The organism is Streptomyces albiaxialis (assembly GCF_039530985.1).
Classification (GTDB): Bacteria; Actinomycetota; Actinomycetes; order Streptomycetales; family Streptomycetaceae; genus Streptomyces; species Streptomyces albiaxialis.
Genome location: NZ_BAAAPE010000001.1, coordinates 779690 through 894090 on the forward strand (window position 1 = coordinate 779690; position 114401 = coordinate 894090).

98 protein-coding genes, 2 tRNA genes, 1 other RNA gene, 1 pseudogene and 1 riboswitch (1 of these 103 cut by a window edge) are annotated in these 114401 nt (G+C 72.6%); of the genes and pseudogenes, 45 read left to right on the forward strand and 57 right to left on the reverse strand.

What is annotated here, in order from left to right:
* Positions 1–1389, reverse strand: partial view of a dTMP kinase gene (tmk, locus tag ABD343_RS03370; protein ID WP_344523746.1) — the 5' end (the start) only. Its footprint begins 1896 nt before the window's first position; the window shows 1389 of its 3285 coding nt (coding positions 1–1389); it begins with the start codon at positions 1387–1389; its stop codon lies off the left edge, out of view.
* A gap of 221 nt (positions 1390–1610) precedes the next feature.
* Positions 1611–4490, reverse strand: coding sequence for a type I DNA topoisomerase (topA, locus tag ABD343_RS03375; RefSeq protein WP_344523748.1), 2880 nt, complete (start codon positions 4488–4490; stop codon positions 1611–1613).
* Positions 4491–4707: 217 nt separating this feature from the next.
* On the opposite strand from topA, the gene ABD343_RS03380 reads away from it, so the two are divergent.
* Positions 4708–5109 (forward strand): TM2 domain-containing protein, encoded by a 402-nt coding sequence (locus ABD343_RS03380; RefSeq protein WP_344523750.1) that lies wholly within the window; start codon positions 4708–4710, stop codon positions 5107–5109.
* A 94-nt stretch (positions 5110–5203) separates the two neighbouring features.
* On the forward strand, positions 5204–5632 hold the full coding sequence (locus tag ABD343_RS03385) for a DUF2752 domain-containing protein (protein ID WP_344523752.1): 429 nt from the start codon (positions 5204–5206) through the stop codon (positions 5630–5632).
* 28 nt (positions 5633–5660) lie between these two features.
* Here ABD343_RS03385 and ABD343_RS03390 read toward each other — a convergent pair whose 3' ends face one another.
* The 5 genes from ABD343_RS03390 to bldG all read right to left on the reverse strand — a co-directional run bounded on the left by ABD343_RS03390 (position 5661) and on the right by bldG (position 12046).
* Entirely contained in the window at positions 5661–7244 is a 1584-nt protein-coding gene (locus ABD343_RS03390) for a DUF7059 domain-containing protein (protein ID WP_344523754.1), read from the reverse strand.
* A gap of 96 nt (positions 7245–7340) precedes the next feature.
* Positions 7341–7907 (reverse strand): small secreted protein, encoded by a 567-nt coding sequence (locus tag ABD343_RS03395; protein WP_344523756.1) that lies wholly within the window; start codon positions 7905–7907, stop codon positions 7341–7343.
* 216 nt (positions 7908–8123) lie between these two features.
* Entirely contained in the window at positions 8124–10523 is a 2400-nt protein-coding gene (locus ABD343_RS03400) for a sodium-translocating pyrophosphatase (RefSeq protein ID WP_344523758.1), read from the reverse strand.
* Positions 10524–11024: 501 nt separating this feature from the next.
* A complete protein-coding gene (locus ABD343_RS03405) occupies positions 11025–11567 on the reverse strand; it encodes an ATP-binding protein (protein WP_344523760.1) in 543 nt (180 codons plus the stop codon).
* A 137-nt stretch (positions 11568–11704) separates the two neighbouring features.
* A complete protein-coding gene (gene bldG, locus ABD343_RS03410; RefSeq protein WP_344523762.1) occupies positions 11705–12046 on the reverse strand; it encodes an anti-sigma factor antagonist BldG in 342 nt (113 codons plus the stop codon).
* Between the two features lie 188 nt (positions 12047–12234).
* Between bldG and ABD343_RS03415 the strand changes: the two genes are divergently transcribed.
* Complete coding sequence (locus ABD343_RS03415; protein ID WP_425578087.1) at positions 12235–14772, forward strand: DEAD/DEAH box helicase; 2538 nt, start codon at positions 12235–12237, stop codon at positions 14770–14772.
* A gap of 10 nt (positions 14773–14782) precedes the next feature.
* On the opposite strand, the gene ABD343_RS03420 is transcribed toward ABD343_RS03415, so the two are convergent.
* From ABD343_RS03420 to ssd, 7 genes are all read right to left on the reverse strand, one after another.
* Positions 14783–15112: an Rv3654c family TadE-like protein gene (locus tag ABD343_RS03420; RefSeq protein ID WP_344523766.1), complete on the reverse strand. Its 330-nt coding sequence runs from the start codon at positions 15110–15112 to the stop codon at positions 14783–14785.
* Between the two features lie 28 nt (positions 15113–15140).
* Positions 15141–15803, reverse strand: a complete 663-nt coding sequence (locus tag ABD343_RS03425; protein ID WP_344523768.1) for a TadE family type IV pilus minor pilin — start codon at positions 15801–15803, stop codon at positions 15141–15143.
* An 85-nt stretch (positions 15804–15888) separates the two neighbouring features.
* A complete protein-coding gene (locus ABD343_RS03430) occupies positions 15889–16086 on the reverse strand; it encodes a DUF4244 domain-containing protein (RefSeq protein ID WP_344523770.1) in 198 nt (65 codons plus the stop codon).
* Between the two features lie 69 nt (positions 16087–16155).
* Positions 16156–17016 (reverse strand): type II secretion system F family protein, encoded by an 861-nt coding sequence (locus ABD343_RS03435; protein ID WP_344523772.1) that lies wholly within the window; start codon positions 17014–17016, stop codon positions 16156–16158.
* A complete protein-coding gene (locus tag ABD343_RS03440) occupies positions 17013–17948 on the reverse strand; it encodes a type II secretion system F family protein (RefSeq protein WP_344523774.1) in 936 nt (311 codons plus the stop codon). Before ABD343_RS03440 ends, ABD343_RS03435 begins: the two co-directional genes overlap by 4 nt.
* On the reverse strand, positions 17945–19285 hold the full coding sequence (locus ABD343_RS03445; RefSeq protein WP_344523776.1) for a TadA family conjugal transfer-associated ATPase: 1341 nt from the start codon (positions 19283–19285) through the stop codon (positions 17945–17947). Before ABD343_RS03445 ends, ABD343_RS03440 begins: the two co-directional genes overlap by 4 nt.
* Before the next feature lie 89 nt (positions 19286–19374).
* Positions 19375–20517, reverse strand: coding sequence for a septum site-determining protein Ssd (gene ssd / locus ABD343_RS03450; RefSeq protein WP_344523778.1), 1143 nt, complete (start codon positions 20515–20517; stop codon positions 19375–19377).
* A gap of 453 nt (positions 20518–20970) precedes the next feature.
* Here ssd and ABD343_RS03455 point away from each other — a divergent pair, with 453 nt between their 5' ends.
* On the forward strand, positions 20971–21810 hold the full coding sequence (locus ABD343_RS03455; protein ID WP_344523779.1) for an HAD family hydrolase: 840 nt from the start codon (positions 20971–20973) through the stop codon (positions 21808–21810).
* A gap of 458 nt (positions 21811–22268) precedes the next feature.
* Here ABD343_RS03455 and ABD343_RS03460 read toward each other — a convergent pair whose 3' ends face one another.
* Entirely contained in the window at positions 22269–23099 is an 831-nt protein-coding gene (locus tag ABD343_RS03460) for a Fic family protein (protein WP_344523781.1), read from the reverse strand.
* A gap of 106 nt (positions 23100–23205) precedes the next feature.
* Between ABD343_RS03460 and ABD343_RS03465 the strand changes: the two genes are divergently transcribed.
* The gene (locus ABD343_RS03465) at positions 23206–24189 is read left to right on the forward strand and encodes an ATP-binding protein (RefSeq protein ID WP_344523783.1); all 984 of its coding nucleotides are present in this window, start codon (positions 23206–23208) and stop codon (positions 24187–24189) included.
* Positions 24190–24313: 124 nt separating this feature from the next.
* Here the strand turns inward: ABD343_RS03465 and ABD343_RS03470 are convergent, their stop codons facing one another.
* On the reverse strand, positions 24314–25555 hold the full coding sequence (locus tag ABD343_RS03470; RefSeq protein ID WP_344523785.1) for a polysaccharide deacetylase family protein: 1242 nt from the start codon (positions 25553–25555) through the stop codon (positions 24314–24316).
* A 257-nt stretch (positions 25556–25812) separates the two neighbouring features.
* Here ABD343_RS03470 and ABD343_RS03475 point away from each other — a divergent pair, with 257 nt between their 5' ends.
* The 5 genes from ABD343_RS03475 to ABD343_RS03495 all read left to right on the forward strand — a co-directional run bounded on the left by ABD343_RS03475 (position 25813) and on the right by ABD343_RS03495 (position 33383).
* Positions 25813–28158: a SulP family inorganic anion transporter gene (locus ABD343_RS03475; RefSeq protein ID WP_344523787.1), complete on the forward strand. Its 2346-nt coding sequence runs from the start codon at positions 25813–25815 to the stop codon at positions 28156–28158.
* Between the two features lie 143 nt (positions 28159–28301).
* Complete coding sequence (gene acs, locus ABD343_RS03480; RefSeq protein WP_344523789.1) at positions 28302–30266, forward strand: acetate--CoA ligase; 1965 nt, start codon at positions 28302–28304, stop codon at positions 30264–30266.
* Between the two features lie 178 nt (positions 30267–30444).
* Complete coding sequence (gene nhaA / locus ABD343_RS03485) at positions 30445–31887, forward strand: Na+/H+ antiporter NhaA (RefSeq protein ID WP_344523791.1); 1443 nt, start codon at positions 30445–30447, stop codon at positions 31885–31887.
* Between the two features lie 93 nt (positions 31888–31980).
* Positions 31981–32451, forward strand: a complete 471-nt coding sequence (locus ABD343_RS03490) for a phage holin family protein (RefSeq protein WP_344523793.1) — start codon at positions 31981–31983, stop codon at positions 32449–32451.
* The gene (locus ABD343_RS03495; RefSeq protein ID WP_344523794.1) at positions 32448–33383 is read left to right on the forward strand and encodes an alpha/beta fold hydrolase; all 936 of its coding nucleotides are present in this window, start codon (positions 32448–32450) and stop codon (positions 33381–33383) included. Before ABD343_RS03490 ends, ABD343_RS03495 begins: the two co-directional genes overlap by 4 nt.
* Positions 33384–33722: 339 nt before the next feature.
* Here ABD343_RS03495 and ABD343_RS03505 read toward each other — a convergent pair whose 3' ends face one another.
* The 3 genes from ABD343_RS03505 to nth form a co-directional block, all read right to left on the reverse strand.
* Entirely contained in the window at positions 33723–34922 is a 1200-nt protein-coding gene (locus ABD343_RS03505; protein ID WP_344523798.1) for a MarP family serine protease, read from the reverse strand.
* A gap of 48 nt (positions 34923–34970) precedes the next feature.
* Positions 34971–35651 (reverse strand): NUDIX hydrolase, encoded by a 681-nt coding sequence (locus tag ABD343_RS03510; protein WP_344524369.1) that lies wholly within the window; start codon positions 35649–35651, stop codon positions 34971–34973.
* Between the two features lie 77 nt (positions 35652–35728).
* Positions 35729–36850, reverse strand: a complete 1122-nt coding sequence (gene nth / locus ABD343_RS03515) for an endonuclease III (protein WP_425578098.1) — start codon at positions 36848–36850, stop codon at positions 35729–35731.
* Positions 36851–37114: 264 nt separating this feature from the next.
* On the opposite strand from nth, the gene ABD343_RS03520 reads away from it, so the two are divergent.
* Entirely contained in the window at positions 37115–37789 is a 675-nt protein-coding gene (locus ABD343_RS03520) for a Crp/Fnr family transcriptional regulator (RefSeq protein ID WP_030883129.1), read from the forward strand.
* A 63-nt stretch (positions 37790–37852) separates the two neighbouring features.
* On the opposite strand, the gene ABD343_RS03525 is transcribed toward ABD343_RS03520, so the two are convergent.
* Complete coding sequence (locus ABD343_RS03525) at positions 37853–38983, reverse strand: agmatine deiminase family protein (RefSeq protein ID WP_344523800.1); 1131 nt, start codon at positions 38981–38983, stop codon at positions 37853–37855.
* Positions 38984–39131: 148 nt separating this feature from the next.
* On the opposite strand from ABD343_RS03525, the gene ABD343_RS03530 reads away from it, so the two are divergent.
* A complete protein-coding gene (locus tag ABD343_RS03530) occupies positions 39132–39692 on the forward strand; it encodes a TetR/AcrR family transcriptional regulator (protein ID WP_344523802.1) in 561 nt (186 codons plus the stop codon).
* A gap of 20 nt (positions 39693–39712) precedes the next feature.
* Here ABD343_RS03530 and ABD343_RS03535 read toward each other — a convergent pair whose 3' ends face one another.
* The 4 genes from ABD343_RS03535 to sp36 all read right to left on the reverse strand — a co-directional run bounded on the left by ABD343_RS03535 (position 39713) and on the right by sp36 (position 42217).
* On the reverse strand, positions 39713–40543 hold the full coding sequence (locus ABD343_RS03535; RefSeq protein WP_344523804.1) for an MBL fold metallo-hydrolase: 831 nt from the start codon (positions 40541–40543) through the stop codon (positions 39713–39715).
* Positions 40540–41502, reverse strand: coding sequence for an NUDIX hydrolase (locus ABD343_RS03540; protein ID WP_344523806.1), 963 nt, complete (start codon positions 41500–41502; stop codon positions 40540–40542). The genes ABD343_RS03535 and ABD343_RS03540 overlap by 4 nt, the downstream gene beginning before the upstream one ends.
* A 92-nt stretch (positions 41503–41594) precedes the next feature.
* The gene (locus ABD343_RS03545; protein ID WP_344523808.1) at positions 41595–42059 is read right to left on the reverse strand and encodes a RidA family protein; all 465 of its coding nucleotides are present in this window, start codon (positions 42057–42059) and stop codon (positions 41595–41597) included.
* Positions 42056–42217 carry a Sp36 family protein gene (gene sp36 / locus ABD343_RS03550; RefSeq protein WP_014178397.1) on the reverse strand — a complete coding sequence of 54 codons (162 nt, stop codon included), beginning with the start codon at positions 42215–42217 and terminating at the stop codon, positions 42056–42058. Before sp36 ends, ABD343_RS03545 begins: the two co-directional genes overlap by 4 nt.
* Before the next feature lie 58 nt (positions 42218–42275).
* On the opposite strand from sp36, the gene bagA reads away from it, so the two are divergent.
* Positions 42276–43247, forward strand: a complete 972-nt coding sequence (gene bagA, locus ABD343_RS03555; protein ID WP_344523812.1) for an ATPase BagA — start codon at positions 42276–42278, stop codon at positions 43245–43247.
* A 115-nt stretch (positions 43248–43362) separates the two neighbouring features.
* Positions 43363–45078 carry an ArsA family ATPase gene (gene bagB / locus ABD343_RS03560; RefSeq protein ID WP_344523814.1) on the forward strand — a complete coding sequence of 572 codons (1716 nt, stop codon included), beginning with the start codon at positions 43363–43365 and terminating at the stop codon, positions 45076–45078.
* A 417-nt stretch (positions 45079–45495) separates the two neighbouring features.
* On the opposite strand, the gene ABD343_RS03565 is transcribed toward bagB, so the two are convergent.
* Positions 45496–45837 (reverse strand): WhiB family transcriptional regulator, encoded by a 342-nt coding sequence (locus tag ABD343_RS03565; RefSeq protein WP_344523816.1) that lies wholly within the window; start codon positions 45835–45837, stop codon positions 45496–45498.
* 511 nt (positions 45838–46348) lie between these two features.
* On the opposite strand from ABD343_RS03565, the gene ABD343_RS03570 reads away from it, so the two are divergent.
* The gene (locus ABD343_RS03570; protein WP_344523818.1) at positions 46349–48676 is read left to right on the forward strand and encodes a transglycosylase domain-containing protein; all 2328 of its coding nucleotides are present in this window, start codon (positions 46349–46351) and stop codon (positions 48674–48676) included.
* 151 nt (positions 48677–48827) lie between these two features.
* Here ABD343_RS03570 and ABD343_RS03575 read toward each other — a convergent pair whose 3' ends face one another.
* Positions 48828–49292, reverse strand: a complete 465-nt coding sequence (locus ABD343_RS03575; protein WP_344523820.1) for a GatB/YqeY domain-containing protein — start codon at positions 49290–49292, stop codon at positions 48828–48830.
* A 73-nt stretch (positions 49293–49365) separates the two neighbouring features.
* On the opposite strand from ABD343_RS03575, the gene ABD343_RS03580 reads away from it, so the two are divergent.
* Both ABD343_RS03580 and ABD343_RS03585 read left to right on the forward strand, forming a co-directional pair.
* Complete coding sequence (locus ABD343_RS03580) at positions 49366–50310, forward strand: metallophosphoesterase (RefSeq protein WP_344523822.1); 945 nt, start codon at positions 49366–49368, stop codon at positions 50308–50310.
* A 79-nt stretch (positions 50311–50389) separates the two neighbouring features.
* Positions 50390–50463: transfer RNA gene (locus ABD343_RS03585), tRNA-Pro, on the forward strand.
* A gap of 870 nt (positions 50464–51333) precedes the next feature.
* Here ABD343_RS03585 and ABD343_RS03590 read toward each other — a convergent pair.
* Positions 51334–52875 carry a multicopper oxidase family protein gene (locus ABD343_RS03590; RefSeq protein ID WP_344523824.1) on the reverse strand — a complete coding sequence of 514 codons (1542 nt, stop codon included), beginning with the start codon at positions 52873–52875 and terminating at the stop codon, positions 51334–51336.
* 116 nt (positions 52876–52991) lie between these two features.
* Positions 52992–54833: a 2Fe-2S iron-sulfur cluster-binding protein gene (locus ABD343_RS03595; protein WP_344523826.1), complete on the reverse strand. Its 1842-nt coding sequence runs from the start codon at positions 54831–54833 to the stop codon at positions 52992–52994.
* 240 nt (positions 54834–55073) lie between these two features.
* Here ABD343_RS03595 and ABD343_RS03600 point away from each other — a divergent pair, with 240 nt between their 5' ends.
* Both ABD343_RS03600 and ABD343_RS03605 read left to right on the forward strand, forming a co-directional pair.
* Positions 55074–56282 (forward strand): sensor histidine kinase, encoded by a 1209-nt coding sequence (locus tag ABD343_RS03600; RefSeq protein ID WP_344523828.1) that lies wholly within the window; start codon positions 55074–55076, stop codon positions 56280–56282.
* The gene (locus ABD343_RS03605) at positions 56279–56968 is read left to right on the forward strand and encodes a response regulator (protein WP_344523830.1); all 690 of its coding nucleotides are present in this window, start codon (positions 56279–56281) and stop codon (positions 56966–56968) included. The genes ABD343_RS03600 and ABD343_RS03605 overlap by 4 nt, the downstream gene beginning before the upstream one ends.
* Before the next feature lie 227 nt (positions 56969–57195).
* Here the strand turns inward: ABD343_RS03605 and ABD343_RS03610 are convergent, their stop codons facing one another.
* A complete protein-coding gene (locus ABD343_RS03610; RefSeq protein ID WP_344523832.1) occupies positions 57196–57777 on the reverse strand; it encodes a TMEM165/GDT1 family protein in 582 nt (193 codons plus the stop codon).
* A 402-nt stretch (positions 57778–58179) separates the two neighbouring features.
* Here ABD343_RS03610 and ABD343_RS03615 point away from each other — a divergent pair, with 402 nt between their 5' ends.
* Positions 58180–58392, forward strand: a complete 213-nt coding sequence (locus ABD343_RS03615) for a hypothetical protein (protein WP_344523834.1) — start codon at positions 58180–58182, stop codon at positions 58390–58392.
* 18 nt (positions 58393–58410) lie between these two features.
* Here the strand turns inward: ABD343_RS03615 and ABD343_RS03620 are convergent, their stop codons facing one another.
* Both ABD343_RS03620 and cobN read right to left on the reverse strand, forming a co-directional pair.
* A complete protein-coding gene (locus tag ABD343_RS03620; protein ID WP_344523836.1) occupies positions 58411–58911 on the reverse strand; it encodes a carboxymuconolactone decarboxylase family protein in 501 nt (166 codons plus the stop codon).
* Between the two features lie 95 nt (positions 58912–59006).
* Positions 59007–62753, reverse strand: coding sequence for a cobaltochelatase subunit CobN (gene cobN / locus ABD343_RS03625; RefSeq protein WP_344523838.1), 3747 nt, complete (start codon positions 62751–62753; stop codon positions 59007–59009).
* An 82-nt stretch (positions 62754–62835) separates the two neighbouring features.
* A riboswitch (cobalamin riboswitch) is annotated at positions 62836–62906 on the reverse strand.
* A 107-nt stretch (positions 62907–63013) separates the two neighbouring features.
* Between cobN and cobG the strand changes: the two genes are divergently transcribed.
* The 3 genes from cobG to ABD343_RS03640 are packed head-to-tail and all read left to right on the forward strand — an operon-like array spanning position 63014 to position 66503.
* On the forward strand, positions 63014–64270 hold the full coding sequence (cobG, locus tag ABD343_RS03630) for a precorrin-3B synthase (RefSeq protein WP_344523840.1): 1257 nt from the start codon (positions 63014–63016) through the stop codon (positions 64268–64270).
* Positions 64271–64281: 11 nt separating this feature from the next.
* Positions 64282–64917: a precorrin-8X methylmutase gene (locus tag ABD343_RS03635; RefSeq protein WP_344524373.1), complete on the forward strand. Its 636-nt coding sequence runs from the start codon at positions 64282–64284 to the stop codon at positions 64915–64917.
* The gene (locus ABD343_RS03640; protein ID WP_344523842.1) at positions 64914–66503 is read left to right on the forward strand and encodes a precorrin-2 C(20)-methyltransferase; all 1590 of its coding nucleotides are present in this window, start codon (positions 64914–64916) and stop codon (positions 66501–66503) included. The genes ABD343_RS03635 and ABD343_RS03640 overlap by 4 nt, the downstream gene beginning before the upstream one ends.
* Here ABD343_RS03640 and ABD343_RS03645 read toward each other — a convergent pair.
* Entirely contained in the window at positions 66491–67252 is a 762-nt protein-coding gene (locus tag ABD343_RS03645) for a cobalt-precorrin-6A reductase (protein WP_344523844.1), read from the reverse strand. The genes ABD343_RS03640 and ABD343_RS03645 overlap by 13 nt on opposite strands.
* 17 nt (positions 67253–67269) lie before the next feature.
* Between ABD343_RS03645 and ABD343_RS03650 the strand changes: the two genes are divergently transcribed.
* Together ABD343_RS03650 and ABD343_RS03655 are read left to right on the forward strand one after the other, a co-directional pair.
* Positions 67270–68403: a cobalt-precorrin-5B (C(1))-methyltransferase gene (locus ABD343_RS03650; RefSeq protein WP_344523846.1), complete on the forward strand. Its 1134-nt coding sequence runs from the start codon at positions 67270–67272 to the stop codon at positions 68401–68403.
* Between the two features lie 120 nt (positions 68404–68523).
* A complete protein-coding gene (locus ABD343_RS03655) occupies positions 68524–68904 on the forward strand; it encodes a hypothetical protein (protein ID WP_344523848.1) in 381 nt (126 codons plus the stop codon).
* Positions 68905–68946: 42 nt separating this feature from the next.
* Here ABD343_RS03655 and cobM read toward each other — a convergent pair whose 3' ends face one another.
* Together cobM and cbiE are read right to left on the reverse strand one after the other, a co-directional pair.
* Positions 68947–69690 (reverse strand): precorrin-4 C(11)-methyltransferase, encoded by a 744-nt coding sequence (gene cobM, locus ABD343_RS03660; protein WP_344523850.1) that lies wholly within the window; start codon positions 69688–69690, stop codon positions 68947–68949.
* A gap of 1 nt (position 69691) precedes the next feature.
* Positions 69692–70936 carry a precorrin-6y C5,15-methyltransferase (decarboxylating) subunit CbiE gene (gene cbiE, locus ABD343_RS03665; RefSeq protein ID WP_344523852.1) on the reverse strand — a complete coding sequence of 415 codons (1245 nt, stop codon included), beginning with the start codon at positions 70934–70936 and terminating at the stop codon, positions 69692–69694.
* Between the two features lie 105 nt (positions 70937–71041).
* Between cbiE and tsaD the strand changes: the two genes are divergently transcribed.
* From tsaD to ABD343_RS03690, 5 genes are all read left to right on the forward strand, one after another.
* Complete coding sequence (gene tsaD / locus ABD343_RS03670; protein ID WP_425578088.1) at positions 71042–72139, forward strand: tRNA (adenosine(37)-N6)-threonylcarbamoyltransferase complex transferase subunit TsaD; 1098 nt, start codon at positions 71042–71044, stop codon at positions 72137–72139.
* 51 nt (positions 72140–72190) lie between these two features.
* A complete protein-coding gene (gene alaS / locus ABD343_RS03675; RefSeq protein ID WP_344523855.1) occupies positions 72191–74854 on the forward strand; it encodes an alanine--tRNA ligase in 2664 nt (887 codons plus the stop codon).
* Positions 74855–74955: 101 nt separating this feature from the next.
* Entirely contained in the window at positions 74956–75825 is an 870-nt protein-coding gene (locus ABD343_RS03680; RefSeq protein WP_344523857.1) for an alpha/beta fold hydrolase, read from the forward strand.
* Positions 75826–75905: 80 nt separating this feature from the next.
* Positions 75906–76316, forward strand: a complete 411-nt coding sequence (locus ABD343_RS03685) for a hypothetical protein (RefSeq protein ID WP_344523859.1) — start codon at positions 75906–75908, stop codon at positions 76314–76316.
* 42 nt (positions 76317–76358) lie between these two features.
* Entirely contained in the window at positions 76359–78179 is a 1821-nt protein-coding gene (locus ABD343_RS03690; RefSeq protein ID WP_344523861.1) for a S9 family peptidase, read from the forward strand.
* On the opposite strand, the gene ABD343_RS03695 is transcribed toward ABD343_RS03690, so the two are convergent.
* The 8 genes from ABD343_RS03695 to rpmG all read right to left on the reverse strand — a co-directional run bounded on the left by ABD343_RS03695 (position 78106) and on the right by rpmG (position 84781).
* Positions 78106–78933 carry an SURF1 family protein gene (locus ABD343_RS03695; RefSeq protein ID WP_344523863.1) on the reverse strand — a complete coding sequence of 276 codons (828 nt, stop codon included), beginning with the start codon at positions 78931–78933 and terminating at the stop codon, positions 78106–78108. The genes ABD343_RS03690 and ABD343_RS03695 overlap by 74 nt on opposite strands.
* 108 nt (positions 78934–79041) lie before the next feature.
* Positions 79042–80241: a hypothetical protein gene (locus ABD343_RS03700; protein ID WP_344523864.1), complete on the reverse strand. Its 1200-nt coding sequence runs from the start codon at positions 80239–80241 to the stop codon at positions 79042–79044.
* On the reverse strand, positions 80238–80813 hold the full coding sequence (locus ABD343_RS03705; RefSeq protein WP_344523866.1) for a SigE family RNA polymerase sigma factor: 576 nt from the start codon (positions 80811–80813) through the stop codon (positions 80238–80240). The genes ABD343_RS03700 and ABD343_RS03705 overlap by 4 nt, the downstream gene beginning before the upstream one ends.
* Positions 80814–81236: 423 nt before the next feature.
* A complete protein-coding gene (locus ABD343_RS03710) occupies positions 81237–82517 on the reverse strand; it encodes an aspartate kinase (RefSeq protein WP_344523868.1) in 1281 nt (426 codons plus the stop codon).
* A 382-nt stretch (positions 82518–82899) separates the two neighbouring features.
* Positions 82900–83142: a 30S ribosomal protein S18 gene (gene rpsR / locus ABD343_RS03715; RefSeq protein WP_344523870.1), complete on the reverse strand. Its 243-nt coding sequence runs from the start codon at positions 83140–83142 to the stop codon at positions 82900–82902.
* Between the two features lie 20 nt (positions 83143–83162).
* Complete coding sequence (locus tag ABD343_RS03720) at positions 83163–84329, reverse strand: CobW family GTP-binding protein (protein WP_344523872.1); 1167 nt, start codon at positions 84327–84329, stop codon at positions 83163–83165.
* Complete coding sequence (locus tag ABD343_RS03725) at positions 84326–84577, reverse strand: type B 50S ribosomal protein L31 (RefSeq protein WP_344523874.1); 252 nt, start codon at positions 84575–84577, stop codon at positions 84326–84328. Before ABD343_RS03725 ends, ABD343_RS03720 begins: the two co-directional genes overlap by 4 nt.
* Positions 84578–84616: 39 nt before the next feature.
* Complete coding sequence (gene rpmG / locus ABD343_RS03730; RefSeq protein WP_344523876.1) at positions 84617–84781, reverse strand: 50S ribosomal protein L33; 165 nt, start codon at positions 84779–84781, stop codon at positions 84617–84619.
* 55 nt (positions 84782–84836) lie between these two features.
* On the opposite strand from rpmG, the gene rpsN reads away from it, so the two are divergent.
* Positions 84837–85142, forward strand: coding sequence for a 30S ribosomal protein S14 (gene rpsN, locus ABD343_RS03735; protein WP_344523878.1), 306 nt, complete (start codon positions 84837–84839; stop codon positions 85140–85142).
* A 38-nt stretch (positions 85143–85180) separates the two neighbouring features.
* On the opposite strand, the gene ABD343_RS03740 is transcribed toward rpsN, so the two are convergent.
* The 6 genes from ABD343_RS03740 to ffs all read right to left on the reverse strand — a co-directional run bounded on the left by ABD343_RS03740 (position 85181) and on the right by ffs (position 90553).
* Entirely contained in the window at positions 85181–86029 is an 849-nt protein-coding gene (locus tag ABD343_RS03740) for an endonuclease I family protein (protein WP_344523880.1), read from the reverse strand.
* A gap of 212 nt (positions 86030–86241) precedes the next feature.
* The gene (locus ABD343_RS03745; RefSeq protein WP_344523882.1) at positions 86242–86904 is read right to left on the reverse strand and encodes a DUF5063 domain-containing protein; all 663 of its coding nucleotides are present in this window, start codon (positions 86902–86904) and stop codon (positions 86242–86244) included.
* Complete coding sequence (gene recR / locus ABD343_RS03750; RefSeq protein WP_344523884.1) at positions 86897–87496, reverse strand: recombination mediator RecR; 600 nt, start codon at positions 87494–87496, stop codon at positions 86897–86899. Before recR ends, ABD343_RS03745 begins: the two co-directional genes overlap by 8 nt.
* 95 nt (positions 87497–87591) lie before the next feature.
* Positions 87592–87918 (reverse strand): YbaB/EbfC family nucleoid-associated protein, encoded by a 327-nt coding sequence (locus tag ABD343_RS03755; RefSeq protein ID WP_344524375.1) that lies wholly within the window; start codon positions 87916–87918, stop codon positions 87592–87594.
* Positions 87919–88095: 177 nt separating this feature from the next.
* The gene (locus ABD343_RS03760; protein ID WP_344523886.1) at positions 88096–90414 is read right to left on the reverse strand and encodes a DNA polymerase III subunit gamma and tau; all 2319 of its coding nucleotides are present in this window, start codon (positions 90412–90414) and stop codon (positions 88096–88098) included.
* Between the two features lie 44 nt (positions 90415–90458).
* Positions 90459–90553, reverse strand: an RNA gene (gene ffs / locus ABD343_RS03765) — signal recognition particle sRNA small type.
* A 74-nt stretch (positions 90554–90627) separates the two neighbouring features.
* Here ffs and ABD343_RS03770 point away from each other — a divergent pair.
* Positions 90628–90712, forward strand: a tRNA-Ser gene (locus ABD343_RS03770).
* 52 nt (positions 90713–90764) lie between these two features.
* Here the strand turns inward: ABD343_RS03770 and sigJ are convergent.
* Both sigJ and ABD343_RS03780 read right to left on the reverse strand, forming a co-directional pair.
* Entirely contained in the window at positions 90765–91721 is a 957-nt protein-coding gene (gene sigJ / locus ABD343_RS03775; RefSeq protein ID WP_344523888.1) for an RNA polymerase sigma factor SigJ, read from the reverse strand.
* Between the two features lie 105 nt (positions 91722–91826).
* Positions 91827–92525 carry an NAD(P)-dependent oxidoreductase gene (locus ABD343_RS03780; RefSeq protein ID WP_344523890.1) on the reverse strand — a complete coding sequence of 233 codons (699 nt, stop codon included), beginning with the start codon at positions 92523–92525 and terminating at the stop codon, positions 91827–91829.
* A gap of 172 nt (positions 92526–92697) precedes the next feature.
* On the opposite strand from ABD343_RS03780, the gene ABD343_RS03785 reads away from it, so the two are divergent.
* The 4 genes from ABD343_RS03785 to ABD343_RS03800 all read left to right on the forward strand — a co-directional run bounded on the left by ABD343_RS03785 (position 92698) and on the right by ABD343_RS03800 (position 96860).
* Positions 92698–93492 carry a TetR/AcrR family transcriptional regulator gene (locus tag ABD343_RS03785; RefSeq protein WP_344523892.1) on the forward strand — a complete coding sequence of 265 codons (795 nt, stop codon included), beginning with the start codon at positions 92698–92700 and terminating at the stop codon, positions 93490–93492.
* 16 nt (positions 93493–93508) lie between these two features.
* Positions 93509–94363: an AraC family transcriptional regulator gene (locus tag ABD343_RS03790; RefSeq protein ID WP_344523894.1), complete on the forward strand. Its 855-nt coding sequence runs from the start codon at positions 93509–93511 to the stop codon at positions 94361–94363.
* 104 nt (positions 94364–94467) lie between these two features.
* Positions 94468–96018: an L-lactate permease gene (locus tag ABD343_RS03795; RefSeq protein WP_344523896.1), complete on the forward strand. Its 1551-nt coding sequence runs from the start codon at positions 94468–94470 to the stop codon at positions 96016–96018.
* A gap of 83 nt (positions 96019–96101) precedes the next feature.
* On the forward strand, positions 96102–96860 hold the full coding sequence (locus ABD343_RS03800) for a (2Fe-2S)-binding protein (protein WP_344523898.1): 759 nt from the start codon (positions 96102–96104) through the stop codon (positions 96858–96860).
* A 12-nt stretch (positions 96861–96872) separates the two neighbouring features.
* Here the strand turns inward: ABD343_RS03800 and ABD343_RS03805 are convergent, their stop codons facing one another.
* The gene (locus tag ABD343_RS03805; RefSeq protein ID WP_344523900.1) at positions 96873–97349 is read right to left on the reverse strand and encodes a MarR family winged helix-turn-helix transcriptional regulator; all 477 of its coding nucleotides are present in this window, start codon (positions 97347–97349) and stop codon (positions 96873–96875) included.
* Positions 97350–97528: 179 nt separating this feature from the next.
* Here ABD343_RS03805 and ABD343_RS03810 point away from each other — a divergent pair, with 179 nt between their 5' ends.
* Both ABD343_RS03810 and ABD343_RS03815 read left to right on the forward strand, forming a co-directional pair.
* The gene (locus tag ABD343_RS03810) at positions 97529–98077 is read left to right on the forward strand and encodes a YceI family protein (RefSeq protein WP_344523902.1); all 549 of its coding nucleotides are present in this window, start codon (positions 97529–97531) and stop codon (positions 98075–98077) included.
* A 137-nt stretch (positions 98078–98214) separates the two neighbouring features.
* The gene (locus ABD343_RS03815; protein ID WP_425578099.1) at positions 98215–99075 is read left to right on the forward strand and encodes a Rossmann-fold NAD(P)-binding domain-containing protein; all 861 of its coding nucleotides are present in this window, start codon (positions 98215–98217) and stop codon (positions 99073–99075) included.
* Here the strand turns inward: ABD343_RS03815 and ABD343_RS03820 are convergent.
* Complete coding sequence (locus ABD343_RS03820; protein WP_344523905.1) at positions 99063–99257, reverse strand: hypothetical protein; 195 nt, start codon at positions 99255–99257, stop codon at positions 99063–99065. The two genes, ABD343_RS03815 and ABD343_RS03820, sit on opposite strands and share 13 nt — an antisense overlap.
* A gap of 327 nt (positions 99258–99584) precedes the next feature.
* On the opposite strand from ABD343_RS03820, the gene ABD343_RS03825 reads away from it, so the two are divergent.
* From ABD343_RS03825 to ABD343_RS03840, 4 genes are all read left to right on the forward strand, one after another.
* Positions 99585–100931 carry a histidine kinase gene (locus ABD343_RS03825; protein WP_344523907.1) on the forward strand — a complete coding sequence of 449 codons (1347 nt, stop codon included), beginning with the start codon at positions 99585–99587 and terminating at the stop codon, positions 100929–100931.
* Between the two features lie 4 nt (positions 100932–100935).
* On the forward strand, positions 100936–101601 hold the full coding sequence (locus tag ABD343_RS03830) for a response regulator (RefSeq protein WP_344523909.1): 666 nt from the start codon (positions 100936–100938) through the stop codon (positions 101599–101601).
* Positions 101602–102114: 513 nt separating this feature from the next.
* The gene (locus ABD343_RS03835) at positions 102115–103023 is read left to right on the forward strand and encodes a phosphatidylinositol-specific phospholipase C (protein ID WP_344523911.1); all 909 of its coding nucleotides are present in this window, start codon (positions 102115–102117) and stop codon (positions 103021–103023) included.
* On the forward strand, positions 103020–103628 hold the full coding sequence (locus ABD343_RS03840) for an NAD(P)H-dependent oxidoreductase (protein ID WP_344523913.1): 609 nt from the start codon (positions 103020–103022) through the stop codon (positions 103626–103628). The genes ABD343_RS03835 and ABD343_RS03840 overlap by 4 nt, the downstream gene beginning before the upstream one ends.
* 243 nt (positions 103629–103871) lie before the next feature.
* Here the strand turns inward: ABD343_RS03840 and ABD343_RS03845 are convergent, their stop codons facing one another.
* Together ABD343_RS03845 and ABD343_RS03850 are read right to left on the reverse strand one after the other, a co-directional pair.
* Positions 103872–105392: a choice-of-anchor A family protein gene (locus ABD343_RS03845; protein WP_344523915.1), complete on the reverse strand. Its 1521-nt coding sequence runs from the start codon at positions 105390–105392 to the stop codon at positions 103872–103874.
* A gap of 181 nt (positions 105393–105573) precedes the next feature.
* Positions 105574–106632, reverse strand: coding sequence for an aldo/keto reductase (locus ABD343_RS03850; RefSeq protein ID WP_344523917.1), 1059 nt, complete (start codon positions 106630–106632; stop codon positions 105574–105576).
* Between the two features lie 119 nt (positions 106633–106751).
* On the opposite strand from ABD343_RS03850, the gene ABD343_RS03855 reads away from it, so the two are divergent.
* The gene (locus ABD343_RS03855; protein WP_344523919.1) at positions 106752–107483 is read left to right on the forward strand and encodes a TetR/AcrR family transcriptional regulator; all 732 of its coding nucleotides are present in this window, start codon (positions 106752–106754) and stop codon (positions 107481–107483) included.
* Positions 107484–107599: 116 nt separating this feature from the next.
* Positions 107600–108625: a 2-dehydropantoate 2-reductase gene (locus ABD343_RS03860; protein WP_344523921.1), complete on the forward strand. Its 1026-nt coding sequence runs from the start codon at positions 107600–107602 to the stop codon at positions 108623–108625.
* A gap of 21 nt (positions 108626–108646) precedes the next feature.
* Here the strand turns inward: ABD343_RS03860 and ABD343_RS03865 are convergent, their stop codons facing one another.
* Positions 108647–109534: a LysR family transcriptional regulator gene (locus ABD343_RS03865; RefSeq protein WP_344523923.1), complete on the reverse strand. Its 888-nt coding sequence runs from the start codon at positions 109532–109534 to the stop codon at positions 108647–108649.
* Between the two features lie 137 nt (positions 109535–109671).
* Here ABD343_RS03865 and ABD343_RS03870 point away from each other — a divergent pair, with 137 nt between their 5' ends.
* A complete protein-coding gene (locus tag ABD343_RS03870) occupies positions 109672–111261 on the forward strand; it encodes an MFS transporter (RefSeq protein ID WP_344524379.1) in 1590 nt (529 codons plus the stop codon).
* Here the strand turns inward: ABD343_RS03870 and ABD343_RS03875 are convergent.
* Together ABD343_RS03875 and ABD343_RS03880 are read right to left on the reverse strand one after the other, a co-directional pair.
* A pseudogene (locus ABD343_RS03875) lies at positions 111142–112869 on the reverse strand (isocitrate lyase/phosphoenolpyruvate mutase family protein); the annotation flags it as partial. The gene ABD343_RS03870 and the pseudogene ABD343_RS03875 sit on opposite strands and share 120 nt — an antisense overlap.
* 82 nt (positions 112870–112951) lie before the next feature.
* Positions 112952–113533 (reverse strand): hypothetical protein, encoded by a 582-nt coding sequence (locus tag ABD343_RS03880; RefSeq protein ID WP_344523925.1) that lies wholly within the window; start codon positions 113531–113533, stop codon positions 112952–112954.
* Positions 113534–114401: the final 868 nt, after the last annotated feature.

Sequence of the window (114401 nt, forward strand, 5' to 3'; positions counted from 1 at the left end):
GACGAGCGCGCACACGGCGAGCGCGAGCCGCGCGGCGGCCTGGAGGTGCTCGGTCGTACGGGCGCGCCGGTGGTCCTCGGTCTCCTGGTCGAGCAGCGTGTGCCCGGTGTTGGCGGCGACGCCCGCCGAGACGCCCGCGAGCAGCGCGAGGCCGAGCACGGTCGCCGTGTCGGGCACCAGCCCGGCCGCGAGCAGCGCGACGCCGGTGCAGGACAGGGCGAGGGAGAGCAGCCGGCGCCGGGAGAGCGACGGGAGCGTACGGGGCGCGAGGCGGATCCCCGCGACCGTGCCGCCCGTCAGCAGGACCACGAGCAGGCCGAAGGTGACGGGGCCGCCGCCCAGGTCGGCCGCGTGCAGCGGGGCGAGCGCGACGGCCGAGGCGACGGCCCCGGCGACGGCGGCGCTGGCGAGCACGAGCAGCGGAATGGCGCCCGTACGCCCCTTGTCGGTGCCGCTGCCGGAGGCGGTCCGCGGCCTGCGCAGCCCCTCCAGGGGCGAGCGGGGGCGGGGCGTCGTGGTGTCGGGCAGCTCCAGGAAATAGACGACCGAGGCGGCCGCGGCGAAGAGCCCCGCCGCGACGTACGACGCGAGGGCGGCCTGGTGGGAGCCGAACCAGTCGATCCCGGCGCCCAGCAGGTTGCTCACCAGGGTGACGGCGACCAGTGCCGCCGCCGCGAGCGGGAGCGCCACGAAGCTCGTACGGAGCCAGAGGCGGCGCAGCGCGTCGTGGTGGTCGGGCAGCGGCCGTACGGCCACGCCCTCGGGCGGGGCCGCGGGCAGCAGCGCGGGCGCCGCGCTGTCCCGGGTGACGGTCGAGAGGCGCTCGGCGGCGCCCGTGACGAAGACGGTGACGAGCAGGACCGCGAACGCGCTGCCCGCCGTCCAGTCGATCCACAGGGGCGCGACGATCAGTGCGAGCGCCCGCAGCACATCGGCGCCGAACATGGTCCAGCGGCGGTCGAGGATCTTCTTCTCCCGGCCCGGACCGCCCCGGCCCGGACCGCCCTGGCCCGAACCGTCCCGGTCCGGCCCCCGGTTCACCAGCGCGGAGACCGGGCCCAGCAGGACAGCGCCGAACAGCAGCGTGGACAGCAGCCGCACCCCGAACACCGCGGCGACGACGAAGGCCATGCCGCGGTACCCGCCGCCGAAGAGGGGGTCACCTGCGGCCGACCGTACGGCGGCGGCCTGCATCGTGAGCAACAGCAGCACCAGGAGTGCCAGCATGTCGCCGATGCCGCTCGTGAACTGCGCGCTCCACAACCGTCGCAACGGAGGGAAGCGCAGGAGCGCGCCGACCGCGTTCTCACGGGATTCCGCGGCGAGGGAGTCGTCGGGGGCGTCGTGGGGGGTGTGGTCCGCGCCCGTTGGCTGCTCTGCACCGGTCATTCCGCCAGCGTATAGGGAGTGACCGACAGGTTGCCGCGCCCCCGAACAAGTGCCCGGTTCCCCGGATTCCGCCCCGTGCGAACGGCAACGGGACGGTTGTTCCCCACGTGTCCGTCACGGGTCCTCCGCACCGTCTGCCGACGGTGCGGAGGGAAGTGGGCGCCGTCGGCCGTCGTCACCCGTCCGAAGACGCCGCCGTCACTCGCCGGAAGACGCCGCCGTCACTCGTCCGAAGACGCCTTCTTCGCGGCGGTGGCCTTCTTGGCCGTGGCCGTCTTCTTGGCGGTGGTCTTCTTCGCCGTCGTCTTCTTGGCCGCGGTCTTCTTCGCGGGGGCCTTCTTGGCCGCCGTCTTCTTCGCGGCCGTCTTCTTGGCCGGAGCCTTCTTCGCCGCCTTCTTGGCGGGGCCCTTGGCCCGCTTCTCGGCGAGCAGCTCGAAACCGCGCTCCGGCGTGATGGTCTCGACGTCGTCGTCCCGGCGCAGGGTCGCGTTCGTCTCGCCGTCCGTCACGTACGGACCGAACCGGCCGTCCTTGACGACCACCGGCTTCTCGGTCTGCGGGTCGGTGCCCAGCTCCTTGAGCGGCGGCTTGGCCGCGGCACGGCCGCGCTGCTTGGGCTTGGAGTAGATCTCCAGGGCCTGTTCCAGCGTGATCGTGAAGATCTGCTCCTCGCTCTCCAGGGAGCGCGAGTCGGTGCCCTTCTTCATGTACGGCCCGTAGCGGCCGTTCTGCGCGGTGATCTCCTGGCCCGACTCGGGGTCGGTCCCGACGACGCGGGGCAGCGCGAGGATCCTGAGCGCCTGCTCAAGAGTGATCGTGTCCAGCGACATCGAACGGAACAGGGAGGCCGTCCGCGGCTTGACCGCGTTCTTGCCCGTCTTGGGCGTGCCCTCGGGCAGCACCTCCGTGACGTACGGCCCGTACCGCCCGTCGCGCGCGACGATCGGCCGGCCGCTCTCCGGGTCGGTGCCCAGCTCGAAGTCGCCGGTGGGCTTGGCCAGCAGCTCCTTCGCGTACTCGACGGTCAGCTCGTCCGGCGGCAGGTCGTCCGGGACGTCGGCGCGCTGTCCGGGCTCGCCCTCCGTCTCGCTGGGGCCCTCGACGTACGGCCCGTACCGGCCGACGCGGAGCGTGATGCCCTCGCCCACGGGGAACGAGGAGACGCCGCGGGCGTCGATCGCGCCGAGGTCGGACACCAGTTCCTTCAGACCGCCGAGATGGTCGCCGTCCCCGTTGCCGGAGTCGGCCGCCGTCCCGTTGACCGTGCCCTCGCTCTCCTCGCCGAAGTAGAAGCGGCGCAGCCACGGGATCGCCTCCGCGTTCCCGGCGGCGATGCGGTCGAGGTCGTCCTCCATCTTGGCCGTGAAGTCGTAGTCGACCAGGCGGCCGAAGTGCTTCTCCAGCAGCCCGACCACGGCGAAGCTCAGGAAGGACGGCACCAGGGCCGTGCCCTTCTTGAAGACGTACCGCCGGTCGAGGATGGTGCTGATGATCGACGCGTACGTCGACGGGCGGCCGATCTCGCGCTCTTCCAGCTCCTTGACCAGCGTGGCCTCGGTGTAGCGGGCCGGAGGCTTGGTCGCGTGGCCGTCGACCGACATCTCGGTCGCGGACAGCGGGTCGCCCTCGGCGACCTGCGGGAGGCGCCGCTCGCGGTCGTCCAGCTCGGCGTTCGGGTCGTCGGCGCCCTCGACGTAGGCCTTGAGGAAGCCGTGGAAGGTGATGATCTTGCCGGTCGCGCTGAACTCGGCGTCCCGCCCGTCGGCGGAGCGTCCGCCGACCTTGACGGTGACCGACTGGCCGACGGCGTCCTTCATCTGGGAGGCGACGGTCCGCTTCCAGATCAGCTCGTAGAGCTTGAACTGGTCGCCCGTCAGGCCCGTCTCGGCCGGGGTGCGGAAACGGTCCCCCGAGGGGCGGATCGCCTCGTGCGCCTCCTGCGCGTTCTTGACCTTGCCCGCGTACGTCCGCGGCCTGTCCGGGAGGTACTCGCTGCCGTAGAGCTGCGTGACCTGCGCCCGGGCGGCCTGCACGGCGGTGTCGGAGAGCGTCGTGGAGTCCGTACGCATGTACGTGATGAAGCCGTTCTCGTACAGCTTCTGGGCGACCTGCATCGTGGACTTCGCGCCGAAGCCCAGCTTGCGGCTGGCCTCCTGCTGGAGCGTGGTCGTCCGGAACGGCGCGTACGGCGAGCGGCGGTACGGCTTGGACTCGACGGAGCGGACCGCGAAGGCCGTGTCCTCCAGCGCGGCGGCCAGCGCACGCGCGTTCGCCTCGTCCAGGTGCAGCACCGACCCGTCATCCCGTCCGGGGGCCTTGAGCTGCCCGTCGGCACCGAAGTCGCGGCCCTGCGCCACGCGGCGCCCGTCGACGGTCGTGAGCCTGGCGCCGAAGGTCCCCGGGTCGCCCGCGGCGGCCGAGGCATCCCCCGCCTGCCCCGTCGCGAACGTGCCGGTCAGGTCCCAGTACTCGGCGGAGCGGAACGCCATCCGCTCGCGCTCCCGCTCGACCACGAGCCGGGTCGCCACGGACTGCACGCGGCCCGCCGACAGCCGCGGCATGACCTTCTTCCACAGGACCGGCGAGACCTCGTAACCGTACAGACGGTCGAGGATGCGGCGGGTCTCCTGCGCGTCGACCAGGCGCTGGTTCAGGTCGCGGGGATTGCGGACCGCGGTCTGGATCGCGTCCTTGGTGATCTCGTGGAAGACCATCCGCTTGACCGGGACCTTGGGCTTGAGGACCTCGCGCAGATGCCAGGCGATGGCCTCGCCCTCGCGGTCCTCATCGGTGGCGAGGAAGAGCTCGTCGGACTCGGCCAGAAGCTGCTTCAGCTTCTTGACCTGATCCTTCTTGTCGCTGTTCACGACATACAGCGGTTCGAAGTCGTGATCCACATTTACGCCGAGGCGCGCCCACGACTCGCCCTTGTATTTCGCGGGGACCTCCGCCGCACCGTTCGGAAGGTCGCGGATGTGCCCGACGCTGGCCTCGACCACGTAGCCAGGGCCGAGATAGCCCTTGATCGTCTTAGCCTTGGCAGGGGACTCGACGATCACGAGTCGGCGCCCACCGTTTGCGGTCTCGTGGGTCGGGGACAACTTCGCTCTTCTCTCGGTCGGCTGTGGTTACTGCGGTCCGGTATCGGTTCTGCATCAGTGTCGCTGCGGAGTGTGACGGTACCTCCCGCCCCCATGTCAAACGGGAAAAGTCCGCAACGCCACTCGAACGGTAACCCGACAACCAGCCATCCTGCCGCCCGGTGACTCTGGCAACATGTCTCGGGCTTTCAGGTACCGCTCGACCTCGGAGGACCAGGTGTCCAATCCCAACCAGCCCGGTTACGGCTACCCGCAGGACCCGGGACAGAACCCCTACGCCCAGCAGCCCGGCGCCGCCCCTGGCCAGCCCGCTTACGGCTACCCCCAGCAGGGCATGGGCGCCCAGATGGGCGCGCCCGCCGGCTACGACCCGAACGCCCCGTACGGCTACGACGCCTACGGCCGCCCGCTCTCGAACAAGTCGAAGATCGTCGCCGGAGTGCTGCAGCTCTTCGTCGGCGGCCTCGGCATAGGCCGGTTCTACACCGGCCACGTCGGCATGGGCATCGCCCAGCTCTTCACCTGCGGTGGAATGGGCATCTGGTCCCTGGTCGACGGAATCATCTTCCTCACCAGCGACAGCCGCACGGACAAGGACGGCCGCGTTCTGCGTGGCTGACATGCGCCCGGAGAAAACGGTGGCGCGGCATCACGGGGGTCAAAGCGGGGGTAAAAATCACGGGGGGATTCACGGGGGAAACAATGACCCCGCGGTGAAGAAGCCAGTCCCCAGCCCCTTCATCGCCCGCGTCCGCGCCGCCGTACGGCATCCGGCCGCACCGCCGCTCGCCGCCGCCACGGTGGCGGCGGGCGGTGCCGTGTATCTGTTCGGCACCAATCCGCACGAGGGCGGCCACTGGCTGCCCCGCTGCCCCTTCAACTGGGCCACCGGACTGCTCTGCCCCGCCTGCGGCGGTACGCGCATGGCGTACGACCTGATGCACGGCGACTTCTCCGCCGCGCTGCACGACAACGCGGCCCTGCTCCTCCTCGGCCTGCCCGCCGCCGCGTACTTCTCGGGGCGCTGGCTCTACGAGGGGCTGCGCGGCCGCCGCTACAGCCCGGACCTGGGCCGGCGCGGCACGCTGGCGCTGCTCACGGCCGCGGTGGCGTGGGCGGTGGCCCGGAACCTCTCGGGCTGAGCTGCGGGCCCCGAGCCCCGCCCGCCCGCTAGCTCCGCGGCACGTCGACGGGGGTGAGGAAGCCCTGTTCGACCAGGAGCCGGATCGAGGCGGGCGTACGGGCGCGCAGTTCCGTCACGTCCTCGCCGAGAAGCTGTCCGATGGCGTCCAGAATCCGCCCCGCGCTGAGCGAGCCGTCGCTCACGCCCGCGAAGCCGGCGCCCACCGTGTCCACGGTCGTCGCGCGCCGCATGCCCCGGTTCTGGCGCAGCACCACATATTCCGGATCCTCCGCGCCGGGCAGCCCGATCTGCTCCTGCACGACCTCGTCCGCGAGGGCGTAGTGGTGGTCGAGCAGCTCGGCGTCGTCGGTCCTGCGCAGGAAGTCCTGGCGTTCGAAGTGGGCGCGGATCACCTCGCCGAGCGGCTGTTCGACCGGGTGCGTCCACTCCTCCGCGATCACTGACGGACGTTCCGCTTCCGTACGGCGCAGGGTGATCCAGCCGAAGCCGACGGCCTTGGTGCCGCGCGCCGCGAACTCGTCGAGCCAGGCGTCGTACCGCTCGGCGTAGGTGGCCTGGGGGTACCTCCCGGACGAAGTCTGGGGGACAGCGCGGTGGTCGCCCGCGTCCCGCAGCCACAGCTCCGCGTACTGCGTGACGTCCTGCACCTCGCGCTGCACGATCCACGCGTCGCAGCCGGACGGCACCCAGGCCGAGACCCGGTCGCGCCAGTCCTCGTCCTCCCGGTGCTCCCAGTTGGCGAGCACCTGGCAGTAGCCGCCCTGCGTCAGGCGCCCGACGGACTCGCGGACGAGCGTGCGGCACAGATCGTCCCCGCTCATGCCCCCGTCCCGGTACGTCAGACGGGCTCCGGGAGAGATCACGAAGGGCGGGTTGGAGACGATCAGGTCGTACGGCTCCTCGTCGGCGACGGGCGCGAAGAGGGCGCCCTCGCGCAGCTCGGCCGCCGGGGCGCCGGAGAGCGCGAGCGTGAGGCGCGTGAAGTCCAGCGCGCGCGGGTTGAGGTCCGTGGCCGTGACGTGGGTGGCGAAACGTGACGCGTGCAGCGCCTGGACCCCGGACCCGGTCCCGAGGTCGAGCGCCCGTCCGACGGGCCTGCGGACCATGATCCCGGCCAGCGTCGTCGAGGCGCCGCCGACGCCGAGCACGACGTCCTCGCGCCGCTCCGCACTGCCACTCGCGCCCCCGACGGCGCAGCCGAGGTCCGAGACGATCCACCAGTCCTCGCCCTCGGGCCCGCTGTACGGCCGTACATCCACGGTCGCGCACAGCTCGCCCTGGTTCTCCCCCGCGCCGCCCACACGGCCCGCACGGCCCGCCGTGCGCTCCAGCCAGCCGTCCGCGAGCGCCTCCTCGGCGGGCAGCACGGCGGCGACGCTCACGTACGGGGCGGGCTGCTGGAGGAGGAAGAGGCGTACGAGCGTCTCCAGGGGCCCGTCGCCGCGGGTGGCGCGCAGCGCGGGCACGGTCTCTCCGCGCGCGAGCGCCGCGTACGCGGGCGCGCCGAGCAGCTCCAGCAACCCGTCCGCGGTGAACCGCGCGGCGCTCAGGGCCTCGCGCAGCCGCCGTACGTTCTCGTCCTGGACCACGGGAAGGGCGTTGTCGATCACGGGCTCATTCTCCCCGACGCCGGCCCGCCCTTCTCCCGTCGCCACGGCGAGGGCGGGCTCACGGCGAGGGCGGGCTCACGGGGCGCGGGGCGGAGATCAGTCCGCCGCGGGCCCCGAGGGCGCCCCCGTCGGCTTCTTGCAGCCTTCCTGGTTCGTCATCGACTTGCCCAGGTCGCCCTTGCCGAGCTTGTCGAAGGCCTTGGCGCCGCCCTTGCCCAGCTCGCCGAGCTTGGTGGCGATCTCCTCCAGGCCCTTGTCGAAGCCCTTGTCGGGGTTGAGCTTGTCCGCCTTCTTCTTCAGGTCGGCGTAGCCCTTGGAGAGGCTGTCCAGCTCGGCGACGACGTCCTTCTGGGTCTTCTCGCCGCCGTCGACGGGCGGAGCGCCCGCCTCCTTGAACGACGCGGCCAGCGAGCCGTACGCGTCGGAGACCTTCTGGAAGGCGGCCGCGTCGGCCTTCTTGACCTCCTCGGGGGAGTTCTGCCCCCGGTTCACCTTGGCGAGCGAGGCGTTCGCCTCCTGGATCTTCTTGACCTGGGTCTGCATGTCGTCGCAGACCTTCTTGGCCCAGTCATCCGTCTTCTTGCCGCTGTCGTCGCTGCAACCCGTCAGCGCGAGTACGAGTGCCGCACAGCCGGACAGTGCAGCCGCAAGCTTCTTGTTCACCGGATCGGTCCCTTCCATGGCTGTTCGGCCCGGAACATACACGCCGGAGAGGGGCTCACGACGAGTCGAGTGAATCTTCCATCCGGGATTACAGCCATTTGCACCAAACGCACAGGCGGCACACCGTCCGATCACACGAAAGGCGGACGAGGCGCCAACGCGCCCCGCCCGCCTCTCAGTTGTCGCAGCTCGCGCCGCGTGTCCGCCGAACGGCGGCTAGGAGGCCGCCACCGGGTCGGAGGACTTGGCGATCCTTTCGCTGTTGTCTTCCTCACCCACCGCGATGCCGCGGCGCTTCGAGACGTAGACCGCGGCGATGATCACCACGACGGAGACCACCGCCACAGCGGCCCGGAGGCCGACGCTCTTGTCCTCGCCGTAGCTGAACTTCACGACGGCGGGGGCGATGAGGAGCGCGACGAGGTTCATGACCTTCAGCAGCGGGTTGATCGCCGGGCCGGCCGTGTCCTTGAAGGGGTCACCGACCGTGTCGCCGATCACCGTCGCGGCGTGGGCCTCGCTGCCCTTGCCGCCGTGGTGACCGTCCTCGACGAGCTTCTTGGCGTTGTCCCAGGCACCGCCCGAGTTGGCCAGGAAGACCGCCATCAGCGTGCCCGTGCCGATCGCGCCCGCGAGGAACGCGGCGAGCGCGCCCACGCCGAAGGTGAACCCGACGAGGATCGGCGCCATCACCGCCAGCAGACCCGGGGTCGTCAGCTCGCGCAGCGCGTCCCTGGTGCAGATGTCGACGACGCGGCCGTACTCGGGCTTCTCGGTGTAGTCCATGATCCCGGGCTTCTCCCGGAACTGCCGCCGCACCTCGTAGACCACCGCGCCCGCCGAGCGGGAGACCGCGTTGATCGCCAGCCCCGAGAAGAGGAAGACGACCGCGGCCCCGAACATCAGCCCGACCAGCGTGCTGGGCTGCGCGATGTCCACCAGTTCCAGCATCTTGCCCGCGTGCTGATCCGCCTCGGCGAGAGCCTTGGCCAGCTCCGTACGGTACGAGCCGAAGAGCGCGGCGGCGGCGAGCACGGCCGTGGCGATGGCGATGCCCTTGGTGATCGCCTTGGTGGTGTTGCCGACCGCGTCCAGGTCGGTGAGGACCTGCGCGCCCGCGCCCTCGACGTCCCCGGACATCTCGGCGATGCCCTGCGCGTTGTCGGCGACGGGCCCGAAGGTGTCCATCGCGACGATGACGCCGACGGTCGTGAGCAGGCCGGTACCCGCGAGCGCGACCGCGAACAGCGCGAGCATCACGGTGCCGCCGCCGAGCAGGAACGCGCCGTAGACGCTCAGGCCGATCAACAGCGCGGTGTAGACGGCGGATTCGAGACCGAGCGAGATCCCGGACAGGACGACGGTGGCCGGGCCGGTCAGCGAGGTCTTGCCGACGTCGCGCACGGGCTTGCGCGTGGTCTCCGTGAAGTAGCCGGTGAGCTGCTGGATCACGGCGGCCAGCACGATGCCGATCGCGACGGCGACGACGGCCAGCACGCGGGGGTCCCCGTCGTGCCCGAGGATCTCCTTCGCGTCGCTGCCGGAGACGCCCTTCAAGTCGGCGTAGCTGGACGGCAGATACGCGAACGCCGCCACCGCCACGAGCACCAGCGAGATGCCCGCCGAGATGAAGAAACCCCGGTTGATCGCGGTCATGCCGCTGCGGTCGGAGCGCCGCGGCGCGACGACGAACACGCCGATCATCGCGGTGAGCACGCCGATGGCCGGAACGAGCAGCGGGAACGCCAGCCCCTCGTTGCCGAACACTGCGGTGCCGAGGATCAGCGCGGCGACGAGCGTGACCGCGTACGACTCGAAGAGGTCGGCCGCCATCCCGGCGCAGTCGCCGACGTTGTCGCCGACGTTGTCCGCGATCGTGGCCGCGTTGCGCGGGTCGTCCTCGGGAATGCCCTGCTCGACCTTGCCGACGAGGTCGGCGCCGACGTCCGCGGCCTTGGTGAAGATGCCGCCGCCGACACGCATGAACATCGCGATCAGCGCGGCACCGAGCCCGAAGCCCTCCAGGACCTTGGGCGCGTCCGCGGCGTAGACGAGCACGACGCAGGCCGCACCGAGAAGTCCGAGGCCGACGGTGAACATGCCGACGACGCCGCCCGTACGGAAAGCGATCTTCATCGCCTTGTGCGAAACGGTCGTGAGGTCCGCCGCGGGCTCGCCTTCGCCCGGAGTCGCCTCACGCGCCGCAGCCGCCACTCGTACATTGCTGCGCACCGCGAGCCACATGCCGATATAGCCGGTGGCGGCGGAGAACGCCGCACCGACCAGGAAGAACAACGAACGGCCGATCCGCTGTTTCATATCGTCCGCGGGCAGCAGCATGAGCAGGAAGAACACCACGACGGCGAATACGCCGAGGGTGCGCAACTGCCGTGCCAGGTAGGCATTCGCGCCTTCCTGGACCGCCGATGCGATCTTCTTCATGCTGTCCGTGCCCTCGCCGGCGGCGAGCACTTGTCGTACCAGCACCAGCGCGACGCCGAGGGCTGCCAGGGCGACAACCGCGATCACGATCACGAGACCACGGTTGCCGCTCGTCAGCTCGGCGGCGTCGGCCAGATGCTGGGAGTTCTGAAGTGGGCTGAGATGCCCCGCCATTCGTCCTCCTTGACGTTTGGCACATGGGCGCGCGCAAGCACGCTCAGGCGCGTCCTGCTGCAAAGATGTGGACGGATTGTAGGGAGCGCCACTAGATCAAAACAGAGCGCAGCAGCGGGAATTCGCCCCGAGCGGCGAAGATCGGCCGGAGCGGCACCGAATAATTCCCTCGCATGAGGGAAGCCGCAAATTCAACTGACGCCGGGAAAATGATCTCTTCTGCGATCAACGGGGATCAAGAAAGCCGGTGAAATCGCTGGTCAGAACCTGCGTGAAAGTAGGGCTGAAGTACCGTGGGAGCGGCCGGGGAAAGGCACAGAAGATCGAAAACGCCCGCCGTGGATACGGCGGGCGTCTCGACCACGGACCTGGCGGGTCCGTCTCAGATCTCTCGAAGATCTCGGAGGCCTCGGAGGTCTCAAAGGCCTCGGAGGTCTCGAAGATCTCGGAGACCGCGAAGGCCTCGAAGATCTCTCAGTTGTCTCAGCTCACTCGGCCCTCTCAGGGCAGGACGGACTCCGGCGCTGTCGGCCAGCTCATCTTGATCACTCCGCCGTTCTCGTCGGCGGAGACCTCGACGTCGTCCACGAGGCCGCTGATCACGGCGAGACCCATCTCGCCGTCGCCCTCGTCCTCCTCGGGGGCCGGCTCGGGGATCTCGTCCCGCGCGCCGGGCAGCAGAGCGCCCTCGGCCTCCACCACCCCGTTGCCCTCGGGGCCGCCCGTCGCCGCGCTCGCGTGGGCCGACGCCGCGTGGGCCGTGGCCGCCGCGGACGACGTGGCGAGACGCGGATGCGGGGCGTCGTCGCCGACCTCGATCGAGAACTTCTTCTCGTCCTCGATCAGCGCCACGCGCACCGGGGTCTCCACCCCGTTGCTCATGTGCAGTCCGACGGCGCGTGTGCACGCCTCACCCACGGCGAGGCGCACCTCGTCGAGCACGGCCTCGTCCACCCCGGACCGCCGTGCCACGGCGGCAGCCACCAGTCGCGCCGTCCGGACATGCTCCGGCAGCGCGCTGAATAGGAGTTCCACGGTGGCCATGCCATCCCCCTCGGTCTTCCCTGTGTCCTGCGCGGGGACCGGGCTGCGGGACTCACAGACCCGGTACCCCCGCTCACGCGTTCCCAATCAACCGTGAACTCGCACGCGCGCCTGGACGGCGCGTGCGCAAGAACGACTCAGTCGGTCGCGGCCACGGCCTCATCGACCGACTGGTGGATGGGGAACACCTTGGTCAGACCGGTGATACGGAAGATCTTGAGAATGCGCTCCTGGTTACAGACCAGACGCAGAGAGCCCTCATGGGCACGGACCCGCTTGAGTCCGCCGACGAGCACGCCAAGCCCCGTGGAGTCCAGGAAGTCGACGCCCTCCATGTCCACGACGAGGTGGTAGCTCCCATCGTTCACGAGCTCGACGAGCTGCTCGCGCAGCTTGGGCGCGGTGTATACATCAATCTCGCCACCGACCTCGACGATCGTGCGATCGCCTACGGTACGGGTCGACAGGGACAGGTCCACAGATCCTCCAGCACCTTGCTATCGAGCGGTCAGCCCCCTCGGTTCTCCCTCCCCCTGCCTGACGGAGGGAGGTGCCCCCAAAGGCAGGGGACGGATCGGCAGCCGCAGAAGCATTCAATCACTTACCAGCAGGCGAGTACGACGCCTTGCAGCCATTGTCCGTCTCGCCAGTGACACACTCGGTACCGATGGCCAACGAAGAGCCGACACGGTCCGCAGGCATACGCCCCCGGTCCGTGCTCACCCGCAAGGCTTCCCGCGACACCCCCCGCGACGTGCTCGCCCGCCTCGCCGAGGGGGAGCACCGCGCTGGGCGCATCACCCATACGGAGCACTTGCCCCCGCGGAGCGGTCGCCATGCGGATTGGCCTGAGCGGATCCGGCCAGAAGTGATCGAAGCCGTACGCGCGGCGGGCATCGACCGCCCCTGGGAGCACCAGGCGCGCGCCGCTGAACACGCCCTCGACGGCAATTCAGTGATCGTCGCCACAGGCACCGCCTCGGGCAAGTCGCTCTCCTACCTCGTCCCGGCCCTCAGCACCGTCCTCGACGGCTCCGAGGCCCCGAACGGCCGGGGCGCCACCGCCCTCTACCTCGCCCCGACCAAGGCCCTCGCCGCCGACCAGCGCCGCGCCGTCGCCGAACTGGCCCGCCCCCTCGGCAAAGCCGTACGCCCCGCCGTCTTCGACGGCGACACGCCCTTCGAGGAACGCGAGTGGGTCCGCCTCTTCTCGAACTACGTCCTCACCAACCCGGACATGCTCCACCGCGGCATCCTCCCCGCGCACGCCCGCTGGTCCTCCTTCCTGCGCGCCCTGCGTTACGTCGTCATCGACGAGTGCCACACCTACCGCGGCGTCTTCGGCTCCCACGTCGCCCAGGTCATCCGCCGCCTGCGCCGGATCTGCGCCCGCTACGGCTCCGACCCCGTCTTCCTCCTCTCCTCCGCCACGGCCGCCGACCCCGGCGAGGCCGCGGCCCGCCTCACCGGCCACCGGGCCGTCGAGATCACCGAGGACACCTCCCCCAGGGGCGAACTGGTCTTCGCCCTGTGGGAGCCGCCCCTCACCAACCTGGAGGGCGAACGCGGCGCCCCCGTCCGCCGCACCGCCACCGCCGAGACCGCCGACCTCCTCACCGACCTCGCGGTCCAGGGCGTCCGCACCGTCGCCTTCGTCCGCTCCCGCCGCGGCGCCGAGCTGATCTCCCTCATCGCCCAGGACCGCCTCTCCGCGATCCCTGCGCCCCGCATCCCCCTGCCCGGGACCGGGTCCGGAAGCGGGGACGGGTCCGGGGGCAGGGACGGGTCCGGAAGCGGGGACGGCGCTCTGGACGGCACGGGCGGCACCGACGGCACGGGCGGCGCAGGCGAGGGTGGCCGCGGGAGGCACGTGAACCTCTCCTCCCGTATCGCCGCCTACCGGGGCGGCTACCTCCCGGAGGAGCGCCGCGCCCTGGAACGCGCCCTCCACAGCGGCGAACTGCTCGGCCTGGCCGCCACCAACGCCCTCGAACTCGGCATCGACATCTCAGGCCTGGACGCCGTCCTCATCACCGGATATCCGGGCACCCGTGCCTCCCTCTGGCAGCAGGCCGGACGCGCGGGCCGCGCCGGCCAGGGCGCGCTCGCCATCCTCGTCGCCCGCGACGAACCCCTGGACACCTACCTCGTCCACCACCCCGACTCTCTCTTCCGCACCCCTGTCGAGACCACCGTCCTCGACCCGCACAATCCGTACGTCCTCGCTCCTCACCTCTGCGCAGCCGCAGCCGAGATCCCCCTCACCGAGGACGACTTCGACCTCTTCGGGCCCGAGACGGCCGCGCTCCTGGGCAAGCTCGAACAGCGCAAGCTGCTCCGCCGCAGGGGCACCGCCTGGCACTGGACCCGCAAGGAGCGCGCGGCGGACCTCACCGACATCCGCGGCAGCGGCGGCAAGCCGGTCCAGATCGTGGAGGCGGACACCGGGCGGCTGCTCGGCACGGTGGACGCGGCGGCCGCCCACACCACCGTCCACGACGGCGCCGTGCACCTCCATCAGGGCCGCACCTACGTCGTCCGGCACTTCGACCTGGAGGACTCCGCCGCGCTCGTCGACGAGGCCAGCCCACCGTGGACGACGATGGCCCGCGACACGACGTCGCTCACCATCCTGGAGACCGAGGCCGAGATCCCCTGGGGCGACGCCCGCCTGTGCTACGGCTCCGTCGAGGTCACCAACCAGGTCGTCTCCTATCTGCGCCGCCGCCTGATGACCGGCGAAGTCCTCGGCGAGACGAAACTCGACCTCCCTCCGCGCACCCTGCGCACCCGCGCCGTCTGGTGGACGGTCACCGAGGACCAGCTCGATGCCGCCCGGATCAACCCCGAGATCCTCGCGGGCGCCCTGCACGCCGCCGAGCACGCCTCCATCGGCATCCTCCCGCTCTTCGCCACCTGCGACCGCTGGGACATCGGCGGCGTCTCCATCGCCCAGCACCCGGACACCCTCCTTCCCACGGTCTTCGTCTACGACGGCCAGCCCGGCGGCGCCGGATTCGCCGAACGCGCCTTCCACACCGCCCGCGACTGGCTCACCGCCACCCGGGACGCCATCGCCGCCTGCGACTGCGAGGCGGGCTGCCCCTCGTGCATCCAGTCGCCCAAGTGCGGCAACGCCAACGACCCCCTCCACAAGCGCGGCGCCATCCGCCTCCTCACCCAGCTCCTCTCCTCCGCCCCGTAGCACCACCGGCCTACGTGGTCCCGTCCTCCACCAGGTCCACGGGCCCCGCCCGCGACCGCACCCGGGGCCCGTACGGTCCCCAGCTCACCTCCGCGACCAGGTCGGCGACCTCGCCCCGCACCGCGCAACGGACCACCCGCGCCTCCTGCGCCTCCGCCACCCGCCGGGCCCGCGCGCAGGCCCGGCCCTCGCCCTCCAGGGCGTGGTCGGCCGCCGCCAGCACGGCCAAGTCGGCCGCTCCGCCCGCCCGATGCCGTACCGCGACGGCCTGACCGAGCCCGAGCACCGTGCCGAACACCCCGCACAACGCCACCGCGCTCAACGCCGCCCACACCGTCACGGAGCCCCGCTCACCGCCGCGCCCCGCCCTACGAGCCCGTACCGGCGCCCGAGGCCGTACGCCCACCCCCGTCGTCCGCACCCGTCTCCGTGCCGCCGTCCGTACCCCCACTCCCGCGTATGTCCAGGTCTCCGTCCGTGTGCCCGTCCGTCTCCGTGCCCCGGTCCGCATCCGTGTCCGTGTCCGCATCGGCATGCCCATGCGCACCCCCGCCCTTGCCCGTCTCCGCGTCCTTGCCCGTGTCCGTCTCCGCGTCGGCACCCGCTTCCGTCCTCCCGGCACCCGCGTCCGCGTCCGCGTCCGCACCCACGTCCGTGTCCGGGGCCGCGCCCATGCCCCCGTCCGTCCTCGCTCCCTCCGCGCCGCCGCTCTCTCCTCCCGCTCCCTCCCTCGACGCGACCGCCTGCTCCGTCAGCCGTACGGCCAAGGGCCCCGGGCCCGTTGCCCGCGCGCGGACCGTGACCCGTACCAGCTCTCCCTCCCCGCTCGTCTCGACGGACGCCCCGGCCGGTCCGGTCTTTCGTACGACAGCCCGTACGCTCTCCGGCGATTCGCCCCGTGCCACCGCCCGTGCGCCCGCCCTCGCGGCGTCGACGCACTGGATCCGGGCGACGGACGCCATCACGCCCCACAGCAGGCCCGCCACGAAGAGGACCAGTGCCGGGATGACGACCGCGGCCTCCGCCGTCACATAGCCCGCACTCGGGTCGAACCGACGCCGCTCAGGCCCACGCCCGCGCCCGCGTCCGCGTCCGCGCTCACGTCCGCCACCGTCGTCAGGTCCGCACACTGAGCGCCCGCTCGATCAACTGCTGCATCTCAGCGCTCACCGCACCCGAGGTCAGGATCTTGTAGAGCACCGCCGCGAAGCCCGCCGCGGCCACCGTGCCCACCGCGTACTCAGCCGTGCTCATCCCCCTGTCTCCCGCCTCGCCGCGCGCCACGCGCCATGCCCTGCGCACCCTCGCCAACATCCCTGCTCCTCCCTGCCTTTCGCGTCTCCCTCATGTCTCCGTCACGCCTCTCGCACCCTCCCGGGCCGCTCACCAGAGCGAACGCGCGAGTCCCAGCACCACCGGTGCCACCCCGACCACCAGGAAGGCGGGCAGGAAGCACAGCCCCAGCGGGCCCGTCACCAGCACGGAGGCCCGGCGGGCGCGGCCTATCGCCTGGCGCGCCTGCTGGCGGCGCAGCTCGTCGGCGAGCCGGGTCACCGTCTCCACGGCCGGGGCCCCCGTCGTGCCGGCCCGTTCCAGGCAGCGGGCGAACCCCGCGCTCCACGGCTGCGCCCCGAACCGGCCCCACACGGCCTCCGGTTCACCGCCGAGCCGCAGCTCCGTCGCCGCCCGGGTCAGCCGCGTCCCGAGCGGGCCTCCGACTGAACGGCCGACCGCCTCGGCCGCCTGGCCGGGCCCGGCACCGGCCGCGAGACACGCGGCCATCAGATCGGCGGTCAGCGGAAGTTGGGCCTCCGCCACCCGCGCCTCGGCCGCCGCCTCGCCGCCACGCCCGCGCTCGGCCGTCCGGCCCCGCAACCAGCGCCACGCGGCATACGCGCCGACCGCGCCGAGGAACCAGCCCCAGACCCCGCCGAGCATCACCACCGCGAACGCCGCGGCGCCCATCGCGCCCGCTCCCTCCTTCCACGGCCACCCCCGACATCGCGCCACCCGCCTCGCCATGAAGCCGTCCGCGCCGCGTGCCCCCGGCCCCGGTCCCCTCGCGGCACGCTCGCCGTCACCCGGCCCTGCCCGTACGCCCAGCACCGCCGTCACCCTTCGTCGCACGCCTCTCTCGCGCCGCCAGCCGACGGCCGAAGCCACCACGCACCCGGACCCGCCGAGCGCCGCGAGCACCGTCCACAGGCCGGGGAAACCGCCGGGCCCCGGCCACGGCCCCGTCACGACGTCCCTCCGTCCTCGCCCTCCGCCGCGCGGACGATCCGCGCGACCCAGGCCAGCCCCGCCCACTCCAGAAGCGCCCCGGCAACCAGGCACGCGAGCCCCGCCGGGCTGTGCAGCAGAACGTCGAGCGGATCGGCGTCCATCGCGCTGCCGAGCAGCAGCCCGAACAGGGGCAGCAGCGCCAGCACCACGGCCGTCGCCCGGGGGCCGGCCAACTGCGCCCGCAGCTCCTCGCGCTGGTCCCTCCTGGCCCGCAGCGCCGCCGCCGTACGGTCCAGTCCCTCGGCCAGGCCCGCACCGCCCTCGACCGCGACCTGCCAGCAGGCGGCGACGCCCCGCAGCCCTTCGGCACCGGGCTCTCGCGCCGCGTCCCGCAGCGCCCCGGGAACGTCGCCGCCGAAGCGGGCCGCCGCGAGCAGCGCGGCGCCCGGCTCCCCGAATCCGCGCGTCACCGTGGCACCCGCCGAGAGCAGCGCCCTGTCGGGCTGCCACCCGGCCCTCAACTCGCCCGAGACGGCGGCGCACAGCTCCACGACGGCCATCTCCCGCGCTTCCGCCGCGCCACGCCGCTCCCGCTGCCTCAGCCAGCGCCGCACACAGGGCATGGCCACGGCACCCGCGAGCAGCGGCAGCACGGACTCCCCCAGCACGGCCGCCAGCACCGCCACCGGAAGGCACCAGCCCTCACGGCCGACCCGCCCTCCGACCCGCTGCCGGAACAAGGCCACCAGCTCCCTCAGCCACCCGGGCGGCTCCAGCGCCCGGGGCCCCGGGGTGGCCGGCTCTCCTCCGCCTGCCAGCAGCAGCCGCGCCCGCCGCACCCCGTCGTCGTGCCCCACCATCAGCCATGCCGCCGCTCCCGCGCACAGCATCGCCGCGTACACCGGTGTCGCCTCCGCACCCGGAATCACCGGTCCCCCTGCCCCCGTCATCGCCCGCTCCTTCCCACCACGACCCCGGCATCGGGCCCAGCACCGCGCCCGGCACCGGACCTGGCACCGGCTCCAACCCGGCCCACGTCCGCGCCGACCCCGCACAGCGCCTCCGGCTCGCCCTCCCGTTCGCCGCGCAGGCACAGCCGCTCCAGCTCCGGCCAGCCGCGCTCCTTCTCGAAGCCTCCGGCCAGTCCGCCCCCGCCCGTCCGCCGCGAGGCGGCTCTGTCGGCACGCCCGCTCCACACGGCGGCCGGGACCGTGGTCACCAGGCCCTCGCGGTCGCGCTCCAGGACATGGATCTCGGCGATCCTCCGGCGGCCCCTCCGGTCCCGCACCAGGTGGACGACCACGTCCAGCGCCGCGGCCAACTGGCTGTGCAGCGCCGCCCGGTCGAGCCCGGCCGTGGTGCCCAGCGCCTCCAGGCGCGCGGGGACGTCCGCGGCGGCGTTGGCATGGACCGTGCCCGAGCCGCCCTCATGTCCCGTGTTCAGCGCGGCGAGCAGGTCGGTCACCTCGGCGCCCCGCACCTCACCGACGACGAGCCTGTCGGGACGCATCCGCAGGGCCTGACGCACCAGGTCGCGCAGCTCGACGCGGCCCACGCCCTCCTGGTTCGCGGGACGGGACTCCAGCCGCACCACATGGGGGTGGTCGGGACGCAGCTCCGCCGAATCCTCGGCGAGCACGATCCGCTCCTCGGGCCCGACGAGGCCGAGCAGCGTGGAGAGCAGCGTCGTCTTCCCCGAGCCGGTGCCGCCACTGATCACGTACGACAACCGGGCGTCCAGCACCGCGCGCAGCAGCCGCTCGCCACCGGGTGGCACCGTGCCCGCCGCCACCAGCTCGTCCAGCGAGAACGCCCGGGGCCGCACCGCCCGCAGGGACAGGCACGTCGAACCCACGGCCACGGGCGGCAGCACCGCGTGCAGCCGCGTGCCGTCGGGCAGCCTGGCGTCGACCCAGGGCCTGGCGTCGTCGAGACGGCGTCCGGCCGAGGTCGCCAGCCGCTGGGCCAGACGGCGCACCGCCCCGGCGTCGGGGAAGCGCACGCTCGTCCGCTCCAGACCCCGACCCCGGTCCACCCACACCTCGTCGGGCCGGGTCACCAGGACGTCCGTGACCTCCGGGTCGGCGAGCAGGGCCTCCAGCGGCCCCGCACCGACCAGTTCGGACCGGAGCGCCTCGACCACGCCGAGCACCGCGCTGTCCCCGAGCAGCCGCCCCTGGGCGCGGAGCGCCGCCGCGACGCGCGCGGGGGTCGGCTCGCCACCGGTCTCGGCGAGGCTGCGCCGCACCGCGTCCAGCAGCCCGGCGCCCGGAACGGCACACTCCACCCGCTGGCCCCGCCGCGTCCTCCGGGCTCCCCGCGTCCCTGTCCGCACGCCCTCTCCCGCCGACGCCGCCGGGACTTCCCGCACCCCGCTCACGCCGCCACCTCCCCGCCGCCGAACGCCTGGTCCCAGAAGGCGCGGCAGAATCGGGCAAGGGCGCCGCTCTTCTCGTGCCCGGGCGGAATTCCCCGGTCGATGTCCTCCAGGAGGCCGCGCTCCCAGGGCAGTTCACCGGCGAGGGGAAGCTCCAGGAGGCGAGCGACCTCGTCCTCGTCGAGCCCCGGCCCGTACGACCGCTCGCCGCCGGGGCCGCCCGGGGTGCGCACGACCACGCGCAGGTCCCGCACCACCATCCGCACGCGGGAGGCCATCCGGTGGGCAGCGGCGACGGCGCGCAGCTCGGCAGGGACGACGGCGAGGCCGAGGTCGAGCTGCACGAGCGCCTCGGTGACCGTCTCGTCGACCCGCCGGGGCAGATCGACGACGACCACGCCACCGCGCCGCCTCGCGGCGGAGAGCACGGACTTCATCGCGTCCGCGGGGATCAGCACGGAGTCCCCTCGGTCCCAGCTCAGCACGGTCAAGTCGTGCAATCTCGGCAACGACTCCTCCAGGGCGGCGCCCGCGACCCGCCCCCGCGACTCCGCAAAGGCCGGCCACCGCAGCCCCTCCGTCCCCTCTCCGCCCAGCAGCACGTCGATGCCGCCGCCGAGCGGATCGCCGTCGATGAGCATGGTGCGGCGGCCCGCCCGCGCCGCGGTGACGGCGAGGGCGCAGGCGAGGGTGGACGCTCCCGCGCCGCCGCGCCCGCCGAAGACGCCGACGGTCAGCGCGGGCTGCCCGATCTCCTCGGCCGCGTCCGCGATGCGGCCCGTGAGCCAGCTCTCCGCATCGGGCAGCACCACCACGCCCTCGGCTCCGATGCGGGCGCCGCGCTCCCATACGCCCGAGTCGTCGAGATCCCTTCCGACAAGGAGCACACCTGGTCTCCGCAGCGCCCCGGGCGGGCCCGTCGCCACCTCGCCGCCGAATCCCGGGGCCCGCGCGCAGTCGTCCCCCACCAGGATCAGAGGGGCGCGCTCCCACGAGGCGGCTCCGCCCCAACTCGCCCAGCTCACACCGCTCGTAGGGGCTCCGTGCGCGACGTCCGCCTCGGTCCCCGCAGCAGCGCACAGTCGCAGTAGGTCATCGAGGAGTTCCTCGTCCTCGGTCACAATCAGAATGTTTTCAGCCATGATCCCGACCGCCTTCGCACCGGGCGTCCTCGCGTCCGCAAACGCCTGCGGACACCGCCGGGAATCACCGTCCTGCGAACCGGAAAAACTTGGGGATCATGGTCCAAAACTGTGGACAACTCAGGGGTCGTGAAAAATTCCGTCACCCATACCAGTGACTTCCGGAGAGCAGCGTATCGATTACGCTGAGTTACTCAACCGGGAGACCGTCCACCGCGGAACAAGAAGATCCGAAAAAGCGGAGTGGCAGCCTCACACCCCGCGAAAATACCCCCGGACATGCGACGACCCCCGCCGGGGGGGAGAGCGGGGGTCGTCCCCACGGCCGACTCGGGGGGGGAGGAGTCGGGCCGGGTTAGCACGGTCGCGAACGATCCGTGACTTCCATGGTGTACCCGAGAGCCTTCTCAGGCAAACCCACGCGCCCCACCTTACGCCGAATGGTTGGCGCCTATGCTCACTCTCGTGGAAAACCTAGCGATGCCCCGCACAGCCGCCTTCTTCGATCTGGACAAGACGGTCATTGCGAAGTCGAGCACGCTCACCTTCGGCAAGTCCTTCTACCAAGGTGGCCTGATCAATCGCCGCGCCGTACTCCGCACCGCCTACGCGCAGTTCGTATATCTCCTCGGCGGTGCCGACCACGACCAGATGGAACGGATGCGCGAGTATCTCTCGGCACTCAGCCGCGGCTGGGACGTCGAGCAGGTCAAGGAGATCGTCGCGGAGACGATCCACGACCTCATCGACCCCATCATCTACGACGAGGCCGCCTCCCTCATCGAGGAGCACCACCTCGCCGGCCGCGACGTCGTGATCGTCTCCACCTCCGGCGCCGAGGTCGTCGAGCCGATCGGGGAGATGATCGGCGCCGACCGCGTGGTCGCGACCCGCATGGTCGTCCAGGACGGGCGCTACACCGGCGACATCGAGTACTACGCCTACGGGCCCACGAAGGCCGAAGCCATCCGCGAGCTCGCCGAGTCGGAGGGGTACGACCTCTCGCGCTGCTACGCCTACAGCGACTCGGGCACCGACATGCCCATGCTCGAAGCCGTCGGTCACCCGCATGCCGTCAATCCGGACCGGGCGCTCCGCAAGGAGGCGCTCGCACGGGACTGGCCGGTGCTGTCCTTCTCCCGTCCCGTCCGGCTCAAGCAGCGGATCCCCAGCCTTTCGATGCCCTCCAGGCCCGCGCTCGCGCTGACCGCGGCCGCCGTGGGAGCGGCAGCCGCGACGGCGGGACTCGTCTGGTACAACAGCCGACGCCGCTCCCGGTTGCCCCACTTCTGACCGATTGCATCGTATTGCTGGCCGCTTCTGCCATTTGAAGCGAAAAGTAAAGATCTGCGCCGAGGGGTTCCGCTTGCCGGTGCCGGGGAGTACAAAGGACTCAACGGCCCGCGAGACCAGCGGCATCCGCGAGGATCCCGCCTACGCATGAAGGCCCCACGGACCGGACGCATGAAGACTGGGCACCCACGCGACGCAGAGCCCGCGGATCGGGCAGGTTTCACCAGGAAACGGGCAAAGTCCCGTCCTGATGGACACACATAAGTGCACGCACTGGTAACCCGGCCGACATGCCAGCGGCGGCAGCGCACAGGCGGTGCCGCCGCAATTCTGTGCCGGAGCCGTTCCGACGGAACGGGCCGCGCGAGGGCCCGCGGCCGCCTCAGGCCTGCGACCACCTCCGGCCTCGCGGACCGTACCTCCGGTCTCGCGACCGCGCCTCCGGCCTCGCGGCCGCCTCAGGCCGCGCCGCGCTGCAGTGCCTCGCAGACCGCCGTGCTCTCCCGGACCCCCAGTTCCACCGCGCGCCCGCAGTGGGCGATCCATTCGGCGACGCCCTCGGGCGTGCCGGAGGCGTATCCCTTCAGAGCCCGCAGATACGCCTCGCGCCCCTGTTCCGCCTGGCCCGCCTCGGCCGGGCAGATCGACTTGGGGTCGAGGCCGCTGCCGACGAGCACGATCCGCTCGGCCGCCCGCGCGACCGGACCGTTGAACGAGCCGAAGGGCCGCAGCGTGAGCAGTTCCCCGTGCACCACCGACGCCGTGACCAGTGCGGGGGCCGAGGTGCCGCCCGTGATGATCGCGGCCAGTCCGTCCAGCCGCGCGGCCACCTCGTCGACATCGGGCACCGGGAGTCCGAGCTCCGGTCCCTCCACCGCCTCACCGGCGAGCCGGGGCCTGCCCACGGCCTCGTCCGGAACGGCCTTCCCGGCGGCGACAAGGTGGAGCCTGGCCAGCACGCGCAGCGGTGACTGCCCCCAGATGTCCAGGAGCTGACCGGCCTCCGCGGTGACACGCAGCGCGGCGCCGACCGCACGGGGCTCGCCCTCGACGCCGAAGTCGGTACGGCGGCGCACCTCCTCCAGCGCCCAGTCCGCGCCGTCCAGCGCGGCCGAGGCCCGCGCGCCGCGCAGTGCCGCCTCGCCGCTCACCTCGCTGCTGCGGCGGCGCATGATCCGGTGCCCGTAGACCCGGTCGACGGACTTCCGCACGGATTCCACGGCCTCGGGCACACCGGGCAGGGCGGCGAGCGGAGCCAGCGGGTCGGCGGGGTCAGCGGTGCTACTCATGCGTACGACCCTACGCACCGGCCGCCACGGCCCAACACCTCGTTCGAGTGGTCTTCTTCACTCGTCCCTCCCCGCGAAGGGGATCTTGCGCATTACGCTAATGAACATGAAGATCGCTTTCGTAGGGAAGGGCGGCAGCGGCAAGACGACGCTGTCCTCGCTGTTCATCCGGCACCTGGCCGCGCGGGGCCTCCCGCTGATCGCCGTGGACGCCGACATCAACCAGCACCTGGGCGTCGCCCTCGGGCTGGACGAGGACGAGGCCGCCGCACTGCCCGCGATGGGCGCGCGGCTTCCGCTGATCAAGGACTATCTGCGCGGCTCGAACCCGCGGATCACCTCGGCGGACACGATGATCAAGACGACTCCGCCGGGCGAGGGCTCCCGTCTGCTGCGCATCGCCGAGGACAACCCGGTCTACGAGGCGTGTGCGCGTACGGTCGCGCTGGAGGGCGGCACGGCACGGTTGCTGGCCACCGGCCCCTTCACCGACTCCGACCTGGGCGTCGCCTGCTACCACTCGAAGACGGGCGCGGTGGAGCTGTGCCTGAACCATCTGGTCGACGGGCGGGACGAGTTCGTCGTCGTCGACATGACGGCGGGCAGCGACTCGTTCGCCTCGGGGATGTTCACGCGGTTCGACATGACGTTCCTGGTGGCCGAGCCGACCCGGAAGGGCGTCTCGGTCTACCGGCAGTACAAGGAGTACGCCCGCGATTTCGGCGTCCCCCTGCGCGTGGTGGGCAACAAGGTGCAGAGCGAGGACGACCTCGACTTCCTCCGCCAGGAGGCGGGGGACGACCTGCTCGTGACCGTCGGCCATTCGGACTGGGTGCGCGCCATGGAAAAGGGCCGCGCCCGCCCCTTCGCCGAATTGGAGCAGCACAATGTCCTCGCCCTGGACACGCTGTACGACGCTGCCGTCGGCGCGTACGGACAGCGCGACTGGGAGCGCTACACGCGCCAGATGGTCCACTTCCACCTGCGGAACGCGGAGAGCTGGGGGAACGAGAGGACGGGCGCGGATCTCGCGGCCCAGGTCGACCCCTCGTTCGTCCTGCACGAGGACCTGACCCCGCAGCCCGCCTGACGACCCTGCCCACCCGGCCCGCCCGGCACGACCGGCCCGTCCAGCGGGCCCCCGTACGCGGCCCTCCGTCACCGGCACACCATCCGGCCGGTGACGGAGGACCGTCCCTGGGGACGCCGTTCGCTCAGCGTGCCTGTACGTTCCTTCCGCTGTTCAGGGAGAGGAAGGAACGCCAGCCTCCGGCGGGCCGCTCCCCCACCTCCAGGGTGCGCAGCTTGGCCAGCACGCGGGGGTCCTGCGCGTCCAGCCAGTCGACGAGCTGCCGGAAGGAGACGCAGCGCACGCCCTTCTTGGGACAGACCGTCTTCATCACGTCCTCGACAGCGTCCATGTAGACACCGCCGTTCCAGTCCTCGAAGTGGTTCCCGATGACCATGGGGGCGCGGTTGGTGGTGTACGCGCGGTTGAACCCGGCGAGCAGGCCGTCACGCATCTGCTTGCCATAGGCCGCGCGTTTCTCGACGGGTCCGTTGACCGTCACGGACTGGTTGGCGAGGAAGTTGTAGTCCATGGAGAGCGTCTCGAACTCCCGCCCCGGCATGGGCACCTGCTGGAGGGGCAGGTCCCACAGGCCGCTCTTCTTGCCGGGCCAGACCTGTGTGCCGTTGCCGCTGGAGTCGTAGCGGAAGCCCATCTGGCGTGCGGCCGGGAGGAGGTTGCGCTGCCCTTCGAGGCAGGGGGCGCGCCCGCCGACCAGCTCGGTGGAGTAATTGAAGGGGAGGGGTTTGCCGCCGCGCCATCCGGTGGTGGTCTTCCAGTTCTGGACGAACCACCGGGCCTGTCGGATCTCGCTCTTCCACTGCTCGACGGACCAGCTCCCGACGCCGTTCGCGCCGCAGAAATGGCCGTTGAAGTGGGTGCCGATCTCACTGCCGTCGAGCCATGCACCGCGGATCTGCCGCAGGGTGGCGCGGACGTTCTCGTCCTTGAGGTATCCGATGTCGGAGGCCCCATGGCCGTGCCCGGGCGCGGCGTAACGTTTCTTCTGTCCTTCGGGGAGCAGGTACACCCCGCTCAGGAAGTACGTCTGCGAGGCGCCGTACTTCTTGCCGGCCTTGCGGAAGCGGGAGAAGAGCTTCTTGCTGTCCTCGCCCGCTCCGTCCCAGGAGAAGACCACGAACTGCGGTGGCTTCTGACCGGGCCTCAGCTCCCGGAAGCGCGGCTGGTACGGCTGCCGCCCGGTGATCGACGTCGAGCCGTCACCCAGGAGGCGGACCGGCGTCTTGGGCTTCTGCTCCGGGGCCTGGCGCTCCGTCCCCTCGGACCGCTCCGAGGTGCCGCCTCCGCACCCGTTGAGCAGCAGGGTCAGTGACAGCACTCCCAGCAAGGCCGCGCTGCCCGCGGATCGTCTTCGCACGGCCGTCATCGGCTCACCTCGTCCTCTCGCCTCGTGCTCCGACGCGGGTGACCAGAGGTCCCCGCACGGACAAAACGTGACATACAGGACGAAAAAAGTATTTACGACAAGCTGACTTTCCTTGCCGTTCACTCGATGGACGGAACACGGGCGCCATTCGCCCGTTCCGCGCTTCTCCGGCTCTTTACTTGGGATTACTCTCCATTTACCACCACTTGGGAGTCACCAGACGGTCACTCACCGTGCCATCCAGCAAGGGAGACACGATGTCCGCCTGCACCCCCGTCCGCAGGGGCGCCACGGAGCGCCCACCGCCCCCTCGGCGTGCGGACACGACCGGCCTTCCCCCGCGAAAGCGCTGGTCAGCCGACCTTTCCGCATCCATCACCGTGTTCTTGATCGCCCTGCCGCTCTCGCTCGGCATCGCCCTCGCGACGGGCGCTCCGCTCCAGTCAGGGCTCGTCGCCGCGGCCGTGGGCGGCGTCGTGGGAGGACTGCTGGGCGGGGCTCCGCTCCAGGTCAGCGGCCCCGCCGCGGGGCTCACCGTGGTGACGGCCGAGATGATCCAGGTCTACGGATGGCGCGTCACCTGCGCGATCACCATCCTCGCCGGGGTCGCCCAGATCGGGCTGGGCTTCCTCCGCGTCGCCCGCTCCGCGCTCGCGGTGAGCCCCGCGATCGTCCACGGCATGCTCGCCGGGATCGGCGTGACCATCGCGCTGGCCCAGTTGCACGTCGTGCTCGGCGGGAGCCCCGACAGCTCCGCCGTATCCAACGCCCTGGCGCTGCCGGGCCAGTTGGCACACCCGCATCCGGCCGCCCTCTCCGTCAGCCTCCTGACGATCGGGCTGCTGCTCCTGTGGCCGCGGCTGCGCGGCCTGACGGGCAGGTTCGGGCAGGCGCTCGGGAAGGTGCCCGCCGCGCTGGTCGCCGTCGGCGCCGCGACGGCCGTGGCGTCCCTGGCCGGACTGCGGCTCCCCCGCGTCCATCTGCCGTCCTGGCGCAGCCACGCGCTGCCGGAGATGCCCGACGGGCCCGTGCTCGGCCTGCTGTCGGCCGTCCTCACGATCACCCTGGTCACCAGCGTGCAGTCCCTGCTGTCGGCCGTCGCGGTCGACAAGCTGGCGTCCCGCCGCGGCGGGGACGACCGGGTCCCGAGGGCGAACCTCGACCGGGAGCTGCGCGGCCTGGGCGTGACGAACGTGGTCTCGGGGGCGCTCGGCGGCCTCCCCGTCGCCGGCGTGGCCGTACGGAGCGCGGCGAACGTGGCGGCGGGCGCGGTCAGCCGCAACTCCGCCGTGCTGCACGGCATCTGGGTGCTGCTCGCCGCCGGGCTGCTGGTCGGCGCGCTGGAGCTGATCCCGCTCGCGGCGCTCGCCGCGCTGGTGATGGTCGTCGGCATCCAGATGGTGAGCCTGACGCACATCAGGACCGTCACCCGCCACCGCGAGGTGGTGGTCTACGGGGCGACGGCGGTGTCCGTCGTGGTGCTGGGGGTGCTGGAGGGCGTCGGGATCGGCGTCGCGGTGGCGGTGGCCCTGTCGCTGCGCCGGCTGACGCGCACACGCATCACCGTCGAGAAGGAGGACCGCCCGCGTCATCCCGTCCACCGGGTGTGCGTGCGGGGACAGTTGACGTTTCTGGCCGTGCCCCGGCTGAGCCGGGCGCTGGGCCAGGTACCGGAGGGAGAGAAGGCGGTCGTGGAGCTCAACGGTTCGTTCATGGACCACGCCGCGTACGAGACGCTGGAGGACTGGCGCAGCGCGCACACGGCGGGAGGCGGCAGCGTGGAGATCACCGGCCGCGCGGGGCAGCACATCGGGGAGCACGCCTCCTCCCACACCTGCACGCCCTGGACCCCGTGGCGCAACCATCAGTGCACCCGTCCCCACACGGACCACGCGCACCACACGCCCCGCAGGGGGCAACTGCTCGGCGGGGTGCGGAACTTCCAGCGGACCACGGCCCCGCTCGTCCGGGACGAGCTTGCGCGGCTGGCCGAGGAGGGGCAGCGGCCCTCGCAGCTCTTCCTCACCTGCGCGGACTCCCGGCTGGTCACCAGCATGATCACATCGAGCGGCCCGGGCGATCTCTTCACCGTGCGGAACGTCGGCAATCTCGTGCCCCTCCCCGGCGAGGAGGCGGGCGACGAGTCGGTGGCCGCCGCGATCGAGTACGCGGTGGATGTGCTGAGGGTCGAGTCGATCACCGTCTGCGGGCACTCGGGCTGCGGCGCGATGCAGGCGCTGCACGGCGGGGCGGGGGATCGCGACACGCCCGAGGGCGGCGGGACTCCGCTCGGCCGCTGGCTGCGGCACGGCCGTCCCAGCCTGGAGCGCCTGGCCGTACGGGACGAGGAGGCCGCGCCCCGTATCGCCGACCGGGACACGGCGGACGAGGTCGAGCTGCTCTGCCTGGCCAATGTGGTGCAGCAGTTGGAGCACCTGGCGGCCCATGAGTGCGTGGCCCGGCGCGTCCGGGAGGGCTCCCTTGAGCTGCACGGGATGTACTTCCACGTGGGCGAGGCCCAGACGTATGTGATGGACCTGGGCGGAACGAGCGTGCGCCGTCCGGTATTCGCGGCCGTACGGCCCGACGCGCGTGCCGTCTGACGAGGGCACGCGGCGATACGCGAGGGGGGCCGGGGAGGCACAAGAGGTCTACACCATTTTCGACTGAGGCCCTTGTCACAAGGGCGGGGCGGCTGATGAGCTATGGCCGGGACACAGCGCACACCCTGGGAATGGGAGATGTCGTGAGCAACGAAAGCCTGGCCAACCTCTTGAAGGAGGAGCGGAGGTTCGCCCCGCCCGCCGACCTGGCGGCGAACGCCAACGTGAAAGCGGAGGCGTACGAGCAGGCGAAGGCTGACCGGCTGGGCTTCTGGGCCGAGCAGGCGCGCCGCCTGAGCTGGGGCACCGAGCCGACCGAGACGCTCGACTGGTCGAATCCGCCGTTCGCCAAGTGGTTCAAGGACGGCAAGCTGAACGTGGCCTACAACTGCGTGGACCGCCACGTCGAGGCGGGCCGCGGCGACCGGGTCGCGATCCACTTCGAGGGCGAGCCCGGCGACACCCGCAGCCTGACCTACGCGGACCTCCAGCGCGAGGTCTCCAAGGCGGCCAACGCGCTGACGGAGCTGGGCGTCCAGGCGGGCGACCGCGTCGCCGTCTACATGCCGATGATCCCCGAGACGATCGTGGCGATGCTGGCGTGCGCCCGTATCGGCGCCCCGCACTCCGTGGTCTTCGGGGGCTTCTCGGCCGACGCGCTCGCCACCCGTATCGAGGACGCCGACGCGCGCGTGGTCATCACCGCCGACGGCGGATACCGCAAGGGCGGCGCCTCCGCGCTCAAGCCCGCCGTGGACGAGGCGCTGACCCGCCCGGGCACCGAGAAGGTGCGCAACGTGCTGGTGGTCAAGCGCACCGGGCAGGACGACATCTCCTGGACCGAGGGCCGCGACGTGTGGTGGCACGATGTCGTCGAGCGCCAGTCCGAGGAGCACACCCCGCAGGACTTCGACGCCGAGCACCCGCTCTTCATCCTCTACACCTCGGGGACGACGGGTAAGCCCAAGGGCATCCTGCACACCACGGGCGGCTATCTCACCCAGGTCTCCTACACCCACAGCGCCGTCTTCGACCTGAAGCCGGAGAGCGACGTCTTCTGGTGCACCGCCGACGTCGGATGGGTGACGGGACACTCGTACATCGTGTACGGACCGCTGGCCAACGGGGCGACGGAGGTGCTCTACGAGGGCACGCCCGACTCGCCGCACAAGGGCCGCTGGTGGGAGATCGTCCAGAAGTTCGGCGTCACCATCCTCTACACCGCGCCGACCGCCATCCGCGCCTGCATGAAGTGGGGCGACGACATCCCGGCGAAGTTCGACCTGTCGTCGCTGCGGATCCTGGGTTCGGTGGGCGAGCCGATCAACCCGGAGGCCTGGGTCTGGTACCGGCACCACATCGGCGCGGACCGTACGCCCGTGGTGGACACCTGGTGGCAGACCGAGACCGGCGGCATCATGATCAGCCCGCTGCCGGGCGTCACCGAGACCAAGCCGGGCTCCGCGCAGGTGCCGCTGCCGGGCATCAGCGCGACCGTCGTGGACGACGAGGCGCGCGAGGTCCCGGACGGCGCCGGCGGCTATCTGGTGCTCACCGAGCCGTGGCCGTCGATGCTGCGCACCATCTGGGGCGACGACCAGCGGTACCTGGACACGTACTGGTCGCGCTTCGAAGGCAAGTACTTCGCGGGTGACGGCGCCAAGAAGGACGACGACGGCGACATCTGGCTCCTGGGCCGGGTCGACGACGTGATGCTGGTCTCCGGGCACAACATCTCGACGACCGAGGTCGAGTCGGCCCTGGTCTCGCACCCGAAGGTCGCCGAGGCGGCGGTCGTCGGCGCGACCGACCCGCAGACCACGCAGGCGATCTGCGCCTTCGTCATCCTCCGGGGCAACGCGGCCGCGGAAGAGGGCCTGGTCAACGAGCTGCGCGACCACGTGGCCAAGCAGCTCGGCCCGATCGCCAAGCCCAAGCGGATCCTGCCGGTCGCGGAGCTGCCCAAGACCCGTTCCGGCAAGATCATGCGCCGCTTGCTGCGGGACGTCGCGGAGAACCGCACGCTGGGTGACACGCAGACCCTCACCGACTCCTCGGTGATGGACCTCATCCAGGCGCAGCTCCCCGGCGCCGCCAGCGAGGACTGAGCCGCACCCGTACGAGTGACGGGTGACGAGGGGCATCCGGCGACCGCGCCGGGTGCCCCTCACTCGTATTGGTTAGGGTGTGGAGCGCGGCGTAAGAGTCGCGGCAAGAATTGGAGCGCCGGGAAGTCTGGTCGGCACGCAGCACGCTATTGTCCGCCGACCCTCTGGAGGCCCTTCCGTGACCGCGCCGAACCCCGACACCGGCCACGAGAACGAAAGCCGTGAGAACGGCAGCCGCGAGCGCCGGACCGTCCTCTTCGGACGGCTCCCCCTCGGCGAGCGGACCTTCCTCGCCGACGCCCTGCGTACCGAGACCGTCGGCGGCATGCTCCTGCTGGCCGCCGCTGTCGTGGCGCTGGTCATGGCCAACACCGGGCTGAGCGGCTTCTACGAGGACGTCAAGGGCTTCCACTTCGGCCCCGAGGCCCTCCATCTGAACCTCTCCGTCGCCGACTGGGCGAAGGACGGGCTCCTCACCGTCTTCTTCTTCGTCGCGGGCATCGAACTCAAGCGCGAGCTGGTCGCGGGCGAGCTGCGCGACCCCAAGGCCGCGGCCCTGCCCATCGTCTCGGCGCTCTGCGGCATGGTCGTGCCCGCGCTCGTCTACACCGGCTTCGCGCTGGGCGGCGGCGGTGACCTCAAGGGCTGGGCCATCCCGATGGCCACGGACATCGCCTTCGCGCTCGGCGTGCTGGCGGTGCTCGGCACCGGGCTGCCCTCCGCGCTGCGCGCCTTCCTGCTGACGCTCGCCGTGGTCGACGACCTCGGCGCGATCATCATCATCGCGATCTTCTACTCGGCGGGCATCAGCGTCTGGGCGCTGCTCGCCTCGGTCGCCGGACTGGCGCTCTTCTGGTTCCTGCACCACCGGGGCGTACGCGGCTGGTACGTGTACGTGCCGCTGGCGCTCGTCATCTGGGCGCTCATGCACGCCAGCGGGGTGCATGCCACCGTCGCGGGCGTCGCCATGGGTCTGCTGCTGCGCTGCACCCTCGCGCCCGGCGAGAAGACCTCGCCCGCCGAACACATCGAGCACCTGGTGCGCCCGCTCTCGGCAGGACTCGCGGTGCCGCTGTTCGCGCTGTTCGCGGCGGGCGTGGGGATCTCGGAGAAGGCGCTCAGGGACGTGTTCACGCAGCCGGAGACCCTGGGCGTGGTCCTCGGCCTGCTGGCGGGCAAGACGCTCGGCGTCTTCGGCGGCGCCTGGCTCGCGGCCCGCTTCACCAAGGCCGAGCTGAACCGGGATCTCGCCTGGGCCGATGTTCTGGCCATTGCCGCACTCTCCGGCATCGGCTTCACCGTCTCGCTCCTGATCAGCGAACTCGCCTTCAGCGGCGACCCCGGGCTGACCGACGAGGCCAAGGCAGCCGTGCTGATGGGCTCTCTCCTGGCGGCCGTACTGGCGGGCGTCGTACTCAAGCTACGGGCGAAGAAGTACCGTTCGCTGCTGGAAGACGAGGACCGCGACGAGGACGGCGACGGCATTCCGGACATCTACGAGCAGGACAATCCGGAATACCACCTGCGCATGGCCGCCCTCCACGAGGCCAAGGCGGCCGAGCACCGCAGGCTCGCCGAAGTAGCGGGGGCCCGGGACGTGTCGGACGATGGTCCGGCATGATCTGACCTGCGGGAACCACGCACGGAACCAGAACACGGACCCGGAGCACGGGAACCGGACCACAGGAACCGAGAAAACCACAGGGAGAGAGCGATGAGCGCAGCCGACGAGGGCCGCAGCCTCGGCCAGTTGGTCGCCTCGGCGACCGCCGAGATGTCCGCGCTGGTGCACGACGAGATCGCGCTGGCGAAGGCCGAGCTCCGCCAGGACGTCAAGCGCGGCGCACTCGGCAGCGGGGCCGCCATCGGCGCGGGGGTGCTGCTGCTCTTCTCGCTCCCCGTGCTGAGCTTCGCCGCGGCCTACGGCATCCACAACCTCGGCCTCGGGCTGGCCTGGTCGTTCCTCATCGTGGGCGGTGCCTACATCCTGCTGGCGCTGCTCCTGCTGGCGTGGGCCGGGCTCAAGTTCAAGAAGATCAAGAAGAGCCAGGGGGCGCAGAAGTCGATCGCGTCCGCCAAGGAGAGCGCCGCCGTGCTCTCGAACGTCAAGCCGCATCCGCGGGCCTCCGAGGACGGCGCGAAGGAGAGCCCTGCCCTTGAGCATGTGACACGCTCGTCCGTATGACCCTCGCAGAAAGTCCCGCGGCAGTGGTCCGCACCGAAGGCCCGTGGACGCACCGGGACGTGGCCGCGAACGGCGCCCGGTTCCACATCGCCGAAATGGGCGAAGGCCCGCTGGTGCTTCTGCTGCACGGCTTTCCGCAGTTCTGGTGGACCTGGCGGCACCAGTTGCCCGCGCTCGCCGACGCGGGCTACCGGGCGGTCGCCATGGACCTGCGCGGGGTGGGCGGCAGCGACCGCACCCCCCGGGGCTACGACCCGGCGAACCTCGCGCTCGACGTCACCGGCGTCATCCGCTCCCTCGGCGAGCCCGACGCCGCGCTGGTCGGGCACGACCTGGGCGGCTATCTGGCCTGGACGGCCGCGGTCATGCGGCCCAAGCTGATCCGGCGCCTCGCGGTCTCCTCGATGCCGCACCCGCGCCGCTGGCGCGCCTCGATGCTGGGCGACGCGCGGCAGACCGCGGCCAGTTCCTACATCTGGGGCTTCCAGCGCCCCTGGGTCCCCGAACGGCAGCTCGTCGCCGACAACGGCGCCCTGGTCGGACGGCTGATCCGGGACTGGGCGGGGCCCAAGCTCGCGGGGCCGGCCGAGGACGCGGCGGTCGAGAACTACCGCCGCGCGATGTGCGTCCCCTCGACGGCGCACTGCTCCATCGAGCCGTACCGGTGGATGGTGCGCTCGATGGCTCGCCCCGACGGGGTGCAGTTCTACAGGCGGATGAAACGACCCGTACGGGTGCCGACGCTCCATCTGCACGGCTCACTCGATCCGGTGATGCGCACCCGCAGCGCGGCGGGCTCCGGGGAGTACGTCGAAGCCCCGTACCGCTGGCGGCTCTTCGACGGGCTGGGCCACTGGCCGCACGAGGAGGATCCGGCGGCCTTCACGACCGAACTCGTGCACTGGCTGAGCGATCCCGAGCCGGACCGCTGACGCTCCGCCCCCCACGACCCCCAAGAACCGAACACATGCCCGCCGCATAGGCCAATTGAGGGAGCCGCGGGCGATTACTGACCTTGAGCCGGGGGCAGGGACCGGTGTATGGGCTGGACGCACGACTTCCGTGACGTGGCACGTAACCGCAGCCAGCTAGGGGATCCGCGCGAGCATTCCGCGCGCTTCACGGCCCGGCTGCAACCCCAGCACCCCGAGCTGGGGATCCCCCGCATTCTGCGCCGCCGAGCGCGCTGGTTCGGCGCGCGGATACGGCATACGCGCGGCTGACGCGACTGGCACGGCTGAAGCGCCTTCCGCGCGCCCCGGCGCCGCACCTCACATCGCGCATCCCTCGCTGTCGACCTGCTTCGTGGCCGAACGGCCCTTCGCGATGTCCTGGCGCAGCTCGTCGGTGGTCAGCGCGTACCCCGTACGGTCGTCGTCCAGGGACTTCGCGAAGATGACGCCGTAGACGCGGCCGTCGGGGGTCAGCAGCGGTCCGCCGGAGTTGCCCTGACGGATCGTCGCGTAGAGCGAGTAGACGTCGCGGCTGACGGTGCCGCGGTGGTAGATGTCCGGACCGTTGGCCTGGATACGGCCGCGGACGCGGGCGGAGCGGACGTCGAAGGCGCCGTTCTCCGGGAAGCCCGCGACGATCGCCCCGTTGCCGCTGCCCGCGTCCTTCTCGCTGAAGCGGAGCGCGGGCGCCCGGAGCTGGGGCACGTCCAGGACGGCGATGTCGCGCTTCCAGTCGTAGAGCACCACACGCGCGTCGTAGCGCCTGCCCTCGCCGCCGACCTGCACGGTCGGCTCGTCGACGCCGCCGACCACGTGCGCGTTGGTCATCACCTTGTGGTCGCCGAAGACGAAGCCGGTGCCCTCCAGGACCTTCGAGCAGCTCTGCGCGGTGCCGACGACCTTGACGATGCTCTTCTTGGCCTGCTGCGGCACGGGGCTGCCCGCGAGCTTCGGGTCGGGCGGCGGGACGTCCTGGATCGGCTCGTCGGAGAACGGGGTGAACACCTGCGGGTAACCGTTCTTGGCGAGCACGGAGGAGAAATCGGCGAACCAGCCGTCCGTCTGCTCCGGCATCACCCGCGAGACCCCGAGCAGGATCTTGGAGCCGCGCACCTCCTTGCCGAGCGTCGGCAGCGTCGTACCGGCGAGGGCCGAGCCGATGAGCCAGGCGACGAGCAGCATGGCCAGCACGTTCACGAGCGCGCCGCCCGTGGCGTCCAGGGCGCGCGCGGGGGACCAGGTGATGTACTGCCGCAGCTTGTTGCCGAGGTGGGTGGTGAGGGCCTGGCCGACCGAGGCGCAGATGATGACGACGACCACGGCCGCGATGACGCCCCCGGTGCCCGGCTTGCTGCCGTCGGTGAACTCGTCCCAGAGCGGCGGGAGGACGAGCAGGGCGATGAGGCCGCCCCCGAGGAAACCGATCACCGACAGGATGCCGACGACAAAGCCCTGGCGGTAGCCGACGATCGCGAACCACACGGCCGCGAGCACCAGCAGTACGTCCAGCACGTTCACCGAATCAGCCCTCGCCTCGGTCTCTGGTCCAACGGAAGAGACACCGTCTCATGCGCGGGAGTCGAGCGAGACCCGGCGGTCGCGGTCCCACGGCCGCTCCCAGCCGGCGTGGTGCAGGATCCGGTCGATCACTCCCGCGGTGAACCCCCAGACCAGTGCGGAGCCCACGAGGAAGGCCGGACCGGCGTGGCCCGAAGGGTGCACGGCCGTGGCCCGGTTGGCCGGATCGGTCAGGTCGGAGACGGGCACGGTGAACACCCGCGCCGTCTCCGCGGGGTCCACGGGCGCGACGGGCGTGGGCCGCCGCCACCAGCCGAGCACGGGGGTCACCACGAAGCCGCTGACGGGAATGTAAAGGCTCGGGAGCACGCCGAAGAGCTGAACACCCGCGGGGTCCAGCCCCGTCTCCTCCTGGGCCTCACGCAGCGCCGCACGGAGCCGTCCCTCGCCCTGCGGGTCCCCGTCCTCCGGGTCGAGCGCGCCGCCGGGGAAGGAGGGCTGGCCCGCGTGGGACCTCAGGCTGGAGGCGCGCTCCATCAGCAGCAGCTCAGGGCCCTGCCGCCCCTCCCCGAAGAGCACGAGGACGGCCGAGGGCCGCCCGCCGCCGTCCTCGGGCGGCAGGAAACGGCTGAGCTGGGACGGACGCACCGTCCTCGACGCGTCGAGGACGGGCGTGAGCCAGCCGGGCAGACCTCGGTCGCTGACCTCGACGCTGCCGTACGGCTGCAGATCCGGCTGCGGATCCGGCTCGGCACGGCCGTACGGCTCCGGCCCGGCGCTCCGGGCCGACCGACTGTGAGCACCCGTCACCGGGCGGCCCCGGCGGCCGTCGGCGCGGGCCGACCGGGGAGGGGCGGCGCCGGGGTGCCCGGATAGTCCGGCGGGGGCTTGAGCCGCTGGCCGGGCTGACCGCCCATCTCGTACTTCAGCAGCTTCTTGGCCTTCTCCGGGTCCGTCTCGCCCTCTCCGTACGAGGGGCAGATCTCGGCGATCGGGCAGGCGCCGCAGGCGGGCTTGCGGGAATGGCAGACGCGGCGGCCGTGGAAGATCGTGCGGTGCGAGAACATCGTCCACTCACTCTTGGGCAGCAGCTCCCCGATCTCCGCCTCGACCTTCTCCGGATCGGTCTGCTCGGTGAGCTTCCAGCGGCGCACCAGCCGACCGAAGTGGGTGTCCACGGTGAGCCCGGGAACCCCGAACGCGTTCCCCAGCACGACGAAGGCGGTCTTACGGCCGACTCCCGGCAGCTTCACGAGGTCCTCGACGGTCCCGGGGACCTCGCCGCCGAAGTCGTCCCTCAGCCCCTTGGAGAGGCCGAGCAGCGACTTCGCCTTGGCGCGGAAGAAGCCGGTCGGGCGGATCAGCTCCTCCAGCTCCTCCGGATTGGCCGCGGCCATGTCCTCGGGCGTGGGATAGGCGGCGAAGAGCGCGGGCGTCGTCTGGTTGACCCTCAGGTCCGTGGTCTGGGCGGAGAGGACGGTGGCGACGAGGAGCTGGAAGGGGTTCTCGAAGTCCAGCTCGGGATGCGCGTAGTAGTACACCTCCGCCAGCTCGCGGTTGATACGGCGGGCACGGCGGACCTTGGTGACGTGCGACTCGGCGGCGGTCTTCTTGGAAGCGACCGTCTTCTTGGCGGCGGCCGTCTTCTTGGCGGCGGCCGTCTTCTTGGCGGCGGCCGTCTTGGTTGCTGCCTTCTTGGCCGTGGCGGCCTTCTTGGCGGCGGGGGCCTTCTTGTCCGCCGCGGTCTTCTTGGCGGCCGTCGTCTCCTTGGCCACCGTCTTCTTCGTGGCGGCCTTCTTGGCGGTGGTCTTCTTCGCCGGGGCCTGCTTCTTCGCGGCGGTGGTCTTCTTCGTCGCGGCCTTCTTGGTCACGGCCTTCTTGGCCGCTTTCGTCCCCTTCGCCTTCTTGGCGGGGTCGTGTTCGCCCACAGCGGAATCCTCCGTCGCCGTCACCCGCCCGGCCCCCTCTCTCCGTGCGCTCACCGGGGTATTGGACACCCGGCCAGACTAAGGGGGGCCGCCGACATTCGCCCCGCACGCAGCCGATCCTCGACCCCAATCGGCCCCTGCGTTGGGGGCCCCGGTGTGCGTACGTCAAACTTGTGACTGATTGCTGTGACTGATCGCACTGTTTGACCGTCCGGCATCATGGGATTGACGCATCCCATGGGCAGGTCGACAAGGAGAGAACTCGTGGACGACGTTCTGCGGCGCGCGCCGCTCTTCGCGGCGCTCGATGAGGAGCAGGCCGCTGAGCTGCGTGCCTCCATGACCGAGACGACTCTCGCCCGCGGTGAGGCCCTGTTCCACGAGGGCGACCCAGGCGACCGGCTCTACGTCGTGACCGAGGGCAAGGTGAAGCTGCACCGCACCTCCCCGGACGGGCGCGAGAACATGCTGGCGGTGCTCGGCCCCGGCGAGCTGATCGGCGAGCTGTCGCTGTTCGACCCGGGTCCGCGTACGGCGACGGCGTCGGCGCTGACCGAGGTCAAGCTGCTCGGCCTGGGCCACGGCGACCTCCAGCCCTGGCTGAACGCACGCCCGGAGGTGGCCACCGCCCTGCTGCGCGCCATCGCCCGGCGCCTGCGGCGCACCAACGACTCCATGTCCGACCTCGTCTTCTCCGACGTGCCGGGCCGGGTCGCCAAGCAGCTCCTCGACCTGTCGCGCCGTTTCGGCGTGCAGTCCGAGGAGGGCATCCACGTGGTGCACGACCTCACGCAGGAAGAGCTGGCCCAGTTGGTCGGCGCGTCCCGCGAGACGGTCAACAAGGCGCTGGCGGACTTCGCCGGCCGCGGCTGGCTCCGTCTGGAGGCCCGCGCGGTCATCCTGCTCGACATCGAGCGCCTGGCGAAGCGGTCCCGCTGACCCTTCGCCCCCACGGGCCCTAGGGCCCTACAGCCCCTATGCCCTCGGCACGTCCGCACGTCCCTACGCGCCGGGAGCCGTCTCCTGCTGGGTGGCGCAGTGCACGCCCCCACCGCCCTCCGCCACCGTGTCAATGGCGACCTGGCGGACCTCGCGGTCCGGGTGAAGGTCCCGCAGGAGGCTCACCGCACGGGCGTCTCCCCTGCGATCGCCGAAGCGCGGCAGGATGACGGCACCGTTGCAGACGTAGTGGTTCACGTAGCTCGCGAGGAAGTCCTCGCCCCTGTCGCCCAGCTCCGACGGTTCGGCCTCGGGCAGCTCCACCAGGGTGAGCCGCCGCCCCCGTGCGTCCGTCGCCTCCCTCAGGACCTCGCGCGCCTGTGCGTAGACCCCCGCCCATACGGGCCCCGCGTCCCGTGAGGGGCGGCTGAGGACCACGACGCCGGGCGCCGCGAACCGGGCCAGGGCGTCCACATGGCAGTCGGTGATGTCGTGTCCCCGCACGCCACGGAGCCAGATCACCTTTTCGACGCCCAGGGCGTGCTTGAGGACACGCTCGATCTCGTCCCTGCTCAGGCCCGGGTTGCGGTTGGCGTTGACCAGGGAGCTCTCGGTCACCAGGAGGGTGCCCTGGCCGTCGGCCTCCAGCGAACCGCCCTCGGCGACGAGGCCCGGCCGGATACGGGGCGTGCCCGTACGGCGCAGGACGCGACGGGCCACGCGGTGGTCGTGGAAATGGGTCTGCTTGCCACCCCAGCCGTTGAACCCGAGGTCCAGACCCGCGCGGGCGCCGTCCGCGCGCAGGACGCTCACCGGCCCGGTGTCCCGCACCCACAGGTCGTCGACCGGGACGGGCCAGACCTCAGCCGCGCCCCCGGTGCGGCAGCGCGCGTCCCGTACGTCCCCGGGGCGCGCGAGCAGCACCACCGGCTCGTACTCGGCGATCGCGCGCGCCAGGGCCGCGATGTCGCGCCGTACGCGCGGCGCCCAGGCTCCCCACACGGGCCCCTCGGGCGGCCAGGCCATGAACGTACGGGAGTGGGGGCTCCGCTCGTCGGGCATCCGCCAGGGGCCCTGTACGCCCTTCTGAGCGCCGGGCGCGGCGACGGCGGGGTCAGCGGCGCCGAGGACGCCCGCGCCCGCGAGCGCGGCGCCCAGGCGCAGGACGGCGCGGCGTGCGGGTGTGTGCGGCATGGTGCGCCTCCGTTTCCGTCAGGGATTCCGTCAGGGATTCCGTTCGGGCTTCCGGTCGGCTTCTGTTCGGGCCGTAGATCCCGGATTCCTGACTGAATTTTCAGTCAGCCTCATCGAGCGTACCCCGCCGCCCGGTACTGTGCGCTCTGTGTCCGACCGGCGAACCCGCATCCTCGAAGCGTCCACCCGCTGCATCGCGCGCGACGGCGTGCGCGGACTGCGCGTGGAGGAGGTCGCCGCGGGGGCCGGGGTCTCGACCGGGCTGATCTACTACCACTTCAAGGACCGCCCGGGCCTGCTGCGCGCCACGCTGGACCACGTCAACGAGCGCACCGAGCGCTACACCGAGCCCCGGGGCGCGACCGCCCGCGAGCGGCTCGAGGAGACGCTGCTGCTGGAACTCCAGGACACCGACGAGGTGCGCGAGGTCAGCGCCGCCTGGGGCGAGTTGCGCGCCACCACCGTCTTCGATCCCCAACTGCGCGACCAGTTGCGCCTCTCGACGGCGGAATGGACGGCCGAACTGGCCGGACTGGTGCGCGCGGCACACACGGAGGAGCCCGCACGGCGCGCGGCCGACCCGGAGGACTCCGCCGGCCGTCTCGTCGCGCTGGTGGAGGGGCTCAGCGAACTGTGGCTCAGCGGCTCGATGGAGCTGGACCGCGCCCGCGCCCTGCTGCGCGGGGCCGTCGCCCTCGAACTCGGCTGAGCCCCGCGCCCTCCGGGCCGTCAGATCAGCCCGTGCTCGCCCAGATAGTCGAGCTGCGCCCGTACGGACAGTTCGGCCGCGGGCCACAGGGAGCGGTCCACGTCCGCGTAGACATGGGCCACCACCTCGGAGGCCGTACGGTGGCCCTCCTCGACTGCCGTCTCGACCTGGGCGAGACGGTTCGCGCGGTGGGCCAGATAGAAATCGACGGCCCCTTGCGCGTCGTTCAGCACGGGACCGTGTCCGGGAAGGATGCGGGACACGCCGTCGTCGACCGTCAGGGAGCGCAGACGGCGCAGGGAGTCCAGGTAGTCGCCGAGCCGCCCGTCCGGATGGGCCACCACGGTCGTGCCGCGGCCCAGGACGGTGTCGCCCGTCAGCACGGCGGCGTCGGCGGGCAGATGGAAGCAGAGCGAGTCGGCCGTATGGCCCGGGGTGGGCACGACGCGCATCTCCAGGCCGCCGGTCGCGATGACGTCCCCCGCCGCCAGCCCCTCGTCCCCCAGCCGCAGCGCGGGATCGAGCGCCCGTACGTGCGTACCGGTCAGCTCGGCGAACCGGGCCGCGCCCTCCGCGTGGTCCGGGTGGCCGTGGGTGAGCAGGGTGAGGGCGACGCGCTTGCCCAGCCGTTCGGCGGTGGCGACGACCGTACGCAGATGGCCGTCGTCCAGCGGTCCCGGGTCGATGACGACGGCGAGGTCGGAGTCGGGCTCGGCGACGATCCAGGTGTTCGTGCCGTCGAGCGTCATGGGCGACGGGTTGGGGGCGAGCACGCAGTACGCGCGGGGACTCGCCTGGCCGTCGATCGCGCCGCCGCGCGGCTGGCCGGGCAGTGCTGCGGCGTCGGTCATGCGGTATCCGTCCCCTTGTCGGTCCGTTCGTCGGCCGGCCGGTGGCCCTCTGGGTCGACGCGTTTGGTGAACTCGTCGTGCCCCGGCCACGTCAGCACGATCTGCCCGTCCTCCAGACGCGCCCGCGCGATCACGGGCGTCAGGTCGCGCCGTACGGAGGCATCGAGCGCCGCCGCGGCCGTACCGTACGGACGCAGTTCCCGGAGGGCCGCGATGGTCGGCGGCATCATCAGCAGCTCGCCCCTGTCGTACCCGTCGGCCGCGTCCCCTGGGCGCACCCATTCCGTACGGTCGGCCTCCGTGGACGCGTTACGGGTGCGCTGCCCCTCGGGGAGGGCGGCGACGAAGAACCAGGTGTCGTAGCGCCGTTCCTCGAACTCCGGGGTGATCCAGCGCGCCCAGGCGCCCAGCAGGTCGCTGCGCAGGGCGAGCCCCCTGCGGGCCAGGAAGTCGGCGAAGGACAGCTCCCGCGCGACGAGGGCCGCGCGGTCCTCCTCCCAGTCGTCGCCGGTCGTGTCGGCCACGACGGTGCGCGCGTCGGGTCCGGCGAGCAGGACGCCCGCCTCCTCGAAGGTCTCGCGTACGGCCGCGCAGACGATGGACCGCGCCGTCGCCTCGTCCGTACCGAAACGGTCCGCCCATTCCGCAGCGGTCGGACCCGCCCATTTGGTCTCGCGTGTGTCCCTGGGATCGACCGAACCGCCGGGGTACGCGTAGGCGCCGCCCGCGAAGGCCATGGAGGCGCGCCTGCGCAGCATGTACACATCGGGGCCGCCCCGCGCGTCGCGCAGGAGCATCACGGTCGCCGCGCGCCGCGGGGTGACGGGCGTGAGCTCTCCCGCCGCGAGCGCCCGGATGCGCTCCGGCCACTGCGGCGGGTACCACTGGCCGTTCGCCGGGCCGTCCTTCCGTCCGTCCGACGGAGGTGGCCCGGCCGGTGCGGGCGGAGAAGACGACATGGGCGGATGCTACGGCCCGCCGCCTCGATGTTCGAGAGGCAGCGGGCCGTGACGATCAGCACGCGGGAGCGGGGGCCGCGGCGCCCCGTCCGTCACTCGGTGATCTCGACCTGCATCTCGACCTCGACGGGCGCGTCCATCGGCAGCACCGCGACGCCGACCGCGCTGCGGGCGTGGACGCCCCTGGCGCCCAGGACCTCGCCGAGCAGTTCGCTCGCGCCGTTGATGACGCCCGGCTGGCCCGTGAAGTCCGGAGCGGAGGCGACGAAACCGGTGACCTTGACGACACGCGCGATGCGGTCCAGGTCGCCGGTGACGGACTTGACCGCCGCCAGGGCGTTCAGCGCGCACGTCCGCGCCAGCTCCTTGGCCTCCTCGGGGGTGACCTCGCCGCCGACCTTGCCGGTGACCGGGAGGGCGCCCTCGACCAGGGGGACCTGGCCCGCCGTGTAGACGTAGCTGCCGGACCGCAGCGCGGGCACGTAGGCGCCCGCCGGGGTGGCCGTCTCGGGCAGGGTCAGCCCCAGCTCGGCGAGCTTGTCCTCGACGGCGCTCATGCGGCCTTCTCCCGCTTGAGGTAGGCCACGAGCTGCTCCGGATTGTTGGGCCCGGGAACGACCTGGACCAGCTCCCAGCCGTCCTCGCCCCAGGTGTCCAGGATCTGCTTCGTCGCGTGCACGAGGAGCGGCACGGTCGCGTATTCCCACTTCGTCATGGGGACGACCCTAATCCCTCGCGACTAGCCCGAGCGCGCGCTGGTTAGGCTCCCAGCCGTGAGCAGGCTCCACGTAGTGACCGGCAAGGGCGGGACCGGCAAGACGACGGTCGCCGCCGCCCTCGCGCTCGCGCTGGCGGGCGAGGGGCGGCGCACGCTGCTCGTCGAGGTCGAGGGCAGGCAGGGCATCGCGCAGCTCTTCGAGACCGAGCCGCTGCCGTACGAGGAACGGAAGATCGCCGTCTCCCACGGCGGGGGCGAGGTGTACGCGCTGGCGATCGACGCCGAGCGCGCCCTCCTCGACTACCTGCAGATGTTCTACAAACTGGGCAGCGCCGGACGGGCGCTCAAGAGACTCGGCGCCATCGACTTCGCGACGACCATCGCACCCGGGCTGCGGGACGTCCTGCTGACCGGAAAGGCGTGCGAGGCGGTGCGCCGCAGGGACAAGCACCAGCGGCCCGTGTACGACGCGGTGGTGATGGACGCTCCGCCGACCGGACGGATCACCCGTTTCCTGGGCGTCAACGAGGAGGTCGCCGGGCTGGCCAAGGTCGGCCCCGTGCACAACCAGGCGCAGGCCGTGATGCGCGTCCTCAAGTCACCCGAGACAGCGGTCCATCTGGTCACGCTGCTGGAGGAGATGCCGGTGCAGGAGACCGTGGACGGACTGGCCGAGCTGCGCGCCGCGGGGCTCCCGACCGGCGCGCTCGTGGTCAACATGGTGCGGCCCTCCCTGCCCGGCGAGGAGCACCTGGACGCCGCCGGGGAGCGCACGGCGGACCTCGCGCGCGCCTTCGCGCGCGCCGGTCTGGGCGGCGCCCGCCGGGGCGGCCACGCCGAGCGCCTGGTCGCGCCGCTGCTGGCCCAGGGCAGGGAGCACGCCGAACGCGTCAGGCTGGAGAGCGGCCTGCGCGCCGAGCTGCACGCGCAGAACGCGCCCGTACGGGAACTCGGCCTGCTCGGCGAGGGAGTCGAGCTGGCGGGCCTGTACCGGCTCTCCACCGAGCTGCGCGAGCAGTGGCCGTGACGGCCGCGCCGGCGGCCGGGAGAGCCGGGAGAACCGCGAGTGCGGGCGCCGAGGCCGCGAGTGCGGGCGCTGGCGCCGGAAGCGCGGGCGCTGACGCCGCGAGAGGGGAGACATCATGAGCACCGGGGACACGGCGGCCTCCGAGGCCCCGCTCGACGCCGAGGCCCCCCTCGACATCGACCCTCTGCTGGACGATCCGAGGACCCGGATCGTCGTGTGCTGCGGCTCGGGCGGCGTCGGCAAGACGACGACCGCCGCCGCGCTGGGCGTACGGGCGGCGGAGCGCGGCCGCAGGACGGTGGTGCTGACCATCGACCCCGCGCGCCGTCTCGCGCAGTCGATGGGCCTGTCCGAGCTGGACAACACCCCGCGCGAGGTCCCCGGGGTGGACACCTCGGCGGGCGGCGAGCTGCACGCGATGATGCTCGACATGAAGCGGACGTTCGACGAGATCGTCGAGGCGCACGCGGACCCCGAGCGGGCCAAGGCGATCCTGGAGAACCCCTTCTACCAGTCCCTGTCGGCCGGTTTCGCCGGTACGCAGGAGTACATGGCGATGGAGAAGCTCGGCCAGCTCAGGACGAGCGACGAGTGGGACCTCATCATCGTGGACACGCCCCCGTCGCGCTCGGCCCTGGACTTCCTGGACGCGCCGAAGCGGCTGGGCTCCTTCCTGGACGGGAAGTTCATCAAGCTGATGATGGCTCCCGCGAAGGTCGGCGGGCGGGCCGGGATGAAGTTCGTGAACCTGGGGATGGCCGGGCTCTCGATGTTCACGGGGGCGCTCAACAAGCTGCTGGGCGCCGGGCTGCTCCGGGACGTACAGACGTTCGTCGCGGCGATGGACACCATGTTCGGCGGCTTCCGCACCCGGGCCGACGCCACCTACCGGCTGCTCCAGGCGCCGGGCACAGCCTTCCTCGTGGTCGCGGCTCCGGAGCGGGACGCGCTGCGCGAGGCGGCGTACTTCGTGGAGCGGCTGGCGGCCGACCGCATGCCGCTGGCGGGGCTGGTGCTCAACCGGATGCACGGAACGGACGCGGCCGGGCTGAGCGCCGAACGGGCGCTCGCGGCGGCGGAAAATCTTGAGGACCGCGGCATTGTGGATCGCGGCCCGGGGAAGGGTGAAGGGCGAAACGCCCCGTCGGCCGGTTCCGAGGGCATGGCTCCCGAGGACGGCTCCCCCGTCACAGACGGCCCTGGCCCCGCCAGGCCCGCCGCCACTCCCTCGCACGCCGACGGCACCTCGCACGCCGCCAAGAGTTCACGGACCTCTCCCGTCACGGAGAAGTCCGCGCCGCCGCCCGGCCCGTCGCACGCCGACGCGCCGGACGCGACCGTTACCACCGCCGCAGGCGCGGCAGACACGACCGGGGGGTCAGCACACCAGGCACCGCGTACGCACGACACGCACAGCGCACCCACGGCCGGTCCGGCCGACGCCTCCTCAGGGGACGGTTCCGCGTCCGCCGCCGACACTCCTCCGTCGCCGTCGGCGCACGCCGCCCGGACCGATGACGTCGATCACGCCGATGGCGCCGGTCGCGCCGTGGACGCCGACAACACCGTGGCCGACGAGAACACCGTGACCGACGAGACCGACGAGACCGCGCAGGTGGACCTGCTGGCCGCCGGTCTGCTCCGGCTGCACGCGGAGCGCATGCGGCTGCTCGCACGCGAGCGGCGCACGCGTGACCGATTCACGGCCCGGCACCCCGAGGTGCCCGTGGCCGAGGTCGTCGCGCTGCCCGGGGACGTACACGATCTCGCGGGCCTGCGCACCGTGGCTGAGCGGCTGGCGGGGCAGGCACGGCAGACCGGCACGTCCTGAGGCACGGCCTCGTGATGCGACCACGTGATGCGGCCTCGCGATGCGCGGGGCGCCAGGACGTCCGCGCACGCCGTGACGTACGCGTCGTGAGGTACGCGTGCGGCCGCCTTCCGGCCGCCGCCTGGCGGGCCAGGACACGCTGCGCGTACCGCTCGCGCCACTGGTGCCTCTGGTGCCGCACGTGTCGTGGGAGCCGTTGTGCCCGTCGCTGCTGTCCGTAAAAGTCAGTAGCCGTCGCTCTGTGCCGCGGCTCCGCGCGGTGTGGCCCGGGGGCCCGTGCATGCACGCGAGTGGCACGCGTTGTCCGTGTCGCACATGTGGCTCAGCCCATGACGGCGTGCCTCGTGCCGACGCAGCTCGTGCCGACGTGGCTCGTGCCGGTGTCCGAGCGGCCCGTCTGCCGTCCGGACGTCGGGGCTAGCCCGCCGCGGCGTAGTCCTGCTCTGCTTCGTCGAAGTCCACGGGCAGCATTCCGCCCGTGCTGCGCTCGTACTCCGAGCGCGCTGTCTCCAGCAGACGGCGCCACGAGGTGACCGTCGGGCGACGGCGCAGCAGCGCCCTCCGCTCCCGTTCGGTCATACCGCCCCAGACACCGAATTCCACACGGTTGTCGAGAGCGTCCGCGAGGCACTCCGTCCGCACCGGACACCCGGTGCATACGGCCTTGGCGCGGTTCTGCGCCGCCCCTTGCACGAACAGTTCGTCCGGATCCGTAGTGCGGCACGCTGCTTGCGCGCTCCAGTCTGTCACCCAGCTCATAGCCGGCGCCGTCCTCTCCCGAATCGAGGCTCCCCCACGGCGGCGAACGGCATATTCACCGTTGCCAGTTGAGGACGTTACGGAAGGCAGGCAGGGCGCAACACCCCCTGCGGGCCCAATCTTGAATGGCCCGAACGGACTATGCGTACGCGGCAGATCACCCAACGGAGTGAGCGGGTGACAAGCGCGACCTTCCCGGCGCATCCGGGCAGTTCAGGTGCCCTTCACCAGGTCTCCACCGGGCTTGCGGGGGGTAGCCGGACATGCGTCTTACCGATTTCTCCTGGCATATGACGGAAATCCGGGCAGTTCTCATCACTCACTTGAGTGACTACGAGGGCGAGGGAGAGGCAGTGACGAAGAACCGCAGAAGTGACGTGTGTGAGAACGAAACTGAGCTCAGCCTAAGCGACCGTGCATCCCCCTGTCCGGCGTTTGGCTCCATTGCCGTCCGACAGCTCCCGGCACACCGGACCCCGGCGTACGGCCACTCCCGTCGTAGGCTCTCCCCATGGCTAAGAAGCGCGCGGGTGGCGGACTGACCGGTCCCCAGCAGGTCGCCAAGTTCGTCGGCGTCAGTGTGCTCGCCGGTGCCGTGATGGCGGGGCTCGCGCTGCCCGCGATCGGGACGCTGGGCCTGGCCGCCAAGGGGACCGTCGAGGGCTTCGACGAGCTGCCGGTCAATCTCAAGCGCCCGCCGCTCAGCCAGCGCACCACGATCCTGGACGCGAAAGGCGACGAGATCGCGAAGGTCTATTCGCGCGACCGTACGGTCGTGGACCTCAAGGACATCTCCCCGTACATGCGCCAGGCGATCGTCGCGATCGAGGACGCGCGCTTCTACAAGCACGGCGCCGTCGACCTCAAGGGCGTCCTCCGGGCACTCAACCGGAACGCGCGGTCCGGCGAGGTGTCCGAGGGCGCCTCGACGCTCACGCAGCAGTACGTCAAGAACGTCTTCGTCGAGGAGGCGGGCAACGACCCGGACAAGGTCGCCCTCGCCACCCAGCAGACCGTCGGCCGGAAGATCAAGGAGCTGAAGTACGCGATCCAGGTCGAGGAGGAGCTGGGCAAGAAGCAGATCCTGGAGAACTACCTCAACATCACGTTCTTCGGCCAGCAGGCGTACGGCGTGGAGGCCGCCTCCCAGCGGTACTTCTCCAAGTCGGCCAAGGACCTGTCCCTGGAGGAGTCCGCGCTGCTCGCCGGGATCGTGCAGTCGCCGAGCCGGTACGACCCCGTCAATGACGAGCAGGAGGCGAAGAAGCGCCGCAACACCGTGCTCAACCGGATGGCGGCGCACGGCGACATCTCCAGGACCGAGGCGGCCGACGCCAAGAAAAGGCCCATCAAGCTGAACGTCAGCAGCCCGCAGAACGGCTGCATCACGGCCGTGAAGGGCGCGGGCTTCTTCTGCGACTACGTGCGCGAGGTGTTCCTCAAGGACCCCACCTTCGGCAAGACGTCCAAGGTGCGGGCCAAGCGCTGGAACCAGGGCGGCCTCACCATCCGGACCACCCTCGATCCCAAGGCGCAGCAGTCGGTGCGCGACTCGATCGAGCAGCACGTCAACAAGTCCGACAAGGTCGCCACGGCCGTCTCGATCGTCGAGCCCGGCACGGGCAAGATCCTCGGCATGGGCCAGTCACGGCCGTACGGCTTCGGGAAGGACCAGACGCAGATCAATCTGTCGGTCGACCGCAGCATGGGCGGCGGCGCCGGCTACCAGCCCGGATCGACGTTCAAGCCGGTGATCGCGGCGGCGGCGCTCGACAGGGGCATGAGCCCGTACAAGTCGTATCCCTCGCCGTACCGGATGCAGTATCCGTCGCCGGTGAAGACGTGCAAGGGCGACTGGAAGGGCAAGGCGCCGGTCGAGAACGAGAACCGGTCGGAGAAGGGGCCGTACCGGATGAAGGAGGCGACCGCGAAGTCGGTCAACACCTACTTCGTCTCGCTCATCTCCGACACCGGCATCTGCCCCGTCACCGACATGGCCAAGAAGATGGGCATCGACCGGGCCGACGGCAAGAAGATCGACCAGGTGCCGTCCATCTCGCTCGGTACGCAGGAGATGTCGCCGCTGACCATGGCCGAGGGGTACGCGACCTTCGCCAACCGGGGCGTCCACTGCACGCCGGTCGCCATCGAGTCCATCACGGACGCGCGGGGCAAGAAGCTGCGCGTGCCCAAGACCTCGTGCAAGCGCGCCATGAAGACGAAGACGGCCGACACGGTCAACTCGCTCCTGCGGGGCGTGGTCGAGGACGGTACGGGCAAGAAGGCCGGCCTGAGCGGGCGCGACAGCGCGGGCAAGACGGGTACGACGGACCAGCGGTACGCCGCCTGGTTCGTGGGCTACACCCCGAACATGTCCGGCGCCGTCTGGGTCGGCGACCCCGCGCACCGTACGCAGATGGTCGACATCACTATCGGCGGCGTCCCGTACGACAAGGTCTTCGGTGGTGAGGTCCCCGGTCCCATCTGGCGGGACGCGATGCAGGGCGCCCTGGCGGACAAGCCCTCGCCCGACTTCCACCGCGTGAAGATCCGCGACCCCGACAAGGGGCGCGGCGGCGGTCACGGGAACGACGACGGCGGGGACGATGGCAGGGACGACGACCAGAACCCCGGTCCCGGCGGCCCGGACCCTGACCCCTGGCCGGACGTCACCGTCCCGCCGGACCTCATCGGCGGCGGCGACAACGGCGGGGGCAACGGGAACGGCGGCGGAAACGGCGGCGGAAACGGCAACGGCGGCTGGGGCAACGGCGGCGGCGACGGCGGCGGTTGGGGCGACGGCGGCGGAGGCTGGGACGTCGGCGGCGGCTGGCCGTAAGCCGGTAGCCGTGGCCGTAAGCCATAGGCCATAGGCCGTAAGAGGCGGCCGTAGGGCCTGGGACATGCGTAAGGGGCGCTCTCCATGGGAGGGCGCCCCTTACATTTCTTGCCCGGCGGGCCCCGGGCCCGTACGGGCTTACGGCCTACGGCTAGCCGGCGAGCTGCTTCTTCACCGCGGCGGCGACCCGGCCGCCCTCGGCGCGGCCCGCGACCTTGGGGTTGACGATCTTCATGACGGCGCCCATGGCGCGCGGGCCCTCCGCGCCCGAGGCGCGCGCCTCGGCGACGGCCTCGCCCACGAGCGACTCCAGTTCCTCGTCCGAGAGCTGCTTCGGCAGATAGTCCGCGAGCACCTCGCCCTCGGCGCGCTCCCGCTCGGCCTGCTCGGCACGCCCGCCGTCCGCGAAGGCCTCCGCCGCCTCGCGGCGCTTCTTCGCCTCGCGCGTGATGACCTTCTGCACCTCGTCGTCGGAGAGTTCGCGTGCCTCCTTGCCCGCGACCTCCTCCTTGGTGATCGCGGCGAGGGTCATCCGGAGGGTGGCGGAGCGGAGCTCGTCGCGTTCCTTGATGGCCGCGGTGAGGTCGTCCTGGAGACGGGATTTGAGCGTGGTCATGCGCTCAGTGTGCCAGGGGGCCAGTGTGCGGGACCCACTGCGCCGTACTGGTGGCGTCTGCGACGATAGGACGATGCGCGCGCAATACCGCATCCCCCTGGCGGCGTCCCTCGGCATCACGGCACTCGGCGCGGCATGCGTCGGCTACGCGGCGGGGGTGGAGGTCCGCTCCTTCCGCCTGCGACGGGTGACCGTGCCGGTCCTCCCCCGCGGCATGCACCCCCTGCGGGTGCTGCAGATCTCCGACATCCACATGGTCAGCGGGCAGCGCAAGAAGCAGCGATGGCTCCAGTCCCTCGCGGGCCTGCGCCCGGACTTCGTGATCAACACCGGGGACAACCTCTCCGACACCGAGGGCATCCCCGAGGTCCTGGACGCGCTCGGCCCGCTGATGGAGTTCCCCGGCGCGTACGTCTTCGGGTCGAACGACTACTACGGTCCGAAGCCGCGCAACCCCGCCCGGTATCTGCTGGAGAAGGTGAGCGGGCGGCACGGGCTGAACGGCAATCCGCCGGTCGTCGGCGCCGTCCACAATCCGTGGGAGGGCCTGCGGGACGCCTTCGACGCGGCCGGCTGGGTCGGCCTCTCCAACACGCGCGGCCGGATCAAGCTCGACGGCGGCCAGGAGATCGCCCTGACCGGCCTGGACGACCCGCACATCAAGCGCGACCGCTACGGCGAGGTCGCGGGCGGCCCCGAGGAGGACGCGGACCTCTCGCTCGCGGTCGTCCACGCCCCGTACCTGCGCGTCCTGGACGCCTTCACCGCCGACCGCTACCCGCTGATCCTCGCCGGCCACACCCACGGCGGCCAGGTCTGCGTCCCCTTCTACGGCGCCCTGGTCACCAACTGCGACCTGGACACGGAGCGCGTGAAGGGCCTCTCCACCCATCGCGCGGGCGGCCACGAGTCGTACCTCCACGTCTCCGCGGGCTGCGGCACCAACCGCTACACCCCGGTCCGCTTCGCCTGCCCCCCGGAGGCGACGCTCCTCACACTGACGCCCCGCGAGGACTGACCCTGGCGGGGCCCGGGGCCCCACCAGAAACCGGATTTCGCGTCACGGCTCACCTGGGCTAAAGTAGTCGTCGTTGCTTCGGGGTGTAGCGCAGCTTGGCAGCGCGCTTCGTTCGGGACGAAGAGGTCGTGGGTTCAAATCCCGCCACCCCGACTGAAGAAACAGCAGGTCAGGGGCCTGATCCGTATCATGGATCAGGCCCCTGACTCGTTTCCAGAGATCGTTTGGGAGAAATCTGGAAGAAGGTCTTGATCAGCTTCTCCCAGCGGGTGTCGGCTGGGGTCCTGCTCCAGACCACGGGTACGGGTCTCTGTCTCTGCACATTCGCGAATCGCCCCCCGTGCGACCACATCAGCCCAGCTGTCGAGATCCGCTGCCGCCCGGTCGTGCCCCGACAAGGCCAGGGCTGTAACGGCCCGTCGTGCGAGTGTCAGATGGTGGCACCCGATGCGGCCCACGTCGCAGGCGACGCGGTCGACGGCTCGCCTGGGGACGACCAGCATCGGCTGGCGGAACTTCGCTGGGTGGCTGCGCCCAAATCCCGCTGCTACAGACGCCGTTGTCAGTGGCGGATTGCATCATCGCCCGCATGGCTACAGCACAGGCAAGTGGTGAAGCGGCCCAGGGACATCACCAGTCGCGCTTCCGGTCCTGGGTGAGATTCGATGGCGACCTGCTCCAGCGTCACCCCCGGACCGCGATTCCTCGCGACCCGCACGACGTCCTGGCGGAACTCTTCCGGATACGGCTTCGGCACAACGACATCCTTCCCGCCCCCACCCCCCACCCCACAGGGCAAGCCAGTTCAGATGTCACCCGATCATGCATCAGACCCGGGCGAGGACTGGCCCCGTAGTAAGGGTCTGGAGCTGGGACGGTGGCTCGTGAAACGCGAGCTGGGCTCCGATGCGGCGAACGGCGTCGAGATGATGATGGAGTACGAGGCGCGCGGCACCATCTGGGAGACCCACGCGCCCCGTTCCCGCTGACCTCCCCCTGGCCGGACGCCGGTTCCGGGCGGCCTCAGTGGTGGTCATGGCCGCCGCGGCCCGTTTTGCCCGGCCCCGGTCTTCCGGGCTTCTCGCCTGGCTCTACGACCGCGAACTGGCCCATCAGCCCCTGGTCTTCGTGGTACAGGATGTGGCAGTGGTACATGTACGGCATGTCGCGGTCGCTGTGGTCGCGGAAGCGCATGGCGAGGCGGAACGGGATGCCGGGGCGGGTGTGGACGGTGTCCTTCCAGCCTGCCAATTCGGGGGGTGGCGGTTTGCCGTCGACGGAGAGCACCTGGAACTGGACGTCGTGCACATGGAAGTTGTGCTGCGTACCGTCGGTGGCGGTGACCTCCCACACTTCGGTCGCGTCCAAGTCCACCGCGAAGTCGATGCGGCGCATGTCCATGCTCTTTCCGTTGATCGTGAAGCCAGACAGCTCGAACTTCCGGTCCACGGCCGTGGTTCTGGGGGCCAGCGCCGGTGCGGGGGCGAGTTCGTCCGGCAACCGGGGTGAGGGTTCGAGCGCACGGGCGGCGCGAAGTTCGAGGATGTCCAGGGCGTCGTCCCCGCCGGCGAATCGGCGGTCCCAGAGGTTCAGTCCGAGGTCGGGAGGGAAGCTGCGCAGCACGGCGCGCTCCCCGGGGCGGAGCGTCACCACGATCTCGGCGCGTTCGGCCGGGGAGAGCTGGATACGAGTGGTCTTGTACGGCGCTGGGAGCAATCCGCCGTCGGTGCCGACGAGCGCGAAGGGCCGGTCGTCGGCGAAGCCGAAGCGGTAGATCCGGGCGTTGGAGGCGTTCAGCAGCCGCAGCCGGACGCGTTCCGTGGTGACCGGGTGGTGCGGGCCCGTGGTCCCGTTGACGCAGATCACGTCGCCGAGGAGACCGACCTCGCTCATGCGGGGGTGGCTCTCGTCGAGCTGGTTGGCGTCGTCGAGGCGCTTGTCCTGGACGATGACGGGGATGTCGTCGACCCCGTAGCGGCTGGGCAGTGCGCCGCCGGTGGGCCCCGTCTTCGGGGTCTTCGGGTCGTCCAGGATGAACATGCCTGCCAGGCCGCGGTAGACGTGCCGGGCCGTCTCACCGTGGGGGTGCGGGTGGTACCAGAGCGTCGCGGCAGGCTGGTCGATGGTCCAGGTCGGGGACCAGGTCGCGCCCGGTTTCACGGGCTGGTGCGGGCCGCCGTCCATGCGGGCGGGCAGGTGCATGCCGTGCCAGTGCAGGCTCGTCGTCTCCCGCAGTCCGTTCCGTACGTTCACGCGTACGGTCTCGCCGCGCGCTGCCCGCAGCGTGGGGCCGAGGTAGGAGCCGTTGAGGCCCCAGGTGGCGGTGGGGCGGCCGGGGCGCAGCCGGTGCTTGCCCGGCGCCGCGCGGAGGTCGAAGACCTTGCGGCCCTCGGCGTCACGGCGGGCCGGGGCCAGGGGCGGGATGGCCAGGCGTCTCTCGAACTCCACACGGCCCGCGGTGTCGATGTCGGCGGACGCCCACCACCATCCGAAGGCGCCGCCCGTGCCGACGGCGGCGGCGCCCACGCCGCCCAGTCCGGCCTTCAGCAGTGTGCGGCGCTTCACATGTCCTCCTCAGGGCGTGCCGGGGCCGGTGTTCGGTGCGGATGCGGGTGCGGGTGCGTGGGCATGCGGGGCTCCTGCCATCAGTGCGGGGCGGTGCGGTGGGGTGAGCGCGGTGCTCACAGGTCGAGAGCGATGCGCGGGCCTCGGGCCCGCGAGACGCAGGGGTAGATGACGTCGCGGCGCTCGCGCTCGTGCTCCTGCAGCACGCTGTCGCGGTGCTCGGGTGTGCCGCCGACCACGCGGGTCTCACAACTGCCGCAGATCCCGTCCGCGCAGGAGAAGTCCAGCGCGGGCTCGACCTCACGGAGGGCGTCCAGCAGGCTGCCGCCGGGCTCGACGCGTACGACCTCGCCGGTGCGGGTCAGTTCGGCCTCGAAGGGCTCGTCGGTCTCAGGGCCGGGCCGGTCAGCGGCGCAGAAGCGTTCCGTGTACAGCCGCCCGTGGGAGCAGGTCGCTCGCATGGCGGCGGAGACCGCGTCGAGCATCGGCACGGGCCCGCAGGAGTAGACCGCCACGCCCTGCGGTGCGGCGCTCAGGAGTTCGTCGAGGGCGGGACGCGGGTCCGTGTCCGAGGCGGTCACTCCGGCCCGGCCCGGATACCGGCGGAGCAGGTCGTCGGCGAACGCCATCGCTGCGCGCGTACGCCCTCTGTAGAGCAGCTTCCAGTCGGCGCCCTCGGCGTCCAGCCGCCGGATCATCGAGAGGAACGGGGTGATACCGATCCCGCCCGCGACGAATACGTACGCTGGGGCCTCGACCAGCGGGAAGTTGTTCCGGGGGCCGCGGATCGCGGCGGTGGCACCGGGCCGGAGCTCATGCGCCTCGGCGGAGCCCCCACGGCCCTCGGGCTCCCTCAGCACCGCGATCCGGTAGGCGGCCACGGCTCCCTCGCCGACCTGTCCGCCCTGCCTGTCCCGCCCGCCCCGACTGCTGTAGAGGGAATACTGGCGCACCCTTCCGGACGGCAGGATCAGGTCGACATGCGCCCCCGGCTGCCACGGCGGCAGCGTGCCACCATCTGTGCGCCGCAGTTCCAGCGAGACGACGCCGTCGGCGAGCTGCTGAACCTCGCTCACGGTCACCGGGGTCTGCGTGACGGGTGTCTTCTTCTGGGCCGGGACCCTCGCCCCGTCGCGGCGCGACCGCCCGCCGCCGCGTCCCCAGCGGGTCCGGCCCCCGGGCTTGACGACGGAGAGGATGACCGCGATCCACAACAGCAGGGTGAACGTGGCCAGACAGACCGCCAGTGTGACGCCGGTGCCGCCCGGCTCGGCGGCGGGGTCCTTCGTCAGCGCCTGGAGACTCCTGATCCACTTGCTCTCGAAGAAGGCCGCGACCGTCGGCAGGCTCAGCGCGATGACGAACTTGAGCAGCACCCACCAGTGCCTGACCAGGCCCCACGGTGTCCCGAGCGAGAGGACCAGGCCGGAGAGTACGGACACCGCCATGCTGGGGATGACGAGGGTGAGGTCGAACAGGTGCATGAGCTCGTAGGCACCATGCCGGACCGCATGCGTATCGGCGGTGAGACCTGCCACGGCCAGCACCGTCATCCCCAGGGACAGACCCAGCCAGCTCACGGCGACGCCGATGTGCACCGTCAGCCAGACCTTGCGGGCCCTGCGCCCCAGCCGTGGGAAGCGCGGCTTGAGCAGCACGACGAAGACCGCGGACAGCACCATCCCCGCCAGCGGCTCGAAGTTACCGAAGCTGAAGAGGAACTGGAGCGGTATGAACAGGAGATGGAAGACGATGAGGGTCTTGCGGGCGCTCGCCGCACGCGCCTCACGGGACGGGCGCCGCAGGGCGACGGCGCAGGCGGCCACCAGCGGCGCGGCCAGGAGATAGCCGATCACGCCGGCCTGTTGAATCACGGGGAAGACGCCGTCCTTGCGCAGGCTCAGCACCAGCGCTGTGCCGACGCAGAAGAGGGCGAAGACGAGCTGTCCGTTCCGCACAAGGCCGGGTCGCCGAGGTGCGGCGGGGGGCCGGGAGCGCTGCGTGCCGGTTCCGGCGCGGTTCCGGTGCGGGCGGACGAGTGGGGTTGTCGTTGGCATGGGGCCAGCCTCGCGAGGGCGGTGGCCGCCCGGCGTCCGCCGATCACCGTGCACAGTGTCAACGGAATGGCGCAGACCCCCGGCGGCCCCGTACAACTATCGACGGACGCTCCCCCGACACGGCGCGGCTAGCCTCACCCCATGAGTTGGTCCCAGCGCTATGCGGTCGTGCGGGAACGCGTGCGGCCGGTCGCCGACGTGGCGGTGGCACTCGCCCTCGCGGCGACCACCGCCGCGCAGGACGGCCGGTCCGCCAACTTCGCCTACCTTGATCCGTCCCCTTCGCCCTGGCTGGCCGTCCCGCTGGGACTGCTGACCGGCGCGGCGGCCTGGCAGCGGCGCCGCCGCCCGGAGCTGTTCCTGCTGTGCGCCCTGCTCTCCTTCGTCGCGCTGTCGTCATGGGTGGCGGTGCTGGTCGCGCAGTACACGCTGGCGGAGCGCACCACCTCCTGGCGGAAGGTCGCGCCTGCCACGCTGATCGCCCTCGTAGTGGTCGCCGTGCCGGTGTGGCGGATGGGCGGTCCCGACGCCGCCGCGCCCATCAGCCTGGGGATCTGTCTGCTGCCGACGCTGCTCGGACTCTACGTAGGCGCCCACCGCGCGCTCCTGGCGCAGCTCCGCGAGCGCGCCGAGCGCGCCGAGCGGGAGCAGCACCAGCGGGTGAGGCAGGCCCGCAGCGACGAGCGAGCCCAGATCGCCCGGGACATGCACGACGTGGTCACCCACCGAGTCTCACTGATCGTGCTGCACGCCACCGCGCTCGAAGCCGCCAAGGGCGAGAGCGCCCTCACCCTCGGCCGCCAGATCGGCACCATCGGACGCGAGGCCCTGAGCGAACTCCGCTCCCTGGTCGAAGTGCTGCGCTCCGAAGCGGACGTACCGCTGGCCCCTCAGCCCGGCCTGGCCGAACTGGAGGACCTGGTGGCCGAGTCCCGCCGTACCGGCATACCCGTCACCCTGACGATGACCGACGGCGACGGCGACGAGCTGCCCGGACTGCCGGCGCTGGTCGAACACGCCGTCTACCGCGTCGTCCAGGAAGCACTGACCAACGTCCGCAAGCACGCAGGTGACGCCGAGACCCGCGTCGAGATCCGGCACACCCCGCGGCTGCTGCGGCTGTCGGTGACCAACCAGAGCGGCACGACGGACTGCACCCCCGACCTGCCCGGCGGCGGACACGGCCTCCTCGGCATCGCCGAACGCATTCGCCTCCTCGGTGGCGAGCTGACCGCCCGGCCTGCACGGGACGGCGGCTTCGAAGTCCTCGGCCAGATCCCGCTCGACGGGCCCTCACGCCCCACAGCACACCGCCCCGAGACCTCCCAGACAACGGAACCGGACCGATGAGCGAGACGAGCGAGACGATCAGCGTCCTGATCGTGGACGACGAATGGATGGTCCGCTCCATGCTGCGCACCATCATGGAATCCGCACCCGACGTCACCGTGGCCGGCGAGGCAGCCGACGGCAACACCGCGGTGAGCATGGCAGCATCCCTGCGACCGGACGTCGTCCTGATGGACATCCGCATGCCCCACGCCGATGGGCTGACGGCCACCGAACGGCTCACCCGCTCGGACCACCCGCCACACGTCGTCGTCCTCACCACCTTCGACCTGGACGACTACGTACGCACCGCGCTGCGCCACGGCGCGGTCGGCTTCCTGCTCAAGGACGCCACGGCAGACGACATGATCACCGCGGTACGCAGCGCGGCGCGCGGCGACGCCATGCTCTCCCCCAAGGTGACCCGCCGTCTGCTGCGGCACTTCACCGAGGACGACGGGCGACGCGGAACGCGGACCGAACAGCGGGCGGCCGAAGCACGGCAGCGCCTCGGCACCCTCACGGCCAAGGAACGCGAGGTCCTCGTCGCCCTGGGCAAGGGCCTGTCCAACAACGACATCGCCACCGCCCTGCGCATGACAGAGGCCACCGCGAAGACCCACATCAGCCGCATCCTCGCCAAGCTCTCCGCCGCCAACCGGGTCCAGGCCGCCATCCTCGCCCACCACGCGGGCCTCCTCGAATGAAGATCCCCTCGGCCTGACGGGAGCCATTGGGGAGCCGATCCGCTCCTCGAACCCCCGCGAGACCCCGTAAGACCGACCGAGGCCATGCCCTTGACCAGGGGGAACACCATCTACGCAGGCAAGATCACCACCGCCCGGTGCTGAGAGATCAGCGCCGGGCCTGTTCTGTTGTGTGCGGGAGGGCCGCGCTCCAACTGGGGGAAGCGCGGGCTCTCTTGGCATCGGGGTCAGAGCGTGAAGGCCTCGGTCAGGGTCCACACCGCCAGGGCCGCCATGCAGGCGGCGCCGATGCGCTGGACCGTCTTCAGGGGGACGCGCTGGGCGATGAAGCGGCCGACCAGGAGGGCCAGGGCCGAGACGGACATCAGGGCCGCGGCGGAGCCGATGGCGGTGGGGAGCCAGCCGTTGGTGGCGGCGAGGTTGGCCGTGGTGATCTGGGTGAGGTCGCCCCACTCGCTGATGAAGACCGCCGTGAAGGCCGTGGTGTAGACGGGCCAGAATCCGGTGACCGTGCGGGCGGCCCCGTCCTCCTCGTCGTCGTCCCCGCCGCGCAGCAGGACGAACGCGCCGAAGGCGAAGAGGGCGGCCGAGACGAGCTTGACGGCGATCTGGGGCAGCAGGCCGAGGAGGCTTCCCGCGCCGACCGCGAGGGCGACGTGCACGATGAACGCGGTCGAGGTGCCGAACCATACGTACAGCGGGCGCATGCGGGTGCCCATGGCCAGCGAGGCGAACATGGTCTTGTCGGGGAGTTCGGCGAGGAAGATCAGCCCGAAGGCGGTGACGATCGCCAGGGGGTCGAGTGTCATTCCGGGGCGCTTTCTGCTGGGAGCCGGGCCTTGAGGCTCGTACGACACCCAGTCGGGCGGCGGGGGAGTCCCTTTCGGCCCGGCATGACGGGACCGCCCGCACGGGGGTGCGGGCAGGATCATGCCTTGGCCGAAGGTCTCGTCCGCCCCGCACCTCGTGCGGCGGCCCGATGGCCGGGGCGTCCTCGGACGTCCAGTGTGTCGACCAGCGGTTCTCGGGACTACTCCCCTTCGCGACCATCCATACTAACCAACCCCGGACCCGCCTGGCCCGTCTGGCCCGGGCCGGGCCAGGCGGGTCCGGGCCAGACGGGCCAGGCGGGGCGCTCTACGCGCGGGCCGGGATCGGCACTACCGTCGCTGGAGACGTGAGCATGTCAGCCGTTCCGAGGAGGAGCCGCTATGCCGAGCACGTTCAGTGACGACGCCGCAGCCGCCCGCCGCCGCCGGGAAGCGGACGAAGAGGAGCGCCGGCGGAGGCGGGAGCGGGAGGAGGAAGAGCGGCGGGCCGCGCAGCAGCAGGCGGACGACGACCAGCGGCGGCAGCAGGAAGCGCAGCAACAGCAGCAGTACGAGGCCCAGCAGCAGCAACAGCAACAGCAGTACGACTGGTAGGCGCTGGTAGGCCCCTGCTTACTTCCAGGGGTCCGTGAACGAGCGGCCCGGCACCGGCTTGGCGATCAGGGCGATGGGCGTGAAGAAGCCGACCTGCCCTATCGCGCACATCAGCGTGGCGAACGCCCTGGGCTCGTAGTGCCGGGCCGCCTCGGCGTACAGCTCCTCCGGGACGCGCTCGCCGCCCGCGGCGGGCTGGAGGACCGCCTCCACCAGCGCCAGGGCGGCGCGCTCGGCGCCGGTGAAGTACGGCGAGTCCTTCCAGGACGCCACCGACGTGATCTGCTCCTCCGGCGCTCCCGCGTCGCGCAGGAACCCGGTGTGGAGGACGGTCAGATACGTGCTGCCGGCGATCTGCCCCGCCCTGAGGTGGACGAGGCTGATCGTGGTGCGGGGCAGCGAGCCGTTGCCGACGGCCTTGAACAGCGCCGCCGACACCTCCGCCAGCTCGGGCAGCAGCTCCGCCGGGTCCTCCGGCATCCTCGGGGCCTTCCGGATCTCCTCCGTGATCGCACCCATCTCGGTCTCCTTCTCTCTTCGCGGGCTCCCTGCGAGCCCTCTCACCGCTCTGACGGGCGGCGGCGGGGAGATGTGACCGATCGGGGCGAACGGCTTCAGTCCTCTTCCAGCTCCCCCTCCGTCTCCAGGTAGATCTCCCGGAGGCGTTCGAGGACGGCGGGGTCGGGCTTGGACCAGAGGCCGCGGGACTCGGCTTCGAGGAGGCGCTCGGTGATGCCGTGGAGGGCCCAGGGGTTGGCCTCCTGGAGGAACTCGCGGTTCTCCTGGTCCAGGACGTACGTCTCCGTGAGCTTGTCGTACATCCAGTCGGCGACCACGCCCGTGGTCGCGTCGTAGCCGAAGAGGTAGTCGACGGTGGCGGCGAGTTCGAAGGCGCCCTTGTAGCCGTGGCGGCGCATCGCCTCGATCCACTTGGGGTTCACGACCCGCGCGCGGAAGACGCGGCTCGTCTCCTCGACCAGGGTGCGGGTGCGGACCGTCTCGGGGCGGGTGGAGTCGCCGATGTACGCCTCGGGGGCCGTGCCGCGCAGGGCGCGGACCGTGGCGACCATGCCGCCGTGGTACTGGAAGTAGTCGTCGGAGTCGGCGATGTCGTGCTCGCGGGTGTCGGTGTTCTTCGCCGCGACCGCGATGCGCTTGTACGCCGTCTCCATGTCCTCGCGGGCCTGGCGGCCTTCGAGTCCGCGACCGTACGCGTAGCCGCCCCAGACCGTGTAGACCTCCGCCAGGTCGGCGTCGGTGCGCCAGTCGCGGGAGTCGATGAGCTGGAGGAGGCCCGCGCCGTACGTGCCGGGGCGGGAGCCGAAGATACGGGTCGTCGCGCGGCGTTCGTCGCCGTGCTCGGCGAGGTCGGCCTGGGCGTGGGCCCGTACGAAGTTCCGGTCGGCCGGCTCGTCCAGGGACGCCGCCAGGCGTACGGCGTCGTCCAGCAGGCCGATCGTGTGCGGGAACGCGTCGCGGAAGAAGCCCGAGATGCGCAGCGTCACGTCGATACGCGGACGGCCGAGTTCCGCAAGCGGTACCGGCTCCAGGCCCGTCACGCGGCGTGAGGCGTCGTCCCAGACCGGGCGGACGCCCAGCAGCGCGAGGGCCTCGGCGACGTCGTCGCCCGCCGTGCGCATCGCGCTGGTGCCCCAGAGGGAGAGGCCGACGGACGTGGGCCACTCTCCCCCAGCCTCCGGCCGGGGGGACCCCCAGTTGTCCGCGCGGTACCGCTCCAGGAGGGAGTCCGCGAGGGCCTGGCCCGTCTCCCAGGCGAGGCGGGAGGGCACGGCCTTGGGGTCGACGGAGTAGAAGTTGCGGCCCGTCGGGAGGACGTTGACCAGGCCGCGGAGCGGGGAGCCGGAGGGGCCCGCGGGGACGAAGCCGCCGTTCAGCGCCCGTACGGTGTGGTCGAGTTCGGCCGTGGTCGCCGTCAGGCGGGGGACGACCTCGCGGGCCGCGAACTCCAGGATCGCCCTGACCTCGTCACCATGGGAGGAGGGCAGCGCGGAGAGGTCCCAGTCCGCGTCGTCCATCGCCTGGACCAGGGCCCGCGCCGTCTCCTCGGCCTCGTCCGCCGTCGTACGGGTCGCCGCCGACTCGTCGAGGCCCAGCGCCTCGCGCAGGCCGGGGAGGGCCTGCGTGCCGCCCCAGATCTGGCGGGCGCGGAGGATCGCGAGGACGAGGTTGACGCGGTCCCCGCCGCTCGGCGCCGTGCCGAGGACGTGGAGGCCGTCGCGGATCTGCGCGTCCTTGACCTCGCAGAGCCAGCCGTCGACGTGCAGCAGGAAGTCGTCGAAGCCGTCGTCGTCGGGGCGGTCCTCCAGGCCGAGGTCGTGGTCGAGCTTGGCGGCCTGGATGAGGGTCCAGATCTGGGCCCGGATGGCGGGGAGCTTGGCCGGGTCCATCGAGCTGATCTGGGCGTACTCGTCGAGGAGCTGTTCGAGCCGGGCGATGTCGCCGTACGAGTCGGCGCGGGCCATCGGCGGGACCAGGTGGTCGATCAGCGTGGCGTGGACGCGGCGCTTGGCCTGGGTGCCCTCGCCCGGGTCGTTGACCAGGAAGGGGTAGACGAGGGGCAGGTCGCCGAGCGCGGCGTCGGGGGCGCAGGCGGCGGAGAGGCCCGCGTTCTTGCCCGGCAGCCACTCCAGGTTGCCGTGCTTGCCCAGGTGGATCATGGCGTCGGCGCCGAAGCCCCGCTCCCGCTCGGGCGCGGCGATCCAGCGGTAGGCCGCCAGGTAGTGGTGGGACGGCGGGAGATCCGGGTCGTGGTAGATCGCGATCGGGTTCTCGCCGAAGCCGCGCGGCGGCTGGATGAGGATGAGCAGATTGCCGTGGCGCAGGGCGGCGAGGACGATGTCGCCGTCCGGGTTCCGGCTGCGGTCGACGAACATCTCGCCGGGCGGCGGGCCCCAGTGCTCCTCGACGGACTCGCGCAGCTCCCGCGGCAGCGTCACGTACCAGCGGCGGTAGTCGGCGGCCGGGATACGGACGGGGTTACGGGCCAACTGCTCCTCGGTCAGCCAGTCCTGGTCGTGGCCGCCCGCCTCGATGAGCGCGCGGATCAGCTCGTCGCCGTCGCCGGAGGCGAGCCCCGGGATCTCCGCGTCCCCGAAGTCGTACCCCTCCTCGATCAGCCGCCGCAGCAGGGCGACGGCGCTCGCGGGGGTGTCGAGGCCGACCGCGTTGCCGATGCGGGAGTGCTTGGTCGGGTACGCGGACAGGACGAGCGCGAGGCGCTTGTCGGCCGCCGGGATGTGGCGCAGGCGGGCGTGCCGGACCGCGATCCCGGCCACGCGGGCGGCGCGCTCCGGGTCGGCGGCGTACGCCGGGAGGCCGTCCTCGTCGATCTCCTTGAAGGAGAACGGGACGGTGATCAGGCGGCCGTCGAACTCCGGGACCGCGATCTGGCTCGCGGCGTCGAGCGGCGAGACGCCCTCGTCATTCGCCTCCCAGTCGGCGCGGGAGGAGGTGAGGCAGAGTGCCTGGAGGATCGGGACGTCCAGTTCGGCCAGCGCGCCCGCGTCCCAGGACTCGTCGTCGCCGCCCGCGGAGGCCTCGGCCGGGCGGCTGCCGCCCGCCGCGAGGACGGTGGTGACGATCGCGTCGGCCCCGCGCAGCTCCTCGATCAGCTCGGGCTCGGGGGCGCGCAGCGAGGCGACGTACAGCGGACGGGCCCGGCCGCCCGCGCGGTTGATCTCGTCGCACAGCGCGTGGACGAACGCGGTGTTGCCGCTCATGTGGTGCGCCCGGTAGTAGAGCACCGCGACCAGCGGGAAGTCCGGCTGCGTGCCCGGCAGCGGCAGGTGGTCCAGCGGGCCCCAGGTCGGCGCGGGGGCCGGGGGCTCGAAGCCGTGGCCGGTGAGGAGGACGGTGTCGGAGAGGAAGCGGGCGAGCTGGGCGAGGTTGGCGGGGCCGCCGTGCGCGAGGTAGGCGTGGGCCTCGGCTGCGATACCGACGGGGACCGTGGAGGCGGTCATCAACTGGGCGTCGGGGGCCTGTTCGCCGGTGAGCACGACGACCGGGAGGCCGGTCGCGGTGAGCTGGTCGAGCCCCTCCTGCCAGGCGCGGACGCCGCCCAGCAGGCGGACGACGACGAGTTCGACGCCGTCGAGGAGGGCGGGCAGCTCGTCGAGGGAGAGGCGGGAGGGGTTCGCGAAGCGGTAGGCCACGGGGCTGTCGGCCGCGCTCGCGGTGTCCGCGGTGTCCGCGGTGTCCGCCGCGCTCGCGGATTCCGCCGAGTTCGCCTCAGGTGCCGCGTTCGCCGCGTTCGCCGCGTTCGTCACGTTCGACGCGTGGGCCGCGTTCGCCGCGCGTGCGCTGAGCAGGTCGGTGTCGGACGTCGACAGGAGCAGGAGCATGCGTCGTCTGGCCTTCCTCGGGGTGTCCGCGCCCCGGGTGGTGTTTGGGGTATCCCCTGCTCGAAGAGCTCGGGGAAGGCAGGAGTTCCTGGCTCGCCCCCGCGGAGGGGGCTCACAGTGGCGGGACCGCGCCGGACTCGCACCGGCTTCCTCCCCTGTCGCCGTCGCCGGCGATGACGGACCGGGTGGCCCGCCGAGAAGCATCGTAAGGGCCGATCGCCGGGAGTGGGTGGCCAGCGCCCCTAGGTATGCTCGCCGCCATGTCCACGCCCTCCAGCAGCTCACCGGCCACGCCGCCCGCGGCGCGTACCGGCGGTGACGCCTGCCCCGGCGCGCTGCGGCTGCACGCGGCGGACGACGGGGCGCTGGCGCGCGTACGGGTCCCCGGCGGCGTGCTCACCGTCCGGCAGGCCGGGGCCCTCGCCGAGGCCGCCCGGCGGCTCGGCGACGGAGTGCTGCATCTCACGTCGCGCGGCAACGTCCAGCTCCGCGGCCTCGCGGGCGGCGACGCCTGCGGCACGGAGCTGGCCGCGCGCCTCGACGCCGCGGGCCTGCTCCCCTCGTACGCCCACGAGCGCGTACGGAACATCGTCGCGTCCCCCCTCTCCGGCCTCGACGAACGGGGCGTGAGGGACGTACGGCCGTGGCTCACCGGGCTCGACGCGCTGCTGTGCGGCAGCGCGACGGCCGCCGCGCTCTCCGGCCGCTTCCTCTTCGCGCTCGACGACGGCCGCGGGGACGTCGCGTCGCTCGGGCCCGATGTGACGGTACGGGCGGCGGAGGACGGGCGGCACGCGCTCATCTCCCCCGGCACGCCCGCCGCTCGCCTGCGGGTCCCGTACGAGGACGCGCCCCTGGCCGCGCTGACCGCCGCCGAGACCTTCGTGGAGGCGGCACGCGCGCAGGGCGGCCGGGTGTGGCGGGTGGCCGAACTGCGGCTCGATCCGGACGCGTTGACCCGTACGGTCGCGGAGCGGCTCCCGGACGCCGAGGTCGTGTCCGGGACCGCCGCCGCTCCCCTCGCGGAGGGCCCGGCGCCCGGCCGCCATCCGCGCGCCCTCTCCGCGCACGCGCCCTTCGGGCGCCTCTCCTCCGCGCAGTGGCGGGAGTTGACGGCCGTCGCCGCCGATGCCGGGTCGGGCGAGCTGCGGCTGACGCCCTGGCGCGGGGCCGTCGTCCCCGTGCCCGGCGTCTCCGACGCGCACGCCGAGGAGCTGCTCGCGCGGCTCGCCGCGACCGGGCTGATCACCGATCCCGCCTCGCCCTGGCCCGGCGTCAGCGCCTGCGTCGGCCGGCCGGGCTGCGCCAAGTCCCTCGCGGACGTACGGGCCGACGCGGAACGGGCCCTGGGCCAGGGCGCGTACGCGCTGCCCGTCCACTGGTCCGGCTGCGAGCGGCGCTGCGGGCACCCGCCCGGCGACCGGACGGACGTGGTCGCCGCCGGGGACGGGACGTACCGCGTCTCCGTCGTGAGCGACGGCACGGCCACCCCCGTATCCACCTTCCCGATCCCGTGAGTGAGAGCAGAGTGTTCGACTACGAGAAGGACGGCGCGGCGATCTACCGCGAGTCCTTTGCCACCATCCGCGCGGAGGCGGACCTCGCGGGACTGCCCGCCGACGTCAGCCAGGTCGCGGTCCGGATGATCCACGCCTGCGGCATGGTCGACCTCGTGCGCGACCTCGCGTACACGCCGGACGTGGTGGCGCGCGCCCGTAAGGCGCTGCGCGCCGGGGCGCCGATCCTGTGCGACGCGCAGATGGTCGCCTCCGGCGTCACCCGCAAGCGGCTGCCCGCCGACAACGAGGTGATCTGCACGCTCTCCGACCCGTCCGTGCCCGCGCTCGCCGCCGAGCTGGGCACGACGCGCTCCGCCGCCGCGCTCGAACTCTGGCGCGACCGGATGGACGGCGCGGTCGTGGCCGTCGGGAACGCGCCGACCGCGCTGTTCCGGCTGCTGGAGATGATCGAGGAAGGCGGGAAGGGGGCCCCGCGCCCGGCCGCCGTCATCGGTGTGCCCGTCGGCTTCGTCGGCGCCGCCGAGTCCAAGGACGCGCTCGCCGCGCACCCCTCAGGCCTGGAGCACCTGGTCGTACGCGGCCGCCGCGGCGGCTCCGCGATGGCGGCCGGTGCCCTCAACGCGATCGCGAGCGAGGAAGAATGAGCACCACCACGGAACCCGGCAAGCTGTTCGGCGTCGGGCTCGGGCCCGGCGACCCGTCGCTGATGACCGTCCGCGCCGTGGAGGTCATCACGGGAGCCGACGTCGTCGCGTACCACAGCGCCCGGCACGGCCGGTCGATCGCGCGCTCGATCGCCGCGCGGCATCTGCGCGAGGACCACATCGAGGAGCGGCTGGTCTACCCGGTCACGACCGAGATCACCGACCATCCGGGCGGCTACCAGGGCGCGATGGACGAGTTCTACGAGGAGGCGTCGGCCCGGCTCGCCGCGCACCTCGACGCGGGGCGCACGGTCGCGATCCTCGCCGCGGGCGACCCGCTCTTCTACGGCTCGTACATGCACATGCACAAGCGGCTCGCGCACCGGTACGAGACCGAGGTGATCCCCGGCGTCACCTCCGTCAGCGCGGCCTCCGCCCGGCTCGGCACCCCGCTGTGCGAGGGCGAGGAGGTGCTGACGGTGCTGCCGGGCACGCTGCCCGAGGAGGAACTGACCGCGCGCCTGGCGGCGACGGACGCGGCGGTCGTGATGAAGCTGGGGCGCACGTTCGGCAAGGTGCGCACGGCGCTGGAGCGTTCGGGGCGGCTGGACGAGGCGCGGTACGTCGAGCGCGCGACGATGGAGGGCGAGCGTACGGGCGCCTTCGCGGACGTCGATCCGGACTCGGTGCCGTACTTCTCGGTGGCGGTGCTGCCGAGCCGCGTCGACGCGGAGCCCGTACGGCGGGAGCGCGGCGAGGACGGTGAGCGCGGCGAGGACGGCGAGCACGGCGAGGACGGCGAGCACGGCGAGGACGGTGAGCGCGGCGAGGACGGTGAGCGCGGCGAGGTCGTGGTCGTCGGCACCGGGCCCGCCGGGCCGCTGTGGCTGACGCCCGAGACGCGGGGCGCGCTCGCCGCCGCCGACGACCTGGTGGGCTACACGACGTATCTGGACCGGGTGCCGCACCGCCCGGGGCAGGCCCGGCACGGCTCGGACAACAAGGTCGAGGCCGAGCGCGCCGAGTTCGCGCTCGACCTGGCCCGGCGCGGACGCCGCGTGGCCGTGGTCTCGGGCGGTGACCCGGGCGTCTTCGCGATGGCGACGGCCGTGCTGGAGGCAGCCGCGCAGGAGCCGTACGCGGAGGTCCCGGTGCGGGTCCTGCCGGGCGTGACCGCCGCGAACGCCGCCGCCGCGCGCGCCGGTGCGCCCCTCGGGCACGACTACGCGACGGTCTCGCTCTCCGACCGCCTCAAGCCCTGGGAGGTCATCGCGGAACGGCTGCGCGCCGCCGCCTCGGCCGACCTGGTGCTCGCGCTCTACAACCCGGGCTCGCGCAGCCGCACCTGGCAGGTCGGCAAGGCCCGCGAGCTGCTGCTGGAGTTCCGCGCGCCCGACACCCCGGTGGTGCTGGCGCGGGACGTCGGCGGGGAGGGCGAGCGCGTGCGGATCGTACGGCTGGCCGAACTCGACCCGGCGGACGTGGACATGCGCACGATCCTGCTCGTCGGCTCTTCGCAGACGCGCACGGTCCGGCGCGGGAACGGCGAGGAGATCGTCTGGACGCCCCGCCGCTACCCGGAGTGAACCCCGGGGGACTGGGCCCTGCCCCTGACCCACTCGGCCGCCGCGTCCGGGTCCCGTACGACGGGGACGCCCTCGGGCGCGGACGGCCTGCGCACCACGACCACCGGCAGCCCGGCCTCGCGCGCCGCCGTGAGCTTGGGCGCCGTGGCAGTACCGCCGCTGTCCTTGGTCACGACGACGTCGATACGGTGCCGCCGCAGCAGCTCCCGTTCGCCGTCGAGCGTGAACGGGCCCCGGTCGAGCAGCACCTCCATGCGCGGCGGGCACGGGCCCTCCGGCGGCTCGACGGACCGTACGAGGAACCACGGGGTCTCCAGCCCCGAGAAGACGGCCAGCCCCATGCGCCCGGTCGTCAGGAAGACCCGGTGCCCCAGCATGGGCAGCACCCGCGCCGCCTCCTCCAGGGAACCGGCGTCGTGCCAGTCGTCGCCCTCGCCGGGGACCCAGCCGGGGCGGCGCAGCGCCAGCAGGGGAACATGTGCCATGGCGGCGGCCTCCGCCGCGTGGAAACTGATCGTCCCGGCGAAAGGGTGGGTGGCGTCGATGAGCGCGTCCACACGCTGCTCGCGCAGCCACCCGGCCAGCCCTCCGGACCCGCCGAAGCCGCCGACGCGCACCTCGCCCGGGGGCAGGCGGGGGCTCGCGACACGGCCCGCGAGCGAGCTGGTGAGGCGCAGGCCCGGCGCGGGGTGCAGCAGCTCGGCGACGCGGCGGGCCTCGGTCGTTCCTCCGAGTATCAGTACGTGCACGGCGATCGGTTTCCCTGGTGAGTGAGACGGACGCGGCCAAGGGCGGGCGCGGCGCTCAACTCAAGCACACCGGGCTGCGCCCCGGGTGGACGACCGGTGCCTGCGCGACGGCGGCGACGACCGCGGCGTACACGGCGCTGCTCGCGGGCGACTTCCCCGACCCCGTCACGATCACCTTGCCCAAGGGCCAGACGCCGTCGTTCGCGCTGGCGGCGGAGGAGCTGGCCGCCGACTCCTCGTACGCCATGGCCGGGATCGTGAAGGACGCGGGCGACGACCCGGACGTCACGCACGGCGCGCTCGTCCGCTCGACGGTACGGGCGCTGCCGCCGGGCTCGGGCGTCGCCTTCCGCGCGGGCCCGGGCGTGGGAACGGTGACGCGCGCGGGGCTCCCCCTCGCCGTCGGGGAGCCCGCGATCAATCCGGTGCCGAGGGAGATGATGCGCGAGCATGTGGCGCGGGTCGCGCGGGCGTACGGGCGCGAGACGGCCGACGTCGAGATCACGCTCTCCGTCGACCACGGCGAGGAGATCGCCCGTTCCACGTGGAACGGGCGCCTCGGCATCCTCGGCGGCCTCTCGATCCTCGGGACGACGGGGATCGTGGTCCCCTACTCCTGCTCCGCGTGGATCGACTCGATCCGGCGCGGCGTCGACGTCGCGCGCGCGGCGGGGCGCACGCATGTCGCGGGGTGCACGGGTTCGACATCGGAGCGGACCGTCGTCGCCGAGTACGGGCTGCCGGAGGACGCGCTGCTCGACATGGGGGACTTCGCGGGGGCCGTCCTCAAGTACGTGCGCCGCCACCCCGTCGACCGGCTCACGGTCTGCGGAGGCTTCGCCAAGCTGTCGAAACTGGCCGCGGGCCATCTCGACCTGCACTCGGCGCGCTCCCAGGTGGACAAGGGCTTCCTGGCGGACCTCGCCCGGCGGGGCGGCGCGGGCGAGGCCCTGGCGGCGGAGGTGGCCGGGGCCAACACCGGCCTCGCGGCCCTCCAGCTCTGCGCCGCGGCGGGCGTCCCGCTGGGGGACCTCGTGGCCGAGAGGGCCCGCGACGAGGCACTGGCGGTGCTGCGCGGGGCCCCGGTGGCGGTCGACGTGATCTGCATCGACAGAGCGGGCACGGTGGTGGGCCGCAGCGCGGTGCGGTAACGAGTCGATCAAGGTTCAACCCTCGTCCACCTGGAGCACCACGCACCGTGCATCATACGTTCGACTTCCGGAAGCCCGGAATGTCTTCTACGACATCCCTTCTACGAAAAGCGAGGCAGCGTGAGGCTCCGCACGACATTCGGCAGGACAGCAACCAGGTTCACGGCGATCGGTGCGGCAGCACTGGCGATCGTCGGCGTCACCGCGACGAGCGCTGCGGCGGGGGACAGCGTCTCGGTGGAAGGCGCGTACGGAGCGGCGACCTTCTACGACAAGGGCGACCTCTTCGCCGCCTACGACCTCCATGCCGACGGGCGCAGCGTCCAGGCGAAGCTGAAGGTGCCGTACCGGGGCAAGACCTACAGCGTCCGGGCCTCCGGGGCGGGCGACGAGGCGAGGATGAACCTGAACCTGGCGGAAGGCGCCACCGTCTACCTGAAGATGTGCTACGTGGACAACGGCACCGCCGACTGCGGCTCCTGGCACAAGGGCGTCGCCTGATCCCGGGCCCGAGGCGTCGGCAGCCGGGACGCCTCGGGCCCCTCAGTGCCGCTGCCGGTCCGCCGAGTACAGGTAGCTGTCCCCGAACTGCTCGGCACCCAGCGTCCGCCCGACCATGATCACGGCCGTACGCAGCACACCGGACGCGGCCACCTGCCCGGCGATGTCCCGGAGAGCACCCCGGAGGATCAGCTCGTTCTCGCGGCTCGCGTAGGCGACGACCGCCGCCGGGCAGTCAGCCCCGTAGTGGGGCGTCAGCTCCTCGACCACGCGGTCCACGTGCCGCGCCGCGAGGTGCAGGACCAGCAGCGCACCGCTCCGGCCCAGTGTGGCGAGGTCCTCGCCCTCCGGCATCGCCGTGGCCTGGTGCGCGACGCGCGTGAGGATCACGGTCTGGCCGACGGTCGGCACCGTCAGCTCCCGCTTCAGTGAGGCCGCCGCCGCGGCGAACGCGGGGACGCCCGGCACCATCTCGTACGGCACGCCCGCCGCGTCGAGGCGCCGCATCTGCTCGGCGACCGCGCTGTAGACGGACGGGTCGCCCGAGTGCAGCCGGGCCACGTCGTGGCCCGCCTCGTGCGCGGCGACCATCTCGGCGGTGATCGCGTCGAGGTCCATCCGCGCGGTGTCCACCAGCCTCGCCCCGTCCGGGCATTCGGCGAGCAGCTCGCCGGGGACGAGGCTGCCCGCGTAGAGACAGACCTGGCAGGCGGCGAGCGTACGGGCGCCGCGCAGCGTGATCAGGTCGGCGGCGCCCGGTCCGGCGCCGATGAAGTGCACGGTCATGTCAGGTCTCCTTCGTGACGGACCACTGCGTGACCGGCATCGCCTGGCGCCAGCCGGTGAAGCCGCCGACGGGGACGGCGTGGGCGACGGCGAGCCGGGTCAGTTCGCCGCCGTGCCGCGCGCGCCGGTCGGCGAGCAGCGCCTCGGACTCCAGCGTCACGGTGTTGGCGACGAGCCGGCCGCCGGGCGCGAGCGCCGCCCAGCAGGCGTCGAGGAGGCCGGGCGCGGTGAGGCCGCCGCCGACGAAGACGGCGTCGGGCGCGGGGAGCCCGGCCAGGGCGTGCGGGGCCTCGCCCGCGACGGTCCTGAGCCCCGGTACGCCGAGGCGCTCCGCGTTGCGGTCGATGCGCGCGGCGCGCTCGGGGTCGCGCTCCACGCTCACCGCGCGGCAGCTCGGATGCGTCCGCATCCACTCGACGGCGATCGAGCCGGAGCCGCCGCCGACGTCCCAGAGGAGTTCGCCGGGCGCGGGCGCGAGCGCGGCGAGGGTCGCGGCCCGTACATGGCGCTTGGTGAGCTGCCCGTCGTGCTCGTACGCCTCGTCGGGCAGGCCGGGAGCCGCGCCCAGGCGGAGGGCGCCGGGGGCGCGGCGGCACTCGACGGCGAGGACGTTGAGGGGGTCGCCGGGCGGCGCCGTCCAGTCGTCGGCCACGCCCTCGTACGTCCGCTCGCGCGGCCCGCCGAGCTGTTCGAGGACGCGCAGGCGGCTCGGCCCGAAGCCGCGGTCGCGCAGCAGCGCGGCGACCTCGGCGGGCGTCGCGGCGCCCGCGCTGAGCACGAGCAGCCGCCGCCCGTCGTGCAGCGCGGCGGCGAGCCGGGCCGTGGGGCGGCCGACGGCCGTGACGACCTCGGTGTCCTCCTGCGGCCAGCCGAGCCGGGCGCAGGCGTACGCGACGGAGGACGGGTGCGGCAGCACGCGCAGCGCGCCGGGCCCCAGCTCCTCGGCCAGGGCGCGGCCGATCCCGTGGAAGAAGGGGTCGCCGCTGGCCAGTACGGCGATACGGCGTCCGGCGTGCACGGCGAGCAGCCCGGGGACGGCGGGGCGCAGCGGCGAGGGCCAGGCGACGCGTTCGCCCGCGCACTCGGGCGCGGGGGGCAGCAGGTCGAGCTGGCGCGGGCCGCCGATGAGCACCTCGGCGTCCCTCAGCGCGGTACGGGCGGCGTCCGGGAGCCCCTCCCACCCGTCGGCGCCGACGCCGACGACGGTCACGCGGGAGGCGCGGAAGGCAGGGTTCTCGGAGGTCACAGGGGCGCACTCTACTGGGGGCCCGCGCGGCGCCCGCCGTCGTACCCTTTATTGCGTACCACTTGCAATAGCGGATGTATGGCAAGAGTAGGGAGGGGCGGTGCCGTGAACGGGTCCTCCGTGGTGGTGCTCGGGATCGAGTCGTCCTGCGACGAGACGGGCGCGGGGCTCGTGCGGGACGGGCGGCTGCTCGGGCACGCGGTCGCGTCGAGCATGGACGAGCACGCCCGCTTCGGCGGCGTCGTGCCGGAGATCGCGGCCCGCGCGCACGTGCACGCGCTGCGGCCCGTCGTCGGGCGGGCGCTCGACGAGGCGGGGCTGCGGATGACGGACATCGGCGCCGTCGCCGTGACGGCGGGCCCGGGGCTCGCGGGCGCGCTCCAGGTCGGGCTCGCGGGCGCGAAAGGGCTGGCCTACGGGCTGGGCGTCCCGCTGTACGGGGTGCACCACCTCGCCGGGCACGTCGCCGCCGACACCCTCGCGCACGGGCCGCTGCCCGACCCCTGCGTGGTGCTGATCGTCTCCGGCGGCCACACCTCGCTCCTGCTCGTACGGGACCTCGCGCGCGACCCCGTCGTCCACCTCGGGGACACGCGGGACGACGCGGCGGGCGAGTGCTTCGACAAGGTCGCGCGGGTCTTCGGGCTGCCGTACCCGGGCGGGCCCGCGATCGACCGTGCCGCGCGGGACGGGGACCCGCGCGCGGTCGCCTTCCCGCGCCCCCTCACCGGGCCGCGCGACGATCCGTACGCCTTCTCCTTCTCGGGCCTGAAGACGGCGGCGGCGCGCTGGGCCGAGTCGTACGGCGGTCGTCCGCTGCCCGTCGCCGACGGCGCCGCCTCGCTCCAGGAGGCCGTCGCCGACGTGCTGACCCGCAAGGCGGTGGCGGCGTGCCTCGCGTACGGGGTGGACACGCTGGTCGTCGTCGGCGGCGTCGCCGCGAACTCGCGCGTGCGGTCCCTCTGCGAGGAGCGGTGTGCGGACGCCGGGATCCTTCTCCGCGTACCGCCGTTGCGGCTGTGCACGGACAACGGCGCGATGATCGCCGCCGTCGGCGACCTCCTCGTACGAGCGGGGGCCGCCCCTGCGCCCCTCGACCTGACGGTCGGTCCGTCGGCGCCGCTTGAGCTTGCCCTTTTGCAGCCTCGGGGCTGGACAGGGGCTGCCCCTGACCGCGCGTTCCAGACTGCGGGTGCTTCGTAGTCGCTCGCGCAGTTCCCCGCGCCCCTAGGCCTCAACTACCGGAGCCCCCTTATGCGTACCGCCGAAATCCGTCAGCGTTTTCTCGACTTCTTCTCCTCGCGCGGGCACGCGCTCGTGCCGAGTGCGCCTCTGCCGACGCCCGATCCCACGTTGCTGTTCGTCAACGCGGGGATGGTGCCGTTCAAGCCGTATCTGACCGGCGAGGCCGCGGCGCCCTGGGCGCGGGCGGCGAGTGTGCAGAAGTGTGTGCGGACCCTCGACATCGAGGAGGTCGGGCGGACGACGCGGCACGGCTCGTTCTTCCAGATGTGCGGCAACTTCTCCTTCGGGGACTACTTCAAGGAGGAGGCGATCCGGTTCGCCTGGGAGCTGTCCACCACCCCCGTCGCCGAGGGCGGGTACGGGCTGGACCCGGGCCGGATCTGGGTCACTGTCCACCACTCCGACGACGAGGCCCGCGCCCTGTGGCGGCGGATCGCGGAGCTGCCGGACGCGCGGATCGTGGCGCGCGGCGACGAGGACAACTTCTGGTCGATGGGCGTCCCGGGGCCGTGCGGGCCCTGCTCCGAGTTGTACTACGACCGGGGTCCGGCGTACGGCGAGGCGGGCGGCCCGGCGGTGGACGAGGACCGGTACATGGAGTTCTGGAACCTCGTCTTCATGCAGTACGAGCGCGGCGAGGGGACCGGCAAGTCCGGCTATCCGGTCCTCGGCGAGCTGCCGCGCCGCAACATCGACACCGGCATGGGCCTGGAGCGCATGGCGACCCTCCTCCAGGGCGTCGACAACCTGTACGAGACCGACGAGACCCGGCCCGTCCTGGACCGCGCCGCCGCGCTCGCCGGGGTGCGGTACGGGGACGAGGAGCAGGCGGACGTCCGCCTGCGGGTCGTCGCCGACCACGTCCGTACGGCCCTGATGCTGCTCGCCGACGGCACCGCGCCCGGCAACGAGGGGCGGGGCTATGTGCTGCGCCGCATCCTGCGCCGCGCCGTCCGCTCGATGCGCCAGCTCGGGTACGAGGACGCGGCGCTCGGCGAGCTGCTGGCCGTCGCGCGCGACCGCATGGTGGACAGCTACCCGGAGATCGCCGACGCCTACGAGCGGATCGCCGCGCGGGCGGGGGCCGAGGAGGACGCGTTCCGGGCGACGCTGCGGCAGGGGACGGCCGTCCTCGACACCGCCGTCGGGCGCGTCAAGGAGGAGGGAGGGCGCCAACTGCCCGGCGCCCAGGCCTTCCTGCTGCACGACACCTACGGCTTCCCGCTCGACCTCACCCTGGAGATGGCCGCCGAGCAGGGCGTCGAGGTCGACCGCGAGGGGTTCGCCGCGCTGATGCGGGAGCAGCGGGAGCGGGCGCGGGCCGACGCGCGGGCGCGCAAGTCGGGCGGTACGGCCGACACCTCGGCCCTCCGCGCCGTCCTGGACGCGCACGGGCCGACGGACTGGCGCGCCTGGGACACGCTCACCACCGAGTCCCGCGTCCTCGCCCTGCTGGGCCCCGCCGGTCCCGTACCGGCGGCGGAGGAGGGCGAGATCGTGACGGCGGTGCTCGACCGTACGCCGTTCTACGCCGAGTCCGGCGGACAGGAGAGCGACGCGGGCACGTTGTCGGGCGCCTCCGTGGAGGCCGAGGTGCTGGACGTGCAGCGGCCGTTGCCCGGGGTGGTCGCGCACCGGGTCCGGATCACGGCGGGCGCGCTCGCGCCCGGCGGGAGCGTGCACGCGGCCGTCGACCCCGAGTGGCGGCTCGGCGCGCGCCAGGCGCACTCCGGTACGCACGTGCTGCACGCCGCGCTGCGCGAGATTCTCGGCCCGACGGCGCTCCAGTCCGGCTCGTACAACCGGCCCGGCTATCTGCGCCTGGACTTCCCCTGGCGCGGCGCCCTGTCCCCGGCGGTGCGCTCCGAGGTCGAGGAGGCCGCGAACCGGGCGCTGCGCCGCGATCTGCCGGTCGGCGTGCGGTGGATGACGCTGCCGGAGGCGAAGGAGCTGGGCGCGCTGGCGCTGTTCGACGAGACGTACGGCGAGAAGGTGCGGGTCGTGGAGATCGGCGGCGCCTGGTCGCGCGAGCTGTGCGGCGGTACGCACGTGGAGCACGCCTCGCAGGTCGGGACGGTGGCGCTGACCTCCGAGTCCTCGGTCGGCGCGGGCATGCGCCGGCTGGAGGCGGCCGTCGGCGTCGAGGGCTTCGGGTATCTCGCGCGCGAGCGCGACCTGGTGACGCGGATCGCCGAGCAGCTCGGGGCGCCGCGCGCCGAACTCCCGGACCGGATCGCCGGGCTGCTCGACCGGCTCAAGGCGGCCGACCGCGAGAATCAGCGGCTGCGGCAGCACGCCACCGACGCGCGCGCCGCAGAACTCGCCCGCGCGGCCGAGCCGGTGGACGGCGTCGTCACGGTCACGGCCACCTCCGAGGAGGCGGGCGGCACCGACGACGCCCGCGCGCTCGCGACCGCCGTGCGCGACCGGCTGCCCGCGCGCGCCCCCGGCATCGTCGCGGTCGGCGCCCCCGCGGGGGAGCGGGCCGTCGTGGTGATCGCCGTCAACCGGGCGGCACGGGAGGCGGGTCACGACGCGGGCGCGCTGGTGCGGCGGCTGCTCGACGGGCGCGGCGGCGGCTCCCCCGGGCTGGCCCAGGGCGGCGGCGTGCCCGCGGCGCGGCTCGCGGAACTGCTGGCCCGGGTGCCCCGCCTGACCGCCCCGTCCCACTGAACGCGGGGGCGCCGCGCGTGACGCCCGTACGCCGCGCGCAGCGCCCGACGCGCCACAACTGACCGATTACGGGCCGGGCCCGGCCGCTCTAGCGTCGTGACATGTCCTCCAAAGACGTACAGGCGATCGAGCAAGCCAACGCGTCGGGCCGCGCCCCGATCGTGTTCGTGCACGGGCTCTGGCTGCTCGCCGGGAGCTGGACGCCCTGGGCCGCGCACGCCGAGGCGGCGGGCTACGCGCCCGTCCCGCTGACGTGGCCGGACGAGCCGGAGACCGTACGGGAGGCGCGGGCGAAACCGGAGGTGTTCGCGCGCAAGAGCGTGGGCGCGGTCGCGGACCACCTCGCGGAGCTGATCGGGCGGCTGGAGCGCAGGCCCGCCCTCGTCGGGCACAACTTCGGCGGGGTCCTCGTCCAGATCCTCGCGGGGCGCGGCCTGTCGGCGGCCACGGTCGCGATCGGCCCGGAGCCGTTCCGCGGGGTGCTGACACTGCCGCTCTCCTCGCTGCGCGCGTCGATGCCGGTGCTGGGCAGCCCGTTCAACAGGCGCCGTGCCGTGCCGCTGACGTTCCCGCAGTTCCGCTACGCCTTCGCGAACGCGGTGAGCGAGGAGGAGGCCCGCGAGCTGTACGACACCTTCGCCGTGCCCGCCTCCGGCGTCCCCCTCTTCCAGCAGGCGGGGGCCAACCTCAACCCCCGTACCGACCTGCGGGTGGACACCCGCAACCCCGACCGGGGCCCGCTGCTGATCCTCGCGGGCGAGAAGGACACCTCGATCCCCTGGGCGCTGGCCCACGCCGCCCACCGGCGGCAGAAGCGGAACGCGGGCGTCACCGAGATCACGGAGATGCCGGGGCGCGGCCACTCGCTCGTCATCGACAGCGGCTGGAAGGACGTCGCCGACGCCGCGCTCGCGTTCGTACGCCGCCACGTACCGGCGGGACCGGCAGGACCGGCGGAAACGGGTCCATGAGTTGCCGAGGGGCGGGGGCGGAGGTGCACTGAAGAGAGGAACCGGAGAACCGATGGGGGGACGGATCGCGAGGCAGCGCCATGGCACACGCACACGCACCCGCACACGGACATCTCCCCCGGACCCCGATGCCCGCGCCCGTCCGGCGCGGCCTCGCCGCGCTCACCGGCCCCGTGCTGGTCGGGCTCGTCTACGGCCTGTGGGCGCTCGCCATCCAGCGCAAGGGAGAACCGGCCACCGGCGGTGAGATCCTGCTCTCGGTCGTGGCCGGTGTCGTCGTCGCCGTCGTCTTCCACGTCCTGCGCCACCAGGCGCGACGGCTCCAGGACGAGACGCGCGCCGCCGCGTGGGGCGTCTCGGCCGGGATCGCGGTGGGCTTCCTCCACAGCCTGGTGAACACCAGCGTCCTGTGGTCCGGCACGCTCGGTTTCTTCGTCGCACTCGGAGTGATCCCCCTCGCCTACTACCGCTTCGCCGAAGTGGAGAAGTGACGCCCCGGCCGTCTTCCTCCGCCGCCGCGACACAATGGGCGCATGAGTGAGAGCCAGGGTGAGAGCCAGGGGATGCCCGACTGGGAGAAGCGGTTCCGGGCGGCGCGCGTGTCGCTGCCGTCGTGGGCCGAGGACGCGCCGGAGCGGTCGCTGTTCATCTCGAACGCCACGGGCACGTTCGAGCTGTATACGTGGGACCGTACGGGCGGCGAGCAGCGGCAGGTCACCGACCGGCCGAACGGGACGACCGACGGGACGCTGACCCCCGACGGCAAATGGATCTGGTGGTTCTCCGACACCGACGGGGACGAGTTCGGCGTCTGGATGCGGCAGCCGTTCGGCGGCGGCGAGGACGAGCCCGTGGCCGACCTGCCCGCCTCGTACCCGGCCGGGCTCGCGCTGGGCCGGGACGGCACCGCCGTCATCGGCCGCTCCACCGACGAGGACGGCACGACCCTCCACGTCGTACGGCCCGGCGAGGCCGGGTCGCGCGAGATCTACCGGCACCGGGAGTCGGCCGGGGTCGGCGACCTGTCGCACGACGGCACGCTCCTCGTCATCGAGCACACGGAGCACGGCGACGCGATGCACTCGGCGCTCCGCGTCGTACGGACCGCGGACGGGACGACCGTCGCCGAGCTGGACGACAGCGAGGGCGGCACCAAGGAGCTGGGCCTGTCGGTGCTGGGCTTCGCGCCGGTCTCCGGGGACCAGCGGCTGCTCGTCGGACACCAGCGGAACGGCCGCTGGGAGCCGATGATCTGGGACCCGGTGTCGGGCACCACGTCCGAGCCCGCGCTGGACCTGCCCGGCGACGTCGAGGCCGAGTGGTACCCGGACGCGAGCGCGCTGCTCGTCTCGCACAGCCGCCACGCCCGCGACGAGCTGTGGCGGTACGAGATCGCGACGGGCGCCCTCACCCGCATCGAGACGCCCGCGGGGTCCGTGCTCTCGGCGACGGCCCGCCCCGACGGCACCGTCGAGTTCCTGTGGTCGTCCGCCGCGCGCCCGCCGCGCGTGCTCTCGACGACCGGCGAGGTCGTCATGGACCCGCCCGGCATGAAGGCGCCCGCCTCCGTGGCCGTCGAGGACGCGTGGGTGGAGGGCCCGGGTGGCACGGTCCACGCGCTGGTCCAGAAGCCGGAGGGCGAGGGTCCGTTCCCGACCGTCTTCGAGGTGCACGGCGGCCCCACGCACCACGACACCGACGCGTTCGCGGCCCAGCCCGCGGCCTGGGTCGACCACGGCTTCGCCGTCGTCCGCGTCAACTACCGCGGCTCCACCGGCTACGGCCGCGAGTGGACCGACGCCCTCAAGCACCGCGTCGGCCTGATCGAGCTGGAGGACATCGACGCCGTACGCGAGTGGGCCGTCGGCTCGGGCCTCGCCGACCCGGAGAGGCTGGTCCTGGCGGGCGGCTCCTGGGGCGGCTACCTCACCCTCCTCGGCCTCGGCACCCAGCCCGAGGCGTGGGCGCTGGGCCTCGCGGCCGTGCCCGTCGCGGACTACGTCACGGCGTACCACGACGAGATGGAGGCCCTGAAGTCGATGGACCGCACCCTGCTCGGCGGCACGCCCGAGGAGGTCCCGGAGCGCTTCGAGGCCTCGTCACCGCTGACGTACGTCGACAAGGTCCGCGCGCCCGTCTACATCTCGGCCGGGGTGAACGACCCCCGCTGCCCCATCCGGCAGGTCGAGAACTACGTCGACCGGCTGAAGGAACGCGGTCACCCCCACGAGGTCTACCGCTACGACGCCGGGCACGGCTCCCTCGTCGTGGAGGAGCGGGTCAAACAGGTGCGGCTGGAGATCGGCTTCGCCCTGCGTCATCTTCCGGGGACGGCTCAGGGGGCTCCGGAATGAGGCCCAGCGCCGCGTCCTTGGCGATCTCCCGCTCGCGGCGGAAGAGCCGGAACCACATGAAGATCACGAACCCGGCGAAGACGAACCACTCCGCCGTGTAGCCGAGGTTCTGGAAGGCCTTCATGTCGAGGCCGGTGTTGTCGGGCGCGACCGGCGGCACCGGCCTCAGCGGCTTCTCGGTGTGCTGGACGGTGAGCCAGGCGTTGTGCACGTCGTACGGGACCACGTTCACCAGGCCCGCCGCGCTGATGAAGCCGAGCTGCCCCTTGGGCAGGCCCCCGGCGGCCCCGGGCCCGGCCGCCTCGTGCGACTCCGAGGCCTGCAGGACGCCCTTGACGGTGACCTCGCCGCGCGGCATCGGGGGCACGTCGGCGGCGTCCGGCTTCCCCGGCAGCCAGCCGCGCACGACGGGGATCGCCTTGCCGCCGTCGGTGCGCAGCAGCGAGAGCACATACGCGCCGGACTTCCCGTCCAGCGTCCTGTCGGGCACGAGCAGGGGGTGACCGGTGTCGTACCGGCCCCGCGTCTCCGCCGTACGCCCGGCGGTCTTCTCGGTGATCGGCAGCAGCGAACCCAGCGGCTCGGCCTTGGCGTGCGCCGCCCGCGAGGCGTTGTCCTGCTGCTCCCGGTGGTTGTCGACGCGGGCGTCGAACCGCCCGAGCTGCCAGCTCCCCATCAACAGACAGACCGGGATCGCCAGCACGGCGAAGATGTTGATCCCCCACCATCGTGGAGTCAGCAGGAACCGGTACACATCCCTACGGTACGTCCGCACGCGGGGCCCGCCGCCATCGGGGCTCTCCTCCTGGGCCGCGACGCCCGGCAAGGGCAGCCCCTGTGCGGCGTCAAAAGGCGCTGAAGGCTACTTCGCCGGGAGGACGCCCGTGCGGTAGACCGTGCCGCCGCACGCGCCGTCCACGACGGCGTCCGCCGCCGCCGGAGTGCCGACGTCGGGCGTGTGGCTGATGACGACCTTGGGGTCCTCGCCCGTGCCGCCCCCGCTGTCGCCGCCGCCCGTCGCGCCGCCGTCGCCGGGGCCCTCGCTGCCGCCCGTGCCGCCGCCCGAGTCCGTACCGCCCGTGGTCTCGCCGCCGCCGCTCGTCTCGGCGCCCGCGGTGGGGGGCTCCGCGTCGGTGGCGGCGCCGCTCTGGGCGCTCGTCTCCGGCGAGGGCGTGCTGTCGGCGCACGTCCCGCCCTGGTTGGGCACCCAGGCGAAGCGGACCAGGTACGACTCGCCGGGCTTCAGCACCAGTTCGTCGCTCTCGGCCGCCGGGTCGGGCAGTCCCGTGGCCGGGTCTCCCGGGGTGTGGACGGCGACCTGGACCCGTGCCCGCGCGTTCCCCTCCGTGGACGCGCCGACCATGCCCTCGCCGTCGACCGTGCAGGCGTCGCCCGAGGTGTTGGTGACGCGGAAGCTGCCGTAGACCTTGCCGTCGGCGCCGGGGGAGCCGGCCTGCGACGAGCCGTTGCCGAGCTGTTCGCGGCCGCAGGTGGGCGCGCTGGCCACGAGGGAGTCGCTGGGGTCGGCCCCGCCGCTCTCCTTGCCGCCGGACGGCGAGGAGGGGTCGGTCTTGTCCTTGTCCTTCTCGTCCTTGTCCTTGCCGTCCTTGCCGCCGTCCTTGCCCCGCTGCTCGCCCTCCTTGCCGCCGCCGGACTCGGAGCCCTCGCCGGGGCCCTGGGTCTCGCCGTGGCTGCTGGAGGCGGTCAGCGGATGCCGGTCGTCGCCGACGCCGGGCACGACGCCGCCGTAGAGCAGCGCGGGGATGCCGACGACCGCGACGAGCGCGGCGGCGACCACGCCGACCAGCGCCTGGCGCCGGTGCTGGCGGCGCGCGGGCACGGCGCGCTGGAGCGCTTCGAGGGATTCGGGCGAGGGCTCGATGTCGCGGACGCTGTCCTGGAGGAGCCGGCGCAGCGCCTGCTCCTCGGAGTCCATCCCGTCGCCGTGAGCGCCGTTCGTACCGGAATCGTTCGTCCCGGAACCGTTCGTCCCGGGGTCGTCCGTACCGTTCGCGCGGTCGTCACCGCTGCCGCCGCCCGGCCCGAGCAGGCCGTCGCTCATGAGGCTGCCTCCATGGCGGTACGGAGGGCGGCGATGCCGCGCGAGCCGTACGCCTTGACCGAGCCGAGGGAGAGCCCGAGCACCTCGGCGACCTGGGCCTCGGTCATGTCGGCGAAATAGCGCAGCACGAGGACCTCCCGCTGCCGTCGCTGGAGGCCACGCATCGCCTGGATCAACTGGTCCCGTTCGAGCTGTTCGTACGCCCCCTCCTCGGCGCTCGCCATGTCGGGCATCGGCTTCGAGAGGAGCTTGAGGCCGAGTATGCGGCGGCGCAGCGCGGAGCGGGAGAGATTGACGACGGTCTGGCGGAGGTAGGCGAGCGTCTTCTCGGGGTCACGGACGCGCTTGCGCGCGGAGTGGACGCGGATGAACGCTTCCTGCACGACGTCCTCGCAGGAGGCGGTGTCGTCGAGGAGCAGGGCCGCGAGCCCGAGCAGGGACTTGTAGTGCGCGCGGTAGGTCTCGGTGAGGTGGTCGACTGTGGTGCCCGCTGCCATCGCGTCGTCAGTTTCCCCACGCTGTCCGGGCATGGGGGCGGGGCGCGCGGCCGGCCATGGCGCGATCACGGGCATGCCTCCGGCCGTGATGCCGGAGCGCCCAGGGGCCGTTGCGATTCCGAGTACCTCTGCCACGCTTGTTGGACACACTTCCCCCCGTCAGGGTTGTACGCGAAAGGCACTGTGCCAAAGGATGCGCTGAATGCCGTCATACGTACCAGCTCTTCCTCGATGCCCCAATTTCCACAGTTACTTGCCCTCCCCCAAGCTCTCCGAGCAGGGGGTCCCCCTTCACCCCGTGGAAGTCCCTGGCAGCGGAAACAAAGACGCTCCCCGCCTGCCTGCCGGTTGCAGGGAGGCGGGGAGCGAAATTCTCCGTCAGGAGACGTGCGACCCGCCAGTGGCCAAGGGCCCCGCGTGGTCACACATGCTTCACATGCGGAGCGTCGTACCTACGTTGTGCGTAGACGGCGTACGTACGCGTCCCGTCCGTGACGTCTAGCGACCGGTCCCGCCGTAGACGACCGCCTCGTCGCTCTCGCTGTCGAGGCCGAACGCCGTGTGCACCGCGCGCACCGCGTCGTTCACGGCCTCCTCGCGCGTGACCACCGAGATGCGGATCTCGGATGTCGAGATCAGCTCGATGTTCACGCCCGCGTTGGAGAGCGCCTCGAAGAAGGTCGCGGTCACGCCCGGGTTGGTCTTCATCCCGGCGCCGACCAGCGAGATCTTGGCGATCTGGTCGTCGTAGCGCAGCGAGTCGTAACCGACGGCGCCCTGCACCTTCTCCAGCGCGGCGACGGCCTTGCGGCCCTCGGCCTTCGGCAGGGTGAAGGAGATGTCCGTCAGGCCGGTCGACGCGGCGGAGACGTTCTGCACCACCATGTCGATGTTGACCTCGGAGTCGGCGATCGTACGGAAGATCGCCGCGGCCTCGCCCGGCTTGTCGGGCACCCCGACGACCGTGATCTTCGCCTCGGACGTGTCGTGTGCGACACCCGAGATGATCGCCTGCTCCATCGACTCTTCCCCTTGCCCGTCCGGCTGCTCGTTGCTGACCCACGTGCCCTTCAGGCCGGAGAAGGACGACCGCACGTGGATTGGGATGTTGTAGCGGCGCGCGTACTCCACGCACCGGTGCAGCAGCACCTTGGACCCGGAGCTGGCCAGCTCCAGCATGTCCTCGAACGAGATCCGGTCGATCTTCTTCGCCTTCTTGACGACCCGGGGGTCGGCGGTGAAGACGCCGTCGACGTCGGTGTAGATCTCGCAGACCTCGGCGTTCAGCGCGGCGGCCAGCGCGACAGCGGTCGTGTCGGACCCGCCGCGGCCGAGGGTGGTGATGTCCTTGCTGTCCTGCGACACGCCCTGGAACCCGGCGACGATGGCGATGTTGCCCTCGTCGACGGAACTCTGGATGCGCCCGGGCGTCACATCGATGATCCGCGCCTTGTTGTGCGCGGAGTCGGTGATCAGACCGGCCTGGCTGCCCGTGAAGGACTGCGCCTCGTGTCCGAGGGATTTGATCGCCATCGCCAGCAGGGCCATGGAGATGCGCTCTCCGGCGGTCAGCAGCATGTCGAACTCGCGCCCGGAGGCGACGGGAGAGACCTCTCCCGCGAGATCGATCAGCTCGTCCGTCGTGTCACCCATCGCCGACACCACGACAACCACCTGGTTGCCGTTCTTCTTGGCTTCGACGATTCGCTTGGCAACGCGCTTGATGCCTTCGGCATCGGCAACGGAGGAGCCGCCGTACTTCTGCACGACAAGGCCCACGTGTGCTCGCTCCTCGTAACTCACTCCGGGACCGTTCCAGCCGGGCCCCGCGTCGGCTCAGTCTAACGAGCGGCCGGAATCGTCCCCTCTGGCATCAGTATGTGAGACGCCCGAGGCACCGAGTGCCACTCATCATCCGACCCGGCACCTGCCCCCCGTCCCCGGGTGCCACACGGAAACGTGGCGTGACTCACAGCCGACCGCCCACAGGGCGGGCGCTAGGGGGTGTCTGACCAATGAGCGCGGGAGAAGGAGCGGTGTCTGGTGCGTGCGCTCGCAAGGCGCCGGAGCGCCCTCGTAGCGGAGCTACCAGGGCGATTCGGCAACGCCGCGAGCGTGCGTGCCGGACACCGCGACGCCGCGGGCATTGGTCAGACACCCCCTAACGCGAGGCGTACGGGAGGAGGGCCATCTCGCGGGCGTTCTTGATCGCGCGGGCGAGCCGGCGCTGCTGCTGGGACGTGACGCGGGTGACGCGGCGGCTGCGGATCTTGCCGCGGTCGGAGATGAACTTCCGCAGCAGATCGGTGTCCTTGTAGTCGATGTACGTGATCCCGGCGGCGTCGAGCGGGTTCGGGCGGTGCTTGGCCGGTTTGCGGGCGTCGGCGGTACGGCGCGAGGGCATGTCCGGTCTCTCCTTGCGGTCTACGAGGGGGTGCTGAGCAGGTCGTCGAAGGCGCCCGCGTAGCGGCGCCAGGCCTCGGGGCCGCCCGCGTGCTCCGCGTCCGTCAGCACGCAGGAGTCGAGCAGCGCGCCCAGCCCGTCGGTGTCCAGGCCGGGCGCCGTGAAGACCAGGTGCTGGCCGCGGTCGCCCTGCACCGGGTGCCAGTCGAGCGCGGCGGCGGCGCGGCGTACGGGCGGGACCATCTCCCAGGCGGCGTCCGGCAGCGCGGCCAGCCAGGGCCCGCGCTCCTCGACGCACAGGGCACCGCCCGCCGCGTCCCACGACAGCAGCGTGTCCGGCCGGTCGGCGAGCCAGAACCGGCCGCGGCTGCGCACCGCCACGCAGGCCAGCTCCTGGAGCGCCGCGTGCAGCCGCGCCGGGTGGAAGGGGCGCCGCGCGCGCCAGACGAATGTCGTGACGCCCTCGGCGTCGGCCTCCTGCGGCAGCAGCGCGCACGCCGGGTACTGCCGTGCCGCGGCGGCGCCCACGTCGAAGCCCTCCGTCGCCGCGCGGCCCAGCTCCGCGCCGTCCTCGGCACGGACCCGGCGGGCCACGGGGTGGAGCTGGCGCAGCAGCTCCCGGTCGGCGTCGTCGGCCTCCTCCTCGCCCCCGGCCAGCACCAGCACGGGCGCGTATTCGAGCTGCCGCGCGAAGGTGTCGGCGACCGTGCGCTCGTCCGTCGGCGCCGCCGCCAGTCCGGCCTCGGAGAGATCGTCGGCGGCGGCGAGGTACGGCAGGACCAGCGCCGGGTCGACGGCCGTCAGCACACCGGTCACCTCCAGCGCGTCCGCGCTGTGCGCGGCGACGACCTCGGCCATCGCCTGCGGCTCGACCGAGTCCCACAGCTCGACGACGGCCAGCGCGCACGTACGGGAGTCAGCGAGCCGCAGCAGCTCCGGCACGAGGTCCTCGCGCAGGGCGCAGCAGGCGCAGTTGTTGACGAGCGGCGCCTCACCTTCGTCGAGCGCCCCCTCGTGCGACCGTACGGTGCGCCGTACGCTCCCCTCCGACGCGGCGGCCGACAGGTCGTGATGCAGCGCGACGGCGCCGGGCACCGCGCGCAGCAGCCCCTCGACGGCCGCCTGCCGCGCCTCGGCGTGCAGCCCGGCGACGAGCACGACGGGCAGCCGCTCCTCGCCCCCGTTCACTTCCCGCCCCGGCCGTAACGGCGCTCGAAGCGCTCCACGCGCCCCGCGGTGTCGATGACGCGCTGCGCGCCGGTGTAGAAGGGGTGGCTCGCCGAGGAGATCTCGACGTCGATGACGGGGTACGTCGCGCCGTCCTCCCACTCGACGGTCCTGTCGCTGGTCGCGGTGGACCGCGTCAGGAACGCGAAGCCGGCGGCCCGGTCGCGGAAGACGACGGGGCGGTACGGGGGATGGATCCCGGGTTTCATCTCGCTCCTCCCTCTCTCTGTCTCTCTGTTCTCTGCTTCTCAGCGCTCTTCGCGGAACGCGACGTGGCGGCGGGCCACGGGGTCGTACTTGCGCAGCTCCAGCCGGTCGGGGTGGTTCCGGCGGTTCTTCCGGGTCACGTACGTGAAGCCGGTGCCGGCCGTCGAGCGGAGCTTGATCACGGGGCGTAGGTCGTTGCGGGGCATGTCGGCTACCCTACACAAACGACAATCATTTTCAATAAAAGGAGGGAGTCGCCCCATGGCGAAGAAGAGCAAGATCGCGAAGAACGAGCAGCGGCGCGAGGTCGTCGCGCGCTACGCCGCGCGCAGGGCCGAGCTGAAGGAGATCATCCGCAGCCCGGACACGCCGGAGGCCGAACGGATCGCCGCGCAGGCCGAGTTGCGCCGCCAGCCGCGCGACGCGAGCGCGACCCGCGTCCGCAACCGGGACAGCGTGGACGGCCGCCCCCGCGGCCACCTGCGCGCGTTCGGCCTCTCGCGGGTGAACCTGCGCACGATGGCGCACGCCGGGCAACTGCCCGGCGTGCGCAAGTCGAGCTGGTAGCCCAGCCCGTAGAAGTCGTGCCCGGGAGCGGGCAGGACTCAGCCCCAGATCTCCTTGACCCACTCGGGGTGGTCGATGAACGGGTTCCGGTTGTGCTGGAACTTCTCGAATATGACCTCGTTGCGGTTCTTCTCGAAGTCCGAGGGCGGGTCCTGCTCGTTCCACTTCTTGAGCGCGGACAGCTTGCCGTGCAGCGGCTGGGACCCGTTCTCGACCTTGTCGTTGGGCTCCAGGTCCGGGTAGTCGTCCTTGCCCTCGTACCGGACGGCCATGTAGAGGATCATGCGGGCGACGTCGCCCTTGACCTCGTCGCGGGGCTCGTAGGAGTCGCCGTCGGTGAAGTTGCCGGGGGCCTCCTCGACCTCCTCGCCGCCCTCGTCGAAGTCCTTGCTGCCGCGCGTGCTGTTGACCGAGACATCGGTCGGGCGCAGGTGGTGGATGTCGGTGCCGGGGCCGGTCGCGGTGCCGAAGTCGCCGTGCGACTTGGCCCATACGTGCTCGCGGTTCCACTGGTCGGCGCCGCCTCCGTTGTCCTCCTTGGACTGGGAGCGGCCCGTGTAGAGGAGGAGCACGTTGGACTTGTTCGCCGGGTCCTCGTCGGTGGCCTTCAGCGCCTCCCAGACCTGGTCGTAGGAGAGCTGGTCGCCCTCGCTGATGATCGTGTTGAGGGCTGCCTTCAGCTCGTCGCCGGTCTTGCCCTCGGCGTCCTTGTAGTAGTCGCCGGGCGCCTCGGCCGCGGCCTGCTGCGTGGCCTGCTTCTCGGCCTGCGGCGGCTCGGCGGACGCCGTCGCCGGGAGCTGCGTCAGGGCGCCGGCGAGCAGCGCCGTACTGCCGAGCAGCACCGCGGAACGACGCCAAGTGACGCGCGTAGAAAGAAGATTGCGCATGGTGGGGGGCCTCTCCGTTTCCGGGAAGGGAGCGCAGAGAGAACAGCACATGACCGGTGGGTGGCCGGTACATGACAAGCTACTGTTCGAACTGACGCCCCAGGGGCATACGTCCGTGGCAGCTTGCCACAGAGACGTACGCCCCCGTAAGACCCCGCGATTCGGGCGTTCTTGAGGCTCGGGCGCGCTGGAGGCTCGGGCGTTCTTGAGGCTCAGGCGTTCTTGAGGCCGAGCGGCGCGGCGATCTCCGCCGCCATGACCTTGCCCGCCTCGGCCTCCAGCTTGCCGTCGTCACCGTCGGCGTCGCTGTCGGTGTCCAGCCCGTTCAGCTCGTCGAGCGGGGTGTCCAGGCGGACGTGCGCGACCAGCGACTGGAGCGCGCGCAGCGCGGCCGAGGCGGTCGGGCCCCAGTTCGAGAGGTACGAGAACTGCCACCACCACAGCGCCTCGGACACCCGGCCCGCTCGGTAGTGCGCCATGCCGTGCCGCAGGTCCGTGACGACATCGGCGAGGTCGTCCGAGATCCGGCAGGCGACGGGCGCCGAGCGCGGCACGTACGGATCGAAGACCTCCGAGTAGACATCGACCGGGTCCAGCAGCGCCGCGAGCCGCTCGCGCAGCTCGTCGACGTCCGGCTCCGGGCCGACGTCCGGCTCGTACCGCTCGTCCGGGACGATGTCCTCGTGCGCGCCGAGCCGCCCGCCCGCGAGCAGGAGCTGCGAGACCTCCAGCAGCAGATACGGCACGGCGCTGTCCGGGTCGTCTCCCCTCGCCACCTCGGCGACCGAGACGATGAAGCTCTCGACCTGGTCGGAGATCTGGACGGCGAAGTCGTCGGGCGCGTCCTTGATCGAGTTCAGCGTGGCGTCAGACATCGAGCAACCTTCTCCCCTCAAAGGCACGCCCAAGCGTGACCTCGTCCGCGTACTCCAGATCTCCCCCGACGGGGAGGCCGCTGGCCAGTCGCGTCACCTTGAGCCCCATGGCGGAGACCATGCGCGCGAGATACGTGGCCGTGGCCTCGCCCTCCAGGTTGGGATCGGTGGCCAGGATCAGTTCTGTGACGGTGCCGTCCGCGAGGCGGGCCAGCAGTTCCCGTATCCGCAGATCGTCCGGGCCGACGCCCTCGATCGGGCTGATCGCCCCGCCGAGCACGTGGTACCGGCCCCGGAACTCACGCGTCCGCTCGATCGCGACGACGTCCTTCGGCTCCTCGACCACGCAGATCACCGCGGGATCGCGGCGCGGGTCGGCACAGACCCGGCACTGCTCCTCCTGCGCGACATTGCCGCAGACGGCGCAGAATCTGACCTTCTCCTTGACCTCGGTCAGCGCGTGCGCGAGGCGCCGGACGTCCGCGGGCTCGGCCTGGAGGATGTGGAAGGCGATCCGCTGCGCGCTCTTGGGACCGACGCCGGGCAGCCTGCCCAACTCGTCGATGAGGTCCTGGACCACGCCTTCGTACACGGAAGCTCCGCTCTGCCTCTGCCGCTGCCCCGGCCGCCGGCTCTGCCGTCGGCTGCCTGTACTGCTCTCCGTACGTTAGTTGCCCGTACGGCGCTCTAGAAGGGAAGCCCCGGCATTCCGCCCAGGCCCTGTGCGAGGGGGCCGAGCTTCTGCTGCTGGAGCTCCTGCGCGGCGCTGCCCGCGTCGCGGACGGCCGCGAGGACCAGGTCCGCGAGGGTCTCGGCCGTCTCCTCGGGGGAAGCGGCCTCCGGGTCCACGGCCTTCGGGTCGATGACCAGGCCCCGGAGCTCGCCGGAACCCGTCACGGTCGCCTTCACCAGGCCCCCGCCCGCCGAGCCCTCGACAGGGGTCTCGGCCAGCTCCTGCTGGGCCGCGGCGAGGTCCTGCTGCATCTTCTGGGCCTGCTGCAGCAACTGCTGCATATCGGGCTGGCCACCACCGGGAATCACGTCTTGGCTCCTGGCTCGCTTGACGACGTCTTGCTGGCTGCTCCGAGCCTACGTGCTCCCCGGGCCGCCCCGCCGCCCCCTGCCGGTCACCCGCCCGCACGGGGTTCCTCTCGCTCATCCGTGCCTGGGGCCCCGGGCGCGGGCCCGGGGTCACTCGTGCTGGAACTCCTCTATGACCGTGGCGCCCAGCTCGCGGACGATCAGGTCGTGCCCGGAGAGGACCGACTCGTCGAGGTCGGGGTCGTCCTCGGCGGGCATGTCCTCCTCGACGCCGACGTAGGACCCGGGGCCAGAGCCAGGGCCGGGTCCGGTGGCCTGGGCCGGGGGTGCCTCGGCGGGCGGAGCGGACGGCTCCGCGGCCGGAGCGGACGCCGGGGAGGGCGCGGGGGCGGCGGGCGCGGGCGCCGCCATGCCGTCCCGGACACCGCCGCCGGGGCCGCCGCTCTGTGGAGCGGACGGAGAGGACGGAGAGGACGGAGCAGGGGCCTGCGGGGGCGGTGCGGGGGCCTGAGGTGCCGCGGGGGCGGCGGCGGGCGGCGCGTACGCCTGCTGCGGGCGCCCCGGGCCGCCGGGGCCGGGCCCCGCCGGACCGCCAGGACCGCCGGGTGCGGCGCCGCCGCCACCGGGACCGCCGGTGCCGCCCGACGGGTCGACGATGGCCTCGACCTTCCACTGCACGCCGAGCGCGTCGCTGAGCGCCTGGCGCAGGACCTCGTCGCTGCCGCCGTTGGCGAAGCTGTCCCGCGCGCCCGCGTTGGAGAACCCGATCTGGAGGGTCGTGCCGTCGAAGCCGACGACCTGGGCGTTCTGGCTGAGCAGGATCCAGGTGAAGCGCCGCCGGTTCTTCACGGCCTCCAGGATCTGCGGCCACATCTGCCGCACCTGCGAGGGATCGCCGGACACCGCCGGGTTCTGCACCTGGGCCGGGGCCGGTGAGGCGGACGGCGGAGGCGGCGGTGCGGAGGGCTGCGGCGCGGCTGCCTGCGAGGGCGCGGCGGTGGGCCACGCACCGGGCCGCGAACCGCCACCGGCGCCACCGCCACCACCGCCGCCGGGAGCGGCGGCGTCGGGCCAGGCCCCGGGCCGGTGACCACCGGACCCGGACTGGGGGGCGGCGGCCTCGGGGGGGCTCTCGGGCGCGGGAGCGGGGGCGGGCGCCGGGGCAGGGGCAGGGGCTTCCGCGGGGGCCGGAGGAGCCGGTGCCGGAGCAGCCGGGCCCGGAGCGGGGGCGGCGGGGGCACCGACGGGGTCGGCAGGAGCAGCGGGAGCGACGGGAGCAGCGGCGGCAGCGGCAGTGGCGGCGCCCAGCGCGGCGCCGCGCTCCAGCCGGTCGAGCCGGGCCTGGACGGACCGCTCGTCGCCGTACGTGGCGGGGAGCAGCACGCGGGCGCAGATCAGCTCCAGTTGGAGCCGGGGGGAGGTGGCACCGCGCATCTCCGTGAGCCCGGTGCTCACGAGGTCGGCTGCGCGGCTCAGCTCGGCGGCGCCGAACACCGACGCCTGCGCCCTCATCCGCTCCACGACGTCACCGGGCGCGTCGATGAGGCCCTTCTCCCCCGCCTCGGGAACGGCGGCGAGGATCACCAGGTCGCGCAGCCGCTCCAGCAGGTCGGCGACGAAGCGCCGGGGATCGTTCCCGCCCTCGATGACGCGGTCGACGATCTCGAAGGCCCGCGCGCCGTCCCCGGAGGCGAAGGCGTCGACGACATCGTCGAGAAGCGCCGCATCCGTGTACCCGAGCAGGGCGGTCGCCATGGGATACGTCACACCGTCCTCGCCGGCTCCGGCGAGCAACTGGTCCATGACGGACATGGAGTCACGCACGGACCCGGCCCCCGCCCGTACGGCCAGCGGCAGCACGGCGTCGTCCACGGGGATGGCCTCGCGCTCGCACACCTCGGCCAGATAGTCACGCAGCGTCCCGGGCGGCACGAGCCGGAACGGATAGTGATGGGTCCGCGACCGGATGGTCCCGATGACCTTCTCGGGCTCGGTCGTGGCGAAGATGAACTTCAGGTGCTCCGGCGGCTCTTCGACGACCTTCAGCAGGGCGTTGAACCCCGCCGGGGTGACCATGTGGGCCTCGTCGACGATATAGATCTTGTAACGACTCGACGCGGGGCCGAAGAACGCCTTCTCCCTCAGCTCGCGGGCGTCGTCCACACCACCGTGCGAGGCGGCGTCGATCTCGATCACGTCGATCGAGCCCGGCCCGTTCCGCGCGAGGTCCGTGCACGACTGGCACTCCCCGCAGGGCGTGGGCGTCGGCCCCTGCTCACAGTTGAGACAGCGGGCGAGGATGCGGGCGCTGGTCGTCTTGCCACAGCCGCGCGGGCCGCTGAAGAGATACGCGTGGTTCACGCGGTTGTTGCGCAGCGCCTGCTGAAGCGGATCGGTCACATGCTCTTGCCCGATGACCTCGGCGAAGGTCTCGGGGCGATAGCGGCGGTACAGGGCGAGGGACGACACACCCCCGACGATATAGGGGACCGCCGACAAGTGGCCCCGGTCACACAAACGCCCCTCACGCACCCGCCAGAGCCAACCTACCCTTGCTGCCTTCCGGCCCTGGGGGAGTTCAGTCAGATAGCGCCACGTGAGGGGCTGGCCCCAACCCTACCCGATCCCGACCGGCGGCTACGAGTTCGCGAGCACTCCTCGGAGTCTTGTATTGTTTGCGGCGGAGGATTCGCCTAGTGGCCTAGGGCGCACGCTTGGAAAGCGTGTTGGGGGCAACCCCTCACGAGTTCGAATCTCGTATCCTCCGCCCAGCCTCACCGGGCTGTCACGTAGGGCCCCACCGTTTCGGCGGTGGGGCCCTACGTCGTTTCGGGGGTCTGTGGGGTGGGCTCGGGGTGGATGTGGGTGAGTTTTTCCGGGTTGGTGACGATGTAGACGGCGGAGACCTGGTCGCCTTCCGGGGTGAGGTCCATGACCATCACGGCGAACGGGGAGTCGCCGGTGAACAGCACCGCGGCGTCGTCGCCGTTCACGCGCCGGTGGTGGACATCCATGTCCTCGGTGCGTCGGCCGGCGTAGCCCGCCAGCAGGCGGGCGGCCTTGTCGCGGCCGCGGACCGGACGGAGGCCCGCCGCCCGGCGTGCGCCTCCGCCGTCGGTCCAGACCGTCACGTCCGGGGCGAGGATCTCCATCAGGGAGCCGATGTCGCCGCCGAGGGCCGCCGCGACGAAGCGTTCGGTCGCCTGCCTGCGGACGCGGGGGTGTGCCCGGAAGCGGGGGCGGCGGGCGTGGACGTGGGCGCGGGCCCGGCGGGCCACCTGGCGTACGGCGGCGTGGCCGCGGCCGAGGATGTCGGCGATCTCGGTGTGCGGGTAGCCGAACACCTCGTGCAGGACGAACACCGCGCGTTCCAGGGGAGTGAGGGTCTCCAGGACGACCAGCAGGGCCATGGAGACCTCGTCCGCGCGCAGCGCGTGATCCGCCGCGTCGGGGGCGGGTCCGGCGGCGGGTTCGGCGGCGGCCTCGGCGCCGACCAGCGGTTCGGGCAGCCAGGGGCCGACGTACGTCTCGCGACGGCGGGCGACGAGGGCCCGCCACGCGAGCGCGTGATTGACGGCCACGCGTACGAGATAGGCGCGCGGGTTGTCGACCCCGGCCGTGGACCGGCGGTTCCTGCCGGACCACGACAGCCAGGTCTCCTGGAGGACGTCCTCGGTGTCGGCGACGGTGCCGAGCATGTTGTAGGCGAGGGAGAACAACAGCTCGCGGTGGGCGAGGAAGTGGCGTGTCGCTGCGTCGTCGCCTGTCGGTTTCATGGAGGGGCGCCCTTCTGTCCGGTGCTTCCCCATAAGAGGGGCGCGGCGGCGGGAATGTGACACCGCGCCTCCGCACGTCTCCCGGTGGTCCCCTTGGGCGCCTGGTCATTTCTTGGCGCCGAACGCCTCCTGGCGCAGGACGTCGAGCGTGCTCGGGGTGCCCCGCGTCGTACGGACATCGACGAAGGCGCGGACATGGCCTTCGCCGGTCGCCTCCGCCAGCATCGCGTCCGCCAGGTCTGCGCGCGAGGTGAACCGTCCGGGCAGGCGCGCGGTGGCGACGCGGTAGTCGCTGACGTCGTCGGTGTCGAAGAGACCGGCGGGGCGTATGACCGTCCACGCGTGGTCGCTGCGGCGCACGATCTCCTCCATGCGCCGCATGTCCTCGTACACCGTGCGCCCGAGGGTGCCCGCGATCAGGGGTTCGAGCACCTTCCTGAAGAAGAAACCCTCCTCCGGTACGGGGGCGCCGAAGAGCACGGTCGAGGTGACGGCGACCAGCCTGCGTACGCCGTGTTCCGTCATGGCCCGGCCGATGTGGGCGGTGCCCTCGGAGTACACGGTGACGGGCTTCCGGCCGTACGGCGCCCCGAGTGCCGAGAGGACCGCGTCCTGCCCGGCGACGGCGCGTTCGACGGCGGCGGGGTCGCGTACGTCCGCGCGTGCGACGCGGAGGCGTGGGGCGTCCAGGGGGAAGCCCCCGGAACGGCGGGTGACGGCGGTGACCGTGTGCCCCTGGGCGAGCGCCCGCGCGGTCACCTGGCGCCCGGTCGGGCCGTTCGCTCCGAATACGACGAGCTTCATGTGCCGTTCCCTTCTCTCCTGTTGGCGGTTCGCCGTTCGCCAATCAGGAGGGCCGGGCGGGAGCGAGTGTGACATCGTGCGCGGAGTGCCGAAGAGTTGGCAGTGTCAGATTTTCTCCACAGATTTCAAACCGGCTGTGTCCAGCGGGATTCTTCCGTCGTACGGTCGGACCATGTCCGCAGCCGAGCACACGACCACCGCCTCGCTCTCCCTGCGTCAGCGGCGTCGGGCCGTCGCCACGCAGGAGATCCTGGAGGCCGCCGAGCGCCATGTCACCGAGCACGGGCCGCACGCGCTGTCCCTGCGGGCCGTCGCCCGGAGCCTCGGCATGACCGTGCAGGCGCTGTACCACTACTTCCCGAACCGGGACGCGCTCGTCACGGCGCTCATCGCGCAGGCGTACGACGACCTGGCCGACGCCACACAGGCGGCCGTCGACTCCTTGCCGGAGGGGGAGGGGGAGGGAGACGGTGAGGGCGAAGTGCCCCGGCTGGTGATCGCGGCCGAGGGGTACCGGCAGTGGGCCATCGACAATCCCGAGCGCTTCCAGCTCATCTTCGGCGCCCCGCTGCGGCATTACGAGGCACCGGTCGAGGGCCCGACCACGCACGCGATGCGGCGGATCAGCGCGATATTCGAGCAGGAGACGTTCGGCGGGTTCACGGCGGAGCAGTTGGAGGCCGCCGACGTCCACGCGCTCTCCCCCGGGCTGCGGGCCCACCTGGGCGGGCTGCCGTCGGCCGGGATGGGGAGCATGCCGCCCGCCGCGATCACGCTCCTCCTGAGCGCCTGGGGCCATATGCACGGTCTCGTCGTGCTGGAGGTGTTCGGCCACGGATCGTTCCTCGGCGGCCACCAGCCCGAGATCTTCCGCCTGTCGATGCGGAACATGCTCGCCGACATCCACCGCCGGATCCCCCGCACGGCCACTCCCCGTACGGACACTCCTCCCGTGGACGCCGTATGACCGTGGGGGACGCCGTATGACCGTAGGGGAGCACGCGCGGCTGTGGACCGCGGCGGGGAACGCGCGGGTGGAGCTGCTGGCCGCCCGCTTCGAACGGTTCGCGTTCGACCGGCACAGCCATGAACAGCTCTCCGTCGGTGTCATCGAACAGGGCGCGGAGGGGCTGCACATGGCCGGAGGGACGGTCGTCGTCCCCGCCGGGGAGCTGGTCGTGCTCAACCCCGGGCAGGTGCACACCGGGTTCGCCGCGGAGGAGTCGGGCTGGCGGTACCGGATGTTCTACTTCGACACCGGCATGGTCGAAGAGCTGGCCCGCGCGCATCTGGGGGCCGGGAGCGTCTGGTTCCCGGACACGGCCGTACGGGACTCCGGGCTGTTCGAACGGCTCCGGCGCGTGCACCGCGAGCAGGAACGCGCCGGTGATCCCCTCACCGCCGAGTCCCTGCTGCTCGACGGTCTGGGCGCCGTGCTGCGACGGCACGCGCGTACGGGCCGCGTCCGCCGGCCCGTTGCGGGGCGCGCGGTGGGCGACCGTACGCCGCGCGCGCTCGACCGCGCGCGGCAGGTGCTGCACGACCGGTGGACCGAGCCCGTCACGGTGGCGGAGCTGAGCGCCGCCTCGGGGCTGCCGCGGGCGTCGCTCATCGCCGCGTTCCGGCAGGCGTACGGACTGCCGCCGCACGCCTATCTGTTGCGGCTGCGCGCCAACCGCGCCCGGCGGCTGCTGCTCGCCGGGCGGCGTCCCGTAGACGTGGCCGCCGTCACCGGGTTCGCGGACCAGGCGCATCTGACCCGGGTGTGCAAGCGGTACTTCGGGGTCACGCCGGGTGCCATGGCCGCGCCGGGCGCACGCCCCGCGCTCCCGCGCTGAGTCCTCCCGTCCGACTTTCGTTCAAGACCGGCCGCCGCGCGTACGGCGAGTCTGTGCCTGCCCGTGCCGTGCCCGTTTCGTGCCCGTGCACAGGGCGGACGGCGATGGCGGACGGCGAACGGAAGGCGGCGGTTTCGGTGGTGTGGGCCTGGGCGGTGTCTCCGCTCGTGATGGTGCTGGGAGTGATCGCGGGGCTGCGGCGGCCCGCGTACTGGGCTGCCGGGGCCGGTGTCGCGCTCGCGGCACTGTTGATCTGGTGGCTGCCGGAGTTCGCGCTTCCGGACGGCGCCGCAGACGGGGCGGGAGGCGCCGGGCTGCTCGTCCTCAACGCCGCCGCGGTGATGCTGCCCGGCGTCCATCTCAGCCAGGTGCTCACCCGGCGCGGCGTCCACGGCGCGCTACGGGAATGGGTGCGCGAACTGCCGTTGCCGGGGCCCGCGAAGATCGCCCTGGTGGTCGCCGGGATCGCGCCGACGGTCGAGGCGTTGACCGGGTTCGGGGTGTCGCTGCTGGTCACCGTGCCGGTGCTGCTCGCGTTGGCGCCGCCCGCGACCGCGCTGCGGCAGGCCATGCTCGGCATGAACGTCATGCCGTGGGGCACTCTCGGTCTCGCGACCGTGATCGGCGCCGCGCTCACCGGGACCGGTACGGCGGAGCTGGGCACCGCGACCGCCGTGACGAGCGCCCTCGTCTTTCCGCTGATGACCGTATGGGCGGCGCTGCTGGCCCGGCCCCGGCGCCGCTTCCTCGCCGCCCTCGTGGCGGCGGGCGCGGGCGGCACGCTCTCCCTCGGCCTGCTCGCCCTCAACCTCGCGGGCGCGGTCCAGCCCGCGGGCGTACTGGCCGGGTTGTGCACCACGGCGCTCGGGCTGACGCTGTGCGCCGTACGGCGCCGGGACCGCGCCGGGCGCGGAGGCGGGCACGGTGCCGGGCACGGAGATGGGCGCGGAGGCGGACGGCTCGTTCCGCCGCGCGTCGTCCTCTCCGCGTACGGGCTGGTGCTGGGCGGCATCGCCCTCGCCCGCGCGGCGACGGCGGCCGGAGTGCCCCCGCTGGAACTGCACGCGGGCGGCGCGGGCTTCGCGCTGCTCTCCTCGCCGGGTCTGCCGCTGCTGGCCGCCGCGCTGGTGCTGGACAGGGGGCGCCTGCGCGGTGGGGACGTGCGTGCCGCGTTCGGGCGCGTGGGACGGCCGTTGCTCGCGCTGACGGGGTTCGTCGTGCTCGGCCGGCTGATGGCGGACAGCGGCATGATCGGCGAGCTGGGCGCGGCGGTCGCCGGGGCCCCGCCGCTGGTCACGGCCGTGGCCGCACCCGCGCTCGGCATGCTCAGCGGCTTCCTCACCGGTTCGAACGTCGGTGGCAACGCGCTGATGATGCCGCTCCAGCAGCGCCTCGCGCCGGACGGCGCCGGGCTCGACACCTGGTTCGCCGCCCTCCAGAACAGCGCCTCGGGCCACGCCGTCTTCACCTCGCTGCCAATGATCATGCTGATCCTCGCCGTCGCGGGCGACAGCCTTCCCTCGCGCCGGTCTGCGGGCCCGGATGCGGACGTGGCGGAGCACACCCTGCTGCGTTTCGGCCTCGGCGTGGCCGTCGGGGTGTACGCCGTCCTCGCCGCGACCGCGGCGTTCCTGGTCCTGCTCCACGGGGGCTGACGTCGCCTGACGTCGCCTGACGCGGTCTGACCCGGTGCCTGGCGCGTATGTGCGGCGACCGGCCCGGAGGACGATGCGGGACGATGCCTGATGTGCGAGACGACGAGGCCCGGAACGGTGCGACGGGCGGGGCGAGGGACGGGGCGGGGAACGAGGACGTCGGCGCGGCCCTGCGAGAGGCGGCCCGGCACGGTCCGTTCTTCGCGCTGAGCGTCGGGCGGGTCGGGCGTGAGGGGGCGCCCGTCTCGTCCCCGGGCTGGCGACCGCTCGCGCGCTCCGGACCCGACGTGCTGCGGCCCGTGATCCGCTCGTACGCCGCGAAGCTCCGCACCGACGAGCCGCGCGTCGCCGCCTCGATCCTCTTCCAGGCACTCGCCGCCCGGCTGTGGACGCCGGTGCTCGCGACGGCCACGGGGCCGCAGCGCGTCGTGCCCGATCTCGCGGAGCTGCGCTGGCGGTACGCGGAGGAGGACGGCATCTCCCTGTGGCTCCCGGAGCCCTTGCCGTACGTACGGGGAAGCGGTCCCGCCGGGCCCGTCGCGGCGCTTCACGACACGGTGGTCGACGCGCTGCTGCGGCCTCTGGCCGGGGCCTTCACGGCGACCGTGAAGATCGCCGAGCCGCTGCTGTGGGGCAACGCGGCGTCCGCCCTCGCCGGCGCGGTGCACACCTCCCCGCGCCGGGAGCGTACGGCCACGCTCGTACGCGCCGTGCACGCCCTCGAACCGCTGCGGGACAGCGGCGAATTCACCCCCGGCGGCTACCTCCGCCGGAGCTGCTGCCTCTACTACCGGGTGCCGCCCGGCGGCGCCAAGTGCGGCGACTGCGCGCTGCGCACGTAGGAGGACCAGGGCTCAGCGGCGTTGCTGGTCGAGCGCGGTCCGGAGCGTCTCGCTTATGTCGTGGAGGGCGTCGAGCTGCTCGGGCGAGAGGGCGTCGAAGAGGCATTCGCGGACCTCGTTGACGTGCCCGGGCGCGGCCCGTACGAGCGCGTCGTACCCGGCGTCGGTGAGCTGCGCGACGGCGGCGCGGCGGTCGCCGCCCGCGATGCCGCAGCGCGACACGTAGCCGAGCTTCTCCAGGGCCGCGACGGCGTGGGACAGACGGCTGCGCGAGGAGTTGCACAGTTCGGCGAGGCGGGTCATGCGGAGGGAGCGGCCGGGGCTCTCGGAGAGCATCACGAGGATCTCGTAGTACGCCACGGGCATGCCCGACTCGGCCTTGAGCTGACGGTCGATACGCGCCTGGAGCGCAAGGCTCGCCGCCATGTACGAACGCCAGATCTGCTGCTCACGGGGGGTGAGCCAGCGGGTCTCAGCGGGGTTTTCCATGGCTCCAGAGTACACAATGGTTGAGGATTCAACATCATCGCGTTATGGTTGTTGAAAGCTCAGCTAAATGAGCGCCGCCTGACCCGGTCCGGTCCCCCGTCCGGTCGGGCAATATCGGGCACGGGGCACACCGCCCCGGGCACCGGACACCCCGTCGAGCAGCTCTAGGAGCCACCGATATGTCCACTCCCACAGCAGCGTCCATCCCCGGCTACACGACCGGCACCTGGGCCATCGACCCGATCCACTCCGAGGTCGCCTTCTCCGTGAAGCACCTGGGCATCGCCAAGGTCCGCGGCCGGTTCGACGAGTTCGAGGGTCAGATCGTCACCGCCGAGGACCCGCTGGACTCCACCGTCACCGCGACCATCCGCACCGCCTCGGTGTCCACCGGGAACGAGCAGCGGGACGAGCACGTACGGACGGCGGACTTCCTGAACGTCGAGGAGGCCCCCGAGATGACCTTCCGCTCGACCGGCCTGCGGGCGAACGGCAGCGCCGGGTTCCAGGTCGACGGCGAGCTGACGCTGCGCGGCGTCACCCGCCCCGTCACCCTCGACCTGGAGCTGAACGGCTTCGGGCAGGGCATGGAGGGCAAGCCCGCCCTCGGCCTCTCCGCGAGCACGGAGATCAGCCGTTCCGACTTCGGCGTCACGGCCGGTCCGGCGAGCGCCGTCGTCGGCGACACCATCAAGATCACGCTGGACGTCGAGGCGAACCAGGTCTGAGACCGCCGGTCTGAGACGGCCGGTCCGAGACGGCCGGTCTGAGACGGCCGGTCTGAGACGCTCGCACATCCGGTTGAGCGTCGGCGTCATGTCGGGCCCGTACGCGGACGAGTTGACTGATCCGCATGACAGACGACATGACGCAGAACATGAAGCAGAACGCCCCGCACGGCACCGCAGACGTACGGAAGACGCTGGTCATCGGCGGCACCGGCAAGTCCGGGCGCCGGGTCGCCGAGCGGCTGGCCGCGCGCGGAGTGCCGGTGCGCATCGGCTCGCGCACCGGTACGCCCCCCTTCGTCTGGGAGGACCCGGACACCTGGGGCGCGGCACTCGACGGCGTGGGCGCCGTCTACGTCACGTACTACCCGGACCTCTCCTTCCCGGGCGCCGCCGAGCAGATCGGCGCGTTCGCGAAGCTCGCGGTCTCGCGGGGCGCCGACCGCCTGGTGCTGCTCTCGGGGCGGGGCGAGGAGGGCGCGGTCGTCAGCGAGAACGCGCTGAAGGAATCCGGCGCCGACTGGACGGTCCTGCGCTCCAGCTTCTTCGCCCAGAACTTCAGCGAGGACTTCTTCCTGGAGCCCGTACGCGCGGGTGAGATAGTGCTGCCGACCGCCGACGCGGTCGAGGCCTTCGTCGATCTCGACGACCTCGCCGACGTCGCCGTCGCGGCGCTCACCGACCCCGCGCACGCGGGCAGGACGTACGAGCTGTCCGGCCCGCGCCTGCTCGGCTTCGGCCAGGTGGCCGAAGAGCTCAGCAGGGCGACGGGCCGCGGGATCCGTTACGTGCCGGTCTCCAAGGAGGAGTACCGCGCGGCCCTCGAACAGCAGGGCCTGCCGGGCGAGTTCGCCGAGCTGTTCGAGAGCGTGCTGGACGGGCGGAACGCCCACCTCGTGCCCGGCGTGCGCGAGGCCCTCGGGCGCGAGCCGCGCGATTTCGCGGACTACGCGCGCGAGGCGGCGGCCACCGGTGTCTGGTCGGATCAGGAGGGCTGAGCCTCTATGGCCCAGCGGCCGACCTCGCGGTAGGCCGAGTCGTAGATGACCGAGCCGTCGCCCGGCTTCAGCTCGTAGTGGTGGAGGTTGCCGCCCCAGTACCGGAGGATCCGGCCCAGCTCACGAGCGGCGTCTCCCTCGGACAGCGCGTCGTCCATGTCGACTTCGAGTGAGAACTTCATGGCTTCAATTCTTTCATTGAAGTTCCTTTAGAGACTTTTCCGGAGCGAGGAACGGAATTTCTCCGGGATTGCTCGGTGGTTGCTCGGAGAAGTCTCAAATCCCGTGGAGAGCCCGCTGCTCCGGGACGGGGTGGGCCGTGGGGTGGGGTGGGGTGGGGTGGGCTGGGGTGCGGCGGGACGAGGCAGGCCGAGGGCGGGCCGGGCCGGGTGGGGGGGCCGGTGTGGGCCCGAGTGGGACGTCGCGCGCGGTCATCGTTGGCCGGGTGGCCGGGAGTTCTGGCCAGTCGGCAGAGGCGGCGGACCGGAAGGCCCTCGTACGCTCGAAGAATGATCGACGGGAGTGGTGTCACGGGCTTCGCACCGCGGTCGCTGCTGCCGGGCGAGCTGGCGGCGGCGAGCGTGGGGGCGGGGGTGAGCGGCCGGAAAGTGCGGCGGACGTTCCGGGACGGAGTGGTGGACGGGCTGCTCTTCATCGGCGCGGTGATGGTGGGCCTGGTCATGCTCGGCACCGGCCAGAGCACCAGGGGCGTGCCGCCGTGGCTCCAGGAGCTGGACCCCTTGCTGGGCGCGATCGCGTGCCTCGCGCTGTGGTGGAGGCGGCGCTTCCCCCTCGCCGTCACGCTGATCGCGCTTCCGGCGATCTCGATGTCCACCAGCGCCTTCGGAGCGGGCATGGCCATCATCGCCAACCTGGCGATACGGGTCCCGTGGGACCGCTCGATCCCCGTCCTCGGCCTCTATCTGGCGTCCTCGGTCCCGAATCTGCTGATCGTCTCCGTCCCGCGCGGCGACGTCGGGCTGACCATAGCGTTCACCGTCGCGTATTACCTGCTGTTCTTCGCCTGGGGCAGCGCCCTGCGGGCCCGGCGGCTGCTGGTGCTGAAGCTGCGGGAGGAGGCGGACAGGGAGCGCGCGGACCATGCCCGTCGTCTGCGGGACGCCCGCAGGGCCGAGCGGCGCGCGATAGCCCGCGAGATGCACGACGTGCTGGCCCATCGGATATCCCTGCTCTCGGTCCACGCGGGCGCCCTGGCGTACCGCAGCAAGCAGGCGGACGCGGGGACGGCGCCGGCCCTCAGCGACGCCGAGGTCTCCGCGAGCGCCCAGGTGATCAGGGGAAACGCGCATCAGGCGCTGGAGGAGCTCCGCGAGGTCCTGCACATACTCCGCACCGAGGGCGGCGAGGAAGGAGACGGCGGCACACAGACGGACGGGACAGAGGGCACCGCGGCGCCGCAGCCGCGACTGGAGGACATCCGGCACCTGGTCGAGGAGGCCCGGGCGGCGGGACAGCCGGTCGAGTTCCGCGACGAGGAGCTGAGAGCCGGCGAGCTGCCGCCCCGCCCCCAGCAGCAGCGGACGGTCTACCGAGCGGTGCAGGAAGGACTGACGAACGCGCGCAAGCACGCGCCCGGAGCCAAGGTCACGGTCCGGCTGGGCGGCGGCCCCGGCGGGGAGCTGACGGTGGAGATCAGCAATCCACTGCCGTCGGGCTCGCCGGGCTCGCCGGGAGGCTCGTCGGCCCCGGGCATCCCGGCCCCCGGCATCCCGGGCGCGGGCGCGGGGCTGACCGGACTGAGCGAGCGAGTGGAGCTGGAGGGCGGAGTCCTGGAGCACGACGGGGCGGACGGCGTGTTCACCCTCCGGGCACGGCTACCGTGGCCCGCGAGGTGAAGCCATGATTCGCGTACTGCTGGCCGATGACGATCCGTTGGTCCGCGCCGGGCTGAAGTTGATGCTGCGGGGCGCCGACGGCATCGGGGTCGTCGGCGAGGTCGAGGACGGCGCGAGCGTGGCGGAGGCCGTGCGCGAGCTGACGCCGGACGTCGTGCTGATGGACATCCGGATGCCGGTGCTCGACGGGATCGCCGCGACACGGGCCCTGGCCCAGGCGCGTGCCGCCGACCAGTCGGCGCCTGCCCCGCAGGTGATCGTGCTGACCACCTTCGACAAGGACACCACCGTGTTGGAGGCGATGCGCGCCGGGGCCGCGGGCTATCTGCTCAAGCACACCGAGCCGGAGGAGATCGTCGAGGCGGTGCGCAGCGCCGCGAAGGGGAGACCCGCGCTCTCCCCGTCCGTGGCCCGCACCCTGATCGACTACGCGGCAGGGGGTTCCGGTACCCGGGCCGAGGAGGCCCGGGCGCAGCTCGCCCAACTCTCCGGGCGCGAGCGGGAGATCGCCGGCACCGTAGCGGAGGGCCTGTCCAACAGCGAGATCGCCGAGCGCCTCCATCTCTCGCCGGGGACGGTCAAGGCCCACCTCTCCAGCGCCCTCGCCAAGCTCGGGCTGGACAACCGCATCCAGCTCGCGCTCCTGGCGCACGACGCGAGCGAGCGCTAGGGACCGGGAGCCGAGGGACCGAGGGGCGGGGTGGCCGCGTCAGTCGCCCCCGCCCCCGCCCCCGCTCCCGCCCGCGCCGGAGCCCGCGCCCGCGCCGGAGCCGCGGTCCGCCTGGGCCGGTACGGCCAGTGCCGCCAGTACCGCCGTCGTGCCAAGCGCCGCGCCCCCGGCGAGCGCCGCACGCCGCCGTCGCTGTCCCCGTCGCTGTCCCGGCCGTTGTCCCCGTCTCTGTCCCCGTCGCCCGTCCATGTCCAGACCGCTCCCGTAGTCGTACTGTCTCTTGATCCGTCGGCAGGAACGCTATGAAGATCGGCAGCCGCCCACGAGGGGCCTGGGTGCCGGGCGCGGGGTGGTGCTCGCCGAACCTCGCCCGGGGGGTGGGGGGGCTACGGCGTGCCTCTCCGGTCTGGTGGCGCGGCCGTGCGCTGGCCGATGATGTTCCGGTACGGCCGAGGGCCGTGCTGACCATGCGCCGTGTGCGCGAATTGGGGTTCTGGAGATGGGGGTTACGGCATGGACAGGCGCGGCTTTCTGAGAGGAGCGGCGGTCCTTCCGGCGACGGGTCTGCTGGCGTACGCGGGGGCGGGGACGGGACTCGCCGCGGCCCCCGCCAAGGCTCCCGGGAGAGCGGCCGCCGGGCCGCAGGACTGGATGGCCGGGCTGGACGCGGCGACGCCGCTGCGCACGCTGTCCATTCCGGGTACGCACGACGCGGGCGCGCGGTTCGGCGGACCCTGGGTCGAGTGCCAGGACACGTTGATAGCGGACCAACTCGCGGCCGGGGTGCGCTTCCTGGACGTGCGGTGCCGGGCGATCGACGGGGTGTTCGCCATCCACCACGCGGCGTTCTTCCAGCACCTGATGTTCGGCGACGTGCTCATCGCCTGCCGCGACTTCCTCGCGGCGCACCCCGGCGAGACCGTGCTGATGCGCGTCAAGCAGGAGTACTCGGAGGAGAGCGACGCCGAGTTCCGCCGCATCTTCGACATCTACCTGGACCAGAAGGGCTGGCGTTCCCTCTTCCACCTCGGCGGCACGCTCCCGGCGCTCGGGGAGGCGCGCGGCAAGGTCGTGCTGCTCGCGGACAACGGCGGGCTGCCGGGCGTGCGCTGGGCCGACCCCGCGGTGTTCGACGTGCAGGACGACTACCAGGCGGAGCCCTTCGCGAAGTACCCGAAGATCGAGGACCAGTTCCGCGAGGCGGCGGACAGCCCCGGACCGTTCTATGTGAACTTCGTCAGCACGGCGGCCGGGCTCCCGCCCAAGTGGAACGCCGACCGGCTCAACCCCCAGGTCCGCGCCTTCCTCGACGGGCCCGAGATGGCGGGGAGGACCGGGCTCGGCATCGTTCCCATGGACTTCCCGCAGTCCGAGCCGGGTCTGATCGCCTCCGTCCTCAAGCACAACCCGGGAGCTGAATGACCATGCGTATCGGCCTCTACCTCGCCCACCCCCGCCCCGGAAGCTTCAACCACGCCCTGTTCGAGGCCGTCGCCGACGAGTTGGGGGCGCGGGGACACGAAGTGCGGGCGCACGATCTGCACGCCGAGGGCTTCGACCCCGTCCTGCGCGCAGACGAGACGGAGACCGTCGACGCGGCGTCGGACGCGGCCGCCTCCCCCGACCCCCAGGTCGCCGCGCACCGCGCCGAACTGCCCACGCTGGACGGCCTGGTGTTCGTCCACCCCAACTGGTGGGGCATGCCGCCCGCGCTGCTCACCGGCTGGACCCAGCGCGTCCTCGTCCCCGGCGTCGCCTACAAGCTCGGCACCGCCGACGGCGAGCCCGTCGGCCTCCTCAAGGCGGGCCGCGCCCTCGTCCTCAACACCTCCGACACCCCGGAGGCCCGCGAACGCGAGGAGTTCGGCGACCCGCTCCAGCACATCTGGGCCGCCTGCGTCCTCCCCTACACCGGCGTCACCCACGTCCGCCGCACCGTCTTCCGTACGGTGAGCGACGCGACACCCGAACAGCGCGCGACGTGGCTCACCCAGGCCCGCGAACAGGCGGCGGAGCTGGTGTCGTAGTCCGGGGCCGGAGCCCGAAGCCCGAAGCCCGGTGTCCCCTGGTGTCCGGGAATGAGGGAAGTGGTCGTCGAATCGGCATATGCGGACTCATGTTCGCTGTGCGGGCCGTCGCCCGCCCTCGACGCCGGAGATCGAGTGCATCGTCGTCGCCGCGTTCGACACGGCCCTCTAGCGCACGCGATACGGGGCGCGGTCCTCCGGAGAGGGCCGCGCCCCGTACGGGCCGGGTGCTGTCAGGTGCCGCTACTTACCGTTCTTGCCGCCCCCTTTACCGCTCTTACCGCCCTTGCCGCCCTTGCCGCCCTTGCCGCCCTTCTCGCGGTCGTTCTCCAGGGCGACGGTGATGCCCTGGGCCGCGTTGTCGGCGGTGATGCGGTACGGGCCCGTGACCGTACGGGACGGCATGTCGTAGCCGTCGGGGACGGCCGTCTCGCGCAGGTAGTACGAGTCCGGCGGCAGTTCCTCGAACGTGCACCGGCCGCGGACGTCCGTGGCGCAGCCGGGGCCGACGCGGGTGTCGGGGTCGCCGCCGGAGGTCTGGAGGCCCGGGCGGCCGTTGGTCTCGCGCCAGGCCTCGAAGACGGCGCCCCGGAGCGGCTTGCCGGTGGAGGCGTCCTTCTTCATCACCGTGAGCGAGCCCTTGGTCTTCGGCGGCTGCGGATCGCTGTGGCAGGTCGGCAGGTCGCCGTCGAACGGGTAGTTGTGGATCTCCTGGCCGCCGCCCCCGGTGGCGCTGGAGGTGTGGGTGAGCGAACCGGCGGTGTAGAGGCGGCCGTTCTGGCCCGGCAGGCTCAGCGTGGTGGTGCTGGACTGGTTGCCGACCAGGACGCTGCCCTGGAACTGGCCCGTGCCCGCCAGGGTGACCTGGTCGGCGTCCGGGAAGTTCCACAGCAGCCGTTCGCGGAGCTGGTTGAAGGGATCGGTGTCGGCGACGCCGCCGCTGTAGGTGTTGATGGTGCGGGGCCCGCCGATGACGTTGACCAGGACCGTGGCTCCGGAGGGAATGCCCGCGAACTCCAGCCCCTGCTGTCCGCCGCCCGGCGCCACCATGTCGAAGTCGACGTTGAAGACCTGGAGGTCGGAGGTGCCGTCGCCGGTGAAGACGGTGGAGCCGCCGGTGTTGACGGCCGTGCCGGTGGCGGGGCGGCCGGAGCCGTTGTCGCCGTACGCGTAGCAGTTGCTGGCGTCCGTGAGCTGGTCGCGCAGACCGGCGTACGGGGCGACCGCGCCCGGGTCCTTGACGGTGCGCCGGGCGAGGACCGTGCCGGTGGCGTCCCCCGCGTGCCGGACGACGCCCTTCTCGGCGAGGAGCCGCTGGCCGTCGGCGATGGAGACGTCGCCGCCGGTGGTGAGCCAGTCCGAGCCGTCGGGCGGCGGGACGCGGGAGCCGACGCCGGCCTCGCCGATGTTGTAGACGGCTCCGCCGCGCGTCCTGTTCATGTCGAACCTGCCGAGGGTGACGACGCGGCCCTCCGTCTCCGCCGCGCCCTCGCGGACGAGGAAGTCGCCGCCGACGAAGACGCTGAGGTTGCTGTCGTGCCCGGCGACGGGCCCGTTGTTGACCGGCGGGAACGGGTCCGGGCAGTCGGGCCCCGCGCACGGGCCGAGCCCGCCGGGGAGCGTGTCGGCGGCGGCCGGGACGGCCGGGGCAAGGGCCCCGAGGCCGCCCAGCGCGAGAACGGCGAGCCCCGCGAGCCCGGTGCGTACGGGCCGGGGCGTCCGGCGGCGTCCGCGGACGGCCGAGAGCCAGGTTGACAGCGTCATCGTGTTCCTCCTGTGACGGCAGGGGCGTGTGGCCCTGCGAAGGGCGTGTGGCCCTGCGAAGGAGGATCGCGCCGCTCGGCCGACGGCCCGGCCAGCGACACCGCCGCGGGGCGGTCACCGGGACGATGATCACCCCATCGGGCCCACCTCCGGTCGCGTCCGGACGGCTCGCGCCCACCGCCTACGCCGCGGCGGGCGGCGTCAGGTCCACCGGCGCCGGGTTCAGCCGGGCGAAGCCCTCCTGGCGCTGGTACGGGAAGTACGGGTACGGCGCGTGCCGGGCGCTCGCGGCGTCGAGGCGGGCGGTCTGCTCGGGGGTGAGGGACCAGCCGACGGCGCCGATGTTCTGCCGGAGCTGCTCCTCGTTGCGGGCGCCGACGATGACGGAGGAGACGGTGGGGCGCCGGAGCAGCCAGTTGAGGGCGATCTGCGGGACGGTCCTGTCCGTCTCCTCCGCGAGCGCGTCGAGCACGTCGACGACGCGGAAGAGCACCTCGTCCTCGACGGGCGGCCCGAACGAGGCGGTGTCGTGGAGGCGGCTCCCGGCGGGGAGGGGCTCTCCCCGCCGGATCTTCCCGGTGAGCCGGCCCCAGCCGAGCGGGCTCCAGACGACGGCGCCGACGCCCTGGTCGAGGCCGAGGGGCATCAGCTCGTACTCGTAGTCGCGGCCGACGAGCGAGTAGTAGACCTGGTGGGCCACGTGGCGGGGGTGGCCGTGCCGGTCGGCGGCGGCCAGGGACTTCATGAGCTGCCAGCCGGAGTAGTTGGAGACGCCGGTGTAGCGGATCTTGCCCGCGCGCACGAGCTGGTCGAGGGTGCCGAGCACCTCCTCGACGGGGGTCGAGGCGTCGTAGGCGTGGAGCTGGAAGAGGTCGAGGTGGTCGGTGCCGAGGCGGCGCAGCGCGTCGTCCGTGGCCTTGATCAGCCGGGACCGGGAGGCGCCCCAGTCGCCGGGGCCCTCGCCCATCGGGAGACCGGCCTTGGTGGAGAGGATCACCTGGTCCCTGCGGCCCTTGATCGCCTGGCCGAGCACCTCCTCGGAGGCGCCGTCCGAGTACACGTCGGCGCTGTCGAACATCGTGATGCCCGCGTCCAGCGCGATGTCCACCAGGCGGCGGGCCTCGCGGGCGTCGGTGTCGCCCCACGCCCCGAAGAGCGGGCCGCGCCCGCCGAAGGTGCCGGTGCCGAGGCTGAGAGCGGGGACCTTGAGGCCGGAGGCGCCCAACTGCCGGTATTCCATGATCGGTTCACTCCTTGGGGAGGGACGGGGAGGGCCTGACGGCTTAACGGGACTACTTTCCCGTTAAGCTGAGCAGTACCGTAGCAGGGACGAGGCGTTAATGGAACTGGAGAACCGTTATGGCGCGTGAGCCGGAGGCCAACGAGACCGCACCACCGGGCCCCACCGGGTCCGGCCCTGATCCAGGAACCGGTTCCGGTTCCTGGACCGGAACCGGCCCCGGGACCGTGCGGCCCGGCGGGCGGACGGCGCGGGTCCGGGAGGCCGTGCTGCGCGCGGCGGGCGACGCGCTCGCCGAGTGCGGCTTCGCGCACCTCGACCTCGCGGACGTCGCGCGCCGCGCCGACGTGGGCAAGACGACCGTCTACCGCCGCTGGGGCACGGTGAACGGGCTGCTCGCCGACCTCCTCTCGGAGATGGCCGAGTCCTCGCTGCCCCGCACCGACACCGGCACACTCCTCGGCGACCTCAAGGCGAACGCGGCGCTCGTGCGCCGGACCCTCACCGACCCGCGCCAGGGGCCCCTCTTCAAGGCCCTGATCGCGGCCGCGACCTGCGACGAGCGGACGGCGGAGGCGCTGCGCCGCTTCTACGCGGCGCGCGTCGAGGAGTGGGTGCCCTGCGTACGCCAGGGCGTCGCGCGCGGCGAGGTCCCGGAGGGCACGGACCCGCACGAGGTCGTCCGCGCGGTCTCGGCCCCCCTCTACTACCGCCTGCTGGCGAGCGGCGGCCCGCTGGACGAGACGTGCGCGGAACGCGCCGCGGAGGCGGCGTACGAGGCGGCCCGCGTGGGCGCGTACCGGACCGGCGCATACCGGATCGGCGGCGAACAGCCGAACGAAGGGGAGTGAGGCGGCCGTTCACCTTCGGGGCATTACCCTTCGGGACATTCCCCTTCGGGGGCTCCCCTTCAGGACGTCGCGTCCGTGCCGTTCACCGGCGCCCCCGCCCCTGACAGACTCCGGCCATGACTGATGCTGCTGCTGTGCTGAACGTCGCCGTCTTCGGGGCCGGAAGCGTCGGGTGCTACGTCGGCGGCCATCTCGCGGGCGTCTGCGACGTGACGCTCGTCGGGAGGGCCGCCGCGATGGAGACCGTACGGGAGCGCGGGCTGACGCTGACCGCCTCGGACGCGGACGAGCTGCGCGTGAAGCCGGGCGCGCTGCGCACCGCGAGCGACGCGACGGGCGTCCGGGACGCCGACTACGTGCTGGTCACCGTGAAGTCGGCGGCCACGCGGGAGGCCGCCGAGGCGATACGCCCGCACCTGCGGGACGGCGCCGTGATCGTCAGCTTCCAGAACGGGCTGCGCAACCCCGGCATCCTGCGCGAGGCCCTCCCCGGCCACGAGGTGCTGACCGGGATGGTGCCGTACAACGTGCTGGGCGTCGGGCCCGGCACGTACCACCGCGGCGTGGGCGGCGCGCTGATGCTCGACGAGGGCGCGGCGGGCGCGCGGCTCGCCGGGGCGCTGCGGGACGCCGGGCTGGAGGCGGAGACGCGGGCGGACATGCGGGAAGTGCAGTACGGGAAGCTGCTGCTGAACCTCAACAACGCGGTCAACGCGCTCTCCGGGCTGCCCCTGCGCGAGCAGCTCGCCCAGCGCGCGTACCGCCGGTGCCTCGCGCAGTGCCAGGAGGAGGCGCTGGCCGTCTTCCGCGCGGCGGGCGTCGAGCCCGCGCACCTCGGCCCGGCCGCGCCCGACCTGATCATCGACGTGCTGCGCCTCCCCGATGACGACTACCGCCAACTGGCCGCCGCGAGCCTCGACATCGACGCGACGGCCCGTTCCTCGATGTGGGAGGACTTCCAGCGCGGCCGTCCCACCGAGATCGACACCCTCCAGGGCGAGATCGTGGCCCTCGCCGCGGCGCACGGCCTGGAGGCCCCCGCGAACGCCCGTATGACCGCCCTCGTCCACGAGGCCGAACGCGCGGGCGAGCCCCCGTCCTGGCCGGGCCCGGAGCTGCTGGCCGCGCTCACCCAGGGCTGAGCGCCACGGGACGGCGGCGGCTCAGAGCACCTCGCGGGCCGTGTGGGCGAAGGCCCGGACCGTGGGGGTGTGGTGGGTCTGCCGCCACACCAGCCCGTACGCGAGCGGTTCGGCGTCGGCGAGCGGCACGTAGGTGACGCCGGGCCAGGGGTGGTACGTCGCGGCGTGCGCCGCGGTGAGCCAGGCGCCCTTCTCGGCGGCGACGAAGACCAGGGCCTCCTGGGCGTTGGACACCGCGGGGCCCTGCGGCACCGGGCGGCCCGACGGGGTGCGCTCCGGGGCGAGCAGGACGCGGCAGGCGGCGGGGAGCGGGGCGTCGACGGTGAGGACCGGGACGTCGGCCAGGTCCTCCAGGGAGGCCACGGGGCGCGAGGCGAGCGGATGGGACCTGCCGACGGCCAGCACCCGGGCCTCGGTGAACAGCACGGGGCCGCTCGCGAGGTCGGACTCGGTGCCGCCGACGGGGAGTTCGACGAGCTGCGTGTCGTAGATCCCCTCGCGCAGCGCGCTGTACGGGTCGGCGAACGGCACCTCGCACACATGCACCTCCACCCCCGGGTGGCGGGCGCCCAGCGCGTCGGCGGTCCGCATCACGGCCTCGCCCGCGAGGGGGCCGGAGAAGCCGACGTTCAGCGTGCCCTCGACGGCGCGGGCCGAGGCGGCGGCGCGGGCGAGCGCGGCGTCGATCGCGCGGTGGTGCGGCTCCAGCTCGTCGCGGAGCGCGGCGCCGAGCGCGGTGAGGACCACCCGGCGGCTCGTACGGACGAACAGGGGCGCCCCCACGCGGCGTTCGAGCCGCTGGACGAGCTGGCTGACCCGGGCGCGGGAGAGCCGCATCCGCTCCGCCGTACGCCCGAAGTGCAGCTCCTCGGCGAGGATCAGCAGCACCTCCACCTCCTCGCGCTCCATGCGCTCGCCCCTCCCGCCCAGGATGTTCGGTAAGCCTGGCTTACCGAACATTGCGATGTTCGCCGTTGTTCCCCCTCCGCCCGCGCCCGAGGGTTGAGGACATGTCCACCACCACCTCAGGCCCTGCCCCCGTCCGCATGTCGCGGCGCGAGGTCGGCGTCCTCTTCGTCCTGTGCGGAGCGATCTTCCTCGAAGGCATCGACATCGCGATGCTCAACGTCGCCCTGCCCGAGATCCGGGCCGACATGGGCATGGCCACCGGCGAGCTGCAGTGGGTGATGAGCGCCTACGTGCTCGGCTACGGCGGCTTCATGCTGCTGGGCGGGCGCGCGGCCGACCTGTTCGGGCGGCGCCGGATGTTCGTGTCCTGGCTCGCCGTCTTCCTGGTCTTCTCCGGCCTCGGCGGCTTCGCGACGGAGGGCTGGATGCTGATCGTGGCCCGCTTCGTGTCGGGTGTCGCGGCGGCGTTCATGACCCCGGCGGGCCTCTCCCTCATCACCACCGGTTTCGCGGAGGGCCCGCCGCGCGACAGGGCGCTGCTGATCTACTCCGGGACCGGCGCCGGCGGCTTCGCCAGCGGGCTCGTCATCGGCGGGCTGCTCACCACCGCCGGATGGCGCTGGGTCTTCTTCGCGCCGGTCGTGATCTCGGCGGTGGTCCTCGCCGCCGCGCTCGTCTGGATCCCCAGGGCCCAGCCGCCCGTACGGGAGCCCGGGCAGCGCTTCGACGTCGCGGGCGGCGTGGCCGTCACGGCGGCGATCGTGCTGCTCGTCCTCGGTGTGGAGCGCGCCCCGCACGCCACGCCGGGCGTCACCGCGCTCACGGTGGCCGCGGGCCTCGCCCTCCTCGCCGTCTTCGTCGCCGTCGAACGCCGCTCGGCGGCGCCGCTGATCCGCCTCGGCATCCTCCGCTCGGCCGCGCTCCTCCGCGCCAACGTCTCCGGAATGCTCCTGGCCGCCGGGTTCTTCGGCTTCCAGTTCCTCGTCGTGCTCTACCTCCAGGAGCTGCGGGGCTGGAGCACGATGGAGACCAGCCTCGCGATGCTGGTCGCGGGCGCCGACGCGATCCTGTCGCCGACCCTGACCCCCGTGCTGGTACGGCGCTTCGGCCACGCCCGGGTCATCTTCGCCGGGCTGCTGGCGGCCACGCTCGCCTACGGGCTGTTCCTGCCGCTCGGCGCCGACTGGACGTACCTCGCGATGCTGCCGAGCCTCATCCTGATGGGCCTCGCCTTCGCACTGGTGTACGGGCCGCTCACGATCCAGGTGACGACGGGCATCCGGGAGGACGAGCAGGGCCTCGCGGGCAGCCTCTTCTACACCTGCTTCCAGTTCGGCGCGGCCCTCGGCCTCTCCTCCGCCGCGGCCGTCAACGTCGCGGCCACGCACGGCGGCTCGCCCTCAGCCGCCCTCGACGGATACCGCGCCGCGCTCCTCGTCCCCTTCCTCATCGCCCTGCTGGCGGCCCTCGTCAACGGCGCCGCCCTGTTCAAGCGCCACCACGTCGCCGTACGACGGCACGTGCCCGGCGACGGGACGCCCCTCGCGCACGGCGACGGCGGCCTCGACGGCGGCACCGAGCGCCCGGCGGAAGAGCAGCGAGCCGAGGCTCACCCGGCCCACCCCCAGCTCGGCCAGCACGGGGAGCGGGGGCAGGGCAGGGGTGTGCAGAACGTTGAGCGGGACGCCGAGGGCGGCGACCAGCCGGGCGAGGTCTGCCGGGTCTGAGACGCCGGGGACGAACGCGCCATCGGCGCCCGCGCGTTCGTAGACGGCGAGCCGTTCGAGCGCCTCGTCCAGCCGCCGGTCCCCGGCGGGGCCGGGGAGCCAGTGGGTGTCGGTGCGGGCGTTGACGAAGAGGCCCGGCGCGGCCTCCTTCACGGCGGCGATCTTCTCCGCGTGGGCGGCGGGCGGCCCGAGGGCGTCCTCCAGGTTGATGCCGACGGCCCCCGCCTCGCTCAGCTCGCGCGCGAGCGCGGCGACGGCCGACGGGTCGTCGCTGAACCCGCCCTCGATGTCCACGGACAGCGCGCATGCCGCGCCGCGCAGCCGGTGTGCCAGCCGTACGGTCTCCTCGCGGGCCCGCCGGGCCCCTGCCCCGTCCTTCGCACCGGCCGCGGCGGCCACGCCGAGGCTGGTCGTCCCGATCACCCTGAACCCCTGTGCGGCGAGTGCCGCCGCCGAGGCGTGGTCCCAGGCGTTCGGCATCAGCAGCGGCGCGGACGGCCCCTTGTGCAGGGCGGCGAACGCCGCGCCGTCCCTGGGCGCCGCGCCCGTCCTGCCCCCGCCCGCACGCCGCAGACCACCGGTGCGCGGTGGCTCAGCGCGCAGTTCCCCGCGCCCCAGAAGCCACCCCTCCGGGGCGCTTCCCGGCTCCTGGGCGTGCCCCTCCAGGGGCGCGGGGAACTGCGCGAGCGGCCACGACGCGGCCGCAGACCGCGAAGCAGCGGCGGGGCACCCCGTACCCGGCGGCAGGTCGGCATCCGCGGACAGGATGGCCGTGGCCAGGGCCAAGGCGTGGGGTCGGCCCGGGCAGGGGCGGGGAGCCGCACCGAACGCGAGGGTCACCGAAGGGGGCGCCGCCTCCGCCGTGCGGAGCAGCACCGTGTCGCCCGGCGCGATCGACGCCACGCCGACCCGCGTGGCCGAGGCGGCCCGCCGCCGCATCGTCCGGAGCGGCGGATCCTCCCGGAGCGTACGGGCGAGGAGCGTGCCCACGTCCTCGCCCTCGCGCCGCCCACGCCGCGCCCGCGCGACCAGCGCGGCCGTCGCGTCGCACGCCTGCACGAGGAGCCCGATGCGGTTCGCCGCCAGTTCCGCTTCGCCCCCGACGCGCGGCAGCAGCCAGGCCACCGCCTCGTCGCCCGCCGGGTCCGGGCCGTCCCCGCCGAAGTAGCCGCCCGCGACGACGACCACGGCACGCGCGACGCCCTCGGGGTCCCCGTACCCCAGGCACGCGGCGAGCGCGCCGACCGCCGTCAGCCGGTCGTCGCCGAGGCCGGGCCGGGCCGCGGCGGCGCGCCGCAGCGAGTCCGGCGCGAGCCGCGCCAACTCGCCCTCCACCAGCGCCCGGCGCCGCGCGTGCGCCTCCCCCGCGCAGAACCGCGCGACCGTCGCCCGCAGCCACGCCATGGTCCCCGGAGCCCCGGCCCCCCGCTGCCCGCCGTCCGGCGGAAGGGGCGGCTCCGGAACGAGCGCCGGGTCCGCGAGCGCGGCGACGACGTCCTCGTAGCGGTCGAGGACGATCTCCTCGTGACGGTCGAGGACCACGTCCCCGTGGCGGTCGAGGACCACGTCCCCCTGGCGGTCGTTCCCGTGCGTCCCGTGCGTGCTCATGCTCCGACGCTAGGCCCCCCTCACTTCGGCCCCCGCCGAAGTGAGGGGTGGCGACGCCGTTCCCGCACCGGCCTCCCACGGTTCAGGACAGCGTCTCGCAGAGGTCCTCGTACTCTCCGTCCAGCGCGAGGACCTCACGCTTCGTACGGTCGCCCTCGGTGGTGATCTTGATGGACAGGTAACCGCGCGCGATGATCAGCTTGTTCGCGGGCTTGTCGCCCTTGTGCAGCACCCCGGCCCAGTCGGTACCGCTGAGGATGTCCGTGTTCTTGTCGGGGTACGTGTGCGTGCCCGTGCCGGAGATGTCGCGCTCGACGGTCTCGCCGGTCTCGGTGTTCGTCACGCGCGCCACCAGGGGGCCGCTCTCGATCCCGAACACGGGGTCGCCCGCGTCGTTCTTCCAGGTCCGCAACGTCAGGTCGGCGACGGGGAATTCGGTGTGCATGTCGAACGGGCACACGTCCCCCGCCGGGTTGTCGCGCGGCTTCATCTCCGGGTGGGTGACGTACGGCCCGTGCAGTCCGCCGCCCGTCCTCTCGCCGCGCGTCCTCTCGCCGTCCGCGCCCTGTCCCGCGTTCGCGCCGGGTGCCGCCGTCAGCAGCCAGGTGACGGCGGCACCCGCGGCGAGCACGGCGAGCGCCCGTGTTCTCCTCCGCGTGCTCATGGGCCTACGGTGCCGGGAGGGGGACGTGCCGGGAAAGACGATTCGGCCGTGACCGACACGTCCGGACCGCGGCGTCCGTATCGGCACGTCCGGACCGGCGCCTCCGGACCGGCGCCTCCGGACGGACTCGCGCAGGGGGAGGACGAAGGGAATTGCGGATCCATTTCACGGTCGGCGACCTCGCCAGGACGCGGCTCGGCAGCCGCCCCAGCCCGCTCGCCACGGCCACGTTCAGCGCCTACCGGCTCTCCCGGCCGCCCACCCGCACCGAGCCCTCGATCGACCTGTGGCGCCGCACCGTACGGGCCGCGTGGCGGCAGCCCCGGCCGCCCATGTTCAGCGAGCTGGCGGCGAGCGAACCCTCGCACCCGATCCCGCGCTTCCTGCGCCCGTACGAGGGACTGCCCTCTCTGAACGCCGAGTTGGCGCGTCTGCGCGCCACCCCGCGCTCCGCGCTCCGCGCCGACCTCGCGTACGTGGCACGGCACCGGGAGATGCCCCGCTGGGCGGGCGATCTCGCGGACGGGGACGACGGCACGGCGAACGGGCTGGTCGCGTCCGTCCGCGCCTACCACCGGGTGGCCCTCGCGCCGTACTGGCACGGCATGGCGGCGGGCCTCGACGCCGACCTCGCCGCCCGGGCCCGGCAGTGGCGGGACGGCGGAGTCGAGCGCGTGCTCGAAGGACTCGGGCCCGCCTTCCACTGGCGCCCGCCCTTCCTGGAGATCGAGGACGTCGCGGGCCCCGACTACGAACTGCGGGGCCGGGGACTGCTGCTGGCGCCCGCCGCGTTCTCCGCGTACTTCCCGTGCGACCCGGACGACGAGCAGCCCGCGCTCTTCTACGAGGTGCCGACCCGGCCCGCCCG

Bases quoted from the DNA above. Each gene is read 5' to 3' on its own strand.
- ABD343_RS03815 (WP_425578099.1), top strand. From the start codon at position 98,215: ATGACGCAGAACATGAAGCAGAACGCCCCGCACGGCACCGCAGACGTA.
- ABD343_RS03725 (WP_344523874.1), bottom strand. From the start codon at position 84,577: ATGAAACCCGGGATCCATCCCCCGTACCGCCCCGTCGTCTTCCGCGAC.
- ABD343_RS03685 (WP_344523859.1), top strand. From the start codon at position 75,906: ATGGCACACGCACACGCACCCGCACACGGACATCTCCCCCGGACCCCG.
- ABD343_RS03785 (WP_344523892.1), top strand. From the start codon at position 92,698: ATGTCCGCAGCCGAGCACACGACCACCGCCTCGCTCTCCCTGCGTCAG.
- ABD343_RS03470 (WP_344523785.1), bottom strand. From the start codon at position 25,555: ATGACGGCCGTGCGAAGACGATCCGCGGGCAGCGCGGCCTTGCTGGGA.
- ABD343_RS03805 (WP_344523900.1), bottom strand. From the start codon at position 97,349: ATGGAAAACCCCGCTGAGACCCGCTGGCTCACCCCCCGTGAGCAGCAG.
- ABD343_RS03565 (WP_344523816.1), bottom strand. From the start codon at position 45,837: ATGAGCTGGGTGACAGACTGGAGCGCGCAAGCAGCGTGCCGCACTACG.
- ABD343_RS03840 (WP_344523913.1), top strand. From the start codon at position 103,020: ATGACCATGCGTATCGGCCTCTACCTCGCCCACCCCCGCCCCGGAAGC.
- cobM (WP_344523850.1), bottom strand. From the start codon at position 69,690: ATGACCGTGCACTTCATCGGCGCCGGACCGGGCGCCGCCGACCTGATC.
- ABD343_RS03700 (WP_344523864.1), bottom strand. From the start codon at position 80,241: ATGAGCGACGGCCTGCTCGGGCCGGGCGGCGGCAGCGGTGACGACCGC.
- ABD343_RS03780 (WP_344523890.1), bottom strand. From the start codon at position 92,525: ATGAAGCTCGTCGTATTCGGAGCGAACGGCCCGACCGGGCGCCAGGTG.
- ABD343_RS03545 (WP_344523808.1), bottom strand. From the start codon at position 42,059: ATGAGCGCCGTCGAGGACAAGCTCGCCGAGCTGGGGCTGACCCTGCCC.
- ABD343_RS03850 (WP_344523917.1), bottom strand. From the start codon at position 106,632: ATGGAATACCGGCAGTTGGGCGCCTCCGGCCTCAAGGTCCCCGCTCTC.
- ABD343_RS03790 (WP_344523894.1), top strand. From the start codon at position 93,509: ATGACCGTAGGGGAGCACGCGCGGCTGTGGACCGCGGCGGGGAACGCG.
- ABD343_RS03810 (WP_344523902.1), top strand. From the start codon at position 97,529: ATGTCCACTCCCACAGCAGCGTCCATCCCCGGCTACACGACCGGCACC.
- cobG (WP_344523840.1), top strand. From the start codon at position 63,014: ATGTCCACGCCCTCCAGCAGCTCACCGGCCACGCCGCCCGCGGCGCGT.
- ABD343_RS03415 (WP_425578087.1), top strand. From the start codon at position 12,235: ATGGCCAACGAAGAGCCGACACGGTCCGCAGGCATACGCCCCCGGTCC.
- ABD343_RS03745 (WP_344523882.1), bottom strand. From the start codon at position 86,904: ATGTCTGACGCCACGCTGAACTCGATCAAGGACGCGCCCGACGACTTC.
- ABD343_RS03490 (WP_344523793.1), top strand. From the start codon at position 31,981: ATGAGCGCAGCCGACGAGGGCCGCAGCCTCGGCCAGTTGGTCGCCTCG.
- ABD343_RS03880 (WP_344523925.1), bottom strand. From the start codon at position 113,533: ATGAGCACGCGGAGGAGAACACGGGCGCTCGCCGTGCTCGCCGCGGGT.
- ABD343_RS03615 (WP_344523834.1), top strand. From the start codon at position 58,180: ATGCCGAGCACGTTCAGTGACGACGCCGCAGCCGCCCGCCGCCGCCGG.
- ABD343_RS03400 (WP_344523758.1), bottom strand. From the start codon at position 10,523: ATGGCGGGGCATCTCAGCCCACTTCAGAACTCCCAGCATCTGGCCGAC.
- alaS (WP_344523855.1), top strand. From the start codon at position 72,191: ATGCGTACCGCCGAAATCCGTCAGCGTTTTCTCGACTTCTTCTCCTCG.
- ABD343_RS03865 (WP_344523923.1), bottom strand. From the start codon at position 109,534: ATGGAGCGCGAGGAGGTGGAGGTGCTGCTGATCCTCGCCGAGGAGCTG.
- ABD343_RS03740 (WP_344523880.1), bottom strand. From the start codon at position 86,029: ATGCGCAATCTTCTTTCTACGCGCGTCACTTGGCGTCGTTCCGCGGTG.
- ABD343_RS03820 (WP_344523905.1), bottom strand. From the start codon at position 99,257: ATGAAGTTCTCACTCGAAGTCGACATGGACGACGCGCTGTCCGAGGGA.
- rpmG (WP_344523876.1), bottom strand. From the start codon at position 84,781: ATGCCCCGCAACGACCTACGCCCCGTGATCAAGCTCCGCTCGACGGCC.
- ABD343_RS03430 (WP_344523770.1), bottom strand. From the start codon at position 16,086: ATGTTGGCGAGGGTGCGCAGGGCATGGCGCGTGGCGCGCGGCGAGGCG.
- ABD343_RS03455 (WP_344523779.1), top strand. From the start codon at position 20,971: ATGCTCACTCTCGTGGAAAACCTAGCGATGCCCCGCACAGCCGCCTTC.
- ssd (WP_344523778.1), bottom strand. From the start codon at position 20,517: ATGGCTGAAAACATTCTGATTGTGACCGAGGACGAGGAACTCCTCGAT.
- sigJ (WP_344523888.1), bottom strand. From the start codon at position 91,721: ATGAAACCGACAGGCGACGACGCAGCGACACGCCACTTCCTCGCCCAC.
- ABD343_RS03690 (WP_344523861.1), top strand. From the start codon at position 76,359: ATGAGTGAGAGCCAGGGTGAGAGCCAGGGGATGCCCGACTGGGAGAAG.
- ABD343_RS03610 (WP_344523832.1), bottom strand. From the start codon at position 57,777: ATGACACTCGACCCCCTGGCGATCGTCACCGCCTTCGGGCTGATCTTC.
- ABD343_RS03705 (WP_344523866.1), bottom strand. From the start codon at position 80,813: ATGCCCGTGATCGCGCCATGGCCGGCCGCGCGCCCCGCCCCCATGCCC.
- ABD343_RS03580 (WP_344523822.1), top strand. From the start codon at position 49,366: ATGCGCGCGCAATACCGCATCCCCCTGGCGGCGTCCCTCGGCATCACG.
- ABD343_RS03845 (WP_344523915.1), bottom strand. From the start codon at position 105,392: ATGACGCTGTCAACCTGGCTCTCGGCCGTCCGCGGACGCCGCCGGACG.
- ABD343_RS03795 (WP_344523896.1), top strand. From the start codon at position 94,468: ATGGCGGACGGCGAACGGAAGGCGGCGGTTTCGGTGGTGTGGGCCTGG.
- ABD343_RS03495 (WP_344523794.1), top strand. From the start codon at position 32,448: ATGACCCTCGCAGAAAGTCCCGCGGCAGTGGTCCGCACCGAAGGCCCG.
- ABD343_RS03855 (WP_344523919.1), top strand. From the start codon at position 106,752: ATGGCGCGTGAGCCGGAGGCCAACGAGACCGCACCACCGGGCCCCACC.
- bagB (WP_344523814.1), top strand. From the start codon at position 43,363: ATGAGCACCGGGGACACGGCGGCCTCCGAGGCCCCGCTCGACGCCGAG.
- ABD343_RS03535 (WP_344523804.1), bottom strand. From the start codon at position 40,543: ATGACCGACGCCGCAGCACTGCCCGGCCAGCCGCGCGGCGGCGCGATC.
- ABD343_RS03640 (WP_344523842.1), top strand. From the start codon at position 64,914: ATGAGCACCACCACGGAACCCGGCAAGCTGTTCGGCGTCGGGCTCGGG.
- ABD343_RS03405 (WP_344523760.1), bottom strand. From the start codon at position 11,567: ATGGCCACCGTGGAACTCCTATTCAGCGCGCTGCCGGAGCATGTCCGG.
- ABD343_RS03680 (WP_344523857.1), top strand. From the start codon at position 74,956: ATGTCCTCCAAAGACGTACAGGCGATCGAGCAAGCCAACGCGTCGGGC.
- ABD343_RS03570 (WP_344523818.1), top strand. From the start codon at position 46,349: ATGGCTAAGAAGCGCGCGGGTGGCGGACTGACCGGTCCCCAGCAGGTC.
- ABD343_RS03575 (WP_344523820.1), bottom strand. From the start codon at position 49,292: ATGACCACGCTCAAATCCCGTCTCCAGGACGACCTCACCGCGGCCATC.
- ABD343_RS03860 (WP_344523921.1), top strand. From the start codon at position 107,600: ATGACTGATGCTGCTGCTGTGCTGAACGTCGCCGTCTTCGGGGCCGGA.
- ABD343_RS03800 (WP_344523898.1), top strand. From the start codon at position 96,102: ATGCCTGATGTGCGAGACGACGAGGCCCGGAACGGTGCGACGGGCGGG.
- ABD343_RS03440 (WP_344523774.1), bottom strand. From the start codon at position 17,948: ATGACGGGGGCAGGGGGACCGGTGATTCCGGGTGCGGAGGCGACACCG.
- ABD343_RS03540 (WP_344523806.1), bottom strand. From the start codon at position 41,502: ATGTCGTCTTCTCCGCCCGCACCGGCCGGGCCACCTCCGTCGGACGGA.
- rpsR (WP_344523870.1), bottom strand. From the start codon at position 83,142: ATGCCCTCGCGCCGTACCGCCGACGCCCGCAAACCGGCCAAGCACCGC.
- rpsN (WP_344523878.1), top strand. From the start codon at position 84,837: ATGGCGAAGAAGAGCAAGATCGCGAAGAACGAGCAGCGGCGCGAGGTC.
- ABD343_RS03600 (WP_344523828.1), top strand. From the start codon at position 55,074: ATGAGTTGGTCCCAGCGCTATGCGGTCGTGCGGGAACGCGTGCGGCCG.
- ABD343_RS03825 (WP_344523907.1), top strand. From the start codon at position 99,585: ATGATCGACGGGAGTGGTGTCACGGGCTTCGCACCGCGGTCGCTGCTG.
- ABD343_RS03605 (WP_344523830.1), top strand. From the start codon at position 56,279: ATGAGCGAGACGAGCGAGACGATCAGCGTCCTGATCGTGGACGACGAA.
- ABD343_RS03830 (WP_344523909.1), top strand. From the start codon at position 100,936: ATGATTCGCGTACTGCTGGCCGATGACGATCCGTTGGTCCGCGCCGGG.
- ABD343_RS03755 (WP_344524375.1), bottom strand. From the start codon at position 87,918: ATGCAGCAGTTGCTGCAGCAGGCCCAGAAGATGCAGCAGGACCTCGCC.
- ABD343_RS03870 (WP_344524379.1), top strand. From the start codon at position 109,672: ATGTCGCGGCGCGAGGTCGGCGTCCTCTTCGTCCTGTGCGGAGCGATC.
- ABD343_RS03620 (WP_344523836.1), bottom strand. From the start codon at position 58,911: ATGGGTGCGATCACGGAGGAGATCCGGAAGGCCCCGAGGATGCCGGAG.
- ABD343_RS03475 (WP_344523787.1), top strand. From the start codon at position 25,813: ATGTCCGCCTGCACCCCCGTCCGCAGGGGCGCCACGGAGCGCCCACCG.
- ABD343_RS03460 (WP_344523781.1), bottom strand. From the start codon at position 23,099: ATGAGTAGCACCGCTGACCCCGCCGACCCGCTGGCTCCGCTCGCCGCC.
- ABD343_RS03525 (WP_344523800.1), bottom strand. From the start codon at position 38,983: ATGCCGCACACACCCGCACGCCGCGCCGTCCTGCGCCTGGGCGCCGCG.
- sp36 (WP_014178397.1), bottom strand. From the start codon at position 42,217: ATGACGAAGTGGGAATACGCGACCGTGCCGCTCCTCGTGCACGCGACG.
- ABD343_RS03835 (WP_344523911.1), top strand. From the start codon at position 102,115: ATGGACAGGCGCGGCTTTCTGAGAGGAGCGGCGGTCCTTCCGGCGACG.
- cobN (WP_344523838.1), bottom strand. From the start codon at position 62,753: ATGCTCCTGCTCCTGTCGACGTCCGACACCGACCTGCTCAGCGCACGC.
- ABD343_RS03465 (WP_344523783.1), top strand. From the start codon at position 23,206: ATGAAGATCGCTTTCGTAGGGAAGGGCGGCAGCGGCAAGACGACGCTG.